Annotated in this window: 105 protein-coding genes, 3 tRNA genes and 1 pseudogene (2 of these 109 running past the window's edge); 68 read left to right on the top strand and 41 right to left on the bottom strand. The window is 32.8% G+C overall.

Annotated features, from left to right (window positions below; all coding sequences use genetic code 11):
- Positions 1-382, bottom strand: the 5' end (the start) of a protein-coding gene (gene sqr, locus KKQ79_RS07595; protein WP_213189620.1) for a type III sulfide quinone reductase, selenoprotein subtype. It extends 866 nt beyond the left edge of the window; only the first 382 of its 1248 coding nucleotides appear in the window; the start codon lies at positions 380-382; the stop codon falls past the left edge of the window.
- A 169-nt stretch (positions 383-551) separates the two neighbouring features.
- Here sqr and KKQ79_RS07590 point away from each other — a divergent pair, with 169 nt between their 5' ends.
- Positions 552-1139: an HD domain-containing protein gene (locus KKQ79_RS07590; RefSeq protein WP_213189619.1), complete on the top strand. Its 588-nt coding sequence runs from the start codon at positions 552-554 to the stop codon at positions 1137-1139.
- A 60-nt stretch (positions 1140-1199) separates the two neighbouring features.
- Positions 1200-2147 carry an isopenicillin N synthase family dioxygenase gene (locus tag KKQ79_RS07585; RefSeq protein WP_213189618.1) on the top strand — a complete coding sequence of 316 codons (948 nt, stop codon included), beginning with the start codon at positions 1200-1202 and terminating at the stop codon, positions 2145-2147.
- A 154-nt stretch (positions 2148-2301) separates the two neighbouring features.
- Here KKQ79_RS07585 and KKQ79_RS07580 read toward each other — a convergent pair whose 3' ends face one another.
- Positions 2302-3486: an MFS transporter gene (locus KKQ79_RS07580; protein WP_213189617.1), complete on the bottom strand. Its 1185-nt coding sequence runs from the start codon at positions 3484-3486 to the stop codon at positions 2302-2304.
- 102 nt (positions 3487-3588) lie between these two features.
- On the opposite strand from KKQ79_RS07580, the gene KKQ79_RS07575 reads away from it, so the two are divergent.
- Positions 3589-3966 (top strand): hypothetical protein, encoded by a 378-nt coding sequence (locus KKQ79_RS07575; RefSeq protein ID WP_213189616.1) that lies wholly within the window; start codon positions 3589-3591, stop codon positions 3964-3966.
- On the opposite strand, the gene KKQ79_RS07570 is transcribed toward KKQ79_RS07575, so the two are convergent.
- The gene (locus KKQ79_RS07570) at positions 3963-6113 is read right to left on the bottom strand and encodes an endonuclease MutS2 (protein WP_213189615.1); all 2151 of its coding nucleotides are present in this window, start codon (positions 6111-6113) and stop codon (positions 3963-3965) included. The genes KKQ79_RS07575 and KKQ79_RS07570 overlap by 4 nt on opposite strands.
- 84 nt (positions 6114-6197) lie before the next feature.
- Here KKQ79_RS07570 and KKQ79_RS07565 point away from each other — a divergent pair, with 84 nt between their 5' ends.
- Together KKQ79_RS07565 and KKQ79_RS07560 are read left to right on the top strand one after the other, a co-directional pair.
- Positions 6198-6887: a hypothetical protein gene (locus KKQ79_RS07565; RefSeq protein WP_213189614.1), complete on the top strand. Its 690-nt coding sequence runs from the start codon at positions 6198-6200 to the stop codon at positions 6885-6887.
- Between the two features lie 3 nt (positions 6888-6890).
- The gene (locus KKQ79_RS07560) at positions 6891-7586 is read left to right on the top strand and encodes a uracil-DNA glycosylase (protein ID WP_284070059.1); all 696 of its coding nucleotides are present in this window, start codon (positions 6891-6893) and stop codon (positions 7584-7586) included.
- A gap of 163 nt (positions 7587-7749) precedes the next feature.
- Here KKQ79_RS07560 and KKQ79_RS07555 read toward each other — a convergent pair whose 3' ends face one another.
- Together KKQ79_RS07555 and KKQ79_RS07550 are read right to left on the bottom strand one after the other, a co-directional pair.
- Positions 7750-8229: a hypothetical protein gene (locus KKQ79_RS07555; protein ID WP_213189613.1), complete on the bottom strand. Its 480-nt coding sequence runs from the start codon at positions 8227-8229 to the stop codon at positions 7750-7752.
- Between the two features lie 4 nt (positions 8230-8233).
- Positions 8234-8719 carry a DUF456 domain-containing protein gene (locus tag KKQ79_RS07550; protein WP_213189612.1) on the bottom strand — a complete coding sequence of 162 codons (486 nt, stop codon included), beginning with the start codon at positions 8717-8719 and terminating at the stop codon, positions 8234-8236.
- 83 nt (positions 8720-8802) lie between these two features.
- Here KKQ79_RS07550 and KKQ79_RS07545 point away from each other — a divergent pair, with 83 nt between their 5' ends.
- The 4 genes from KKQ79_RS07545 to KKQ79_RS07530 all read left to right on the top strand — a co-directional run bounded on the left by KKQ79_RS07545 (position 8803) and on the right by KKQ79_RS07530 (position 12701).
- Positions 8803-10044 carry a mechanosensitive ion channel family protein gene (locus tag KKQ79_RS07545; protein WP_104793418.1) on the top strand — a complete coding sequence of 414 codons (1242 nt, stop codon included), beginning with the start codon at positions 8803-8805 and terminating at the stop codon, positions 10042-10044.
- A gap of 87 nt (positions 10045-10131) precedes the next feature.
- Positions 10132-10851: a pyridoxine 5'-phosphate synthase gene (locus KKQ79_RS07540; protein ID WP_213189611.1), complete on the top strand. Its 720-nt coding sequence runs from the start codon at positions 10132-10134 to the stop codon at positions 10849-10851.
- Between the two features lie 73 nt (positions 10852-10924).
- On the top strand, positions 10925-11815 hold the full coding sequence (locus tag KKQ79_RS07535; protein WP_213189610.1) for an alpha/beta hydrolase: 891 nt from the start codon (positions 10925-10927) through the stop codon (positions 11813-11815).
- A 112-nt stretch (positions 11816-11927) separates the two neighbouring features.
- A complete protein-coding gene (locus KKQ79_RS07530) occupies positions 11928-12701 on the top strand; it encodes an alpha/beta fold hydrolase (RefSeq protein WP_213189609.1) in 774 nt (257 codons plus the stop codon).
- Here KKQ79_RS07530 and KKQ79_RS07525 read toward each other — a convergent pair.
- Positions 12698-14368, bottom strand: a complete 1671-nt coding sequence (locus KKQ79_RS07525; RefSeq protein ID WP_213189608.1) for an ArnT family glycosyltransferase — start codon at positions 14366-14368, stop codon at positions 12698-12700. The two genes, KKQ79_RS07530 and KKQ79_RS07525, sit on opposite strands and share 4 nt — an antisense overlap.
- A 237-nt stretch (positions 14369-14605) precedes the next feature.
- Here KKQ79_RS07525 and KKQ79_RS07520 point away from each other — a divergent pair, with 237 nt between their 5' ends.
- The 5 genes from KKQ79_RS07520 to KKQ79_RS07500 all read left to right on the top strand — a co-directional run bounded on the left by KKQ79_RS07520 (position 14606) and on the right by KKQ79_RS07500 (position 19013).
- On the top strand, positions 14606-15610 hold the full coding sequence (locus KKQ79_RS07520) for an NAD-dependent epimerase/dehydratase family protein (RefSeq protein ID WP_213189607.1): 1005 nt from the start codon (positions 14606-14608) through the stop codon (positions 15608-15610).
- A gap of 132 nt (positions 15611-15742) precedes the next feature.
- A complete protein-coding gene (locus KKQ79_RS07515) occupies positions 15743-16801 on the top strand; it encodes a diphosphomevalonate decarboxylase (RefSeq protein ID WP_213189606.1) in 1059 nt (352 codons plus the stop codon).
- Between the two features lie 117 nt (positions 16802-16918).
- Positions 16919-17947 carry an LLM class flavin-dependent oxidoreductase gene (locus KKQ79_RS07510; RefSeq protein ID WP_213189605.1) on the top strand — a complete coding sequence of 343 codons (1029 nt, stop codon included), beginning with the start codon at positions 16919-16921 and terminating at the stop codon, positions 17945-17947.
- Between the two features lie 10 nt (positions 17948-17957).
- Complete coding sequence (gloA2, locus tag KKQ79_RS07505) at positions 17958-18335, top strand: SMU1112c/YaeR family gloxylase I-like metalloprotein (protein WP_213189604.1); 378 nt, start codon at positions 17958-17960, stop codon at positions 18333-18335.
- 249 nt (positions 18336-18584) lie between these two features.
- Positions 18585-19013 carry a nuclear transport factor 2 family protein gene (locus tag KKQ79_RS07500; protein WP_213189603.1) on the top strand — a complete coding sequence of 143 codons (429 nt, stop codon included), beginning with the start codon at positions 18585-18587 and terminating at the stop codon, positions 19011-19013.
- Here the strand turns inward: KKQ79_RS07500 and KKQ79_RS07495 are convergent.
- Positions 19010-20062 (bottom strand): endonuclease/exonuclease/phosphatase family protein, encoded by a 1053-nt coding sequence (locus tag KKQ79_RS07495; RefSeq protein WP_250131214.1) that lies wholly within the window; start codon positions 20060-20062, stop codon positions 19010-19012. The two genes, KKQ79_RS07500 and KKQ79_RS07495, sit on opposite strands and share 4 nt — an antisense overlap.
- 127 nt (positions 20063-20189) lie before the next feature.
- On the opposite strand from KKQ79_RS07495, the gene KKQ79_RS07490 reads away from it, so the two are divergent.
- Positions 20190-21299, top strand: coding sequence for a 5-(carboxyamino)imidazole ribonucleotide synthase (locus KKQ79_RS07490; protein WP_213189601.1), 1110 nt, complete (start codon positions 20190-20192; stop codon positions 21297-21299).
- Positions 21300-21365: 66 nt separating this feature from the next.
- Here the strand turns inward: KKQ79_RS07490 and KKQ79_RS07485 are convergent, their stop codons facing one another.
- The gene (locus KKQ79_RS07485; RefSeq protein ID WP_213189600.1) at positions 21366-22298 is read right to left on the bottom strand and encodes a DMT family transporter; all 933 of its coding nucleotides are present in this window, start codon (positions 22296-22298) and stop codon (positions 21366-21368) included.
- Between the two features lie 83 nt (positions 22299-22381).
- On the opposite strand from KKQ79_RS07485, the gene purE reads away from it, so the two are divergent.
- The gene (purE, locus tag KKQ79_RS07480; protein ID WP_213189599.1) at positions 22382-22882 is read left to right on the top strand and encodes a 5-(carboxyamino)imidazole ribonucleotide mutase; all 501 of its coding nucleotides are present in this window, start codon (positions 22382-22384) and stop codon (positions 22880-22882) included.
- Positions 22883-23116: 234 nt separating this feature from the next.
- Here the strand turns inward: purE and KKQ79_RS07475 are convergent, their stop codons facing one another.
- The 15 genes from KKQ79_RS07475 to KKQ79_RS07405 all read right to left on the bottom strand — a co-directional run bounded on the left by KKQ79_RS07475 (position 23117) and on the right by KKQ79_RS07405 (position 37256).
- Positions 23117-23743, bottom strand: a complete 627-nt coding sequence (locus tag KKQ79_RS07475; protein WP_213189598.1) for a hypothetical protein — start codon at positions 23741-23743, stop codon at positions 23117-23119.
- A gap of 279 nt (positions 23744-24022) precedes the next feature.
- Positions 24023-24847, bottom strand: a complete 825-nt coding sequence (locus tag KKQ79_RS07470; protein ID WP_213189597.1) for an alpha/beta hydrolase — start codon at positions 24845-24847, stop codon at positions 24023-24025.
- Between the two features lie 6 nt (positions 24848-24853).
- The gene (locus tag KKQ79_RS07465; RefSeq protein WP_213189596.1) at positions 24854-25696 is read right to left on the bottom strand and encodes a prephenate dehydrogenase; all 843 of its coding nucleotides are present in this window, start codon (positions 25694-25696) and stop codon (positions 24854-24856) included.
- 15 nt (positions 25697-25711) lie between these two features.
- Positions 25712-25948: a hypothetical protein gene (locus KKQ79_RS07460; protein ID WP_213189595.1), complete on the bottom strand. Its 237-nt coding sequence runs from the start codon at positions 25946-25948 to the stop codon at positions 25712-25714.
- Between the two features lie 6 nt (positions 25949-25954).
- Positions 25955-26326, bottom strand: coding sequence for a hypothetical protein (locus tag KKQ79_RS07455; protein WP_213189594.1), 372 nt, complete (start codon positions 26324-26326; stop codon positions 25955-25957).
- Positions 26327-26356: 30 nt separating this feature from the next.
- A complete protein-coding gene (locus KKQ79_RS07450) occupies positions 26357-27547 on the bottom strand; it encodes an alanine dehydrogenase (protein ID WP_213189593.1) in 1191 nt (396 codons plus the stop codon).
- An 83-nt stretch (positions 27548-27630) separates the two neighbouring features.
- Positions 27631-28044 carry a tRNA (adenosine(37)-N6)-threonylcarbamoyltransferase complex ATPase subunit type 1 TsaE gene (gene tsaE / locus KKQ79_RS07445; RefSeq protein WP_213189592.1) on the bottom strand — a complete coding sequence of 138 codons (414 nt, stop codon included), beginning with the start codon at positions 28042-28044 and terminating at the stop codon, positions 27631-27633.
- Between the two features lie 109 nt (positions 28045-28153).
- Positions 28154-29695, bottom strand: a complete 1542-nt coding sequence (gene porX, locus KKQ79_RS07440; RefSeq protein WP_213189591.1) for a T9SS response regulator signal transducer PorX — start codon at positions 29693-29695, stop codon at positions 28154-28156.
- Positions 29696-30194: 499 nt separating this feature from the next.
- Positions 30195-30635 carry a hypothetical protein gene (locus KKQ79_RS07435; RefSeq protein ID WP_213189590.1) on the bottom strand — a complete coding sequence of 147 codons (441 nt, stop codon included), beginning with the start codon at positions 30633-30635 and terminating at the stop codon, positions 30195-30197.
- Between the two features lie 582 nt (positions 30636-31217).
- Positions 31218-32720, bottom strand: a complete 1503-nt coding sequence (locus KKQ79_RS07430; RefSeq protein ID WP_213189589.1) for a hypothetical protein — start codon at positions 32718-32720, stop codon at positions 31218-31220.
- A gap of 58 nt (positions 32721-32778) precedes the next feature.
- Positions 32779-34257 carry a S1C family serine protease gene (locus tag KKQ79_RS07425; protein ID WP_213189588.1) on the bottom strand — a complete coding sequence of 493 codons (1479 nt, stop codon included), beginning with the start codon at positions 34255-34257 and terminating at the stop codon, positions 32779-32781.
- A gap of 472 nt (positions 34258-34729) precedes the next feature.
- The gene (locus KKQ79_RS07420; RefSeq protein WP_213189587.1) at positions 34730-35149 is read right to left on the bottom strand and encodes a hypothetical protein; all 420 of its coding nucleotides are present in this window, start codon (positions 35147-35149) and stop codon (positions 34730-34732) included.
- A gap of 412 nt (positions 35150-35561) precedes the next feature.
- Positions 35562-36110: a GNAT family N-acetyltransferase gene (locus KKQ79_RS07415; RefSeq protein WP_213189586.1), complete on the bottom strand. Its 549-nt coding sequence runs from the start codon at positions 36108-36110 to the stop codon at positions 35562-35564.
- A gap of 3 nt (positions 36111-36113) precedes the next feature.
- A complete protein-coding gene (locus KKQ79_RS07410) occupies positions 36114-36278 on the bottom strand; it encodes a hypothetical protein (protein ID WP_213189585.1) in 165 nt (54 codons plus the stop codon).
- 363 nt (positions 36279-36641) lie between these two features.
- Positions 36642-37256 (bottom strand): hypothetical protein, encoded by a 615-nt coding sequence (locus KKQ79_RS07405; protein WP_213190750.1) that lies wholly within the window; start codon positions 37254-37256, stop codon positions 36642-36644.
- Between KKQ79_RS07405 and KKQ79_RS07400 the strand changes: the two genes are divergently transcribed.
- On the top strand, positions 37150-38055 hold the full coding sequence (locus tag KKQ79_RS07400) for an IS1595 family transposase (protein ID WP_213189584.1): 906 nt from the start codon (positions 37150-37152) through the stop codon (positions 38053-38055). The genes KKQ79_RS07405 and KKQ79_RS07400 overlap by 107 nt on opposite strands.
- Positions 38056-38449: 394 nt before the next feature.
- On the opposite strand, the gene KKQ79_RS07395 is transcribed toward KKQ79_RS07400, so the two are convergent.
- The 6 genes from KKQ79_RS07395 to KKQ79_RS07370 all read right to left on the bottom strand — a co-directional run bounded on the left by KKQ79_RS07395 (position 38450) and on the right by KKQ79_RS07370 (position 44270).
- A complete protein-coding gene (locus KKQ79_RS07395; protein ID WP_213189583.1) occupies positions 38450-39538 on the bottom strand; it encodes a HigA family addiction module antitoxin in 1089 nt (362 codons plus the stop codon).
- Between the two features lie 15 nt (positions 39539-39553).
- Positions 39554-39874, bottom strand: a complete 321-nt coding sequence (locus KKQ79_RS07390) for a type II toxin-antitoxin system RelE/ParE family toxin (protein ID WP_213189582.1) — start codon at positions 39872-39874, stop codon at positions 39554-39556.
- A gap of 387 nt (positions 39875-40261) precedes the next feature.
- Complete coding sequence (locus KKQ79_RS07385) at positions 40262-40816, bottom strand: DUF6705 family protein (protein WP_213189581.1); 555 nt, start codon at positions 40814-40816, stop codon at positions 40262-40264.
- Between the two features lie 11 nt (positions 40817-40827).
- Positions 40828-42174, bottom strand: a complete 1347-nt coding sequence (locus tag KKQ79_RS07380) for a hypothetical protein (protein ID WP_213189580.1) — start codon at positions 42172-42174, stop codon at positions 40828-40830.
- 341 nt (positions 42175-42515) lie between these two features.
- Positions 42516-42983 (bottom strand): hypothetical protein, encoded by a 468-nt coding sequence (locus KKQ79_RS07375; RefSeq protein ID WP_213189579.1) that lies wholly within the window; start codon positions 42981-42983, stop codon positions 42516-42518.
- A 609-nt stretch (positions 42984-43592) separates the two neighbouring features.
- Positions 43593-44270, bottom strand: coding sequence for a DUF6624 domain-containing protein (locus KKQ79_RS07370; RefSeq protein ID WP_250131213.1), 678 nt, complete (start codon positions 44268-44270; stop codon positions 43593-43595).
- 129 nt (positions 44271-44399) lie between these two features.
- Between KKQ79_RS07370 and KKQ79_RS07365 the strand changes: the two genes are divergently transcribed.
- The 8 genes from KKQ79_RS07365 (at position 44400) to KKQ79_RS07330 (ending at position 52324) form a co-directional block, all read left to right on the top strand.
- Positions 44400-45641 carry an HD domain-containing protein gene (locus KKQ79_RS07365; RefSeq protein WP_213189578.1) on the top strand — a complete coding sequence of 414 codons (1242 nt, stop codon included), beginning with the start codon at positions 44400-44402 and terminating at the stop codon, positions 45639-45641.
- Positions 45642-45682: 41 nt separating this feature from the next.
- On the top strand, positions 45683-46717 hold the full coding sequence (gene lpxD, locus KKQ79_RS07360; protein WP_213189577.1) for a UDP-3-O-(3-hydroxymyristoyl)glucosamine N-acyltransferase: 1035 nt from the start codon (positions 45683-45685) through the stop codon (positions 46715-46717).
- Positions 46710-48110 carry a bifunctional UDP-3-O-[3-hydroxymyristoyl] N-acetylglucosamine deacetylase/3-hydroxyacyl-ACP dehydratase gene (locus tag KKQ79_RS07355; RefSeq protein WP_213189576.1) on the top strand — a complete coding sequence of 467 codons (1401 nt, stop codon included), beginning with the start codon at positions 46710-46712 and terminating at the stop codon, positions 48108-48110. The genes lpxD and KKQ79_RS07355 overlap by 8 nt, the downstream gene beginning before the upstream one ends.
- Positions 48107-48895, top strand: a complete 789-nt coding sequence (gene lpxA / locus KKQ79_RS07350) for an acyl-ACP--UDP-N-acetylglucosamine O-acyltransferase (protein WP_213189575.1) — start codon at positions 48107-48109, stop codon at positions 48893-48895. Before KKQ79_RS07355 ends, lpxA begins: the two co-directional genes overlap by 4 nt.
- 129 nt (positions 48896-49024) lie before the next feature.
- On the top strand, positions 49025-49588 hold the full coding sequence (gene efp / locus KKQ79_RS07345; protein WP_213189574.1) for an elongation factor P: 564 nt from the start codon (positions 49025-49027) through the stop codon (positions 49586-49588).
- 73 nt (positions 49589-49661) lie between these two features.
- On the top strand, positions 49662-50564 hold the full coding sequence (locus KKQ79_RS07340) for a UDP-3-O-(3-hydroxymyristoyl)glucosamine N-acyltransferase (protein ID WP_213189573.1): 903 nt from the start codon (positions 49662-49664) through the stop codon (positions 50562-50564).
- A 59-nt stretch (positions 50565-50623) separates the two neighbouring features.
- Positions 50624-51496: a succinate--CoA ligase subunit alpha gene (gene sucD, locus KKQ79_RS07335; protein WP_069798080.1), complete on the top strand. Its 873-nt coding sequence runs from the start codon at positions 50624-50626 to the stop codon at positions 51494-51496.
- Between the two features lie 174 nt (positions 51497-51670).
- Positions 51671-52324 (top strand): DUF2461 domain-containing protein, encoded by a 654-nt coding sequence (locus tag KKQ79_RS07330; protein WP_213189572.1) that lies wholly within the window; start codon positions 51671-51673, stop codon positions 52322-52324.
- Between the two features lie 34 nt (positions 52325-52358).
- Here KKQ79_RS07330 and KKQ79_RS07325 read toward each other — a convergent pair whose 3' ends face one another.
- Together KKQ79_RS07325 and KKQ79_RS07320 are read right to left on the bottom strand one after the other, a co-directional pair.
- Positions 52359-52874: a TlpA family protein disulfide reductase gene (locus KKQ79_RS07325; protein ID WP_213189571.1), complete on the bottom strand. Its 516-nt coding sequence runs from the start codon at positions 52872-52874 to the stop codon at positions 52359-52361.
- Positions 52875-52896: 22 nt separating this feature from the next.
- Positions 52897-54522, bottom strand: coding sequence for an alpha-amylase family glycosyl hydrolase (locus KKQ79_RS07320; RefSeq protein ID WP_213189570.1), 1626 nt, complete (start codon positions 54520-54522; stop codon positions 52897-52899).
- 209 nt (positions 54523-54731) lie between these two features.
- On the opposite strand from KKQ79_RS07320, the gene KKQ79_RS07315 reads away from it, so the two are divergent.
- The 27 genes from KKQ79_RS07315 (at position 54732) to KKQ79_RS07185 (ending at position 78739) form a co-directional block, all read left to right on the top strand.
- Positions 54732-56018 carry an adenylosuccinate synthase gene (locus KKQ79_RS07315; RefSeq protein WP_213189569.1) on the top strand — a complete coding sequence of 429 codons (1287 nt, stop codon included), beginning with the start codon at positions 54732-54734 and terminating at the stop codon, positions 56016-56018.
- Positions 56019-56222: 204 nt separating this feature from the next.
- Positions 56223-57047: an energy transducer TonB gene (locus KKQ79_RS07310; protein ID WP_213189568.1), complete on the top strand. Its 825-nt coding sequence runs from the start codon at positions 56223-56225 to the stop codon at positions 57045-57047.
- Between the two features lie 191 nt (positions 57048-57238).
- Positions 57239-58012 carry a ParA family protein gene (locus KKQ79_RS07305; protein WP_213189567.1) on the top strand — a complete coding sequence of 258 codons (774 nt, stop codon included), beginning with the start codon at positions 57239-57241 and terminating at the stop codon, positions 58010-58012.
- A 60-nt stretch (positions 58013-58072) separates the two neighbouring features.
- Complete coding sequence (locus KKQ79_RS07300) at positions 58073-58960, top strand: ParB/RepB/Spo0J family partition protein (RefSeq protein WP_104793451.1); 888 nt, start codon at positions 58073-58075, stop codon at positions 58958-58960.
- A complete protein-coding gene (locus KKQ79_RS07295) occupies positions 58960-59544 on the top strand; it encodes a DUF5683 domain-containing protein (protein WP_069797647.1) in 585 nt (194 codons plus the stop codon). The genes KKQ79_RS07300 and KKQ79_RS07295 overlap by 1 nt, the downstream gene beginning before the upstream one ends.
- Positions 59545-59555: 11 nt before the next feature.
- A complete protein-coding gene (dapB, locus tag KKQ79_RS07290; RefSeq protein WP_213189566.1) occupies positions 59556-60257 on the top strand; it encodes a 4-hydroxy-tetrahydrodipicolinate reductase in 702 nt (233 codons plus the stop codon).
- Between the two features lie 101 nt (positions 60258-60358).
- Entirely contained in the window at positions 60359-62014 is a 1656-nt protein-coding gene (gene lepB, locus KKQ79_RS07285; protein ID WP_213189565.1) for a signal peptidase I, read from the top strand.
- 111 nt (positions 62015-62125) lie between these two features.
- Positions 62126-62758 (top strand): WbqC family protein, encoded by a 633-nt coding sequence (locus KKQ79_RS07280; RefSeq protein WP_430982094.1) that lies wholly within the window; start codon positions 62126-62128, stop codon positions 62756-62758.
- Positions 62758-64452 (top strand): S8 family serine peptidase, encoded by a 1695-nt coding sequence (locus KKQ79_RS07275; protein WP_213189563.1) that lies wholly within the window; start codon positions 62758-62760, stop codon positions 64450-64452. The genes KKQ79_RS07280 and KKQ79_RS07275 overlap by 1 nt, the downstream gene beginning before the upstream one ends.
- Before the next feature lie 153 nt (positions 64453-64605).
- Positions 64606-65100, top strand: a complete 495-nt coding sequence (locus KKQ79_RS07270) for a lipocalin family protein (protein ID WP_213189562.1) — start codon at positions 64606-64608, stop codon at positions 65098-65100.
- Positions 65101-65122: 22 nt separating this feature from the next.
- The gene (locus tag KKQ79_RS07265; protein WP_213189561.1) at positions 65123-65818 is read left to right on the top strand and encodes a YiaD family glycine zipper/OmpA-like lipoprotein; all 696 of its coding nucleotides are present in this window, start codon (positions 65123-65125) and stop codon (positions 65816-65818) included.
- Between the two features lie 87 nt (positions 65819-65905).
- Positions 65906-66793: a decaprenyl-phosphate phosphoribosyltransferase gene (locus tag KKQ79_RS07260; protein WP_213189560.1), complete on the top strand. Its 888-nt coding sequence runs from the start codon at positions 65906-65908 to the stop codon at positions 66791-66793.
- Positions 66790-68106 (top strand): FAD-binding oxidoreductase, encoded by a 1317-nt coding sequence (locus KKQ79_RS07255; RefSeq protein WP_213189559.1) that lies wholly within the window; start codon positions 66790-66792, stop codon positions 68104-68106. Before KKQ79_RS07260 ends, KKQ79_RS07255 begins: the two co-directional genes overlap by 4 nt.
- Positions 68107-68145: 39 nt before the next feature.
- Complete coding sequence (locus KKQ79_RS07250) at positions 68146-68871, top strand: SDR family NAD(P)-dependent oxidoreductase (protein ID WP_069797664.1); 726 nt, start codon at positions 68146-68148, stop codon at positions 68869-68871.
- Positions 68872-69537: a hypothetical protein gene (locus KKQ79_RS07245; RefSeq protein ID WP_213189558.1), complete on the top strand. Its 666-nt coding sequence runs from the start codon at positions 68872-68874 to the stop codon at positions 69535-69537.
- Entirely contained in the window at positions 69534-70121 is a 588-nt protein-coding gene (locus KKQ79_RS07240) for an HAD family hydrolase (RefSeq protein ID WP_213189557.1), read from the top strand. The genes KKQ79_RS07245 and KKQ79_RS07240 overlap by 4 nt, the downstream gene beginning before the upstream one ends.
- Positions 70122-70193: 72 nt before the next feature.
- Complete coding sequence (locus KKQ79_RS07235) at positions 70194-71336, top strand: cysteine desulfurase family protein (protein ID WP_213189556.1); 1143 nt, start codon at positions 70194-70196, stop codon at positions 71334-71336.
- A 106-nt stretch (positions 71337-71442) separates the two neighbouring features.
- Positions 71443-71760: a thioredoxin gene (trxA, locus tag KKQ79_RS07230; protein WP_213189555.1), complete on the top strand. Its 318-nt coding sequence runs from the start codon at positions 71443-71445 to the stop codon at positions 71758-71760.
- Positions 71761-71887: 127 nt separating this feature from the next.
- Positions 71888-71961 (top strand) — tRNA-Asp (locus tag KKQ79_RS07225).
- A 32-nt stretch (positions 71962-71993) separates the two neighbouring features.
- Positions 71994-72067: transfer RNA gene (locus KKQ79_RS07220), tRNA-Asp, on the top strand.
- A gap of 488 nt (positions 72068-72555) precedes the next feature.
- Positions 72556-73869 carry an IS1380 family transposase gene (locus KKQ79_RS07215; RefSeq protein ID WP_213188815.1) on the top strand — a complete coding sequence of 438 codons (1314 nt, stop codon included), beginning with the start codon at positions 72556-72558 and terminating at the stop codon, positions 73867-73869.
- Positions 73870-74047: 178 nt separating this feature from the next.
- Positions 74048-74968: a helix-turn-helix transcriptional regulator gene (locus tag KKQ79_RS07210; protein WP_213189554.1), complete on the top strand. Its 921-nt coding sequence runs from the start codon at positions 74048-74050 to the stop codon at positions 74966-74968.
- 339 nt (positions 74969-75307) lie between these two features.
- Positions 75308-76081 (top strand): HNH endonuclease, encoded by a 774-nt coding sequence (locus KKQ79_RS07205; RefSeq protein WP_213189553.1) that lies wholly within the window; start codon positions 75308-75310, stop codon positions 76079-76081.
- A 57-nt stretch (positions 76082-76138) separates the two neighbouring features.
- Positions 76139-76654 (top strand): hypothetical protein, encoded by a 516-nt coding sequence (locus tag KKQ79_RS07200; RefSeq protein ID WP_213189552.1) that lies wholly within the window; start codon positions 76139-76141, stop codon positions 76652-76654.
- Positions 76655-76688: 34 nt separating this feature from the next.
- Positions 76689-76844 carry a hypothetical protein gene (locus KKQ79_RS07195; protein ID WP_213189551.1) on the top strand — a complete coding sequence of 52 codons (156 nt, stop codon included), beginning with the start codon at positions 76689-76691 and terminating at the stop codon, positions 76842-76844.
- Positions 76841-78154, top strand: coding sequence for an IS1380 family transposase (locus KKQ79_RS07190; protein ID WP_213188815.1), 1314 nt, complete (start codon positions 76841-76843; stop codon positions 78152-78154). Before KKQ79_RS07195 ends, KKQ79_RS07190 begins: the two co-directional genes overlap by 4 nt.
- 21 nt (positions 78155-78175) lie before the next feature.
- Entirely contained in the window at positions 78176-78739 is a 564-nt protein-coding gene (locus tag KKQ79_RS07185) for a DUF6266 family protein (protein WP_284070070.1), read from the top strand.
- A 12-nt stretch (positions 78740-78751) separates the two neighbouring features.
- Here the strand turns inward: KKQ79_RS07185 and KKQ79_RS07180 are convergent, their stop codons facing one another.
- The gene (locus KKQ79_RS07180) at positions 78752-79039 is read right to left on the bottom strand and encodes a cation transporting ATPase C-terminal domain-containing protein (protein ID WP_213190698.1); all 288 of its coding nucleotides are present in this window, start codon (positions 79037-79039) and stop codon (positions 78752-78754) included.
- 162 nt (positions 79040-79201) lie between these two features.
- Positions 79202-80404, bottom strand: coding sequence for an IS256 family transposase (locus tag KKQ79_RS07175; RefSeq protein WP_213189549.1), 1203 nt, complete (start codon positions 80402-80404; stop codon positions 79202-79204).
- A gap of 1143 nt (positions 80405-81547) precedes the next feature.
- On the opposite strand from KKQ79_RS07175, the gene KKQ79_RS07170 reads away from it, so the two are divergent.
- The 6 genes and pseudogenes from KKQ79_RS07170 (at position 81548) to KKQ79_RS07145 (ending at position 92637) form a co-directional block, all read left to right on the top strand.
- Positions 81548-82261, top strand: coding sequence for a 3-ketoacyl-ACP reductase (locus KKQ79_RS07170; protein ID WP_213189548.1), 714 nt, complete (start codon positions 81548-81550; stop codon positions 82259-82261).
- A gap of 113 nt (positions 82262-82374) precedes the next feature.
- Positions 82375-82938 (top strand): Crp/Fnr family transcriptional regulator, encoded by a 564-nt coding sequence (locus KKQ79_RS07165; RefSeq protein WP_213189547.1) that lies wholly within the window; start codon positions 82375-82377, stop codon positions 82936-82938.
- A gap of 203 nt (positions 82939-83141) precedes the next feature.
- Positions 83142-83822 (top strand): type 1 glutamine amidotransferase domain-containing protein, encoded by a 681-nt coding sequence (locus KKQ79_RS07160; protein ID WP_250131211.1) that lies wholly within the window; start codon positions 83142-83144, stop codon positions 83820-83822.
- A gap of 2922 nt (positions 83823-86744) precedes the next feature.
- Positions 86745-88880: a TonB-dependent siderophore receptor gene (locus tag KKQ79_RS07155; protein ID WP_213189545.1), complete on the top strand. Its 2136-nt coding sequence runs from the start codon at positions 86745-86747 to the stop codon at positions 88878-88880.
- Positions 88881-88958: 78 nt separating this feature from the next.
- Positions 88959-90169, top strand: a pseudogene (locus KKQ79_RS07150) (PepSY-associated TM helix domain-containing protein).
- Between the two features lie 1454 nt (positions 90170-91623).
- Entirely contained in the window at positions 91624-92637 is a 1014-nt protein-coding gene (locus KKQ79_RS07145; RefSeq protein ID WP_213189544.1) for a M28 family metallopeptidase, read from the top strand.
- A gap of 115 nt (positions 92638-92752) precedes the next feature.
- Here KKQ79_RS07145 and KKQ79_RS07140 read toward each other — a convergent pair.
- From KKQ79_RS07140 to uvrA, 3 genes are all read right to left on the bottom strand, one after another.
- Positions 92753-92824: transfer RNA gene (locus KKQ79_RS07140), tRNA-Arg, on the bottom strand.
- A 384-nt stretch (positions 92825-93208) separates the two neighbouring features.
- Positions 93209-93937: a YheT family hydrolase gene (locus KKQ79_RS07135; protein ID WP_347813933.1), complete on the bottom strand. Its 729-nt coding sequence runs from the start codon at positions 93935-93937 to the stop codon at positions 93209-93211.
- Between the two features lie 236 nt (positions 93938-94173).
- On the bottom strand, positions 94174-96957 hold the full coding sequence (gene uvrA / locus KKQ79_RS07130; RefSeq protein WP_213189543.1) for an excinuclease ABC subunit UvrA: 2784 nt from the start codon (positions 96955-96957) through the stop codon (positions 94174-94176).
- 342 nt (positions 96958-97299) lie between these two features.
- Here uvrA and KKQ79_RS07125 point away from each other — a divergent pair, with 342 nt between their 5' ends.
- The 5 genes from KKQ79_RS07125 to KKQ79_RS07105 all read left to right on the top strand — a co-directional run bounded on the left by KKQ79_RS07125 (position 97300) and on the right by KKQ79_RS07105 (position 104171).
- Positions 97300-99093 carry a TonB-dependent receptor plug domain-containing protein gene (locus KKQ79_RS07125; RefSeq protein ID WP_213189542.1) on the top strand — a complete coding sequence of 598 codons (1794 nt, stop codon included), beginning with the start codon at positions 97300-97302 and terminating at the stop codon, positions 99091-99093.
- 109 nt (positions 99094-99202) lie between these two features.
- Positions 99203-99835, top strand: coding sequence for a hypothetical protein (locus KKQ79_RS07120; RefSeq protein ID WP_213189541.1), 633 nt, complete (start codon positions 99203-99205; stop codon positions 99833-99835).
- 72 nt (positions 99836-99907) lie between these two features.
- A complete protein-coding gene (dnaN, locus tag KKQ79_RS07115) occupies positions 99908-101038 on the top strand; it encodes a DNA polymerase III subunit beta (protein WP_069796875.1) in 1131 nt (376 codons plus the stop codon).
- A gap of 225 nt (positions 101039-101263) precedes the next feature.
- Positions 101264-103696, top strand: a complete 2433-nt coding sequence (gene pheT / locus KKQ79_RS07110; protein ID WP_213189540.1) for a phenylalanine--tRNA ligase subunit beta — start codon at positions 101264-101266, stop codon at positions 103694-103696.
- A 76-nt stretch (positions 103697-103772) separates the two neighbouring features.
- Positions 103773-104171, top strand: a complete 399-nt coding sequence (locus tag KKQ79_RS07105; protein WP_213189539.1) for an META domain-containing protein — start codon at positions 103773-103775, stop codon at positions 104169-104171.
- A gap of 42 nt (positions 104172-104213) precedes the next feature.
- Here the strand turns inward: KKQ79_RS07105 and KKQ79_RS07100 are convergent, their stop codons facing one another.
- From KKQ79_RS07100 to KKQ79_RS07080, 5 genes are all read right to left on the bottom strand, one after another.
- On the bottom strand, positions 104214-104456 hold the full coding sequence (locus KKQ79_RS07100; protein WP_069796870.1) for a hypothetical protein: 243 nt from the start codon (positions 104454-104456) through the stop codon (positions 104214-104216).
- Positions 104457-104502: 46 nt separating this feature from the next.
- On the bottom strand, positions 104503-105825 hold the full coding sequence (locus tag KKQ79_RS07095; RefSeq protein ID WP_213189538.1) for a hypothetical protein: 1323 nt from the start codon (positions 105823-105825) through the stop codon (positions 104503-104505).
- A gap of 42 nt (positions 105826-105867) precedes the next feature.
- On the bottom strand, positions 105868-106761 hold the full coding sequence (locus KKQ79_RS07090; RefSeq protein ID WP_213189537.1) for a 3-hydroxyacyl-CoA dehydrogenase family protein: 894 nt from the start codon (positions 106759-106761) through the stop codon (positions 105868-105870).
- Positions 106762-106871: 110 nt separating this feature from the next.
- Positions 106872-107780 (bottom strand): class A beta-lactamase, subclass A2, encoded by a 909-nt coding sequence (bla, locus tag KKQ79_RS07085; protein ID WP_213189536.1) that lies wholly within the window; start codon positions 107778-107780, stop codon positions 106872-106874.
- A gap of 168 nt (positions 107781-107948) precedes the next feature.
- A complete protein-coding gene (locus KKQ79_RS07080) occupies positions 107949-108911 on the bottom strand; it encodes a Gfo/Idh/MocA family protein (protein ID WP_069796860.1) in 963 nt (320 codons plus the stop codon).
- Positions 108912-109177: 266 nt separating this feature from the next.
- Between KKQ79_RS07080 and KKQ79_RS07075 the strand changes: the two genes are divergently transcribed.
- The 5 genes from KKQ79_RS07075 to KKQ79_RS07060 form a co-directional block, all read left to right on the top strand.
- The gene (locus KKQ79_RS07075) at positions 109178-109828 is read left to right on the top strand and encodes a protein-L-isoaspartate(D-aspartate) O-methyltransferase (protein ID WP_213189535.1); all 651 of its coding nucleotides are present in this window, start codon (positions 109178-109180) and stop codon (positions 109826-109828) included.
- 2 nt (positions 109829-109830) lie between these two features.
- Positions 109831-110559: a nitroreductase family protein gene (locus tag KKQ79_RS07070; RefSeq protein ID WP_250131210.1), complete on the top strand. Its 729-nt coding sequence runs from the start codon at positions 109831-109833 to the stop codon at positions 110557-110559.
- A gap of 222 nt (positions 110560-110781) precedes the next feature.
- Complete coding sequence (gene hutU / locus KKQ79_RS07065; protein ID WP_213189534.1) at positions 110782-112767, top strand: urocanate hydratase; 1986 nt, start codon at positions 110782-110784, stop codon at positions 112765-112767.
- A gap of 382 nt (positions 112768-113149) precedes the next feature.
- Entirely contained in the window at positions 113150-113626 is a 477-nt protein-coding gene (locus KKQ79_RS13895; RefSeq protein ID WP_250131209.1) for a carboxypeptidase-like regulatory domain-containing protein, read from the top strand.
- Between the two features lie 189 nt (positions 113627-113815).
- Positions 113816-115343 carry the 5' portion of a TonB-dependent receptor plug domain-containing protein gene (locus KKQ79_RS07060; protein WP_250131208.1) on the top strand. It continues 194 nt past the right edge of the window, so only the first 1528 of its 1722 coding nucleotides appear in the window; its start codon is at positions 113816-113818; the stop codon falls past the right edge of the window.

Below are 115343 nucleotides of genomic sequence, written 5' to 3'. Positions count from 1 at the left end.
CGAAAATATTTTTTTGCCAAGTGTCACCTTTCATGCCCGGAACTTCTTCTGGAGCGATTTTACAACCTGTAGCAATGATGAGAATGTCATATTTTACATTTCTTCCGTTTTCTAAAATAACGGTATCTGTATCTTTATCTATTCTGTCGATTTTTTCACGAATAAGTTGAATTCCTTTTGGTAAAAATTCATCAATCGTTCTTTTTACATCTTCTGGTTGATAAGTTCCAAAAGGAATAAATAAAAATCCTGGCTGATAGTAATGAGACTTAAATTGGTCTACCAAAGTAATTTGCCAATCTTTTTTATTCAGTTTTTTTACTAGGTGATTCGCCATCATGGTTCCGGCGGTTCCTGCTCCTAAGATTACTAAGTTTTTCATATTTTCTAACTTTATAAGAATGAGTAATTCTTAATTTTCTTGTACAAATTTACATCAGCACAAAATGGACTTGTGTAACTTATATTACACAACCTCAATGACTTTTGTCATTATAATCGAAATAAAATCCGTTATTTTTATTTGACTTAAATTTGTAAAAAATTAGAAAATGTACTTAGAAAAAGAGATAGAGTTCATCCTTACTTTAGACCAACTCAAAAACGTAATCCGTAGAAATTTTAATCATGACAATTCTAGAAGAGAAAATACAGCAGAACATTCATGGCAAGTCATTGTTTTTGCGCAGATACTTTTTCCCTATGCTCGAAACAAAGAAAAAATAGATTTAGGAAGAGTGATTAAGATGCTTTCTATACATGATGTGGTAGAAATTGATGCAGGAGATACATTTTTCTATGATGAAAAAGCAAATGAAGGAAAATTTGAGCGTGAACTGGCTTCTGCTGAAAGAATTTTTGGGATTTTGGCAGAACCTATGAAATCAGAATTTATGAACCTTTGGTTAGAATTCGAAGCTGGAGAAACAGAAACCGCCATTTTTGCAAGTGCTGTAGACAGAATGATTCCTTTTGTGATGAATTGTTTTAACAATGGTTTGAGTTGGATAGAAGCAGGAGTAGAGTTTGAGAAGGTGCAAAAAATGCTTCGCCCGAGAATAGAATTGGCTTCAGAAGATATGCTTGATACCTTTGATGTGCTGATTAGAAAGGCTTTTGGCGAAGGAAAACTTTTATAGCACTTATTCAATAAATTTCTTTATTTTGCATCCCGGTGATTAACGATTAATTATTTAAAAATGAATAAAATTCCTAGCGTAGATTTACGCGATTTTCTTTCGGGAGACGAAACAAGAAAACAAAAATTTGTAAACGAAATTGGTAAAGCATACGAAGAAATAGGCTTCGTAGCGCTTAAAGGTCATTTCTTAGACCAAAATTTAGTAGACCAATTGTACGCCGAAATCAAAAACTTCTTTAGCCTTCCTATAGAAGTAAAATCAAAATACGAAATTCCTGGAATTGGCGGTCAAAGAGGTTATGTAGGTTTCGGAAAAGAAACTGCAAAAGGCTTCAAAGCAGCTGATTTAAAAGAGTTTTGGCATTTCGGACAGTATTTACCAGAAGGTTCTAAATATTTAGCAGAATATCCAGAAAATGTAGAAGTTGTAGAAGCGCCAGAATTTAACAAAGTAGGAAAAGAAGCCTATAAAATGCTAGAAAAAACCGGAATTTATGTATTGAGAGCTTTAGCATTATATGTAGGTTTAGATGAGTTTTATTTCGATAAATTCGTAGCAGAAGGAAACAGCATTCTTAGACCAATTCACTATCCACCGATTATGGAAGAGCCAAAAGATGCAGTAAGAGCAGCAGCTCATGGTGATATTAATTTAATAACTCTTTTAATTGGAGCTCACGGAAAAGGATTGCAAGTAAGAGACCACGAAGGAAATTGGGTAGATGCAATTGCGCAACCAGACGAATTGATGATTAATGTGGGCGATATGCTTTCTAGACACACCAATAATAAACTGAAATCTACGATTCACCAAGTGGTAAATCCAGAGAGAGAATTATGGGGAACTTCTAGATATTCTATTCCGTTTTTCATGCATCCAGTAAGCGAAATGCCGCTAAACTGTTTAGAAAATTGTATTGACGAAGACCATCCTAAATTATACGAAGACACGACTGCTGGAGAATTCTTGCACGAAAGATTAGTAGAATTAGGATTGATTAAATAAAATTTAATAAAATCTTAGATTTAAAAAGATGAAGCGTTCGCTTAAAAAACGAATTAATTCGTTAAACTTTGCTCACTGAAATGATGAACAATTTTTTATTAAACCTTTGCGTTTCAAAAAAATAAATAATAAAATTTTAAAAATCGAATCTTTTTTAAGGTTCGATTTTTTCTTTTTTAAAGGCAAAAATCAAATAAATAATTCCGAAGATAAAGGTGAGAGAAACCAAGAAAATTCGCCAATCTAATTTCTGTAAAATCACACCGCTGAAACTTCCTAAAGTACTTGCGCCAATGTAATAGAGCAACAAGTAAAATGCAATCGTCACGGTTCTTTTATCTTTTGAAAAATTCCCTACCGATTTACTACAAACCGTATGCGCTACAAAAAAGCTGTACGTGAAAACTGCCAATCCTACAATCACAGCTATTGTATTTTGCAGGAAAAAGAGGAGAATTCCTAGAATTCCTACTAAACTCATGGTTTTTAAAACATTTTCAGAATTTTTGAGTTTTCTTTCCCAAAAACTGACATTCATGGAACCAAAAACCCCTGAAATATAAAGCACGTAAACATAAGAAATCCAACTTCTGGAAATGTTAAATGGTGCTTTGACCAAGAAAAAAGCCATGTAATTGTACAAGCTGACAAATGTTCCTAGCAAAAGAAATCCTGTCATGTAAAAAGGTAATAATTTTGGGTGAGTAATGAGCTTGAAATTCGGTTCTATTAAAGTTTTAAAAGATTCTTTCTTTGGTTTGAAATTTTGTGATTTAGGAGCGAGTATAAAAAATAAAATCGCAAAAATAAGACACCAAATTCCAATAAATTCTGAAGCAAATTGCCAAGATTTATAATGTGAAACCTGAGATGAAATAACTCTTCCTACCATTCCGCCCACTGCATTTCCTGCAATGTAAAATCCTGTAATTCTCAATTTTCTGTTTTCTGAGACTTCTTCTGCGATGTAAGCCAAACAAACCGAAGTAGCACCAGAAAGCAAAAATCCTTTCAGGAAATTGAGCGCAATTAACACATTGAAATTTTCAGAAAATGAAGAAGTAAAAGCTAAAACTGCTGATGCAAATAAACAATATCCGATGACTTTTTTTCGGCTGTATCGGTCTGCTACGAAAGTGGAAGTAATCAAACCAAGAGCCATTCCCAAAGTCGCCGAAGAAACTGCAAAACTGCTTTTGGCTTTATTGATTTTGAAATATTCTACCAAATCAGGAAGCAACGCTTGATAATAATACACCAATCCAAAACATGACAATCCCGCCAAAAATACTGCAATAGCAATTTGTAAATCACGATTTTTGATGGTGTTTGATTTCAAAACAGAAATAAATAATTAGAGAAAAATAGTTCTTCAAATATAGCTAGAATTTGTTTTTTTATCAAAAATTTCTTATATTAGAGATAACAAGAAATTTTTGTTATGAATGATTTATACAACGATTTACTAAAACAAAACTATATTAGATTTACAAAATGCGATTCTGATAAAGAGAGGGAAGCAAAAAATTTTTTAATTGAAAAAAATTTATTTGAGAATAGTTTTGATTACAAAGGTCTGAAGTGTTTTCAAATAACCAATAAAGGTTTGGAAGCAAGAAGGTTAGGTTATGAAATTTATATTAGAGAATTTGAAAAAATAAATCATCATATGATGTATAATATAAATATTCATGGAAATCAAAATGAAGTAAACATTACAAATAATAATGAACAACCCAAAACCGATAAAATGAGTTTTTGGTCAAATTTTTTATCGTTGATTTCAAGTTTAGTATCAATTTTTGGAGTTAAATTTTAAATTCTCTCCAATTCGTCTTGAGAAATTTGTGTTTTAAAAAGTCCGTAATTCACGGTTACTTTTCCGTTTTTGTGAATGGTTTCTATGGTTCCCACAGAGGTAGAACCTGCAATTCTTACACGTTGACCAACTTTCATCCAAACGGCGCGTTCTTTTTGCGTTTTTTCTTCCAATTTTTGGTTGGTTTCTGCAATTTGAACTTGTATATTTTCCTTCTTGAGTTGTTGTTCTACTTTTCGTTTGGTAACTTTCAGTTTTTCTGATTCTGCTTTGTCTGAACCGAGTTTTCGGAATTTTTCCTGTTCCAAAATTTTCACAAAATCCTTTACGATATCTTTTCTTGATTTTCCTTTCAGATAACCATCAATAAAGGCTTCTATCTTATTTCCGAACTGTAATTTACGGTGTTCTTCTTCATATAATCTTTGAAAATTATAGAGTTTTTGTTGAAGCTGTTCGTTCAGTTTTTGCAGATTTTCTCGTTTATCTTCTACTGATTCTTTTTGCTCAACAAGGTTAGATTTCAGTTTTTCAACCTCAAATTTTTCTTGTTGCAATTTCACGATGGTTTTATCGAGATTTACCACGTCTTTTTCTACTTTAGAACGAGCATTTTTAATGATAAATCTTGGAATTCTATTTTTTTCTGCCACTTCAAAAGTGAAAGAACTTCCAGCTTGTCCCACTTCTAATTTATACAAAGGTTCCAATGAATATTCATCGAAAAGCATCGCCGCATTGGTTGCATTGGGCAATTGTTCTACCACCAATTTAATGTTGGTATAATGCGTGGTAATAATCGCGAAAGATTTTTTTTCGTAGAAAAATTCCAGAAAACTTTCTGCTAAAGCGCCACCTAATTCTGGATCAGAACCCGTCCCGAATTCATCAATCAGAAGCAACGTTTTATCATCAGCTTCTCTGATAATTCCAGACATTTTTTTGAGTCGAGAACTGTAGGTAGAAAGATGGTTTTCAATAGATTGATTGTCACCAATATCCGTTCTAATTTTTTCAAAAAAGAACATTTCAGATTTCGGATGAACAGGAACCAAAATTCCGCTCTGAATCATCAATTGAAGCAAACCAACGGTTTTCAGCGTGATCGATTTTCCACCAGCATTTGGTCCAGAAATACAGAGAATTCGGTTATGCTCCGTCAAAGTCAATGTTTGCGGATAGATTTCCTTTTTTTCTTCTCGGTTTCTCAATAAAAGCAATGGGTGAAATGCGTTGACCAATCTCATGGTTTTATGACGATTGATTTTGGGCAAAACACCGCCAATTTTTTCAGCAAATTTGGCTTTTGCTCTCGTAATATCTAAATCGAAAATATATTTTTGATATTCTTCTAATTCTGGAGCGAAAATGGCAATTTCTGCCGTAAGTTTTCGCAGAATTTTATCCACTTCTTTCTTTTCTTCTTCTTCCGCTTCACGAAGTTTAAAGTAATGTCTAGAAACACTTTCTGGCTGAATGTAAGTGATAGAACCTGTTTTAGAAACGCCTAAAACTCTACCGGGAACACGTTTTTTGAAACCAGATTTTACTGCCAAAACTCTTTGGTCATCAATCACCGTTTCTTTAATTTCATCTAAAAAATCTGTGGAAGAAAGATGAGAAAGCGTTTTGCTAAAATTCTCTTGAATATGTTTTTTAGCGTGCTGAATTTCGGTTCTCAAAGATTTTAAAATGGGTGAAGCTTCAGATTTTACTTCGCCAAAACGATTAAAAACTTTGTCGATTTTATCTACAATTTCTTTCTTGAAATCCAATTGCAACACTTCTTCCAATAAAATAGGGAAAGTTTCGGCAAGCACGGGAAAGAATTTCTGCAATTTCCCGATTTGTTCGGTGAGGTTTTTAATCTTGATAAAAGCAGCGTTTTCTAACCTGAAATTTTCGATGTGCATTACCTTGAGTTCTGCTTCTATATCTTCGTATTCACTAAATGGAATTGCGTTTGAACTCTCATAACTTGTGAGATATTCGGCAGTTTTTTTCAAAGTAATTTCTGCTTCATCTATTTTTAAAAGTTTGAGATGAAGGATTTTTTCTGCCACTTTCGGCGAATACGCATAAGGAGAAATTTCCGCGAGCAATTTCGGGAATTCTAATTCTTGTAAATTTTCTTTGGTTACTTGCACAATGCAAAGATAATGTAAAGTCGTTGAATTGTAAAGTTGTAAAATCGTTACGATGATTTTTGTAAATTTGAGGAAATGGATTTTATGAAAAAACTAATAGCAATTTTAACCTTTTTAAGTTTAGTTTCTTGTAAAAAAGAAGTTTCAAAAACTGAAATTAAAAAAGAAAAAGTAACAGAAACAAAAATTTGGGTAAGTAAAAATCAAAAATTTTTAGACCAATTTAAAACTGTAGATTTTGATACGCTTAAAGTATATTCTGGAGAAGAAATTTATAATGAAAATTTCGAATTTTTCGGGAATAAAATTGATAGTTCAGATTTGAAATTATTTCCAAAACAATATAATGCTTTTGATAATGGTAAAGTACAAACGTATGCCGTTTATAAGTTCAATATAGATGAAAATAATTTAGGTTTAATTGCTAGAACTCCATCTGAATATTGGCCAACATCTTTGAAACTCTTTGTTTACAATAAAAGCCAAGAAAGAATTATAAATTTTATAGAAATTGCTGAAAGTTGGGGAGATGCAGGTGATGTTCTCACTAAAAAATCTTGGATTTATAAAGATAAAAATAATCAACTGAATTGCTTTCTTTGGAGGTATTATGCGCATGATGATAGCATGGACGTAGATAATGAAACACCAAGTTTTATAGAAAATCATTACTTTCTTTTACAATTCAATAATGGAAAATTAGACACGATTAGTAAAAATAATGAACAATTAGAAAAACAATTTTCTAAAATTATTAAGAAAGAAAGTTTGTAGTTTTTGCAAAAAAATGCAACTTTACAACTCAACAAATTCACAACTTTACAACAAAACATGACTTGGACAGAAATTCTTGCCCCAATAAAAAACACAGAATATTTTGAAACGCTTTGGCAAAAAGTGAAAAATGAATATGCTACAACCAAATGTTTCCCACCAAAAAATCAAATTTTCCGTGCTATTGAACTTACACCTTTTGAAGAAGTAGAAGTGGTAATTATTGGGCAAGATCCGTATCATAATGATTTTCAGGCAAATGGTTTGTGTTTTTCGGTTTCTGATTTGGTAAAAGCGCCACCTTCTCTCAAAAATATTTTTACAGAACTGAAAGACGATTTGGGAATTGAAAAAACAAGTAACGAACTGGATTCTTGGGCGAAACAAGGTGTTTTATTGCTCAATGCTACTTTAACAGTTCGTGCGCATGAACCGAATTCTCACAAAGATTTGGGCTGGGAAAAATTCACAGATTTTATCATCAAAGAAATTTCTGAGAAAAAAGAAAATGTGGTTTTTGTTTTGTGGGGCGCATTTGCGCAAAAAAAAGCTTCGCTCATAGATGAAACGAAGCATTTTATCATTCAGTCGGCGCATCCTTCTCCGTTTTCGGTGTACAGAGGTTTCTACGGAAGCAGACCTTTTTCTAAAATTAATGAATATCTGATTTCTAAAAATAAGAAACCGATAAACTGGTAGTGAATTTTTATGATTTACCGTTCTTTTGCGTGAGCGATTGCAGTGGAAATCCTTTTTTTTGTGGCTGAGCTTGACGAAGCCACCGAAAAAAAGATTGTAACGGAAAGCGCGGTCTTTTTTCGATTGTTGGCAAAAGTTTTGGCGAAAAAGACACGCCCAAAAATTATTCTACCTTAATATCTACCACGTATTTTCCTTTCAGTTTTTCAAAGTTTACTTCTGTAGAATTAGCAGGATAAAAATTAACAAGCGTGTATTTGTGACCATTAAAAACGAAAGAATTTTTAAGGTTTTTTCCGGCATCATCTATCGTAGAAACGATGAATTTTCTAGGTCTAGAATGCACACTCATCACTTCTATCTCTGCGGAAGCATAACCTGCCCAAACACAACGAGCGTTCATAGGACATCTGTTGTCTTCGGTCACTTTATTGAAGGTGATGTTTACTTTTTCGTTTTCTAAAAAGATATTCTGTTTTTCGATCAAACGAGTAACGCCAGATTCTGGTTTTTCTGTAGGATAGGTAGAATTTACTTCTTGAGAGCTGGTTACAGGCATTTTCATTTCTGTAGATTTTTGTTGGCAAGTGCATTGAGTTACCAAAAAGGTAGCTGCTGCTAATATTAAGAATTTAGTGTTCATGTTTTTAAGAATTGAAGATATTAATAAGTACTACCAAAAACATTGCCAATCCTACCATAAGATTAAAACCCGTTCCGTAGATGAAGCCAATGAAAGCACCTTTTGTAGCTTTGAGTGCTTTTTGTTTGTCGTTTCTATCATGCAAAAGTTCGCCTAAGAAAACGCCTAGTAACATACCAATTAAAAAACCAAGTGGTGGGAAAAATAAACCTACAATCGTCCCGATGAAACCTCCATATTTTCCGTAATTGCTACCACCATATTTCTCGGTGGTTTTGATGGGAATAATGTAATTAAGCACCAATGAGATGAGTGTTAAAATCCCAAAAATGACAATATACCAAATAGAAAAATCTGGATTTGCGCCGTATTTGTAAAGAATTAATCCTAAAAAACTCACGGCTAATCCTGGTAAAACAGGCAAGAAAGTTCCTAGAATTCCTATTGCTATGATGATAAGTGAGACAATGGTAATAATATTTTGCTCCATAAATCTTTAATTAGTTTGGTTAAAAGTAATAAATAAAAGCAAATTCCCAATGATATTTTTTATTTTTGCGTAAATTTAGCTTTATGGGATTATTAAGAAAATGGAGTTTAGAAATTGGTCAGTTTGTGAAAGAAAATTTTACAGAGGAATTGACTTTGCCGGCTACTATTGGATTTAAAATCCTTTTTTTATGCTTGGTTTTTATCGTTATTGATTTTATTTCAGTAATGTTTTGGAAATTTTTTTCTAGATTTTTGGTCAATGTTTTTAAAAGCAAACCCATTCTAAAAGAAGCATATAAACAAAAAGCTTGGCGTTCTATTGGACATTTTTTCTCTTTGTTTTTTGTTTACCTTATATATGATGAAATTTTTGCGGTTATTCACCCAAAAACGCATATTTATGTAGGAAGATTAATTGTTTTTGGGCAAGTAATGGTCATCGCTTTCTTGGCTTATCGTTTCGCTAAAGCTTTAGAAAATTATTACATTCAAAATAAAGATAATTATAGAATAACTGCCATTAAAGCGCTTTCTGAAACCATTAGAATTTTTGGAACTGTTGTTTTTTCATTAATAGGAATTTTTGTAATTTTTGGAATAGAACTTCAGACTGTTTTAGGCGTTTTAGGAGCTGTTACTGCGGTAATTTTGTTGGTTTTCCGAGATACCATTTTAGGATTTGTGACAGGAATTCACGTTTCTACTTCTAAAAATCTTAAAATTGGCGATTGGATTGGAATTCCAAAGTATAATATTGAAGGAAATATTCAAGATATTAATTTATTGACGACTAAAATTGTCAATTTTGACAAAACCATTTCCACAATTCCTACCTACGATTTGCTTTCTACGGAAATCAGAAATCACCAAGTAATGTACGAAGGAAGCAGCCGAAGAATTAAGCGTTCGATTTATTTCAATATCAAATCTTTTAAATTTGTAGATGATGAATTTTATGAAAAAGTAAAAGACATCAACTTGATTTCTGAATATATGGATAGAAAACTTCGCGAAATAGCAGAAAGCAAGAAGAATATTCCACATGCTGAAAGAATTATCAATGGTCAACAGTTAACTAACATCGGACTTTTTAGAAATTATGTATTGAATTACCTCAAAAATAATCCAAAAGTAGATCAAGACGAAATCGTTTTGGTTCGTCAGTTAGAAATTTCACCTCAAGGAATGCCTTTAGAAATTTATTGTTTTGCCAATAAAGCAGAATTGGTAGATTACGAAAGAATTCAAGCAGATATTTTTGACCATATTCTTACCGCAGCACAAGAATTTGACCTTGAAATCATGCAAATAAGTAAAGTATAATATAAAATTTTAGAAATAGGATTATAGAAGTGGGACGAATTTTGTCAAAATCTAAAATCTAAAATCTAAAATCTAAAATCTAAAATAATGACAAAATTATCAGTAAATATCAATAAAATTGCGACCATCAGAAATGCAAGAGGTGCAGAAACTCCTAGTGTAATAGAAGCAGCAATTAAAATTCAAGAGTTTGGCGGGCAAGGCATTACCATCCATCCAAGACCAGACGAAAGACACATCACTAGAAAAGATGTGTACGATTTAAAGCCTTTGGTTTATACAGAATTTAATATCGAGGGAAATCCTCATCGTCCGTTTATTGATATGGTTTTAGAAGTAAAACCAGAGCAAGTTACATTGGTTCCAGATGCAGATGATGCCATTACATCTAATGCAGGTTGGGATTGCGAAAAAAATCTAGATTTTTTGAAATCTGTGATTGCAGAATTTAAAAATGCAGGCATTAGAACCTCTATTTTCCTTGACCCGAATCCTGCAATGGTGAAATTTGCGGCAGAAACAGGAACAGAAAGAATTGAATTGTACACAGAAGCTTACGCCAGAAATTACGAAACCGACAAAGAAGCTGCCATAAAACCTTATTATGAAACTGCTGTAGAAGCTACAAAATACGGTTTAGGTATTAATGCAGGTCATGATTTGAGTTTAGATAATCTGAAATATTTCGCAGATAATATTCCGAATTTATTAGAGGTTTCTATTGGTCATGCTTTAATCTCTGAAGCATTGTATTTGGGTTTAGAAAACACCATTCAAGCGTATTTAAAGAGATTGGCGAAATGGTAATTAATTTAAAATTTTTGTATTAAAATTTTAAAAAGAATCTGCTCAATCAGCAAAATCAGCGAGAGATAAACCAATGAAAAAACTTCTCAAAATTTTTATAGTCCCTATTTTTTTGACAGTAACTAGCTGCCAAATCAACCAAGTTTTAGAACCGTGGAGAAATTCCCTCGACAAAAAAGAATTCGCTTGGAAAGAAGGAATAGATTCTTTAAAATTAAAAATTTCAGGAGAAAATCTTCAGCCAACTTTCTATAAAAACAATGAAAATTTAGAAAGAAATTATACCATTAAAAGTTTTTATTTCAAAACCAAAGAAGGCAGAAAACTAAACGCTTGGTTGTTACAATCTACCAAAGAAAAACCAAAAGCTTCGGTTTTTGCACTTCACGGAAATGCAGGAAATTTGAATACTCAATTTCAAAGTTTTGCAGATTTAACAAAAAATGGATTCCAAATTTTTATTTTTGATTACAGTGGTTTTGGCTATTCCGAAGGAAAAGCTACCAGGAAAAACGCTTTAGAAGATGCCTTTTCTGCATTCCAATTTTTTGAAAATTTAGATGAGGTAAAAAACACTCCTAAAATTATTTACGGACAATCTTTCGGCGGAAATTTAGCAATTCCACTTGCGACTAGAAATCAACAAAAAATTGAAGGTTTGGTTGTAGAAGGCACTTTTATGAATGTTAAAAACATTGCCAATAGAAAAATTCCAGTTTTTGGAGGTTTAATAATTAGCAATAATTACAACAACAGAAAAAATTTAAAATCTTTCAAAAAACCAATTTTAATAGTTCATAGTAAAGAAGATGAAGTGGTAAATTTCAAGTTGGGCAAGCAAATTTTTAAAAATGCCAATCATCCCAAAGAATTTTTTGAAATTGACAAACCTCACATCAGCGGAATTAGATTTTATCACAATGAAATCTCAAATAAAATAGATTTCCTAATTTTGAAAAAATAGAAATCTGTTGAATCAGCAAAATCTGCGAGAAAAATTGTATTCTAAAAATTGATTTTTCTTTGCGAGCTTTAGAAATAAATAAAAAATTCTGCGCACTTTGCGTGAAAAAAATATGCAAATTTTACACTCAAAAATATACGGACAAGAAAAAACCGAAACTCCATTACTTGTTTTTCATGGACTTTTCGGAATGCTAGATAATTGGGGAAGTTTCGGAAAAGAGTTTGGAGAATTGTTTCCAACTCATTTGATTGACTTAAGAAATCATGGAAAAAGTTTTCATTCAGATGAGATGAATCATCAAGTTTTGGCAGATGATATTCTCAATTATATGAATTTTCACGGCATCGAAAAGGCCAATTTTCTCGGGCATTCTCTTGGTGGAAAAGCAGTGATGACTTTTGCGATTTCTTATCCTGAAAAAGTAGAAAAACTGATTGTAGCAGACATCGCTCCAAAAGCGTATCCTCCACATCATCAGGGAATTATCAAAGCACTTCAATCGGTAAATTTCGATGAAGTAAAATCAAGACAAGACGTGGAAAACGTTTTATCTCAGTACATTCCAGAGAAATTTGTGATTCAGTTTTTGACTAAAAACTTGTATTGGACGGAAGATAAAAAACTCAATTGGCGTTTTAACATCAATACTTTGGCAGAAAAATACAATGATTTCGTTGCCAATGCCATAAAATTTGGAAAATTCGAAGGCGAAACTTTGTTTTTAGCTGGTGCAAAATCTCATTATATCCTTCCGCAAGATGAATTATTGATGCGCCAACAGTTCCCGAAATATCAATTGGTTTCTATTGCTAATGCTGGACACTGGCTTCAAGCCGAAAACCCAAAAGATTTCAATCAAGCGGTAAAAGAATTTTTAACTTAATTTACTGTTGCTTTTACAAATTTCGAATTATAAGCATTTCCCAAAATACAATTGGTGGTAATGCCGAAATTGTAGTGGCCAGCTTTTAGGTTTTGCGTGTTGATTTTAATCTGCGTTTTGAAACTTTCTCCAGGTTTTAAAACGGTTGGCATTTTTTCAATTTCTGTGGGAATATCCGTTGTTTCTCTGTGCGCCAAAAATACAGCAGTAATGGTCACTGGAATTTCAGGGTGATTGAAATCAACAGCATTTTTGGTAAGATTATAAATCGTAATCGGAATAATTTGATTGTTTTCCAATTTCTCTGAAGGAAGCTCAAATTCTATTTTTAATCGGTTGGGCGTTTGGAAATGTTCTACATAAAAACCATTAAAGCTAATCTGTTCTTTATCTAATAATTTTATCGCTTTTGGAGATTCTGGTTTTTCTACAAAAACTCTTTTTCCAAAATAGTTTTGTTCTCTTTGCCAAATGTCAAATTGTGTTTTTTTAACATTTAAAGAACCTAGAGTAGAAGATTCGTTTCCTGTAAAATAGTTGTACAAAGAAGTCGATTGGAATGAACCGGTAAATAAAACGGGAGTTTTTCCTATTTTTTTAGCTAAAGCCTCATATTTTTGTTTTTTGCCAGTAAATTCTAAAGTTTTAGGAAGAAGGTTTGTTAAAATAACTACTCTAGCGAGAAAAACTAAAAATATAGAACCCAAAACATACGTGCGCACATATTTTTTCCAAGATGGCTTTTCTTTGATAAATTGTAAAAATAAAATCAACATCGGAATAGAGGCAATTACTGTCCAATGTGGCTCTACATGTCCTCTAAGACTCGTTAAAGCAAAGAAAACCAAGAAACCTACACTTACAAAATAATAGGCTTTTTCTTGAAGATTTTGGTATTTATTTTTAAAAAGTAAAATAACAAAAGGAATTAATATAAACGGATTGAAAACCGCAAATTGGTTGGGTAGATATTCTAGAAAATAAATAAATTCAAAATCTTCTGAACGATCTACCAAGTGATACTGAAACGTAGGGAAATTATGCTCAATATGCCACATTAAATGTGGAATCATCAATAAAGAAGTTATAATTCCAGCAAGATAAATATAAGGTTTTGTCAGCATTTTTAAGTTAGAAATCACCACGAAAAACACCAATAAAACAGCTTGATATTTACTGTAAAAAAGCAATGCAACAGAAATTCCTAGTAAAACTGCATTCCAAAAATTTTGTTTTTCGGTAAATCTTTGGTATAAAATAAAAAATACAGTCCCAAAAAATAATAGAGGAACATCTGGTGTGGTGATGAAGGAATAAGCATTCATCATAACTAAACCTAGTGATAGAATGATAAATTCATTTACATAAGAAGCTTTGTCTTTCGGTAAAAGGTATTTCCAAATGAGAAATAAATTTCCAGAAAATAATAAAACGGTTAAAAATCTTACTCCCAGATTTCCATTAAAAAAAAGTTGAGAAATCTTAATCACCAATGCTACCATCGGTGGATGATCATAATATCCCCAGTCTAAATCTCTCGCATATTGGTAGTAATAGGCTTCATCTAAAGTAATTTCGGTAAAAAATGCCTGTAAAAGATTGATGAAAGTAATAATGAGTATGAAAAGATAAATTTTTTTAGATGAAGTTTTAGGGGTTTCAGACATTCCTTTTTTTTTGCAAAAATAACAAACTTTATCATCAAAATTCAAACATTAATTGTTTAAGTTAACATAATTCTTTATAACTTTATTATTTGTATGTTTGGGTAAATTTTTATTCAAAAATTTACAATTAAAATTTACAAGAATTGGATTAATTGTTTTTGCAATTATAAATGTTATTTTTGCAAAGAATATTTTCCAAAATCATCCATCATCTAACATCCATCACCCTTCATAAAAATGATATTAGTTACAGGTGCAACAGGAATTCTCGGGAGAGTAATCGTTTTAGAACTGCTAAAACGTGGCAAAACAGTACGCGCTACAAAAAGAAAATCCAGCAATCTGCAGGAGGTTAGAAAATCATTTCAATTTTATACGGAAACTCCTAATGAATATTTTGATTCCATAGAATGGATAGAAGTAGATTTCGAGGATATTCATTCGCTACAAAACGCCTTGAATGGAGTAGAAGAGGTTTATCATTGCGCCGCTAAAGTGAGTTTTCATCCTAAAGATGAAAAAAAAATGTATCAAACTAATATTGAAGGCACAAAACAACTTCTGTTTGCTTGTCAAAATTCTTCGGTGAAGAAATTCCTTTTTGTAAGTTCTATCGCGGTTTTAGATGGATTGAATGAAAACGGAGAATTAGACGAAAATTCCGATTTTAACCCGAAAATCGACCATTCTTCGTATGCAATTTCTAAACATTTTTCTGAAATGGAAGTTTGGCGTGCATCAGCAGAAGGTTTAAACACGGTAATTGTAAATCCTGGTTTAATTATAGGTTCTGGCAATTGGAAAGAAAGCAGCGGAACTTTATTCAAGGAATTGGGCGAAAATGCCTATACATTTTCTGGAGGAACTTCTTACGTAGATGTTCGAGATGTGGCTCAGATTTCAATTGAATTGATGGGAAAAAATATTTTTGGCGAAAGATTTATCTTAATTTCTGAAAATAAAAAATACCAAGACGTTGCCAATTTTATCAAACAAAAACTAGGAAAACAAGCTGTAAAAATCGTTCCAAATGGTTTGTTGAAAACGGGAGTTTTCTTAAATTCAATTTTAGGTTGGCTTATTTCTCCACTGAAAATGGCGAATAAAGTAAACGTACAATCGGTTACCGAATTCAATAAAATATCAAGTAAAAAAATAAAAGAGAAGCTCAATTATCAGTTCATTCCACTGGAAGAAAGTTTAGCTTTTCATGTAGAAAATTATAAAAAAGAAAGGAAGTAGGAAGTTAGAAGCTGGAAGTCCGAAGATTTGAAAATCTTTGATTTTCAACTTTGTCTAACTTTGCAAATTCGCTTTAGCGAATTCTTAAAATATTTTCAAAGAATTATTATAAAATCTTTGCGTTTAAAAAATATGGAGAATCAATTTTTAGGAAATCAATATTTCAATATATCAAATCAAGTGGTGTCTGCAACTTGTCCATCCAACATTGCCTTAATCAAGTATTGGGGGAAATACGCCAACCAAATTCCTGCAAATCCTAGTATTTCATATACTTTGAATCATTGCAATACCCAAACTTCAATGGAGTTTTTGGCAAACGAACCGTTTTCTGTTCAGACTTTTTTGGCAGGAAATGAAGAAGTGAAATTTGCAGAAAAAATTGAAAAATATTTTAAAAATATTGAACAATATTTGCCTTGGATTCTCAAAGGGAAATACGTTATTAAAACCGAAAATACATTTCCGCACAGTTCAGGAATTGCAAGCTCTGCTTCTGGTTTTGGCGCTATTGCAAGTTGTTTGATGAGCTTAGATGAGATTTTCTCTACTGACAACCATCAACCATCAGTCATCAACCAAAAAGCTTCTTTTTTAGCTAGATTAGGTTCTGGAAGTGCTTGCAGAAGTTTGTATAACGGTCTTGTAGTTTGGGGGAAAACGGATGAAGTAGAAGGAAGTTCTGATTTATACGCCGTAAAATATCCTGATGAGGAAATTCACCCAATTTTTAAGAATTTCAATGATTGGGTTTTACTCATTCACGAAGGTGAAAAATCGGTAAGTTCTACTGTTGGTCACGGTTTGATGAATACCAATCCTTATGCAGAAAGACGTTTCCAAGAAACGAGAGAGAATTTTGTTCCTTTAAAAGAAATTTTGAAGACTGGTGATTTACAGAGTTTTATAAAATTAGTAGAACACGAAGCATTAACGCTTCATGCGATGATGATGATGAGCGAACCTGCTTTTATTTTAATGAAAACGGGAACTTTAGAAGTTATCAATAAACTTTGGAATTTCCGCAAAGAAACAGGTCATCCATTATTTTTTACGCTAGATGCAGGAGCAAATGTTCATTTGCTTTTTCCAGAAAACGAAAGTACAAGAGCCATCAAAAATTTCATAGAAACAGAATTATTACAACACACGCAAAAAGGTGGAGTAGTAAAAGATGTGATGAAATTTTAAATCAATAGGACGGGCTTTAGCCCATTTTTTTAATTTAGAAATAAATTCAGAACATTTCTTACCTTACATCAATTCATTCGCTTCTCAGAAATGGTAATTTTGAAGAAAATTTAGAAAATGAAAAAATTCGAAATAGGAGTTGGAATGTTTGGCGATTTGGCTTTCGATAAAGAAACTGGAAAGTTTGCCAATCCTCAACAAAAATTACAGGAGATTTTAGCGGAAATAAAATTGGCAGATGAGTTAGGAATTGATGTATTTGCTTTGGGCGAACATCACCGACCTGATTATGTGGTTTCTTCCCCAGAAATGGTGCTTTCTGCAGCTGCTTCTATTACTAAAAACATCAAGTTAATGAGCGCGGTTACAGTTCTGAGTTCCGCAGAACCTGTAAAAGTGTATCAAGATTTTTCTACTTTGGATTTAATTTCTGGTGGAAGAGCCGAAATTGGTGTCGGTAGAGGAAGTTTCATTGAATCTTTTCCGCTTTTTGGTTATGATTTAGATGATTATCACGAACTTTTTGAAGAAAAATTAGATTTATTACTCAAAATAAATACTCAAGAAAACGTAACTTGGAAGGGCAAACTTCGTGCTCCTATGGAAAATCAAACGGTTTATCCTAGAGCAACGAACAACGGGAAATTACCAGTTTGGATTGCAGTTGGTGGAACTCCAGAATCTGTGTTAAGAGCTGCTAAATTAGGTTTGCCATTAATCGTGGCCATTATTGGTGGTTTGCCAAGACAGTTCAAACCTTTGATTGATTTTTACAAAAAAGAATATCTGAGACACGGACATAATCCAGACGAAATGCAAATCGGAATTCATTCTCACACTTTGGTCAGCGAAAATCCTGAGGTAATTGATGGATATTTTGAAAGTTATGCGGCTCAAATGAACAGAATTGGCAGTTCTAGAGGTTGGTCTGCTTATACTAAAATGCAATATGAAGGCGGCAGAAGCAAAGAAGGCGCGCTATTTATTGGAAATTCTGATGAAGTAGCTGAAAAAATCAATATGGTGAAAGAAATGTTTGGCTTAACCAGATATATTGCTCACATGGATGTTGGTGCGCCAAATCACGAGGTGATGATGAAAAGTATAGAATTATTCGGAACGAAAGTTGCTGAAAAAGTAAGATAAATTTAAAGTCATGAAAATACATCATATTGCTATTATCTGTTCTGATTATCAGGTTTCTAAGAATTTTTATACTGAAGTTTTAGGGCTGAATATTATCAGAGAAATTTACCGAGAAGAAAGACAATCTTACAAGCTAGATTTGGCGATTGGTGATGATTATGTCATTGAATTATTTTCTTTTCCGAATCCACCGAAAAGACCTTCTAGACCAGAAAGTTGTGGCTTAAGACATTTGGCTTTTGCAGTAGAAAATGTTGAAGAAAAACGAACAGAACTATTGCAAAAAGGAATCGATTGTGAAGAAATTAGAATAGATGAATTTACTGAGAAAAAATTCTTTTTCATTGCCGACCCAGATGATTTGCCTTTAGAATTTTACGAAATGTAACTTTTTAAAATCTCAAAAGACTTATTTATTTAATTTTTAAGAAATTTTTGTGATTTATGAACAAATATTTCTGAAACGCAAAGTTTTATTTTAACATCAATCAAACAAGGAAAGCAAAGTTTTTTCACTTTGCGAATTTTTAAGCGTAAGCTTCAAGCGAATTATTTCGCTTCTTTGCTTCCTTAAAATAGATTAAAATTTTTTTTCTTCTTTGCGTTTATATAAAAATAATATGTAATATTTTTTGACATGAAAAAAATCTTCTTTCTCCTGATTTCCAGTTTTTCTTTTGCTCAAAATACATCAGAAAAAGAAATCATAAAACCTATTGAGAACCTTTTCAATGCAATGAAATCTGCAGATTCTCTTGGAGTGAAAAACGCTTTTTCTGGTTCTGCAATTATGCAGACTTTTGGGAAAAATCAAGAAATAAGAAGCGATAAAGTAGAAGATTTTGCCAAACAAGTTGGCGCATCTCAAGCTGGCGATTTAGACGAAAGATTCACTATTTCTAAAATTTTGGTTGATGGAAATATGGCTTCGGTTTGGGTTCCGTATCAGTTTTATTATAAAGGTGATTTTTCGCATTGTGGGGTCAATAGTTTTCAACTCGCGAAAATCAATAATGAATGGAAAATTCAATATATTATTGATACTCGAAGAAAAAAATGTGATTAGATTTCATCTTCTGTAGCGACTTCCTCTCGGTTGTCGCTTTTTTCTTTTTTGCCTTCTTCAATCAGTTGGTTTACTTCGTGAATCTCGCCATCTTCTAAAGTTTTAATTTCCTCTTTTTGTTCATTATTTTCTCGGTCAATAAAAAAACTGAATCCCAATGGAAAATGGTCTGAACCAATGCTAGGATAAGTGAAAATTTCTTTCACAAAAATCTCTTTGCTGTGATACAATAAATCAAGCGGAACTCTGAAAAACCAATGTTTAGCATGAAAAGTTGCGAAAATTCCTCTGCCAATTCTCGCATCTATGAGTTCGCTGGTTTTTCTAAATAATTGCGAAGAATATGCCCAAGCTACATTATTGAAATCTCCCGAAACCAAAACGGGGATTTTATAATTTTTGACTTTTTTGGCAATGCTTAATAAATCGCCATCTCTTTCTTTAGACGTTTTTTCTTCAGTAGGACTTGGAGGAGGAGGATGAACACCAAAAAATACAAATTCATATCCATCTTTGGTTTTTAATTTTGCTTCAATACTCGGTAAATCATCAGCAACAAAATAATGCGTTTTTACTTCTAGAATTTCCAATTTTGAGTAAAAATGCATTCCGTAAGTGTTTTCTAAAGTCACTTTTTCAGAAAATGGATAATCTTTTTCTACAACTCGCATTGCTTTTTCCCAATCCGAGTTACTCTCCATCGTAATAAAAAAATCGGGTTGTTCTTTCGCAATTAAATCAATTAATTTTTGAAATTGAGTATTGAATTGATAAACATTTACAGCAATTCCTCTCACCAATTCTGAAGCGTGTTTTGGTCTGCGATGGTCTTTGTTTTTATAAAATTTAGAAAATCGAATAAGAGTAAAAACGTGATAAATGATAAATCCTAACTGAAAAATTTGTAAAACAAAAAGTAAGGTTTCTCCTTTTGCCCAAAACCAAGAAATCCCAAAAATAATGACTTGTAAAATGGTGATTTGAAGCATTAAAAATTCAGGAACTCTAAAAATCCAATGCTGGTTTTTACTGAACGGTAAAACGCTCAATATCAAAAGAAAGATTGAGAGAAAACAGAGAAGTTCTATCATTTGCCTTTAAAGTTTATGCTAAATTATTCATTTTCCGTATTTTTACACAGTAAATCTGAAAATCTAATAAAATAAAAAGTAAATTATGAAAATTGGAATTCTTGGTGGAGGCCAATTAGGAAGAATGTTCATTCAAAATGCATTAAACTACGACGATGAATTTCACGTTTTAGACCCCAACTCTGATTGTTCTTGTGCTTATATTTCACATTTTTCTCAAGGAAATTTTAATAATTATGAAGATGTTTTGGCTTTCGGTCAAGATAAAGATGTGATTTCCATAGAAATAGAACATGTGAATGTAGATGCACTTTTCGAATTGGAAAAACAAGGTAAGAAAGTGATTCCAAGTGTTGAAATCATCAAAACCATTCAACAGAAAATTCTTCAAAAAGAGTTTTATAAAAAACACAACATTCCAAGTCCTGATTTCGAAATTTTTGACGGAACTTCAGACGAAATCAAAATCAAATTTCCTTTCGTTCAAAAACTAAATACTGGTGGTTACGATGGAAAAGGAGTTCAAATCATCAAAAATGCCGAAGACTTAAAAAACCTTTGGACAGAAGATTCGGTTCTAGAGAATTTGGTGGATATAGACAAAGAACTTTCCATTATAATTGCCAAAAATGAAAACGGAGAAACCAAAACCTTTCCCGTAACAGAAATGGTTGCCGATGAAAAACTGAACCTTTTGGATTTCAATATTTGTCCTGCCGATATATCATCAGAAGTTCAATCTCAAATTGATGCCATTGCCGAAAAATTCATCAAAGCGGCAAATTCTGCTGGACTTTTTGCCATCGAACTTTTCCTTGATAAAAACGGAAAAGTTTGGGTAAATGAAACAGCGCCAAGATTACACAATTCTGGTCATCAAACGCAAGAAGGAAACGCAAATTCTCAATTCGAACAATTTTACAGAACTTTGAAAAATCTTCCTTTGGCAGATACAGATGCTTTTGGATTTTCAGGAATGCTGAATTTAGTTGGAGAACAAAACTACAGCGGAAAAGTAAAATATGAAGGTTTAGAAGAGGTTTTGAAACTCCCCAAAACCTATGTTCATCTCTACGGAAAAACAGAAACCAAACCCGGTAGAAAAATGGGACACATCAATGTTTTAGCCAATTCCAGAGAAGAATTACTAGAAAAACTGAATCATATTAAAACTTTGGTAAGAGTGATTGCTTAAGTGGGAGAGTTTTAGAATTGTAGAGTGGGTGAGTTGTAGAGAGGGAGAGTTTTAAAACTTTCGTCATTAATCTTCGGACTTCAGACTTCTAGCTTCAGACTTTTTAAACATTTCCTTTTTTAGGTTCATAATAAAGACTCCAGAAATAATAAGAATAGCCGCAAAAATAAATTTTGTGGTTATTTTTTCATCTAAAATCAACCAACCTAAGAAAATGGCGATAATCGTATTCACGTAATTCAGCATTGAAATTTGTGATGGATTTACCCTTTTTAGGGCATAAAGAAACGCATAATAAGTAATCACCGAGCCGAAAACACCCAAATAAACCACGTAAGCAAAAGATTCTGCACTCCATTTTTCGAAATCATAATTTTGGGTAAAAGCAAAGGCAAAAATAAGTTGCAGAATTCCAGCAAAAGCAAATTGATAGAATAAATTCAATAAAATATTATCAGAATGAATCGTGATTTTTTTGGTGAAAAGTGTTCCAGAAGCCCAACCTAAAATCCCGATGAATAAAACAATAAGTCCCAATCTGTAATCAGGATTCAGCAACTCTTGTAAACCATCAGAAAAAATGAGCAAAACGCCACTAAAACCTAGAATTAATCCTAAAACAGATTTCAGTTTAAATTGTTCTAAACCAATGAGAACACTTCCCAGAAATACAATAATCGGTGAAGTAGCAGTAAGAACAGAAGCGAGGCTACTATTGATGTGTTTCTCGGCAATGGTTGTCATTCCGTTAGCGATGATAATCATTAATGTAGAGAGAATAATTTGAGTTTTCAGATTTTTCAAACCAATCCATTTCAGTTGTTTTTTATAGACCAAAAAACCCAACAATAAAAGTGCAGCAATGCTTTGTCTGATTCCGGTAACAAACCAAGGTGGTATGGTTTCTACAGCAACTCTAATTCCTAAATATGTAGTTCCCCAAACTATTGCAACCGTGATAATGGCTAAAATAAGTTTGAAATCTTTTTCTGTGTTCATAATGATTTTCGCGGTACGAAGATATTCAATTCTAGCGTAAAAACGATATTTTTTTCTATCTTTGAAGGAGTAAAAATGTAAAAATGGTTTCAATTATCATGGGCAGTCAGAGCGATTTGCCAATTATGCAACAAGCTGCTGATTTTTTAAAATCTCTAGAAATTCCTTACGAACTCACCGTAGTTTCGGCGCACAGAACACCAGAACGCATGTTTGATTTTGCAAAATCTGCCAAAAATAGAGGCGTAAAAGTCATTATTGCAGGAGCAGGAGGTGCAGCACATTTACCAGGAATGGTGGCGAGTTGTACTACTTTGCCGGTGATTGGTGTGCCTATTTTGTCGTCTAATTCTATTGATGGTTGGGATTCTGTTTTGTCTATTCTGCAGATGCCTTCAGGAATTCCTGTGGCGACTGTTGCTTTGAATGGCGCTACCAATGCAGGGATTTTGGCTGCTAAAATTTTAGGAAGTTCAGACGAAGAAATTTCTACAAAATTAGAAATTTACCAATTAAGCCTGAAAGAAAAAGTGCTTTCTACCATCGAAGAAATCAAAAAAGAACACCCGAATTCTTACGATTAACTTGTCATTGCGAGGAGTTTTATGAAATAAAACAACGAAGCAATCTGTTTTCGTCAGTCTGAGCGAAATCGAAGACAGGAGCAAGACGCTTTCGTTTATTTTCACTTTCAGTCCTGCTTTTCGTTGCAATCTTTTTTGGTGGCTTCGGCTACGCTCAGCCTCCAAAAAAGGATTTCCACTGCAATCAGGGCTAGGATTTTGGGTTAGTTTTTATTTTGTTAAAGTTTGTTTATGTTAAAATTCTTCTAGTATTTTTTTTATTTTCTCAAAACCAGGAATTAATAAATTCTCAAAATCAATTTTGGTGTTACTATAGCAGTTCATCCAAGCATCAAAATCAATTTTTTTTGCAAAAATTTTTGATTCATCAATTTCATTGTCACCGTAACCAAAGTGTTGAACATATGTTGCTAATTCTAAAAAATTTTCATTTAGGGTTTTGTTGACAAATTCATTATTGTCAATTGATAGTTTCGAATCATATTCATCATAGCGATTTATTTCCCATAGAATATTTTCATCATCTTTAAGATTTAGTTTTTTTTCATAAATATATTCTGTCCATTTATCTATTTTATTGTCAATGTAAGATAATTCATCATTCCAAGAATTTGAATAAACTTCTGTAGATATTTTTTTATAGAAATATGATAAAATTATTGCTTTCTCAAATCTCCATTTTGGATTGTTTTTTAATTTTTTGTTTAATTCAGTATCTATTAAATGTTCATAGAATGAATTAAGAATATGTATTATATTTAGTGCAATTTGGTCTTCTTTTTTAGAAGTATTATTTTCAAAAAATTCCTTTTTAAATTTATAATCATTTTTGAGAAATTTAATTAAATGGAAAATATTCATATTGATTTGGTATTAATTTTTTAAAGATTTTTTTTTGTTAATTTACGCTGAAAATTACAAAATTTATTATTATATCTTAGAATTTTATTGATTTAATTTTTTGTTATTACTGAAAAAATAAAATAGTTAATATGATAAGTCATTTTCTATTCTTATTTTTATTATAAATCTAAATTTCGAATTTGTAAAAGAAATGTTGAGATTCCTACGGAATGACAAAAATGCTGTTAAAAAAATCTGCTAAAATCTGTAAAATTCAGTGTTTTCAGTGAGAGAAAATCAATCCAACCACAAAACCGTACCTTCAAATTCTCTTCGCCAATAGATTTCGTTGTGTTTTCCGTCTTCGTCTATTTTTAGGAAAATATTTTTAGATTTTACGTTTTTAGATTTCAGATTTTCGATGACACGATTGGTTTGTTCTTCCATGTCTTCATCTTCGTGTTTTCCTTGGATAAAATAATATTTCTGATGCTTTAAATTGACTTTAGAATGGCTAATAAATGCATTCAAATCTTCGGCATTAAACCAAAAAGCAGAAGAAAAAGCCAATACTTTCCCGAAAGTTTCAGGATATTTCACCGCTGCATAAACAGAAATCAGCGCTCCGAGTGAACTTCCACCAATCGTAGTGTGTTTTTTACAAGATTTTGTTCTGTAATTTTTATCGATGTAAGGTTTCAGCGTTTCCACGATAAATTTTACGTAATTTTCTCCATTTCCACCGCCGTATTTTGCATTTTTGAAAGGAGAGAGTTCTTCAATTCGTTTTTCGCCACCATTATCTATTCCTACTACAATTACAGATTTTACCGTTTTTTCAAAAATTTTGTTTAGCGTTTCGTCTACTTGCCATTCTCCAGCGTAAGAAGTAGCATCGTCAAAAAGATTTTGTGCATCTTGAAGATACATCACTTGAAATTTTTTGCGAGAAGTTTCGTAATCTTTAGGCAAATAAATCCAAATTCTTCGTGTGGTTTTAAGTTGAGGAACGTCAAAATTTTCAGAAATAATCTTCACATTTTCTGTCGCCGTACTTTTCTTTTCTTGACTCCATAAAAAAGTGCAACTAATGATAAACAGAAAGCGAAAGAAATTTTTCATGACAAATTATTTTAAGATGCCTCGGATTTTGTTGGCGTTTTTGATGAGTTCTTCCAGAAGTTCAAAATTCTCTTTTTCTAGAGCAGATTTGAATTTTCTGAGCTGTGTAATGTGTTCATTCAGAACGTCTAACACATTTTCTTTGTTTTGTTTGAAGATAGGAACCCACATTTCTGGATGCGATTTTGCCAAACGAACCGTACTCGAAAAACCAGAACTCGCCAGTTGGAAAATGGTATCTTCTTCTCGTTCTTTTTCTAAAACCGTGTTTGCCAAAGCGTAAGAAGTGATGTGTGAAATGTGAGAAATGTACGCAGTGTGAACGTCATGAGCGTCTGCATTCATGTAAATCAGGTGCATTTCTAGATTTTTGGCGATATTTTCTACCAATGCTAAGGCATCTTGCTCAGAATCTTCACGGTCGCAAATTACGGCCGCTCTTCCTGCGAAACTTTCTTTCTGAGCGGCTTTAGGTCCAGAATTTTCGGTTCCCCACATTGGGTGAAATGCTACAAATCTTTTTCGATTAGGATGATTTTTGATGGCTTCTACAATTCCAGATTTGGTAGAACCGGTATCCATTACCGTTTGTTTATGGGTGATTAAATCTAGAACTTGTGGTAAAATTTTAACCGTAGCATCTACTGGAATAGCGGTAATGATAAGGTCTGCGTTTTTAACACCATTTTCAAAATTTTCGAAACGGTCTATAATTCCTAATTCTTGGGCTTCTTGAAGGTGAATTTCTGATTTGTCAATTCCTATAAATTCTGCTCCGAAATTTTTTTCGCGGAGTTTTAGGGCGATAGAACCACCAATTAAACCTACACCAATAATCGCAATCTTCATTTTGAAATTAATTTTTTAGAGTTCTTTTTCCTTTTGTTTGATTTGATTAGAAATATTCAGAATATTAATAAAATTGGGAATTAATGTAGCCACTGCTACAGCTAAAAAGGTTGCAAAAGATTTTCCGTTGTAATACATCATGCTGAGTACAATAATCCAAACAATAACCAATCCTAAAAAGATTCCTAAGAAAACTTTTTGTAATTTTTTTAATTGGGGAACACTCAGGTCTGTGTATTTTTTCTTTTGCATATTTTGTTATTTTAGTTTTTTAAGACTGATGAAGTGGGCATTTTCTTTACATTTTTCAAAAGTAATTTCATATTTAGGATTTCCTTCTGGAGCGGTAAGTAAATAACTTGGGCAAGGTTTTTTCTGTGCATCGCTCTTATCAAAGTTAATTTCTCCTTTGGTAATAATGCTGTCTTTCAGAAATTTTTCGTCTATTTTCAAGGTTTTCATTTCTGCTTGAAAAGCTTCAGAATAGATGAAATCTTTCGATAAAGTTTCGGCAATTACTCTAGAATTGGGAAGATAACCGCTACAACTTACCCCTTTTTTGTTCAAAATAAAGAATACAATTAGTAATCCTGGAATTAACCCGATGAAAAAGAATTTCAGTTTTCTCATTGAATATGATGTAAAAAGTAAGTTGAAAATTTAAAAAATTAAAAGGTTGATGTCGTGATAAGTAAGATCGAATTTGTCGCAAATCACTTTTTTGGTATGTCTGCCTTTGTACATGTAAAGCGATTGTTTCATTTCGTTTCTTTTTAAAAGCATATTCTCGAAACCACCTTCTTCGTCATAATTCAGGAGATAACTTAGGAAGAAATTAGAAATAGCTTTCGTAGTAGTTCTCGGCATTCTAGAAGATAAATTCGGCAATCCACAGTGAAGAATTTCGTGTTTAATAATGACAGGATTTTCGTGAGTGGTTACTTCTGTAGTTTCTATACAACCGCCGTAATCTATGGTCAAATCTATAATTACAGAGCCTTTTTTCATGGCTTTTACCATGTCTTCTGTTACTACATAAGGCATATTGAGTCTAGGCAATGCGCCAATCACTACATCAGCTCTCATTAATGCTTTTTTTAATTCTTTCGGGTCTATAATTGAAGTAGGAACTCTACTGTCTATAAGTGTGTGGAGCCTTCTTAATTTAGATAAAGAATTATCAAAAACTCTTACACTTGCCCCTAAACCGATGGCAGCTTTTGTCGCAAATTCTCCTACAATTCCAGCTCCTAATACTACTACTTCTGTAGGACGAACTCCGGTAATTCCGCCAAGCATTAATCCATTTGATTTTGCCAATAATTCTGAAGCATACAAAATGGAAATTCCACCTGCGATTTCGCCTATCAGTCTGATAAGTGACAACTGGCGGTATTCATCCATAATGAATTCAAAAGCGATGGCGTTTACCTTTTTTTCTGCTAATTTTTTAAAATAATCTTTGTCTCTTAAGTTAATTTGAAGTGCAGAAACCAAATAAGCATTTGGTTTTAAAAATTCCATTTCTTCTTCGGTTGGTGGATTGATTTTAAGAACCAAATCTTGTCCGTACACTTCTGCTTGACTGGTTGTAATCTGAGCTCCTGCTTCAGAAAACTGTAAATCGGTAAAGAAAGAACCTTCACCAGCGCCAGCTTCTAAAATAATATCATGACCATGTTCTACCAAAACTTGTACTGCATCTGGAGTAATACACAGTCTTTTTTCGTGTAAACAGGTTTCTTTTGGGATACCAATGCTAAATTTTTTTCCTTTTTTGAGAACTTCTAATTTTTCCTCTTTAGGAATGAGTTGTTCTTCAGTAAAAGGTGTAAATATGGTAGAACTCATTGTTTTAAATTTTAATCTACAAAGATAGCGAAAAATGGGATAGGTAAAACCCTAGAAATTATGGATTCTTTCTAAGGAAAATTTTAGTGGAAAACAATTTCTCTATAATCTCCATGATTGTTAATTACCATTTCATGATGAGGTAAATCTGCCAATTCTTCTTCGTAGATTTCTGGCCATTCTATAATGCAGAGAAAAGCATTGTCTAGATATTCTTCAATCCCAAAATCATAGGCTTCTTCTATTTTTTTGAGTCGATAAAGGTCAAAATGAAAAACTTTTCCTTTTGGTGAATGGTATTCATTTACAATAGCGTAAGTAGGCGAAGAAACTTCGTCTGTGCTTCCTAAACTCTTCATCAAGAACTGAGAAAATGTGGTTTTACCAGCGCCTAAGTTTCCTTTAAGCAAAAGAATATTGTTTTTTAAATTGGGCAAAATTTCATCTACTACTTTTTGCCAATCTTCAATTTTTTCTATTTGGAATGTTTGAGACATGTTTTTTGAAAATTTTTTCAAAAATACGGAATTGTTATGGTGTAAAAAAGCGGAAAAAATCAATTGATTTTTTCCGCTCCATGCCTAAGTATAATAAACTATGAAAAAACTACTTAGGTTCTAAAATACTGATAGGTATAATGATTTCTTCTAGTGAAATTCCGCCATGTTGATAGGTGTCTTTGTAATAATTCACAAAGTGGTTGTAATTTTTGGGATAAGCCAAAAAGATGTTGTTCTTCGCAAAAATATATTTGCTGCTGAGATTTCCTTTGGGTAAAAACAATTTCTCTGGATTCGTAATTGCCCAAACATCTTTTTCGTCATAAGTAAGCGATTTTCCTGTTTTATAACGAATGTTGGTGCTGGTTTCTCTATCGCCTACAACTTGCGAAGGTTTTTTTACATAAACCATTCCATGGTCAGTTGTAATCACCAGTTTGAAACCTTGTTCCGCTGCGAGTTTGATGATTTTTAAAATTGAAGAATTTTCAAACCAATTTACGGTAAGACTTCTGAAAGTTTTGTCATCTCTAATCAATTGGTCTACAATGTGATTATCCGTTTTAGCATGCGAAAGAATATCGATGAAATTATAGACAATCACCAATAAATCATTATTTTTATGTTGGTTAAAATCATCTAAAATCTTGCGCTCAAAATCTGCATTCAGAACTTTCAAATATTTCATGGACTTGTTTTGTAGTCCAATTCTTTTCATTTGGTCTTCTAAAAATTCGCGTTCATGCTCGTTTTTATTGCCTTCTTCATTGTCATTAAACCACTTGTCTGGAAAACGCTTTTCGATTTCTGAAGGCATTAAACCTGCAAAAAATGAATTTCTGGCGTATTGAGTGGCAGTAGGTAAAATACTGAAATATTCGTCTTCTGAAACCTTGTTGTAAAACCTTGCGAAAAGCGGTTCTATCACTTTCCATTGGTCATATCTCAAATTATCAACCATCAAGAGTAAAACTTTGTCTTTCTCTAAAATGGGTTTTACTTTTTCCTTAAAAGCAGTGTGAGACATAATTGGTTTTTCTGTGCTGTGAAGCCATTCTTCGTAATTTTTTTCTATAAATTTAGAAAACTGAATGTTGGCTTCTTCTTTTTGAGATTGTAATAAATCTGCAAACTCATTGTCAAAAACTTTATCGAATTTGATTTCCCAATTCAAGATTTTCTTATAATATTCTGCCCATTCTTGATAAGTGTTTACGTAGCTGAGTTCCATGGAAAGATTACGGAAACCTTGCTGATATTCTAATTTGGTTTTTTGCTCTACCAAATCGTCTTCTTGAAGATTTTTCTTCAGCGAAAGCAAAACCTGATTCGGGTTTACCGGTTTTAGAATGTAATCAGAAATTTGTGAACCGATGGCTTGTTCCATGATGTGTTCTTCTTCGTTTTTGGTCACCATCACGATTTTTATAGAAGAATCTAAATCCTTAAGCATAGGAATGGCTTCCAGGCCAGAAATTCCGGGCATGTTTTCGTCTAAAAGCGCGAGTTGAAATTTTTCGTTTTCTATTAATTCTAGCGCTTCGTTTACGTTATTCACTGGCGTTACGTTATAGCCTTTATTTTCTAAAAAAACGATATGTGGTTTGAGTAAATCTACTTCATCATCAATCCAAATTATTTTTGACATAAATTATTTTTTAGGTTAAGATATAGGTTGAGGTAAAGGATAAGGTTAAGAAGTTAGACGTTTCATCTTGCATCTTCTGACTTCCTGCTCCAAATTATCTCTCCCAAAAATACGCCAAAACTGTCTTAAATATTGTATAAAATAATTGGAATATGGTTAAAAATCTGTTAAACTGAAAATGAGTCTTGAGTTTATTGATAAAGCTGAGGTTCTTTTATTCCTTGAGAAATTAAAACTGTTTTATTCATTTCAAAATGAGCTTTTGTCCTTTTATTTAAGTATTTTTTTATAAAATCAGTCTTTCAAAGCATCAATAACTCAATTTTAAGCACCCCGAATTTTAGAATTTTGTACATGAACTAAAAAATAAACATTCTTTAAATCTGGTTTCTGAGTTTATCGAAGAATAAACGAGGTCAAAATATATGTTTTTTGAAAACTATTTTCTAAAAATGGGAGTTGTGCAACAGCTACCGCTGTTACCAGCTGTGTTTCCTTCTTAGTCATTTTTGTATTTAACTCTTCTGATTTTTTTGATTTCAGTTGCAACATTTAGTTCAATGCAAACAAGTCCAATAATAATGGCGATTTCCCCTATAAAGTATGCTGTTCCAATAGTTGTAAGTTGTGGGTTATAGAAAATCACAAGACCAATAGTCAAGACACAATAAAGCAGGTTAGCAATGCTAATACCCTTAATAAAAGTTGTCCAGTTCGTTTTAATAACAAAAAAACAAGTCGTTGAATAAATACAGAAAAAAACTGCAATTACTGAAAGATAAGTCAATATTCTTTCAGGCATTCCAAAGTATTCATTGAAAATTCTCAAAACTACAAACAATAAAAATGCAGTAGTCAAAGCCCCTATACTGTCTATTAGGAACATTTTTTTTGGCTCTGATGACAATTGTTTTATAATCTTACTTACTGTCTTTTTCATTTAAATTGCAAGTTATAGTTATGTCAAGCATTTACAAGTCGTCTTAGGTGTTAGTGTAGTGGTCTAACATTGCTGGTAACGGTTCAGCGGATTTGTGAAGTCCCGAGAAGGAAGTTTACTTCCGTTCTTAGGGTTTTGCAAATTCATAGTGCAAGTTGCACTATTCAAATATACTAAAACTTTTATAAAAACAATGTTTTACAACATAAAAAACACCATTGTAAGCGCTCTAAATTTTAATATTTTAAAGACAAACCTCTCTAAAATTGCTTCTAAAGAGGTCAAAATATATATTTTTGAAAACTATTTTCTAAAAAAAAAGGAGTTGTGCAACAGCTACCGCTGTTACCAGCTGCCATCTGTCCATTGTGTCGTTGTAAGCATTGTCAATATTGAGTTTCCGTGTCATTGTCTGCTGCATTTGTCGGGCTGTGAGTCTGTGTATTTTTATTTTTTTTGAAGCGTTGGGGAATTTTTTAAAAACAATTTATTTCTGCGTTGGCAAAGCAAGCTCTTTTGCAATTTTTGGTCTGTGCGTTGGCTTGTGCGAATTGCAAATGTGCTTGCTTTAGTTTGGCTTTCTTATTTCTTTCCATATTTTCTGAATGCTGCAATAAACTGATAGATTAAAAATCCAACAATGATTTTATTTAAAAAATCAATCGTCAAAGAAATACCATTGAGTTCAGATTTGTTGACCAAAAAATCTGTTCTGTGTGTTATGTCAATAAATGAAAAGTAATAGCCAAATAAATTCCAATCAATTTCGTTGGCATTAAAAATTCTACCCAAACTCCATAAATACAAAACGTAAAATAAAATTGACAAGACTATCGTTCCAATAAACGGTTCTTTAATTGATAGTCCGTGATTGTTTGATAATCCATTTATTTTAAGAATAACTCTGTCCCAATATGGTAAATTCTCAATTTTTTTAAGTGCTTCGTGAGATATTGCTTGAAATTTTTGTGCTTCATAAAAATTCCCTGATGCTTCAAGCTGTTTTTTTAATTGTAAAAATGTTTCGTAACGTGTCTTGAAATAATTCTTGTCTTTTCTATCAGGATAATGAATATTTTCAATGGTTTGTATTTTATCAAAATCCTTGTATTTGCTTGGAAAGTCGCAAGCTGTTAAAGTAGTTTGCCCAAATTTATTTCTGTAAAGCGAAATTGTATAATAATCATCAAATGCAACATTATCAAACCAAACTTTGTCTAGGTTTGATTTGTGTATTTCTAATTTTGTTTCTTCTGTTTCTTTTCTGAATGGTTTGATGTTATAAAAATTAGCTCCTAATTGTGCTGAAAAATTTCTGATATACCAACTGTCTATGTTACAATTTTCAATAAGCAATTCGCCTGTTGAATAACCGCTGAGAGATAATGCCAATAGTTTAGCATTGATTATTTTCGTCAAATTGTGTTCTTTGTCAGCCGAATACTTAACACTCAAACTAACTTTAAAATTCTGCTTTTCTTCATCGCTCGGATAATATCCAATTTTATTTACGCTGTCATAAGGTATTTTGTAAATTCCTCTTTTGTCTGTCTTATTTTCATTAACCGTGAAAACTATACTCTTGCAATCGTAAATGTAAAATGAGTGTTTTTCAGCAAGTAAATTTTCAAGGGTTGCATTGACAGATTTTAATAATTTCTTCCAACGAATTGGGAAAATATTTTCTTCCGTGTATGAAACAACAGCCCTTTTTAAATCAAGCAAAAACAATGAATTGTTTAAAAGACAATTGTTCGTTTCAACGTTTTTCAAATTTTCATTCTTTATTCTTCCTTGTAAAATTGAACTACCAAAGAAGATTGAAAAATTTGTTGTGATGATATTATCAACATTGATTTCATTGATAAAACAACTTATAAATTGAATGCTTATGTCTTTGAAATCTATTGTTTCGGTATTTTCAATTTCTAATTTTTTAAACCGACAACCTATAAAACTAAATGTAATTCTACCGTCTTGAAATGGTACATTTGAGAAGTCCGAAGCCCTAATGACAATTTTTGTATCATCAGGATAGTCCGTATTCTCTATAATTGTGTATGGTGTCAAAAAAATTTCATTCATTTCTATTGTCGTGACATTTCATATAATTCACGTTACAAAGTTACTCATTTGATGCTGTTTACTTATCATTAACCACAATTATATAAACGAAATTTGAAGCAATCTTCACTTGTTCTGTAAGCACTTTACCGTTTAAAGTATTTGAAGTGGGTTGGTTTATTGTCTGTGGTAGTAAATCAATTAAATTTTTCAGATAACTTATCTTAACTGCGTAGCCAGCATTTTCAGCTAAAGAATGTTTAGCACTAACTATTCCTATGAGATTTCCATTTTTGTCAAAAAGAGGTCCACCTGAATTTCCGGGCTGAACAGGTGCAGAAATTTGATATAGTGATATATCTCCCTTAAAACCTGTTTTAGAGCTAACAATTCCGTTTGTCAGTTTAATTTCTTCACCCATTGAATATGTCATAGGATAACCTAAAACAAAAACATTTTCTCCAACATCTGCAATTCCCTGTCTAAATGTATATGGAATAGAGCCAAGTGAAGTGAAATTTGGGTCATTAATTTTGAGAATTGCTAAGTCGTTTCTCTCATCAGACACGATAACTTTGGCAGATAGTTTTCTATAAAAGTTGCCATTTACCCCTTTTACTTCAATAGAATTAGCATTTTCAATTACGTGATAATTGGTTACAATATAACCGTTAGAAGAAATTGCAAACCCTGTTCCTGAAGATTTTTTAATACCTGAAGATGAAAAGTTAGAATTAGCGGGATACATTTTTAAGTAACTGCTTTCCTCGTTACCACCATCTTTTAGATTTGTGACTGTTTTAAGCGTTTGTCCATCGAAGAAAACGTAAGTGTCATTGTTCAGGGATTTATTTGCCATATACCAATCAGCTTTAAAAACTCCTGTGGTTGCACTTGGTCGTAGAATTGCTTTTACATCGCCAACTTTCCACCAATTTCTATAAGTTCCTGAACCCAGATAGACTAATTTGTATGTTTGTCCGTCTTTTACACATCCTAATTTGTACCCATCTTTATCAAAGTCTTCATAAATGCCGACTATACCATCATTTTGTTCATCTACTTTTTGTCTAAGAGTGGTTTCTGTTAGATTTGTTTTTGGGTGGTTGTCAGGATTATTAAGAGTATAATTGCTAAAACCAAAGCCACGACATCCCGAATAAGAACCAGCGTCAATCAATGAGAAGTCTTTGAGTCCAGGTGGAATTGCTCCGTTGAAAACAAAAGTTTCATTATATTTCTCTCCAATTTTCGCATTGTTCCACCCCAAATTATCGTTGCAAACTGTTCTTTCAATATTCCCATTACTTTGCAATTCTCCTAAATAACTTGCTTCAAAATTACCGGACTTAATTTTAGCGTCACTTGATGGAGCTGCTGATGTCAATCTCCTTAAATTCTTCGTTGGTATCTGTTGAATTGTAACAAATGTCAAATCTCTACTTCTATCAATTTTCACTTCGTATAAAGCACCAGTATGCCCGTCAGACTGAACTTTACTTGTACCATAAAATGTAGTTGTCTGAGCATTTGTTGTAAAGAAGTTGAAAAACAGCATTACAAATGTTAGTAGCGGAAATGGTTTAATTTGTTTAAATGTTTTACTCATAACAATATTAGAATAGTTTATAATTTTTTGTTTAGGGTTGGCAAAAATGGCTCTTTTGGTTTTGAGAAGGGTCGGCTCGTGTGTCGGGCAAAACTAAATGTGCCATTTGCGGTTCGGCTTTTTTACACTGACCGATAACGGTTAGGCGGATTTGCGAAGTCCCGAGAAGGAAGTTTACTTCCGTTCGTGAGATTTTGCAAATTCATAGTGTAAGTTGCACTATTCAAATATACTAAAAACTTTTATAAAAACCATGCTTTACAACTTCAATAACTCCATTGTAAGCGCTCTAAATTTTATTATTTTAAAAACAAACCTCTCTAAAATTGCTTCTAAAGAGGTCTAAATTTTAATATTTTTAAAAACTATTTTCTAAAAAAAAGAGTTGTGCAACAGCTACCTAAGTTAGCAGAAGTTCTTTTTAAATCCTGTTTGCGAATCTATATATTGTTTTGGTGATTTTATCTTTAAAAAGTTCATAAATTTCAAATTGATTTATATTATTCTGTGTTATGATAATCGGCTCATAAGTGTTATCGATAAAAATTTTAGAATAACCTAAGTCAGAAGAAAAATGGTTTGCATTCCAAGAATAATATAGTTCTACTTTTTTAACTCTTTCAAAACTTATTTCTTCATTCGTTCGCGTTAATTTGTTGGTTATTATAATTTGTTTTCTCAATAAATCTAATGAAACTTTCTTTTCTTGATTTAATAGAAAGTATTTTTTTCTTATTAGTGCTACTCCAAGATTTTGATATGTTAATGCTCCGAAAAGAATTACAAAGGAATAGGCAAATAATATTTTTGGAAGTTTAAAATTTTCCCAATCAATAATCATTTTACGAGAAATCATTACTAATAAAAAAATCGTGAATGCTAAAAGAAAATAACCATAAATTATGTTGATGAAAATTTCTTTCTTTTTATATGTATATTCCATTTAACACCTTTTTGATAGAATTTCTGCTAACGGTTCATCGGATTTGCGAAGTCCCGAGAAGGAATTTTACTTCCGTTCTTGGGATTTTGCAAATTCATAGTGCAAGTTGCACTACTCAAATATACTAAAACTTTTATAAAAACCATACTTTACAACTTCAATAACTCCATTGTATGCGCTCTAAATTTTAATATTTTAAAAACAAACCTCTCTAAAATTGCTTCTAAAGAGGTCAAAATTTTATGTTTTTGAAAACTATTTTCTAAAAAAAAAGAGTTGTGCAGCAGTTATCGATGTTGTGCGATGTTTTTTATAATGATGTTAAATCAAAATACATTTGTCTTGTTTCTTCATCTTTATCATTTTCTGTTAAATATTCGAAATTTAATCTTTCATAGAAATGTAAAGATTGGTTGTATGCGTCTACAGTAATTAGTTTACATGCTTGCTTTTCATTTAATTCTAAGGTATCGTTTATTATATTATTAACAATTAGTTTTCCTAATCCTTTCCCTTTAAAATCTTTATCTATACCTAATCTCCCTATTTTAAGAGCTGGAAATGATTTTAAGTGTCGTTTTGGATGACTTACTAAATCTTTAAGAAATCTTTTAAAAGCACTTTTGCTTGCGAAACCTTCTTCTTCGACTTTTAAACTATCGTTAAATATACTATAGTAGGCAACAGTTTGTTCCTCGTTTTCTAAGATAAATGTAGTAGCTAAAAATTCTTGTTTATAGAATTTTGCTTTTTCAAATAAAAATTCATTCAAATCAATATCTTCACAATCAAAAGGTTTAATTGTGTGAGCTTCATTTAGTAAAATTAAGGAAAGTTGCGATAATTCTTCTTCTGACACGAATTAAGCTTTTTTTAGCAACGATTTGAATATAGCAGCATCTTTCCTAACTTCAACTAACTTTGAAGTAGAATTTGAATCTTGACGCTTATTTACTCTCATCTTTGAAAGAAAATTGACAGCATCTCGACCTCTTAATACTGGGGTTATTTTAATTGGTTTTGCCATTTTCTTTTGTTTTTAATTATACAAAGTTATCAATTTCAATTAATATACCAAAATTTTCTTTTGTTTTCAAAATATCGCACAACGGTTCGGCGGATTTGCGAAGTCCCGAGAAGGAAGTTTTCTTCCGTTCTTGGGATTTAGCAAATTCATAGTGCAAGTTGCACTACTCAAATATACTAAAACTTTTATAAAAACCATATTGTACAACATGAAAAAACACCATTATAAGCGATCTAAATTTTAATATTTTAAAAACAAACCTCTCTAAAATTGCTTCTAAAGAGGGCAAAATTTCATGTTTTTGAAAACTATTTTCTAAAAAAAGGAGTTGTGCAACAGTTACCTATGTTACCTGCAGTGCTTTTAATAATTTTCAGAATAATATTTTTCTACCATTGAATCAACTTGTTTTTTAGTAAATTTTGAATTTTCACTTCTCCAATATGCAATAGAATAGGCTTCTGTTACAAATTTGTCATAATTTTTGGATTCCTCATTTAGAAATCCTTTTTGATTTTTATCAGCAAGTATTCCATCAATTTTTAGATTTAAAGTTCCATTATTTGTTTCAATTTTAGCATCATATTTAAAATCAATTGAATTTGTGTAAAAACCAAGTTTTTTTCCTTTTAGTTCATAAATCTTATTTTCTTTAAAACTTTTTTGAAGATAATTCCAATCTTTGTCAGTTAAGTAAAATTTGGTTTTAGTATCGTTTTCAAATAGATTATAATGTGTAAAAAAATTATTTTTAAAGTCAATAACACCATTTGGACTTTTCAATAGGATATTCTTTTCAATAATTTTATTTTTTGAATATCCGTAATGTCTCATAATTTTTGTATATTTGCTCAAAATCAAATAATTACAGATGAACTTATTTAGTTTTTCAGCGCATTTTGGAACAGAGGAAGATTGCAGAAACCATTTCAAATCCGAGAGGGATAAAATTGGTGTGACTTGTAAATGTGGAAGCACGGAACATTTTTGGATTAAGAGCAGACTGAGTTATGAATGTAAAAAATGCAGAAGCAGAACGTCTTTGAAAAGCGGAACAATCATGGAAAATTCAAATTTATCCTTCCTAATTTGGTATAAAACTATGTTTTTGATGAGCGTAACCAAGAAAGGTTTTTCTGCGAAAGAAATTCAAAAACAATTGGGATTAAAGAGATATGAACCAGTTTGGGCAATGGTTCATAAGTTAAGAAAAGCCATGGGAAACCGAGATGCGAAGTACACCTTGGAAGGGATGATAGAGTTTGACGAAGCCTATTTTACAGTAGAATCTAGCGAAATAGAACAGGAAAAGGGAATTCGTGGAAAAGGTGCGGTTGGGAAACAAAATGTCGCAGTGATGGCGGAATCAACACCTTTGGAAGATATTGAAACAGGTAAAAATGAAAAACAAGTTCGCTTCTTTAAAGCGAAGGTTCTGGATGGACACAGTGGAGAAGAAATCAATGAAACCATTAAAGAATCCATTGATAATCAAAGCATTGTTTTTACAGACAAAAGCACTTCTTATGTGGATATTGCAGATTTTGTACAACTCCATGTTATGGAGAAAAGTTCAAAAGAAACCACGGAAGAAACTTTAAAGTGGGTTCATATTGCTATTAGCAACGCCAAAAGAAATTTGCTTGGAAACTACCATAAAATTAAAAGAAAGTATCTTCAACTCTACCTCAACGAATTTATCTACAAACTAAATCGAAGATATTTTGGGGATAGACTCTTTGAAAGGCTTATTATTGCTAATATTACAGGATTATGACTAAAAACGGATATTCGATTTTATTTTGATTACAGGAAACTGCAAATAGAAATAATAATAAAATTTCAATTTTTTTCATTTTTAGACGCCATTGGTTTGAAGCATTACAGGTAACGGTTCGGCGGATTTGCGAAGTCCCGAGAAGGAAGTTTGCTTCCGTTCTTAGGATTTTGCAAATTCATAGTGCAAGTTGCACTACTCAAATATACTAAAAACTTTTATAAAAACCATGCTTTGCAACATAAAAAACACCATTGTAAGCGCTCTAAATTTTAATATTTTAAAAACAAACCTCTCTAAAATTGCTTCTAAAGAGGTCAAAATATATGTTTTTGAAAACTATTTTCTAAAAAAAAGGAGTTGTGCAACAGTTATTGCTGTCATAGGCTAGTTGCTAGTAAAGTTTTTTATCAATAGTAGTTTTTACTCCATAGTAATTCATCTCAAAACAAGCTCTTCCAAGAATTATAGCTGGATGAATTCTGTATTTATTTGCAAAATCGCAAATGACCGTATCGTTTAATGGTAAATAATTTTCAAGTAAATCATTCCAATAATTTGATGGAATTAAACTTTCTTGTGCGTAAAGATTAGCTTCATTTTCAAGCTCATTTTCTTCTATTTTACTTAAGTCTATAAATCTTATATCTTTATTTCCTTTAAGATGTAAAGCTATGTGTCCTAATTCGTGTAAAATAGTAAATGCTAAATTATCAATTCTATTATGTCTTAATGTTAGCGCAATTACTGGGTTATTCTTAGACCAAAAAGAATATCCATCAATTGGTGTTTTCTCCAATTTATCAACTAGAAGAAATTTAATACCGTATTGAGATAATTTTTTATCTACCAGATCTAAAACATTGTTGTTTTTGAAAAATATTTCTTGTAATTCTCTATTTAATTGCGGTAAATTTTCAAAATGAAAAGTATTTGTTTCTTTTTTATCTGCTTCAAATTCTACAAGTGACGTCCAAGCTATCATATTCTTTTCATCAATTTGAAGCTTTTCACTTTTCTTAAAAAAAGCGAATTTTTTTTCTGAAAATTTGTTTACAAGACCATCAATAGATTGCACAGAGTATATTTCTTGTATAATTGTAATATTTGATGCAATGTCTTCTGTTAAATAACCTTTTTTATTAAAAAATTTTACAGGAATGTATTGAGTGATAATATTCCAAATTTCAATTAACTTAATTTTGTTTATATTCTTCTCTTTAATTTTAGCTAAATCAATTTCATATTGAGATTGAAATTTCATCCAATAATCAGCTGGGATATCAAGTGTCTTTTCAAGTAAAATTGCTATATCTGCAGTAATAGGTCTTTTCCCTTTAATTATTTCATTTAGAAATGAAGGTTTTACACCCAATAACATTGCTAAGTCTTTTTGGGTAATATCATCTCTAACTTCTAATTCATCTTTAATTAGTGTTCCTGGATGCGTTGCTTCAAATGGTATGTTTGTGTTTGTTGCCATAATGTTTGATGTTTTTTAAGAATAATGATTACTTAATTCTACGATTTCACAAATTGTGATAGTATCAGGTTCTTCTCCTTCTATAGATGAAATAAATTCTATTCTATATTTATCATTAACACGAACGGATTCCAAACCTTTCTTATCTCCACTTAATTTTTCATAATTCAAACTTTTTAATGGATACAAATCTTCAATTTTATTAGCAACCCTTAATTTGTCAATTGTCGTTTTATATCTTTTAATAATATCTTTTTGAAACCTATGTTTTTTACTTGAAGATTTTCCATCTTCATATAATTGTTTTAAATACTCTTGTGTGAAAATTATTTTCATATCACTCTGATTTCATATTGCAAAGATATAAATAATAAAATAAAATTCACTAAAAAAGTGAATTATTTTTAATTTAAAGTTTTTGATAGAATTTCTGCTAACGCTTCGGCGGATTTGCGAAGTCCCGAGAAGGAAGTTTACTTCCGTTCTTGGGATTTTGCAAATTCATAGTGCAAGTTGCACTACTCAAATATACTAAAACTTTTATAAAAACCATGCTTTGCAACATAAAAAACACCATTGTAAGCGCTCTAAATTTTAATATTTTAAAAACAAACCTCTCTAAAATTGCTTCTAAAGAGGTCTAAATATTATGTTTTTGAAAACTATTTTCTAAAAAAAGGAGTTGTGCAACAGTTACCAATGTTAGCTGTAGTGTTTTTAATTTTACTGTTTTGTCAATATAATATTCTGTGGAAGTGTGATTTCCCAATCATAATCTGGTTGGTTGCCTATTACTAGCTTTATACCCGGTGGATTCTTTAAAGAAACCAATTTAATTTGTGTAGCATTAATATATTCTATTTCAAAATTCACACTTTTATTTTTTGAAAGGTGAGATATTGTCCCATTAAGTTCATTATAGTTTGTTGAAATCGTACCCAAACTAAGAATTGTTGATTTTTTATCATTAAAATTTGTACTTTGAAAGCTCATAGAGCTTTCAAAAATTTCATTTCCATTATTGTATTGATGAAAACCATAAATAATATCTGCAGTCACATTTTTATTAATCGGCGGGAGTGTAATATTTTGTTTTTTTAATACAATGGTAAAGCTTTTATTCCCACTTTGCCATTTCCATGTTCCTATGAATTTATCAAGGTTAGGATTAGGGTTAACTGCTCCAGGAGTGAAATTAAGTTCTTGTGCCATACAAGTATTTGATATAAACAATTGGATTGTTAAAAAAGCTAAAATTTTAAATAGTATATTTTTCATGATTTTAAAGTTTAATTATTACAGTTAATAGGAACAATTGTACCATTGTTGTTTTTAGTAAGCAAAGACCAATTGTTCATTTCGTTATCGCCTTTCATTAATTGGAGACCTGTATCAAAAAGTTGTAAAAAATTAACTAAGTTTTTTTCGTTTTCTGTAGCTGTATTTTTGTAGTTTACCCTTTGGTCATAAATATTATTAAAGAATTCACCAGTACTTTTATCATACACCCCATTTATAAAAAACTGCGAAGCGAAGTTGGCAAATTTGCTTGGATCATCAATTACCATATAGTATTGGTTTCCTTGTGGGCTGCCGTAAGGTGTCACTACTCCAGCTATAAAAGTATTTACATCTTTAATTGCGTTATGTTGAATCATTGTACATAAGGTAATAAAATCATCAAATGAAAATGTAGAAAGCATTTGGGAAGCTTGATAATGAGAGTGTATAAATGCAGCAAATTTATCACCGGCATTAAATTGAACTCTTACTCCAGCTTCTCCAACAGGTCCTGTTCCGTAAATGTCGTTTTGGATGTTCCCACTATTATCTTGCCAAAGAAAATAAGCATGCTCTTTATTATCATTAGTTTTAGTTTTAAGATTTTTCATACTATTTTTAGTTACAGAATCTTTACCAACAGCCTGTATTTTTTCACAAGGTTGTGGTTCAGTTGGTTGTTCATCAATGGGATAGGTGTATCCGCCGCCGACAGGTGGAGTTCCGCTTCCTCCAGTGCAGTTTCCAGAAGGATCAAGACAGGTTGAAGGGATTTCAAAACCAGTTTGGACACAAGTTGTTGTATAATATGATTGAGTATATAAAACCTCACCTGTAACGGTGTCTGTCCATGTCCAAATTACTTCTCTTGTTATACAGGTCATTCCTCTGGCTAATTGAGAATTTGTATTTTGAAATTTTGGTTTTAGATGATCTCTGTCTTTGAAAATTAGAGCTTGAAAGAATTTTATAGAAGATGCATCATCCGTTTTTCTACGGAAATATATTGTATTGTCAATTCTTTTGACAAACATGACGTGTTCTACTTTATTATTTTTAATGATGGGAACTTCGAGAAAGCTTTCGTCAAATTTGTCAAAAGTCATTGCATAATTCCAATAAACGTTTCCGTATTTGTTAGAGAAATAAGAGTTGTCTAGGTTTTCATTAAAAATTTTCTGTACATTTTTAATAAATATTTCATCTTCTTTCCAAAAGCTTTTATTAACATATTCTTTAGTTAACAATTCTTGTTTTTGAAATGTTGTTACTTCATCTTCAGAACGACATGAAAATAAAAATAAAAAAGTAAGGAATGATACTTTCAAACATGATAATAGTATTTTTTTCGTCATACGTGTTTTTTGATTTAACGTTAATTTAATATGCACTTTTGTGATAACATTACAGCTAACGGTTCGGCGGATTTGCGAAGTCCCGAGAAGGAAGTTTGCTTCCGTTCTTAGGATTTTGCAAATTCATAGTGCAAGTTGCACTACTCAAATATACTAAAACTTTTATAAAAACCATATTGTACAACATGAAAAAACACCATTATAAGCGCTCTAAATTTTAATATTTTAAAAACAAACCTCTCTAAAATTGCTTCTAAAGAGGTCAAAATTTTATGTTTTTCAAAACTATTTTCTAAAAAAAAGGAGTTGTGCAATAGTTACCTATGTTGTACGACGTTTTTTTATTCAATTTTTGTGTATTCAAATACAATTTTTTGATTTGTTATACCACCATATTCTATTAGAATTATTTTGTTTTTGTCCAATTTAACTTTATATGTTTCAATAAATTTGCACCTATCTTGGTCAGATCCAATTTTGTCAATAAATAATTTTCCATTTTTATTGTAAATTATTCCTTGTTCATTTTTGTTGTTTAATGACCACAAATGTGCTTCAATAAAACCATTTTGTTTGATTTTTATTTTAATATTATTTGGTTCTCTTGGTTCATTAATAATTCTTTTCAAATCTCTTGTTGCTTCATACACAGCAGTTTGTCTATATTCAGAATCCACCGAAATATCTTTTAGTGTTTCAGAGGAAAAATATTTTATATTTTTAAATTCCAAGTTTGCAGGAAAACATATTCCACAAGAATAAAATATGCTCAAGAAACAACACAATAAAATTATTTTAAGAATTTTCATTTTAGATTTTTTTATTGACGATATTTTGGATAAAATGTCGCCTAACGTTTCGGCGGATTTGTGAAGTCCCGAGAAGGAAGTTTACTTCCGTTCTTGGGATTTTGCACACCACCAAATATACAAAAGTATTCTTGATACTCAAAAGCTTATTAAAAAACCTTAATCCTACCCAAAGTAATGTCAAAGGAAAGTCAAAGGAAAGTGTAGTTAATGTCTGCTTGCAATTTACTTGCGGGATAAAGGCAAGATACTTGCTTCTTATAATACCCAGAACTTTATATGGCATTTTGAAGAAAACAAATAAGGGTTTGAGTTGAATCAAGTGGCAGTCAAACTCGAGTTTTGTTCGCAAAAAGTACCCTTTTTCCGAAGCTGATTCGAACTTGATTCGAACCTGATTCGAACATATGTCTCAAAAAAGACAAAAAAAAGGCGAAATAATTACGCTAATTGATGCGTAATAATAGTGTAAACTTTCATGGTGAGAACCCTAAGTTTTATAACCCAAAAAACTTATTTTATTTTTTGTCATAGAAGAAGTCGTAAAGCATAAGATGAATTAAAAATCTTTTAAATTAAAACTCTTTCAAGAATTTAAAAACATTCTACTTATTTATTTTCTTTTAATTTTTTCACATCTTCAAGTGTAAGGACTTTGTAGTCAATACCTAATCTTTTTGCATTTTCTTCTACTGTTTCTGTAAAGCCTACTTTTTTTCTTAATTTATTTACTTTTTCAGGGTTTTTGATTGGATGAATAATCATAGTCCAACCATTTTTGGTGTTAAAACCACTTCCCTGAGTTCCATAAATTTGTTCTTTACCTTCTTGTACTAGTAATCTATCTTCCATCATTGCAACTAGAGTTTTGGGAAGTTCATTCTTTTTTCCAGCTTTTTTAATCAATGGAAAATAATTTTTAATTTTATTTGAATGCTGGATTACATAAAAAGCTGAAGTGTTTTCTGGTTCTCCCACTAAAGATTTTCCGGGATAGCCATATTTTGATATGATTTTGTCTATTTTTTTAATGTTAATACTATCATATTTTTGAACAATCATCCAATTTTCTCTTTCAAATTGTTCTTTCGTAATGTTGTACTTTTTGTATATTTCTTCTTTTCTAACATCTAAAGTTTCGGTATCAAATAACTCTCTCAATTCTTGATCTGATTCTAAAATCTGTTTGAGTTCGGTTTTAAGATTTGTAAATTCTTGTTCAGAATATTTTTGAGCATTACAAAATATTAATGTTAAGGAAAAAGCAATTGTTAATAATAGTTTCATGTTTTTTTTTCTCCAAATTTATAATAATTAATGTATAATTTTTTCCTAATAAAACTTAAAAATCTGTTAAACTAAATTTCCGTAATTTTGAAAACTCAAAACTCGTATTACGTAACTTGCAATTAAAAAATGACCAATAAGCTGAAAATTATCAACGATCCAGTTCATGGATTTATAAAAATTCCTCACGAAATTTTGTATGATGTGTTAGAGCATCGTTATTTTCAGAGATTGCGCAGAATTTCTCAGACAGGATTGTTGAGTTTAGTTTTTCCAGGAGCTACCCATACCAGATTTCATCATGCTTTAGGTGCGATGCATCTCATGTTTACAGCGCTAGAAACTTTGAAACTGAAAAATGTAAAAATTTCAGACGAAGAAGAAAAAGCGGCGCTTCTCGCTATTTTATTGCACGATGTAGGTCATGGTCCGTATTCTCACGCTTTAGAAAGTCTTTTGATGGAAGATTGGCATCACGAGAAACTCTCGATTTTATTGATGAGAAAATTGAATGATGAGTTTAACGGTGAATTAGATTTGGCGATAGAAATGTTTCAAGGAAAATACCATCGTAAATTCTTTAACCAATTGATTACTTCACAGTTAGATGTAGATAGATTAGATTATTTGAAGCGGGATAGTTTCTTTACGGGAGTTTCGGAAGGAAGTGTGAACACGCAGAGAATTATTTCGATGATGAATGTAAAAGATGATGAACTTCTGATTGATGAAAAAGGGGTTTATTCTATTGAAAATTTCCTTACGGCAAGAATGTTTATGTATTGGCAAGTTTACTATCATAAAACTTCGGCTTTGGCGGAACATCTTTTGGTGAAAATTTTGAGTAGAGCAAAACAGCTCATTTCAGAAGGTAAACAAGTAGAGGCTTACGGAAATTTAAAATATTTCTTGTACAAAACTGATTTCGAAAAAGCGACAGAAGAAGATGTGAATCGTTTTACACAACTGGATGATACAGATGTACTGAGTGCGATAAAAACTTGGCAAAATGCAGATGATTTTGTGCTGAGCTATTTCTGTAGAGCGGTAGTACAAAGAAAATTTCCGAAAACAGTATTCTCGTCTCATCCATTTGACCAGAAAATTATTGAAGAAAAAACGACAAAAGCAAACGATTTTTTTGGAATTAACAACGGAGAATTATTGGTAGAGCAAATTAGCAGAACGCTACTTCCGTATGATACAGAAAAGCAAACTATCTTTCTTTTAAAGAAAAATGGCGAAAAAATAAAGTTAGAAGATGCGGAAACGCAGATTCTTTCTGCGCATATCAACCAGCCAACAACCAAAAATATTTTGTATTTTCCAAGAGAAATTTCAAATGGAGCGTTCGATGTCAAAAAATATTAAATTTTGTTAACTATTTCAATAAATTCTTATCTTTGCAGGATATGGAATTTACTGCAGCTCAAATTGCAAGTTTTATCAATGGTAAGATCATTGGAGACGAAAGTGCTTCTATAAGCGGCGTTTCGCCAATAGAAAACGCACAAGAAGGACAGCTTTCTTTTGTCTCTCAGGAAAAATTTGCAGATTATATATTTTCTTCAGAAGCATCTGTAATTATTGTTTCTGAAAAATTTGTGAAAGAAGGAGATTATAAATCTACCCTCATTTTGGTGGAAGATGCTTATCTCTCTTTTCAAGTGTTGATGAATCTTTATCAACAAATGAGAGAAGAAAAAAAATCTGGTATTGAGCAGTTTTCTACCGTTTCGGAAAGTGCCATTTTGGGCGAAGATGTATATATTGGAGCGCACACATATATTTCTGATAAAGTAAAAATTGGAAATTCTACACAAATTTATCCTCAAGTTTATATTGGTAAAAATGTAAAAATAGGCGAAAACTGTATTATATATAGTGGTGCTAGAATTTATGATTATTGTATAGTAGGAGATAATTGTATTGTACATTCTAATACCGTAATTGGGAGTGATGGTTTTGGTTTTCAACCAACAGAAAATGGGTATCAAAAAATTCCTCAATTAGGAAATGTAGTATTAGAAAATAATGTAGAAATAGGTTCTAATTGTAGTATAGACAGAGGTACAATAGGCTCTACTGTAATAGGAGAAGGTACTAAAATAGATAATTTAATCCAAATTGCTCATAATGTTAGAATTGGGAAAAACAACGTAATAGCAGCTCAGGCTGGTATTGCTGGTTCTACCATTATTGGAGATTGGAATCAAATAGGAGGTCAAACGGGAATTGTAGGACACATAAAAATAGGTAATCAGGTAAGAATCCAAGCACAAAGTGGAGTGAATTCTAATGTTGAAGACAAAGAAACTTTGTATGGTTCGCCTGCAATATCGGCGGGAGATTATCGTAGAAATTATGTTCATTTCCGCAATTTGACAGAGATAGTAAAAAGAATTTCAGAATTAGAAAAAAAATCAAAAGAGAGTAGTAATGACTGATAAGCAAAAAACTCTTGGAGGTGAAATTACACTTTCAGGGATAGGTCTTCATACAGGCAGAGAGGTTCATCTAACGATGAAACCCGCAAAAGAAAATACAGGTTTTGTATTTGTAAGAACAGATTTAGAAGGCAAACCTCAGGTAGAAGCAGATGTAAATTATGTAACCACTACAGAACGTGGCACCACTTTAGAAAAACTTGGTGTTAAAATTCATACTTGTGAGCATTTATTAGCTGCTTTGGTAGGAATGGATGTAGATAATGCAATCTTAGAATTAGATAGCGCAGAAGCGCCAATTATGGATGGTTCTTCTAAATATTTTGTAGAAGCCATAGAAAAAGTAGGTGTAGAAGAACAAGAGCAGCCAAGAGAATACCTTGTGATAAAAGAAGTTTTAAATTATCAAGACCCTCATACAGGTTCGGAAATAACCATTATTCCTTCAGAAAATTACGAAATTACAACTATGGTAGATTTTGGGACAAAGGTTTTAGGAACTCAGAATGCTTCTCTTAAAAATATTTCAGATTTTAAAGAAGAAATTTCTTCCGCTAGAACTTTTAGTTTCCTTCACGAGCTAGAAATGCTTTTAGATAACGGCTTAATAAAAGGGGGTGATATTTCTAACGCCATTGTTTATGTAGATAAAGAATTAACTCCAGATACTGCCGAAAAATTGAAAAAAGCTTTTGGCAAAGACGAAGTAACGATGAGACCAAACGGAATTTTAGATAATCTTACTCTAAATTATCCTAATGAAGCAGCTCGTCATAAATTATTAGATGTAATAGGAGATTTAGCATTAACAGGTGTTAAAATTAAAGGGAAAGTTATTGCGACTAAACCCGGACATTTTGTAAACACGCAATTTGCTAAAAAATTAAACAGACAGTGGAAATTGTATAAAAAGAAAAACGTTCCAGATTTTGATTTGAAAGCAGAGCCAGTTTATGATATTAATGGTATTATGAAATTGCTTCCGCACAGACCTCCATTTTTATTGATTGATAAGATTCTAGAAATATCAGATTCTCATGTGGTAGGTCTTAAAAATATTACAATGAACGAACCGTTCTTTGTAGGTCATTTTCCGAAAGAACCAGTAATGCCAGGGGTTTTACAAATAGAAGCAATGGCACAAGCTGGAGGGATTTTAGTGTTGGCTAACGTTCCAGACCCTGAAAATTATTCTACTTATTTTGTGAAAATGGATAAAGTAAAATTCAAGAAAAAAGTAATTCCTGGTGATACTTTAATCTTTAAAATAGAATTAATAGAACCAATAAGAAGAGGCATTGTTCATATGCAAGGTTACGGCTATGTAGGAGATAGTGTAGTAGTAGAAGCAGAATTGATGGCTCAAGTTGCTAAAACAAAAACAGAAGTATGATTCATCAATTAGCCGCAGTAGACAGACGTGCCAAAATTGGCAAAGACGTTACCATAGAACCATTCACTACCATTGCAGGAGATGTAGAAATAGGAGACGGAACATGGATAGGACCTAATGTTACCATTATGGATGGTGCTAGAATTGGTAAAAATTGTAGAGTTTTTCCTGGAACTGTAATTTCGGCTATCCCTCAAGATTTAAAATTTGACGGAGAAGATACAAAAACCATTATTGGAGACCGCACTACTATTAGAGAGTGTGTAACCATTAACAGAGGTACCAAAGCTCTTGGATATACTAAAATTGGTAACGATTGTCTTATTATGGCGACAAGCCACATTGCTCACGATTGTGTTTTGGGTAATAATGTAATTATCGTAAACGGTTGTGGTATTGCAGGACACGTAGAAATAGGAGATTTCACAGTAATGGGAGGTCTTTCTGCGGTGCATCAATTTGGTAAAATTGGTAAACATGTGATGATTTCTGGGGGTACTTTGGTGAGAAAAGACATTCCACCTTATGTAAAAGTAGCAAGAGAACCAATGTCTTATGCAGGAATTAATTCTGTAGGATTGAGAAGAAGAGGTTTCAGCAATGAGAGAATTTTTGAAATTCAAAAAGTATATAGAGCTGTTTTTCAAATGAAATTAAATGTTTCTCAAGCAATTACATTTATCGAAAAAGAACTTCCTCCAACCGAAGACAGAGACGAAATTGTAGAATTTATAAAAAATTCTCCAAGAGGTATTGTAAAAGGTTATGGCTCTGGAAAAGAATAGAATGGGAGAATTGCAGAATTTAAAGATGAAGTAATTATAATTTCAAATTTCATTAAGCAATTCAAACAAAATCAAACATTTCAAACCATTTCAAAAAAAATAATAAATTTTCAAAACAACATATTTTTAATGGCAACAAGCAACGATATTAAAAAAGGACTTTGTATAGAATATAGTAATGACATTTACAAAGTAATAGAGTTTCTTCACGTAAAACCAGGGAAAGGCCCTGCTTTTGTAAGAACCAAACTAAAATCTGTAACCAACGGAAAAGTTATTGATAATACTTTCTCTGCAGGTCACAAAATAGATGAGGTAAAAGTGATTACTCGTAAATTTCAATATTTATACGATGACGAAAACGGTTACCATTTTATGAACAACGAAGATTTCTCTCAAATGTATCTTAACAAAGAAATGATTGAGAACGCTCAGTTTATGAAAGCTGGTGAAGAAGTTACCATCATTATTAAAGAATCAGACGAAACACCACTTTCTGCGGAAATTCCTCAGACAGTTTACCTAGAAGTAATTGAAGCAGACCCAGGTGTAAAAGGAAATACTGCTACCAACGCTCTTAAAAATGCAATTGTAGAAACAGGAGCAAGAGTTTTAGTGCCACTTTTTATTGAAGCTGGAGACAAAATTAAAGTAAACACCGAAGACGGTTCTTACTTAGAACGTGTAAAATAAATTAGCTGGATGTAGGAAGCTGGATGTTAGATATAATTCTTCCAGCATCCATCATCCAACATCCTACAATAATATGAAATTTCAATCACCTCAGTCTCTTAAGACCATTGCAGAATTAATTAATGCAAAATTTGTAGGAGACGAAAATTTTCAAGTTTTTGGAACTAACGAAATTCACCGTGTAAAAGCTGGTGAAATTGTTTTTGTAAACCATCCTAAATATTACGACAAAGCGCTTTTTTCTGAAGCTACTATTATTTTGATAGACAAAGAAGTAGATTGCCCAGAAGGTAAAGCTCTTCTTATTTCAGACGACCCTTTCAGAGATTTTAATAAAATTAACGAACATTACCAAGGTATTCAAACTTTTGAAACAACTGGTCAAAATGCTGTAATTGGAAAAAATTGTAAAATTCACCCTTCTGTAGTAATCGGAAACGATGTGAAAATAGGAGATAATTGTATGATTTTTCCAAATGTAGTAATTGGAGACAGAACCGAAATTGGTAATAACTGCGTTATTCAGTCAGGAACCGTTTTAGGAGGTGACGCTTTTTATTACAACAAAAATGCTGAAGGTTTCAGAAAAATGCTTTCCGTAGGAAATGTTATTATAGAAAATAATGTAGAAATAGGTAATCTTTGTACAATAGACAGAGGAGTTACAGATTCTACCATTATTGGTGCAGGTAGTATTTTGGATAATCAAATTCAAATAGGACACGATACCGTTATTGGTAAAAAAGTTCTTATCGCTTCTCAAACCGGTATTGCAGGTTGTTGTATTATCGAAGACGAAGTTACCATTTGGGGACAAGTGGGTATGGCTTCTGGTAAAAGAGTAGGAAAAGGAGCGGTACTTTTAGGTAAAACTGGAGTGAACAGAGACTTAGAAGGTGGCAAAACTTATTTCGGTAGCTTAGCCGAAGAATTTAGAGAGTATCTAAAAAAAGAAGTCAAATTAAAAAATTTATAGGTCTTTACTTTGTGTGAAATCATAAAAATAGTATTTTTACAAAAATTAAAAAATAAATCATGTCAGTATTAGTAAATAAAGATTCAAAGGTAATCGTACAAGGATTTACAGGAAACGAAGGAACTTTCCACGCAACTCAAATGATTGAATACGGAACCAACGTAGTAGGTGGTGTAACTCCAGGAAAAGGAGGAACTGAACATCTTGGTAAGCCAGTTTTCAACACTGTTGCAGACGCAGTTGCTAAAGCAGGAGCTAATGTTTCTATTATTTTTGTACCACCTGCATTTGCTGCAGATGCTGTAATGGAAGCTGCAGAAGCTGGAATTAAAGTAATCGTTTGTATTACAGAAGGAATTCCGGTAGCTGATATGGTAAAAGTAAAAGAATATATTAAAGACAAAGGTGCTAGATTAATCGGTCCTAACTGCCCAGGAATTATCACTTCAGACGAAGCTAAAATCGGTATTATGCCAGGTTTCGTTTTCAAAAAAGGTAGAGTAGGTATTGTTTCAAAATCTGGTACTTTAACATACGAAGCTGCAGACCAAGTAGTAAGAGCTGGTTTCGGTGTTTCTACAGCAATCGGTATTGGTGGTGACCCAATCATCGGAACAACTACCAAAGAAGCTTTAGAATTATTCATCAACGACCCAGAAACTGATGCAGTAGTGATGATTGGTGAAATTGGTGGTTCTTTAGAAGCTGAAGCAGCAAGATGGTACAGAGATTCTGGTTCTAAAAAACCAGTAGTAGGTTTCATCGCTGGTCAAACTGCTCCTAAAGGTAGAACGATGGGACACGCTGGTGCAATCGTAGGTGGTGCAGAAGATACAGCTCAAGCAAAAATGCAAATTATGGAGGAATGCGGAATCAACGTAGTAGCTTCTCCAGCTGATATCGGTAAAACTATTGCTAAAGTATTAGGATAAATTTTACTAAATACATTATAAAAAAGCTTCACAATTTTAGTTGTGAAGCTTTTTATTTTAATTAACGGTTAGAAATTATTGATGGCTATTTAAGGGAATTTCTATGTGTTTTTTCATTTTACTCATGCATATAGTTTTCTAAAATTCACTAATTTTGAAAATAAAACATTTAATATGCAATCATCCACCCTTCAATTTCTTAGAAATTTAGAAAAGAATAACAACAGAGAATGGTTTAATGAAAATAAAACGCTTTATCAAGAAGCGCAACAAGATGTGATTTCTTTTGTGGAAAAATTAATAGAAGATATGGCAGATTTTGATGAAGAAATGGGAAAACTAGAGGCTAAAAAATCTGTTTTTAGAATTTATAGAGATACAAGGTTTTCTAAAGATAAAACACCTTATAAAACCAACTTCGGAGCGGGTTTAGGAATGGGTAAAGGCAATAAAATTTCAGGATATTATTTGCATATAGAACCCGGGAAATCTTTTTTGGCAAGTGGTGTTTATAAGCCAGAACCAACAGTTTTAAAGACGATAAGACAAGAAATTTCTGCTTTTGGTGACGAGTTCAAAGCGATTTTAGAACAAGATGAGTTTAGAAATTATTTTCGAGGATTAAGTGTAGAAGATAAACTGAAAAAAGTACCTCAAGGTTTTGAAAAAGATGATAAAATGGCTGAATATTTAAAACTCAAGCATTTTATCGTAACACATCCCGTCTCTGATGAGCAATTGCTCAGTGAAAATGCGTTTAAGGAATTTGCTAAAATTTTCAAAGCCATGAAACCGCTCAATGATTTTTTACAAACGCCTTTTATATAAAGAAAAAGTCAGAGTTTATAAGCTCTGACTTTTTTTATTTTGATAACTCATCTATCGTTTTCTGAATTTCTGGATCTTCTGGAGAAATCGCATAATATTTAGCAATTCCAGATTTTTGATTGACAATTAAGTATCTCGGAATCCAGTTGAGGTCTATGTAATTATTAAAATCATTTTTCCAACCTACATGAAACCAATAATTTTCTTTTTGAGTCATTTCATGTTTTTCTAATCCCTTTTTCCAAGCTTCTTCGTTTCGGTCTAGAGAAAGGAAAATAAACTTCACATTCGGATTTTTATCTTCTAATTCTTTGGCTTTTGGCATTGCTTTTAGACAATCTCTGCACCAACTTGCCCATAAATCGAGCACCACAATTTTTCCTTTATTTTGTTCTAAAATTTTAGAAATACTGATGGTTTTACCATTGATGTCTGTTACTTTTTGAGCCAAAGCTTCTTTAGAAAACTTGGTTTTCAAAACTTTTGGAACTTGTTGCGAGACTCCCCAACCAAAGATAAGAAGCGCAAACAATAGGATAAACTTTTTCATATTTTTTAAAACAGAATTTTATTTATAATTTTTCATACAAAACTATGCCAAATTCTGAATCTATAGAAACTTTTCCGTTAGTAACTTTTGCAGTTTTTCCGCTATAAGCGTCTCTTAACCTTGTTCCGTTCTCGAAAATTCCTGCTACAGAAATTTCCTTTACGCCAGGATTTAAGTCCAAACCAACTAAAACTTTATCGTCTTTGTAAGTTCTGGTAAACCAATATGGTGAGTTAGAAACCATCTGATGTTTTCCAGCACCTACTGCTGCGTGATTTCTACGGAACTGACCTAGTTTTTGCCAGTGTGTTAATGCTTTTTGGGTTTCAGGATTGTTTTTTATCTCGTCCCAATTCATATTGCTTCTTAGGTTGGCATCGCCAATTGCGCCTTCCACGATTAATTTTCTAGCGGTTTCGTCGCCGTAATAAACTTGCGAAATTCCTGGAGCGAGTAGAAGTTTGGTTCCTGCTTCGTAATTTCTTTTTCTTTCTTTGTCAAAAGGATCGCCGTCATCGTGAGAAGAAATATAGTTCATTACAGTATTTCCAGAAAGGTCTGCGTGCAAAATTTGATCATAATTGCTGAAGATTTCTTCATAAGATTTATTGGCATCTCCTTTGAAATCGAAATTAATTAAAGAATTCAATCCGTTTTGGTAATAATTGACTTTTTTGTCTCCAAAATCATACAATCTTTTCTGAGAAATTCCATAACCATAAAGTTCTCCAATGGTGAAGAATGGTGAGTTGTCTAGAATTTTTTTAGGATTGTTCAATTTATATTCAGCAAAAGCAAGGTCGCAAACTTTTTTGAAATCTTTCCAAACGTCTTCATTGGTATGTTTCAGGGTGTCTATTCTGTAACCATCAATTCCATATTTTACGATATAATCAGCAAGCCATTTCATGATGTAATATTTTGGCGCTCTCGGAAATCCAGTTTTCACGAAAAATACATTTAGTTCAGACATTTCTTTTTCGTAACGGCCTTCTTTTCTCCATTTTTGTTCTAACATTGGCGGAAGTCCTACATTTTCATCGCTTTCAGTAATTACATCTGGTAAATTTTTAACCAAAGTACAAGCGGTAGTCATTTCATAAGAATTGTAAGTACATTGTGGTTCTGTTCTTACCCATTTGTTAGGATATTCTGGGTCTGCATAAGTAACGGGGCCAGTGTGATTAATCACGGCGTCTAATACGATTCTTATTCCGTTTTGGTGTGCTTTTTCTACCAATTCTTTTAAATCTTCTTCTGTACCAAAGTTGGGATCAAGAGCTGTCCAGTCTTTAGTCCAATATCCATGAAAAGCATAGGTAACACCTGTTCCTTCATCGGTAGCGCCGTGAATTTGTTCTACAATTGGAGTAAGCCAAATCGCGTTAATTCCTAATTTATTGAAATAACCTTCGTCTATTTTTTGAATAACACCTCTTATATCGCCACCTTCGAAACCTCTTAAAACGGCTGCTTTTTCGGTTCTATTAAAATTGACGTCATTGTCAGGATTTCCATTATTGAATCTATCGGTCACTGCGAAATATACATTGGCTCCTTTCCAATCAAACGATGATGGAGTTGTGGTATTTTGTGATGCGCAGCTTGCTAAAAAAGCGAATGCGGAAGCTAAAACTATTTTTTTCATAAAGAATCTAATTATTTAAAATGAAAGCAATTTTAAGGCTAAATTTCTTTAACTCAAAAAATGGCGGCATAAATTTAAGGAATATTCACGGAAAACAGCTATCAAAAGGAATGAAATTTTTCATGTTGTAAATTCGTGAAAACTTAATTTGGCGATACGGTTTTTTACAATTACCTTTGTAAAAATCTAATAAAAAATTCTAAAAATTTATGTCAACTTACGTTGTTGTTGGTCTTCAATTTGGAGATGAAGGTAAAGGAAAAATTACCGATGTTCTTTCAGCTAAATCAGATTATGTAGTTCGTTTTCAAGGTGGTGACAATGCGGGTCACACTGTTTATGTAGGCGAAGATAAGTTTGTGCTACACTTGCTTCCTTCTGGAGTTTTACAGTGCAAAGGAAAATGTATTATTGCGAATGGAGTAGTGGTAAATCCTAAAGCTTTTTTACGAGAAATAGGACAATTAGAAGCCAAAGGTTATAAAACTGACCATGTCTTCATCAGCAGAAGAGCGCATGTAATTATGCCTTATCATATCATGCTCGATACTTACAGAGAAGAGGAATTGGGCGGAACGCAAATTGGTACTACCAAGAAAGGAATCGGACCTTGTTATGAAGATAAAATTGCAAGAGTGGGAATCAGAATGATTGACCTCTTGAATCCAGAAGTTTTAAAAGAAAAAATTGAAAAAAATCTTAAAATCAAAAACAATCTTTTCGAGAAATATTTTGGAAAACCAGCCATGAGTTTTGACGAAATTTACAATGAATTTTTAGAAATTGGGAAACAACTTCAAGATAGAATTGTAGATACAGAATTAGAATTGAACGAAGCGATTCGTGATAATAAAAATATCCTTTTCGAAGGAGCACAAGCATTAATGCTTGACATAGATTTTGGTACATATCCTTACGTAACTTCATCTTCGCCTTCTACAGGTGGAGTTTGTACAGGAGCAGGAGTTCCGCCAACTTCTTTACAGAATTTAATTGGTGTTTCCAAAGCTTATACTACTAGAGTTGGTCACGGTCCTTTTCCTACAGAATTAGACAATGATTTAGGAGAACACATTAGAAAAGTGGGGCATGAATATGGTGCAACTACAGGAAGACCAAGAAGAACGGGTTGGTTAGACTTAGTAGCGCTGAAGCACGCTTGTATGATTAATGGTATCAATAATTTAGTGATTACTAAACTAGATGTTCTTACAGGAATTGATACTTTGAAAATCGCTACGCATTATAAGACTGAAGACGGAAAAATTATTGATTATTTCACATCTTCTACTACAAAATTATACGATTACGAAGCAATCTACACAGATTTACCAGGTTGGACAGAAGATATTACCACGGCTAGAACTTTTGATGAATTGCCAGAAAATGCTAAGAAATATATTGGTTTTATAGAAGAATATCTAGGAATTAATGTGTACTTGGTTTCTGTAGGTCCAGAAAGAAGTCAAAACATTATTAGAAAACAATTATTCTAATCATAATTTATATAAAATATTGAAAATCACGCTTTTGGCGTGATTTTTCATTTTAAAATTGTGTTATTTTCATTGAAAACAAATAAAACAATGAATTTTAAATAATTTTTTGGCAAGGTAATTGAATTACTCTAATTACTTTTTGCAAAAAGATAAAAAATTAATAATCGTGTTTGAAATTTGTTTAATCTAAAAAATCACACAATGAGCAAAAATTTCTTTACTTATGACCCGCATCAAGCGCTGAACGAAGTTGTTTTCGAGAAGAGAAACAAAGAATATGGAGCGTATGCTCTACGAAACGAAGCTAATGTCGTTCTAAAAAAGGCTTTATTTATAGGAGTTGGATTATTTGGTCTTTTAGCAATGACGCCATTACTTATTAATACACTTAAGCCTAAAGCTGCTAAAACAACTATTTATGTTCCTATCAATCTAAAAGATGTAGATAGACCAGACGATAGAATAGAAAAGCCAGAACCTAGAGTTATTCCTCCGAAAGCTCCTGTTCAGGTAAAAACGCAGAGTTTAACTCCGCCTACTCCAACCAGAGACGCTGTAAAAGAGGAAACCATTAACCAAAAAGTAGATGATGCTGTAATTTCTACGACTACAACTCCGGGAGTTGCCGTTACCAATCCTAATCAACATGTTGCGAATGGAACGGAAAACGGAAAAGAAATTGTAAAAGAAACTACTAAACCTAATCCAAATGACATCATAAAAGATGTAGATGTAGAAGCAGATTTCATCGGTGGAGTTAATGCTTTTAGAACAAAAGTTTTACAAAATTTTGATTCTAGTGTCATCGAAAATGAAACAGGTGAAGTGGTAAAAGCAGTGGTAACTTTCGTGGTAGAAAGAGACGGAACCATTTCTAATATTAAAGTTTCAGGAGCAAATACTGATTTTAATAAAGAAGCAGAAAAAACAATAAAAGGAATTAAAGGAAAATGGAATCCTGCAAAATTTCAAGGCGAAAACGTTCGTTCTTATTTTAGATTCCCTATTTCTATGCAGTTCGAATAATTGTTTAAATTATATAATTTCAATATTATCTTAATCGATAGCAATTCATTTAATTATCCACATTTTCTAAAAATTGTGGATAATTTTTTTGTGCTTTAACCCATTAATTCACAATAGTTTAATATTTTTGACAGTTATTAACATTCAACCGAATGACTATTTATTGTATTTTTGGAAACTAATTCATTTTTATGGGAAAAATTATTGGAGTTGCCAATCAGAAAGGGGGCGTAGGTAAAACCACTACTGCAGTGAATTTAGCAGCTGCGCTTGGCGTTTTAGAGAAAAAAGTTTTATTAATTGATGCAGATCCACAGGCTAATGCTACCTCAGGTTTAGGAATAGAAGAAGTAAATTATTCTACCTATAATTTATTGGAACACAGTGCAGATGTGAAAGATTGTATCCAGAAAACTTCATCTCCAAATCTTGACCTTGTACCTTCTCATATTGATTTGGTAGCAGCAGAAATTGAGTTAGTAGACCGTGACAAGAGAGAATATATGCTTAAAAAAGCATTAGAAGAGGTGAAATCTGAGTATGACTACATCATCATCGATTGTGCACCAAGTTTAGGTCTTATTACGGTAAATGCACTTACTGCTGCAGATTCTGTAATCATACCAATTCAGTGCGAATATTTCGCATTAGAAGGTTTGGGCAAATTATTGAACACTGTGAAAAATGTTCAGAAAATTCACAATTATGATTTAGACATCGAAGGTTTATTACTTACCATGTACGATTCTAGATTAAGACTTTCTAATCAGGTGGTAGAAGAAGTGAATACGCATTTCCCAGAAATGGTTTTCGAAACGATAATTTCTAGAAATGTAAGACTTTCTGAAGCGCCAAGTTTCGGAGAAAGCATCTTGATGTACGATGCCGAAAGCAAAGGGGCAATTCAATACATTCAATTGGCAGAAGAAGTACTTCTGAAAAACGAAAAATTACAAAAAGCATAACATTTTTAGAATTGAGAAGAAATTTTGTTTGTTCTCATGACTAATGACTTATCATACAATATGAAAGACAAAAAAAGAGCAATGGGACGTGGTTTGGGTGCTATTTTAAGTGCCGAAAGCAAAAGTAACATTAATTCTGCAACAGATACAGGAGCCGAAAAATTAGTAGGAAACATGGTAGAAGTAGCATTAGAAGATATTTATCCTAATGCAACTCAGCCTAGAACTTATTTTGATGAAACTGCCCTTAATGAATTGGCTCAATCCATAAAAAACCTTGGAGTAATTCAGCCTATCACTTTAAGAAAAGATGGTGATAAATTTGAAATTATCTCTGGGGAAAGACGTTACAGAGCTTCTAAAATTGCTGGTCTTACTTCTATTCCTGCTTACATAAGATTGGTAAATGACCAAGAATTGCTAGAAATGGCTTTGGTAGAAAATATCCAGCGCGAAGATTTAGATGCCATAGAAGTTGCACTTACTTACCAAAGATTATTAGAAGAAATAGGTCTTACTCAAGAAAATTTAAGTTCTAGAGTAGGGAAAGAAAGAAGTACGATTACCAATTCTATTCGTTTGTTGAGGTTAAGTCCAGAAATTCAAAATGCGATTAGAAGCGGCGAGATTTCTGCAGGTCATGGTAGAGCAATCATCAGTGTAGAAGATGCTGAACTTCAACAAGAACTTTTCAAAAGAATCATTAAAGAAGGATTAAACGTAAGACAAGCTGAAAAAGCAGCTTCTGAACTTAAAAATCCTAAAAAATCTATCCAAAAAACTGAAAAAGAACTTCCGAATCATTTAAGAAAAGTAGAAAAATCGTTGGCGGATGTTTTAGAAGTTGGGGTAGAAATAAAATCTTCAGGCAAAGGAAAAAAAGGGAAAATCATCCTTGATTTCAATAACGAAGATGAACTGAACAAAATCCTTTCACATTTTAATTAATGAGAGCAGTTTACTCCATCATATTATTGTTGTTCTTTGGGTTGTTTTTTTCTCAAGAAATTAAACCTTTCGACACCATCAAAACCGAAAAACAAGTGGTTGAGGAAATAGAAAAAGCCAACGTGAGCACCATTCAAAAATACAATCCTACAAAAGCAGGGTTGTATTCTGCTGTTTTTCCGGGCCTTGGTCAATATTACAACAAGAAATATTGGAAAATCCCAATTGTTTGGGGAGCTGTAGGAACTGGAGTAGGGATTATTGTGTATAATGATAAGCAATATCGCCGTTATAGAACTGCGTTTTTAGCAGAGTTAAATGGTCAGCCTCACGAGTTTGATGATTTACCTTATGTAGACGCTACGGTTCTAGGAAATACGCAAGACAGAGCCAAAAGACAAAGAGATTACGCCATCGCCATTACCGGAGTTTTATATATTTTAAATATTGTAGATGCGGTAGTAGATGCACACTTATACGACCAAAAGAAAGACCCAGATTTAGCGATTAAACCTACCATTATTTACGATGATTTAGGGGTAGCAAATGGTAAAGCTGGATTGTCTTTGAGTTTTAGATTTTAAAAATTAAAAAAATGAAAATAGCATTAGTAGGTTACGGAAAAATGGGCAAAATCATTGATGAAATTGCCACAAAAAGAGGACATGACGTTGTAGCAAGATTAAACGAAACGCCTACCAAAGAAAATCTGAACAATCCAGATGTAGTCATAGAATTTTCTCAGCCAGAAGTAGCTTTTAGCAATATAAAGACCTGTTTAGAAAATAAAATTCCAGTAGTTTGTGGAACTACAGGTTGGCTAGAACAAAAACCTGCCATCGAAAAAATAGCTTTAGAAAATGGAACAGGATTCTTATATGGTTCTAATTTTAGTTTAGGCGTGAATCTTTTCTTTGCTTTAAATGAAAATTTAGCGAAACTGATGCAGAAATTCAGTGATGATTATACTTGTCAGCTCGAAGAAATTCACCACGTTCATAAAAAAGATGCTCCAAGCGGAACTGCAATTTCTATTGCAGAAGGAATCTTCAAACATTCAGACTATAATTCTTGGAAATTAGATGAAACTGAAGGGAAATCTCTAGGAATTGAGGCAATTAGAGAAGGAGAAGTTCCAGGAACACATAGTGTTTACTATCGTTCGGAAGTTGACGAAATCGAAATAAAACATACTGCTTTCAATAGAAACGGATTTGCATTAGGTGCAGTAATTGCTGCAGAATGGTTGCCAGGAAAAGTAGGGAATTTTGGAATGAAAGAAGTTTTAGGACTTTAATCTAAGTTTAATTTTCAGAGTTAAAACCTTGAACTCAGAACCTTAATGTAACAAATCACGAATTACATTACTAATTACACATCACATATTAATCATAGAAAATGGATTACATCTTACAATATTCTATTTTTATACTGATTTTATCAGTTTTATTGGGACTTTCGTCTTTTAAATTATATCAAAAAATGGGTTACAAAGGCTGGGAAGCTTTTGTTCCTTTTTATAATTACTACATCATTCAGAAAGAAGTAGGAGAACCAAAATGGTGGGTTATCTTGGCTTATTTGCCAATTATTGGGCCTATTATGATGACTGTTTTCCATTTGTTTTTGATGAAAAAATTTGGAAGGACTTCAGCGTTAGAACAAATTCTTACAGCGTTGCTTCCTTTTGGTTATTTGGCGTATTCGTCTTATTTTCAGTTGAATAAAGTAGACAGATTTGCAGTGGATGATCCGAAAGCTAAAAAAGAATCTTTCATAGGTTCTATTACTTTTGCGGTAGTTTTTGCTACGATTATTCACGCTTTTGTTACCCAACCATTTGCTATTCCTACAGGTTCTATGGAAAGAACTTTATTGGTAGGAGATTTCTTATTCGTAAATAAATGGAGCTATGGTTACAGAATGCCAATGAGACCAGTTGCTTTGCCATTTTTACAAGGAACAATTATGGACACCCAGAAAGATGGAAATCCTAAAAACGACCCGAAATCTTATGTAGATGCTGTTAAATTGCCTTATTTTAGAATTGGTGAATTTAAAAAGCCAAAGAAAAATGATATTGTAGTTTTCAATTATCCGGGAGATTCCGTGCATACTGCGATAGATAGAAAAGATCCATACGTAAAACGTTGTGTAGCGGTAGGTGGTGATGTGGTTGAAATGAGAGCCGGGAATTTATACATCAATGGCAAACCAGAAGTTCAAATGGCAGATGCCGAAGTTCAGCGTTCATATACCATTTATACACGTTCAGAAATAGACATCGATTATTTATGGAAAAATCTTGCCTATTTACCGATTACTGATGAAGGTGAAACCAAAGACGGATTGCATTATTATCAATTTCAAGGGTTGACTAAAGATCTTTTGGCTCAGATTAAAGCTATTCCTGAATTTGTAAAGGTTGAAGAAGTTTTAGGCGAAAAAGGAAAAGGAGCAATTTCTTACTATCCAGTTTTAGACGAAAACGGTCAATACGTAAATGATGGAACGGGTCACGCTTTGATGTCTAAAAAAGTAGACATTTCTCAATCGATTTTTCCAATTAATAAACCTTGGAACCAAGATTGGTACGGACCTCTCACTATTCCTAAAAAAGGAGATGTGATTACCATTACTCAAGAAAATTTACCAGAATATAAAAAACTGATTACAGAATTTGAAGGAAATATTTTAGAATTCAAAGGGGGTAAATTCTATATCAATGGTGCTCAAACCGATAAATATACCGTAAAACAAGACTACTATTTTATGATGGGAGATAACAGAGATGCTTCTCTAGATGCTCGTTTTTTCGGTTTTGTTCCAGAGACGCATATTGTAGGAAGCCCAATGTTTACTTGGCTTAGTTTACAAGGAACTTTTGACGAAGGTCCTAAAAAAGTTAGATGGGAAAGAATGTTTAAAGCAACAAACACTGGCGAAAAAGAAAAAACGTCTTATTGGTGGGTTGCAGCTGCAATTTTAATCTTATTCTTCGGTTGGGAATTTTTTGTAAAACTTTTCAAAGGGAAAAATAAAGAAGAAGAGTAGAATTTTAGATAAATTTGAAAAATTGACATACCCTTTTTGCGTTCAAAACGCAGAAAGGGTTTTTTGATATAATCACATTTATTTTTTTAACTTTGGACACTCAATTTTAGAATGAAAATGAAAACGGTATTACCTATATTTTATTTGCCACCAGTTTCTTGGTTTGCAGAATTTTTAAAAGAAGAAAACGAAATTCTTCTGGAGCAGCATGAGAATTTCCCGAAACAAACCTACAGAAGCAGATGCAATATTTACGGTGCAAATGGTAAATTGGCGCTCATTTTGCCAATTCATCATAACGGAAAACGTGTGATGAAAGATTTAGAGCTTTCTTATGCTGAAGATTGGCAAAAACTCCACTGGAAATCTATTAAAATCGCTTACCAAAGTTCGCCATATTTCGAGTATTATGAAGATAAGTTGAAGCAGATTTTCTCGGTACAGCCAACATCTCTTATTGAATTTAATCTCAATGCTTTGAAAATCATTCTTCAAATTTTAAAAGTTGAAAAAGACTATTCTCTCACCACGGAATTCGAGAAAACACCAAATGCAGTAGATTTAAGAGAGTGTTTTTCAGCCAAAAAAGATTCAGAATATTATTTGCTAGAATATTACCAAACATTTAGTGATAAATTAGGATTTATTAAAGATTTATCAATACTAGATGTGGTTTGTAACATTGGCCCAGAATCTGCTACGTATATTAAAAAAGTAACTCAATCCATACAAAATATATCATAATGAAAAGAATAATCATTGCAGCTGCATTTTTAGCAGGATTCCATTTTGGTTTTTCGCAAGAAGCCAAAACTGATGATAAAGATTTGATGACTTGGTATCACAAAGATTTTTCTACAACAAATGTTTACGGAGTCAATACAAAAAACGCATATAAATTTTTTGAATCAAAAGGTCTAAAGCCTAAAACGGTAGTGGTAGGGGTAATAGACAGTGGGATAGAAGTAGACCACCCTGGTTTAATAAAAAATATGTGGAAAAACGTAAACGAAGTTCCTAATAATGGTAAAGATGATGATGGGAACGGTTATGTAGATGATGTTTACGGCTGGAATTTTATTGGAGGTAAAAATGGAGATGTAGATGTTGACAATTTAGAAATAACGAGAGTTGTAAAACAATACAAACCTGTTTTTGAAGGGGCGAGTTCAGAAGTGAATAAAGCCAATCAAGCAAAAATGCCTACAGAATTTGAGATGTATCTTCGTGCAAAGGATATGTACAATAAAAAAAGTGTAGAAGCTAAACAGCAGTTTCAGTTTTATTCAGAATTTGCAAAAGTGATTCCTAGTGTAGCAGCTACTTTAAAAGGGAAAACCCTGACTAAAGAAAATTTAGATGCTATCAAACCAACTACACAAGAAGAAGCGAGAAATCTTTCGATTTTAAGTCAAGTAGTAAATGATCCTGCTATGGTTGGGAAATCTCAAGCAGAAGTAGAAGAATTTTTAAATAAAGAAATCAAAGGAGCTTTAGAATATTTCGAACCTCAAGCTACAAAACAATATAACTTAGATTTTGATCCTAGAGCAATTGTAGGAGATAATTATCAAGACAAAAAAGAGAAATTCTACGGAAATAACCATTACGAAGGTCCAGATGCACAACACGGAACTCACGTTGCGGGAATTATCGCAGGTTATCCTCAAGGAAATGAAGTGCAATACGGAGTTGCCTATAAAGTGGCAAAAATTATGACGGTAAGAGCGGTTCCAAACGGTGATGAGCGTGATAAAGACGTAGCAAACTCTATTCGTTATGCGGTAGATAATGGCGCTAAAGTCATTAATATGAGCTTCGGGAAAGCAGTTTCTCCTGAAAAAGAATTGGTTTGGGAAGCGTTTCAATATGCTAAAGACAAAGGCGTTCTATTGGTAAAAGCTGCCGGAAATGAAAACGAAGATATTCAAGAAAATCCTTATTTTCCTACTAATTTTAAATCTACTAAAGACGAAAAACCTTTCATCAACAACATGATTGTAGTAGGTGCAAGTACCAATAATAATGAATTTTTAAGAGCAGGATTTTCTAATTTTAATCAAAAAATGGTGAATGTTTTTGCGCCTGGTGATAAAATTTATTCTACCGTTCCAGATGGTAAATATGAATATTTACAAGGAACTTCTATGGCTTCGCCTGTTGTAGCGGGAGCTTCTGCAGTTTTATTGGCTTATATGCCTAATTTAAAACCAGAGCAAGTAATAGAATCTCTAGTAAAATCGGTGAATAAGTCTGAGGTAAATGCAATGTTGCCAACCAATACCAACAATAGATTTGATTTGATTTCAGAATCTGGTGGTGTGATAGACTTATACAAAGCGGCACAATACGCTTATACACATTTCTACAATGCGGCTCCTGCAAAACCAGTGAAAAAGGCGGTGCTTAAAAAGAAAAAAGTAGTTAGAAAAAAATAATTGATCATACTAATGAATTGAAAGGCTGTTTTTTACAGCCTTTTTTATTTGTCGAATTCTAAGAAAAGTTTACATGATTATCATATTGGCACAGTTTTTACAATTATCTTCATAACTTTACATTCATAAATAACAACCAAATTTAAGTAAAAGATGAAAAAAGTACTATTGACTCTAGCTTTCGGCTCATTATTTGCCGTTTCTTGCTCTTCTGTGAAAAAAGCAGAAAGTGCTCAAACTTCTAGAGCAGAATTTTTAAAAATGAAAGGTGATTGGGAAATTACCAGTGTAAATTATGATAAAGGATTTCAAATAAAGCCATTTGATGAAGGAGCAGATGCTCAGTGTTTCGTAGGAAGTCATTGGAGACTTATCCCGAATAATTATTCTGGAGCGTATACCATAAAAGGTGGTGGGAATTGTCCTACGGTAACTCAACCTATTAAATTTGAAGTAACCAGAGATAATGAATTTAAATTCAAGAAATTAGTAGCAGATAATAAAGCTAAAAATGTAACTGCTGGTTATATTTTACAAATCGAAAAACAAGACACAGACAACTTTACCTTAGTTCAAAGCGTTCCTTTTGAAGGAAATGTAATTAAAGTATATTACAATTTTGTAAGAACAGGAATGGAACAAAAATAACTTTTTAAAATTTAAAAAAATTATGAAACTTATCAATAAATCAAGCGTAGCAGCATTATTTTTATCATCAGCAATGGTTTTAACCAGTTGCGAAGCAATTCAGAATGCTAATAATACTCAAAAAGGTGCCGTAATTGGTACTGCTGCAGGTGCTGTTTTAGGCGCTGTAATCGGGAATAATGTAGGAAAAGGTGGTAACGCTCCTCAAGGTGCCGTTTTAGGCGGTGTAGTTGGTGGAGTAGTTGGTGGAGTGATCGGTAATAAAATGGATAAACAAGCCAAAGAAATAAAAGAAGCTTTACCAGGAGCAGAAGTGGTGAGAGTAAATGAAGGAATTAAAGTAACATTATCAGAAAATACCGTAAACTTTGATTTTGACTCATCTAATCTTACTTCAGTTGCTAAGACCAACCTTAATAAATTAGCAGAAGTCCTTAAAAATAATCCTGATACCAATATCAATATTTATGGACACACGGATTCTAGAGGAACTGACTCATATAACCAAAGTTTGTCTGAAAGAAGAGCAAATTCTGTAGTGAGTTACTTAGTTTCTCTGGGGTTGGCAAAATCTAGATTATATGCAATGGGAGTTGGCGAAAGAGAGCCAGTTGCAGACAATAATACGGAAGCGGGTAGAGCTAAAAACCGTAGAGTAGAATTTGCCATTACCGCAAATGAAGAAATGATTAAAGATGCTCAATCAGAAACGAAATAACTAGATTTATTTATACTCTAAAATCGCCTTTTTTACAAGGCGATTTTTTATTTTTTTATTCTTAAATTTGTCTAGATAATATTTTTAATGAGTAAATTTCTTAAGCTTTTAAGGATAGAGCAATGGGTAAAAAATCTTTTTGTCTTTACTCCGATTTTTTTTTCAGGGAATGTGATGCATGTAGACTTAACTTTGAAAAGTTTATTTGCTTTTCTAGTTTTTTCTTTTACAGCTAGCTCCATTTATATATTGAATGATTATACAGACATAGAATCAGACAAAAAACATCCAGAAAAATGCAAAAGACCATTAGCAAGTGGCGCCATTTCTAAAACCGCAGCTAAAATTATTTTTGTACTTCTTATTTTATCTGTTGTTTTATTGGTTTTCTTTGGTGCAGACTATTTTCATAAAAATTTCACCAAATTTTCCATCATCATTGCCTCTTATTTCTTCATGAATATTGCTTATACTTTTAAGCTAAAACATGTCGCCATTATAGATGTTTGCATTATTGCGTTAGGATTTGTGCTCAGAGTTTTAGCGGGAGGTTATGCTACAGGAATTGTCGTTTCACAATGGGCTATTTTATTAACCTTTGTTTTGGCATTGGTTTTAGCGATTGGTAAAAGAAGAGGAGAGTTAATAAACGCCGAAATTTCTGGGAAAACCAGAAAAGCACTTGATGGCTATAACGTACAATTTGCAGATATTGCCCTTTCTATTTCGGTAACATTGGCAATTGTTTGTTATCTTATGTTTACCTTAACTCCTGAAGTTCAAGAAAAATTCGGGGTAAGGGTTTTTTATACCGTTTTGTTTGTAGTTTTTGCTTTTTTAAGGTATTTACAGCAAACTTTGGTGTATAATAAAACCGAATCTCCTACTAAAATTGTCTACAAAGACAGATATATACAAATAACCATTCTCATTTGGTTAATAGCATTTTTGTTATTAATATATTTAAAAAAATGAAACCAGATTTCGTAAAAAATGTTTCTACTTGGGGCAATCATCCCATAGTAAACAAACTGTTCAAAGCCGAAGAAGACTACAGTAAAATCAGAGAATTTGTAAGACAAAATAACGAAGTTATTGCGTATGGAAATGGTAGATGCTATGGCGATGCAGCCTTGGCTGAAGCTATGTTTTCTACAAAGAAATTAAATAAATTCATCAGTTTTGACCGTTTAAATGGCATTTTGGAATGTGAGTCTGGAGTTTTGCTTTCTGAAATTTTAGAAATTACGGTTCCTCAAGGTTACTTTTTAGCCATCACGCCGGGAACTAAGTTTATTACATTGGGTGGAGCGATTGCATCGAACATTCATGGGAAAAATCACCATGCAGAAGGAGCGTTTTCGGAATGCGTGATTGAATTTAAAATGATGGTAGAAGATGGAAAAATCATTACCTGTTCTAGAGAAGAAAATGCAGAGAAATTTTGGGCTACTTTCGGAGCAATGGGACTTACAGGAATTATTCTTTCTGCAAAAATTAAACTCAAAAATATAGAATCGGCATACATTCGTCAAGAGTCAATAAAAGCTGAAAATTTAGACGAAATTTTTCAACTTTTCGAAGAATCAGAAGACTGGACTTATACCGTAGCTTGGATAGATTGCTTGCAAAAAGGTAAAAACATCGGCAGAAGTATTCTAATGAGAGGGGAGTTTGCACTTAGAGCAGAATTACCACAAAAATGGCAAGAAAATCCATTGAGATTAAAGAAAAAATTAAGTCCTACCATTCCGTTTTATTTTCCAAGTTTTGTGTTGAATAGTTTTTCTGTAAGAGCTTTTAACTTCTTGTACTTCAATAAACAAAGACAAAAAGTAGTTAAAAATTTCATAGACTATGAAACTTTTTTCTATCCTCTTGATGCGATTAACGACTGGAATAAAATCTATGGAAAAGGTGGTTTTATTCAATATCAAATGGTAATACCAAAAGAAAAAGGAAAAGAAGGCATGAAAAAAATTCTTGAAACCATTGGTAGAAGTGGACAAGGTTCGTTTTTAGCAGTTCTTAAACTTTTTGGCAAAGGAAATCCAGAAGCGTATAATTCTTTCCCTTTTGAGGGTTATACATTGGCTTTAGACTTTAAAATCAATAGAGAATTAAGACAATTGGTAGATAATTTAGATAAAATTGTAGAAGAATTTGGCGGTAGAATTTATTTGACCAAAGACAGCATGAGTAAACCTTCACTCACCAATTATCTGAAAAATGTAGACAGTTCTAAATTTGTTTCGCTGCAAAGCAAAAGAATAAAAAGAGGTTCTTAATAAAAAAAAACTAAATCATTCATAACTAATTCATTACATATGATTATTCTTGGTTCCACGTCAGAAGTTGCACAAGCATTTGTAGAAAAAGCATTAACTGCTGGTGAAAAATTTCCTAAAATTTATCTGGTTACTTCTAGCCGAGAAACCACAGAACGTTTTGCGCAACATATCGATGTGAAATTTCTACAGCCATCAGAAATCATAGAATTGGATTTGACTCAAGAAATCAATTATTCTGTTTTTGAAAATATAGACTCAGATTTGCTTTTCTGTGCTACTGGTTATTTAGGTTTGGGAACCGAAGATGGTTTATATGATGATAAAAACACAGAGAAAATCATCGACATTAATTACGCAAAATTGGTTCCTGTAATCAATTATTTTGCTAAAAAAATGGAAAGCAAAAGAAGCGGAAACATCATCGCGCTTTCCTCTGTAGCAGGAGATAGAGGAAGACAGAGTAATTTCATCTACGGAAGCGCAAAAGCAGCTTTTACCGCTTATTTAAGTGGATTGAGAAATTATCTTTTTCCTCAAAAAGTTCATGTGATGACGGTAAAACCAGGTTTTATGGAGACCAAAATGACCGAAGGTTTACCACTCAATCCAAAACTTACTGCAACACCAAAACAAGCGGCAGAATGCATTTATAAAGCCTATAAAAAGCAAAAAAATATCGTTTATGTTTTGCCAATTTGGAGACTAATCATGCTCATCATCATTCATATTCCTGAGTTTATTTTTAAGAAATTGAAACTGTAAATGAAAAATGTTCCTTTAATATTTTTAATATTTTTTTCAAATTTAATTTTTTGTCAAGTTATTGAAGAAAATAAAGATATGGATATGTATCTTAAAGATGTAATTTCTAGAGATGATGTTTATCAAAATGATATTGATATAAGAATAAAGTATATTAATGATTTTGATAAAAATATTTTGATTAATTATCAAAATCTTCCTGAAGAATTTATTAAAAAACAAACAAAAGAAAATTTAGAAATTATAAAACAAATTCATGATTTGTATTATGAAAAGGTTTCTAAAATGGAAAAGGAATTTAATTACAATCAGAAATTTACATACAAACAGTTAACACCAAAATCTAGAATTAATAGTTTACTGTTAATTGATGAATTAAAAAATTATCCAGATAGTTATTCTATACTTTATAGTGATGTATTAGTAAGATTTAACGATAAAGATTTTGAAAAAAAAATGGATAAGTTATTTAATTTATCTAAAAATTATAGTGTTGAGATATCAAAATTGCGATTAGAAATAGATGATTTCAAAAGGCAGTTTTTGAATAAACCAATGTATTATCCAATTTGGGAAAAACAAGAAGTTGTAAGCTATTGTAGTTATATTGACATTGTATTATGGTGTTATTCAAATTCGAGTTTAAATAAATCTCTTTCAAAATGAAAAAACTATATCTATTTGATTTTGATGGAACACTTACCTACAAAGATACCATGTTTTTGTACTTGCATTTTTATAATGAAAAAAAATATTTCTGGAATTTTCTGAAACATATTCCGCTATTTATTTTGGTAAAATTGCATTTGGCGAATGCAGAAAAAGTGAAGAAAAGTTTCATCAGTTCTATTCTAAAAGGGGAAAGAGAAGAAAAAATCAATAGAGTTTCTCAAGAGTTTCTCGATAAATTTTATCCGAAAATCATCAGAGAAAACGCTTTGGAATTTATAGAAAACATTGACAAAGAAAACACAGAAAGTTACTTAATAACCGCTTCTCTTGATATTTGGGTAAAACCTTTTGCCGAAAAAATGGGAATGAAATTTTTGGCTACAGAAGCCCGTTTCGAAAACGGAATTTTCACAGGACATTTCAAAACTAGAAATAACAACGGCAAAGAAAAAGTAAACCGAATCCAAAAAGAAATAGAAGGCAAAAAGTACGATAAAATCATCGCTTTTGGCGATACTTCTGGAGATTTACCTATGCTTTCTCTCGCACACGAATCTCATTACAGATTTTTTCATTAATTTCGTCGCGTTAAATTCTAAAATGGAGAAATTAAGATTTTCTATCTTAATGCTCACAAATATTTCCTAAAAATGACACAGATATATTTAGATAATGCTGCTACTACACCGCTTTTAGACGAAGTGATAGATGCGATGGTGGTGGTTATGAAAAACAATTTCGGAAATCCTTCTTCTACACATACGCTTGGTCAAGAGGCCAAAACCATTCTAGAAGAAACCCGTAGAAAAATTGCCCATGAACTCCATGTTTCCCCCGCAGAAATTATCTACACTTCTTGCGGAACGGAAGCTAATAATTTAATTCTGAAATCTGCGGTTGAAGATTTAAAAATCGAAAGAATCATTACCACAGAATTAGAGCATAAATGTGTAGCAGAATCGGTGGAAAATCTCAAAAATTCCAAAAATGTAGAAGTGATTTACCTTAATGTCAATGAAAAAGGAGATGTAGATATAGACCAATTGCAGCAGCTTTTGAAGTCTTCAGATAAAAAGACTTTGGTAAGTTTAATGCACGCCAATAATGAAATTGGCAATCTTTTAGACCTTGACAAAGTTGCAAATATTTGCAAAGAGAACGGAGCGTATTTACATTCAGATACGGTGCAAACGATGGCACATTTGCCTTTGGATTTTTCTAAAACTTTGGTTGATTTTGCCAGTTGTAGTGCTCACAAATTTCACGGGCCAAAAGGTGCAGGTTTTGCTTTCATCAGAAAATCTACGCACTTAAAAGCTCAAATTCATGGTGGAACTCAAGAGCGAAATTTAAGAGCTGGAACAGAAAACGTGGTAGGGATTGCAGGATTAGGAAAAGCATTTGAAATTGCGACTGAGAATTTAGAGAAATTCTCTTCTCACATTCAAGAAATCAAGGATTACACCATCCAAAGACTTTCAGAAAAAATTCCGGGAATTCTTTTTAATGGAAGAAGTGCAGAAAGTAATAAGAGTCTTTATACGGTATTAAGTGTGTCTTTGCCTTCACAAAATCCTTTGATTGGTTTACAGCTAGATATGAAAGGAATTGCAGTTTCACAAGGAAGTGCATGTAGTTCTGGAGCAGCAAAACCATCATCGGTACTTTCTAAAATTTTAAGCGAAGAAACCCAGCAAAACACCACTCCGCTTAGAATATCTTTTTCTCATAAAACCACAAAAGAAGAAATAGATGCTTTAGTTAATGCATTGGTAGAAATCTTGCGATTATAGAAAAAGATAATGGTTCGCATAGACAATACTTTTAAAAATTTGGCAAGAATATTGTAAATTTGTAACTTGAAATCAATAAATAATTAGAAACAAATATTAAAGAATTATGGCAGTAGAATTAACAGACAGCAACTTTCAAGAATTGGTATTAAATTCAGATAAACCAGTATTAGTAGATTTTTGGGCTGCTTGGTGTGGACCATGTAGAATGCTTGGACCAATCATTGAAGAACTTCATGATGATTTCCAAGGAAAAGCAATCGTAGGAAAAGTAGATGTAGATAATAATCAACAAATATCTATGGATTACGGAATCAGAAATATTCCTACTGTTTTGATTTTTAAGAACGGAGAAGTAGTAGATAAATTCGTAGGAGTAGCTCCTAAAGCGGCTATTGCAGAGAAATTAAATGCATACTTGTAAAAATAATATAATTGAAAATGAATGCTTTCCGTTTTGGAGAGCATTTTTTTTATAAAAATATTTGCAGTATTCAAGAAAAGTTGTAATTTTGCCATCACGAAAAAAGAGCAATGTTCTTTAATTAAAAGATCCGGTAGTTCAGTTGGTTAGAATGCCGCCCTGTCACGGCGGAGGTCGCGGGTTCGAGTCCCGTCCGGATCGCAAAAAGTTTATCAATTACTTTTCAAAAAATTGATCCGGTAGTTCAGTTGGTTAGAATGCCGCCCTGTCACGGCGGAGGTCGCGGGTTCGAGTCCCGTCCGGATCGCATTTAAAAATGCAATTTGCAACAAAACCCTTTAAATCTTTAGATATAAAGGGTTTTTTGTTGAGCTGGACTTTCAAAGTTTATGAATAATTCTCAATATGTGGGTGTCTTTTTCGGAGTCACCTATTTTTAAGAACCTTTTCATAAGACCCCGATTTCTATTTTTTCTAGTGAAAAATTTCCTCAGAATTTCACTTTAAAAGAAAGAGGTTTTCTGTGGCAAAATATAGGTGTCTTTCTAATATAGAGACCCCTAATTTATCAAAATTACAGACTCCTAATCTTGTTTTATCCCAGTATTGATAGAAGTACATATTTTGAACATCTTGTAGGTACCATAGAGCTGGTTTAATTTTAACCTATAAGTCACCACTAGGAAACACTAAGTGATCTATTCTCTTTTATATAAACCCAAATTCCGCAATAGAAAAAAAAGAGTATTTTAGTATTCTAATATCCAACTGCGTAGCAGTAGAAAAAAATAAGCGATGAAATTCGAGCTATCCTTTACCAATAAAGAGATTACGCCTTGGGGAGGCATGGTGTTTTTAAAGCAAATGTTGGACAAAATCGGCTTTAGAGAGCAAATTGAAAAATGCGAATCTTTACCTGTGTCACTTTCCAATAATTCTTATAAAAAAGAAGTTTTGCTTGAATCTTTTATTACGAGTATTTGGTGTGGTGCCAATCGTTTTTTGCACACAGAAATTACCCGTGCAGATAAGGCTCTTGGGGAAATATTTGACTGGCGAAAGACCCCTGCTCAGGACGCATATAAACGCTATTTTGGCAAGTTTACACAACACATCAACCAGCAAGTTGGGCATTATTTTTTCAGTTGGTTTTTTCAGAATTTGAACCTCAATTATTTTACGTTAGACATTGATTCATCTGTAATTACTCGATACGGAGAGCAAGAGGGAGCAAAAAAAGGCTACAATCCTAAGAAAAAAGGAAGAAACAGCCATCATCCTATCATTGCATTTGTGAACGATGTAAAGATGGTCGCTAATTTTTGGCTCAGGAGCGGCAATACTTCTTCGGCAAATAATTTTGTAGGATTTTTAGAAGAAACACTCTTAAATTTTGGGGATAAGAAAGTAGGATTAGTTCGTTTGGATAGTGGTTTTTTCCAGAAAGACATTATGGATTATCTTGAATTAAAAACACTCCAATACATCATCGCTGCAAAATTTACTCACCCCATTCAACACTTGATAGACCAGCAAGATTTTTGGATAAAAGTTGATGAGGGCATCGAAATTTGCGACAAATATTATCAAGCAAAAAACTGGGAAAAGCCAAGAAGGATAGTCATTGTAAGGCAAAAAATAGCACAACGGCCGAATGCGGCAGGCCGAATATTAAGCCTGTTTCCGGAAGATGAAATCCATAGAAATTATCGCTATTCAGCCTATATTACCAACCAAGAACAATCGGCAACAGATGTTTGGAGAACGTACCGAAACAGAGGCGATGCAGAGAATCGAATCAAGGAATTAAAGGCAGATTTTGGAGCCGAAAGTTTTAACCTTAAAGGCTTTTTCCCTACAGAAGCTGCACTTATATTTTCGATGATTGCTTATAATCTGATGTCAATTTTCAGACTGTTTGTTCTTCAGGAAAAAACGCAGAAAACATTATCTACACTACGATATAGAACCTTTGCTATTGGAGCTTATTTTGAAAAAGTAGGTGACACACTCAAACTGAAGATTGCACTCACCAAAAAACGCAGAAAATGGTTCGTCGGAATTTGGGATTACCCCATAGACTTATCTCAAAAAATTTCAACTGCGTGATTTGGGATAAAAAGAGCTAAGTCGAATTCAGACGGAAAATTCCCAATAGATTTACGTATTACGGTGATGGTAAAAGAACAGAATTTAGCATCAAAAGATTTGAAAAGTTCTAAAAACGTCACCTTTTGACGTTTTACTTCCTTACCTTTGCCTCAACCTTAACCTTAATCTATTTTCCATGGCAAAAAACGAACAAATGCTCAGACTGCTCTTTATAGAAGAGTTTTTACGCAGAAGAAAAGACCGAGGCGCCACTTATCCAGAAATTGCAGATTATCTAGAATCGCAGTTTGCAGAAAAAGGACTGGAACTCAAATTTACCGAACGCACTTTTCAGCGAGATAAACTGGCGATTGCAGATGTATTTGGGATTCAGATTTCTTATTCCCGAAAGAAAAATGCCCACTTCATAGAGGAAGAAGAACTGGAACTTTCCCAGGAAAGCGTTTTTGACCAATTGCTATTGGTGGAAGCCTACCGCGAAACCAAAGGAAAAGCAGATGTGATGTTTTTCGAGCCGAGAAGAGCCAGAGGTTTAGAACACCTTAATGGTTTGATTCATGCCATTACCCAAAAGAAAGTGCTTTCTTTTACCTATCAGAAATTTTGGGAAAACGAAAAATCCAGCAAAGTCGTTATGCCTTATGCGTTGAGGGAATTTAAAAACCGTTGGTACCTTTTAGCCGCCGATTATCAGTCCAAAAACCCCTCTTTTTTACTGAAAACTTACGGATTAGACCGCATTTCTGACCTCAATATCAGCAATACTTCTTTCAAAAGAGAGAATATTGATATAGAAAAGGCGTATAAAAATTCTTTTGGCATCATCAGTACTTTGGGCAAAGAAACACAGGAAATTCTGTTGAAATTTGACCGTGAACAAGCCAATTATATCAAAGCTTTGCCACTGCATCATTCCCAAACCATAATCGCGGAGAACGAAACGGAAACCATTTTTAGGGTGAGTTTGGTGCCTACTTATGATTTCCAAAGAGAGATTTTATCCTACGGAAAACGCGTGCAAGTTTTAGCGCCCGAAAGTTTTATCCAAGAACTGAAAGCAGAGGTAGAAATTATGCTGAAAAATTTTTCTGTGTAAGCACTATTGTTAACTCCATATCTTCGAGTCAAAGTTGGGTGAAATTCGGGTTTTCTGTGGGGTTTGTTCGTGGTTTGTTCGTGTTTCCTTCGAATCAGCCTCGGAAAAGTACCATAAATTACGAACAAACCACGAACAAACCTAAAACTTGAGTAGAACTTGACCCTAACTTGATTGGGACAAAAATGATGGGGTTTTATGATTTTTATTGCAATACGTTTTTCCGTAATGATGTTTGAAAAGGATTTGATATATTTGTTTTAGGCTTTTATATTGATAAAATTTTATATCTTTAAGAAAGTAGATTTTATGTAAATAATTTACATTAATTAAAAACTAATGAAACGAAAACTTTGGTCAAAAGAAGAGTTGATACTTGCATTTAATTTGTACTTAAAAACTCCTTTTGGAAAAATGCACAGTACAAATAAAGATGTGATTTATTTAGCTCATTTAATTGGTAGAACTCCAAATTCTGTAGCTTTACGTTTAGTAAATTTCGCAAGTGTAGATCCTGTTCTTAAAGCAAGAGGAATTAAAGGAATGGATGGAGGAAAAAAAATTGTTCAGCCAATTTGGGATGAGTTTTTTAACAATCAAGAAGAACTTATTTTTCTAAGTGAAAAAATTTTAGCAGAAAAAGAAAATTATACTGTTGAACAAAAATTTGAAGAACTATTTTTTGATATCAAAGAACTTAAAGGTGAAGTGAAATTAAGAGAAATTAAAACAAGAGTAAATCAAAATGTATTTAGGCAGATGGTAATTTCTAATTATACAGGTAAATGTGCTATTTCAGGAATTGATATTCCCGAGTTACTTGTAGCTAGCCACATCGTTCCTTGGTCAATAAATGAAGAAGAAAGATTAAACCCTGAAAACGGAATTTGTTTTTCTGCTTTATATGATAAGGCTTTTGATAAAGGATTAATAGGTATTGATGAGCAATATAAAATATTACTTTCTAAAAATATTAAGAAGAATAAAGAAGCGATTTATTATGATAAATATTTTGCCCCTTTAGAAAATCAAACTTTGACTTTACCACAAAAATATTTACCTAAAAAAGAATTTATACAGTATCATTTAGATGTTATATTTCAGAAAATTTAAGTATTTAAAATCTAAATTTAAGAATAAATCCAATTATAAATTATTTGTCAATTAAATATGGAATATCATCTAGTTTATCAACTATTTCCTCGTTCGTTTGGAATAAATAATGAAATTAAGTCAGTTATAGAGTGTTTTGAGAAGAATTACGAAAGTATAAAATCTCCTGATAATAACCTTAGTAGTGACGGAGTTTTAAAAGTTATTTCAAAAGATTTAGAAGCACTGAATTTTAGAGTAGAGAAAAGTAAACTGACTAACGATAAGATAAAAGTGCCAGTTTTATTTGGAATCAATAATCGAATAGATAAGTTTTTTGATGCAGATGCAGTTAGTGCAGATGGAAAAATAGTAATTGAAGTAGAAGCTGGTAGAGGTTATAGGAATAACCAATTTTTAAAAGATATCTTTCAGGCATGTATGATGCCAAATGTTGAATTTTTAGTAATAGCGGTACGAAATCATTATCATAATAGTGATGATTTTAAATCTATTTTTCAATTTCTTGAAACTTTATATATAAGTGGAAGATTACAACTTCCCTTGAAAGGAATTGTTTTAATAGGTTATTAAAGACAATATTTAACCAATAAAAAACTAACCAACCATGGCCATTGCAAAAGACGGAATTCTAGGAAGCTTTTCTGGGAAAGTAGGCAATATTGTAGGACTTACCTTAAACCCAAATTCCGCAATAGAAAAAAAAGAGTATTTTAGTATTCTAATATCCAACTGCGTAGCAGTAGAAAAAAATAAGCGATGAAATTCGAGCTATCCTTTACCAATAAAGAGATTACGCCTTGGGGAGGCATGGTGTTTTTAAAGCAAATGTTGGACAAAATCGGCTTTAGAGAGCAAATTGAAAAATGCGAATCTTTACCTGTGTCACTTTCCAATAATTCTTATAAAAAAGAAGTTTTGCTTGAATCTTTTATTACGAGTATTTGGTGTGGTGCCAATCGTTTTTTGCACACAGAAATTACCCGTGCAGATAAGGCTCTTGGGGAAATATTTGACTGGCGAAAGACCCCTGCTCAGGACGCATATAAACGCTATTTTGGCAAGTTTACACAACACATCAACCAGCAAGTTGGGCATTATTTTTTCAGTTGGTTTTTTCAGAATTTGAACCTCAATTATTTTACGTTAGACATTGATTCATCTGTAATTACTCGATACGGAGAGCAAGAGGGAGCAAAAAAAGGCTACAATCCTAAGAAAAAAGGAAGAAACAGCCATCATCCTATCATTGCATTTGTGAACGATGTAAAGATGGTCGCTAATTTTTGGCTCAGGAGCGGCAATACTTCTTCGGCAAATAATTTTGTAGGATTTTTAGAAGAAACACTCTTAAATTTTGGGGATAAGAAAGTAGGATTAGTTCGTTTGGATAGTGGTTTTTTCCAGAAAGACATTATGGATTATCTTGAATTAAAAACACTCCAATACATCATCGCTGCAAAATTTACTCACCCCATTCAACACTTGATAGACCAGCAAGATTTTTGGATAAAAGTTGATGAGGGCATCGAAATTTGCGACAAATATTATCAAGCAAAAAACTGGGAAAAGCCAAGAAGGATAGTCATTGTAAGGCAAAAAATAGCACAACGGCCGAATGCGGCAGGCCGAATATTAAGCCTGTTTCCGGAAGATGAAATCCATAGAAATTATCGCTATTCAGCCTATATTACCAACCAAGAACAATCGGCAACAGATGTTTGGAGAACGTACCGAAACAGAGGCGATGCAGAGAATCGAATCAAGGAATTAAAGGCAGATTTTGGAGCCGAAAGTTTTAACCTTAAAGGCTTTTTCCCTACAGAAGCTGCACTTATATTTTCGATGATTGCTTATAATCTGATGTCAATTTTCAGACTGTTTGTTCTTCAGGAAAAAACGCAGAAAACATTATCTACACTACGATATAGAACCTTTGCTATTGGAGCTTATTTTGAAAAAGTAGGTGACACACTCAAACTGAAGATTGCACTCACCAAAAAACGCAGAAAATGGTTCGTCGGAATTTGGGATTACCCCATAGACTTATCTCAAAAAATTTCAACTGCGTGATTTGGGTTAAATGGGGTTCCTATTATGCGAGCTGCTCCCAAAGCTTCTCAAAAACCACCCACAGAAAAACAACGCTTGCAGAGACTGAAGTTTTCTCTAGCGATAGAGTTTACCAAACCTTTTCTACAAATTACCCAACAATTCTTTAACCAAAGTGCTTTTTCGGGGGAGAGAAGGAATCTTTTGATTTCTTATACGCTGCAAAATGTGATTCAGGTGCAAGATGATGAGTTTACGCTGCTTTGGAACAAGTTTTTAGTTTCTAGTGGAGATTTAAGCGGTTTTCATCACTTAGACGTTGCGCTACAAGATGATGCGCTGCATCTTACTTGGCAAGACAATAGTTCACAAGGATTTGCACAGCCCAATGATGAGGTGCATCTCCTCTTAGTGAGTGAAAACCTAGAGCAGGTAGATTTTTTAGAAAATATCGCCCATAGAACTAGTACACAAGTTACAGTTCCTTTGCCAGATTGGACGGTAGAACATCCTGCCCATTTCTATATTTTTATGAGCAATACTGCACGCAATCAATCGTGCAATAGTTTTTATCTCGGGAAGCTAGAGCAGGGTTTATGGCGCTAAGTTTTTCTGCGTTTACAATGGGTGTTTTAATCTTAATAATTTGATGATTTCAAGGATAAACAAAACACTTACCACTCCTATAATAGACGTAAAAAAATGTTGATGACCGGAATATTCGAAACTGAAAATCTTTTGTAATACAGGGTTTCCAATCGTTAAAAAAAGTAAAGTAAAAGCAATGGTAGAAATGATGACCAAAGCTTTATTATTCTCTAAAATCACAGAAACAAAATTTCGGGTGTCAGACAATGAAGTGAGAATGAGAAATACATTTCCTACAATTAATGAAGAAAATGCGATGGCCCCAGCTGCGCAAAGTCTGTGACTCCCGCTCTACGAAGTCTCCCTACTTCGTAGTAGATAAATAATGTGAAAGCCAACTTTTTTAAGGTTGGCTTTTGGTAAAATAATTTTTGACACTATCCCAAAAAGTGTGTAAGTTAAAAAGTTAAGGCTTGGATTTTATAATCTGAGCCTTTTGTCAAAAATAAGCATAAATTGGTTTAAAACAATACCCCAATTTTGGATTGGCATTGACCATTTTTTGGTAGCTTCCTTTAAAGCAAGAAAAACCGACTTCAAGACTGCATCATCCGTAGGGAAAGACATTTTGTTTTTGGTATATTTTCTGATTTTTCCATTGAGATTTTCAATTAAATTAGTAGTGTAAATAATTTTACGGATTTCCAAAGGAAAGTCAAAAAATACAGTCAGTTCGTCCCAATTATCTCTCCACGATTTTATCGCATAAGCATATTTGGATTCCCATTTTTCTGCAAAATCATTCAGAGCGGCTTCTGCCGCTTGTTTATTTGGAGCATTATAGATGTGCTTCATATCGGCAGTAAAGTCTTTTCTGTCTTTCCAAACCACGTATTTACAGGCGTTTCTAATTTGATGAACTACACAGATTTGGGTTTGAGATTCAGGAAAAATTGAGCGAATAGTCTGGGTAAATCCATTCAAATTATCGGTAGCTGTAATTAAAATATCTTCTACACCACGAGCTTTTAAATCGGTTAAAACAGTCATCCAAAAACTAGAACTTTCGTTTTTTCCGAGCCACATTCCGAGAACTTCTTTCTTGCCATCACGGTTTAAACCTACCGCTAAATAGATGGTTTTATTGATGACTTTTGAGTTTTCACGAACTTTAAAGACAATTCCATCCATCCAAACAATGAGATAAAGGTCTTCTAATGGTCTATTCTGCCAACTCACTACTTCGCTTGCAACTGCATCAGTAATCCTAGAAATGGTAGAAGTAGAGACTTCAAAATCGTACATCTCACGAATTTGCTCCTCAATATCGCTCACGCTCATTCCTTTAGCATAAAAGGAGATAATGATATTTTCTAAACCTTCTATAATATTGTGTCTTTTAGGAACTAGAGCTGGTTCAAAACTACTTTCTCTATCTCTGGGAATTTTTATTTCAGATTCACCAAATGAGGATTTTATCTTTTTGGTTCCGTGTCCGTTACGATAGTTTCCAGTGGTGGTTTTTTCGTGTTTCTCGTTGTCGAGATGAGCATCAAGTTCGGCTTCGAGCATGTGTTCTACAGCTCGTTTGTGCATTTGTTTAAAGAATGAGGTTAAATCTTCTCCATTCTTAAAGGATTTGTAGAAATCCTTGTTGTTTAATAAGTCTTCTTTGTCAATCATAACTATGTAAATATATAAAATAGTAAAAAGTTATTTCCGAAAAATTTTTTGAGCTTTTATTGCTCAAAATTTTTCAGAATAACTTTTCAACTTACACAGTTAATGAAATACTACCTAATTTTTTAAACTGTAATAGCTACGATTTAACTATATTTGAATTATTAACGAGTCAACCTTTTTTAGGACAACTCAAATTTATGTCTCACAAAACCCATCACAATCTTAAATAAAAACAGCCTTGTTTCAGATTAAGTCGTAGCTATTACATCTAATAGAGCTTTTTTAGTCCGTAACCTTCATCATCTTCTAACTCCTAATTCATACCTCATACCTCATACTTCATACTTCATACTTCTTCAAACCTCATACCTCCTACGGGCGGATTTTAACGCAATAGAGCAGATTTCTAATCGTGAGCAAAAAACAGAACCCTGTCATTCTGAACGAAGCGTAGCATAGTGAAGAATCTCTTCATAAAGCAAAATATTTCAACTTTACGACTTAACAACTTCACAACTTTACAAATCATCAACTTCACAACTTTACCCCGCACTCATAACTCATAACTCATAACTCATAATTCATACCTCATACCTCATACCTCATACCTCATACTTCATACTTCATACTTCATACTTCATACTTCTTCAAACCTCATACCTCCTACGGGCGGATTTTAACGCAATAGAGCAGATTTCTAATCGTGAGTAAATAACAAAACCCTGTCATTCTGAACGAAGCGTAGCATAGTGAAGAATCTCTTCATAAAGCAAAATATTTCAACTTTACCACTTAACAACTTCACAACTTTACAAATCATCAACTTCACAACTTTACCCCGCACTCATAACTCATAACTCATAATTCATACCTCATAACTCACAACTTTACAACTTTACACTTTCACAATTTCCAATGTTCCTCAGAGCCCTCAAAAACGCCATTTTTTCAATACATCTCCGTGAACTTTGTGATATAAAAATAAGTCAGATTGCACTAATCTATAATCCATGACCTATCAACTCAATAATTCTTTTCTGCCATAGATTTATTCACCTTTTTCTTTAGATTTTATTCATCATCAGAAATCATTTAGGCGGTTTTATTTTCTTAATTTTGCAAACAGTATAAATAAAAAAAGTTATGAATTTAAAAGGTAAAAATGCACTGATTACAGGTGGTGGAAGAGGTCTTGGGAAAGCGGTAGCTGTAGCTTTGGCAAATGAAGGCGTAAATGTAGGAATTACGGGTAGAAATGAAGAACATCTAAAGTCTACCGTTGCAGAATTGGAAAAATTAGGAGTAAAAGCAGTCTATTCTGTTTTTAATGTAGATGAGATGGCTCAAGTGGAGCAAGGCGTAGCTTCTATCGCTTCTCAATTGGGCGGAATAGACATTTTAATCAATAACGCTGGAGTAGGTGATTTTGGCAGCTTCGAAGATATGCCGGTAGAAACTTGGGAAAAAGTAATGAAGGTGAATCTTTTTGGTGTCTATTACGTAGCAAAAGCAACTTTGCCTTATATCAAACAAAATAAAGAAGGAGACATCGTAAATGTAGCGTCAACTGCGGGATTAAAAGGCGGTCCGAATATGTCAGCATACTGTGCTTCTAAAGCTGCGGTAATTTCACTTTCTCAATCATTGATGGCAGAACTTAGAAAATTCAATATTCGTGTAATAACCTTAACACCAAGTACCATTGCTACTGATATGAGTATAGAAGGTAAACTTACTGATGGTAACCCAGAAAAAGTGCTTCAACCAGAAGATTTCGCAGAATGGGTGAGAGATATTTTGAAAATGAACAGAAGAGCCATGATTGCTAATGCTTCTATTTTCTCTACCAATCCATAAGAATTGCATCTACAATATTTAAAAAATCCATCGCTTTTGATGGATTTTTTGCTTTCAATATTCTACATTTGGAGAGAACAATTCTTTTGTTTGCAATTTAGAATGATAAAAATATGAGTGAGATTTTAAGACGTCAAATTGAGAATATTACACCATTAACAGACCAAGAGTTCGAGTATATTCTGTCTCATTTTACCTTGAAAAAATTAAAAAAGCATCAGATTTTAATTCAAGATGGAGATGCGGTACAAAATGATTATTTTGTGATGAATGGTTTGTTAAAAGCTTCTTACCTGAATCAAGAAGGCAAAGAACATATTATGCAATTTGCAATGGAAGATTGGTGGATTACCGATTATCAAGCCTATTTTAATCAAACGGAAGCGACTTTTACCATTGATGCTTTAGAACCTACAGAAGTGCTTACGTTGTCTCTTTATAATCGAGAGAAACTCTGTGCAGACATGCATAAAATGGAGCATTTTTTCAGAAAAAAGTCGAATAATGGTTATGTAGCGCTCCAACGAAGAATTTTGTCTTTGCTGAATAGCAATGCCAAAGAACGCTATGAACAATTTATTTCTCAATATCCTACACTTTTGCAACGATTGCCCAAAACGTTAATCGCTTCGTATTTAGGAGTTTCCAGAGAAACCTTGAGTCGGCTTTCGGTGTAATGTGATGTAGGTCACAAAAAAGTTGTGATGTACGTCCTGTTGTTTGTGGGAAGTTGGATTTACCTTTGCAGTGTTAAATCATTAAAAAAATGAATAGGAAATATAGTCAGAACAAGTTTATATCAAAGATAATTTTCTTAACGAGTTGTATTCTTTTTTTAGGAATGAACATGGTAAATGCACAAACAATTAAATCTAACAAAATGAGCAAAAAAGTATTATTCGTGGTAACGAGCCACGGCGAATTAGGAAACACTGGTGAAGCTACCGGTTATTATTTAGGTGAAGTTACGCATCCTTGGGCTGTATTGGCAGATGCTGGTTACGAAATAGATTTCGTGAGTCCAAAAGGAGGAAATCCGCCGTATTATGGAAATACTCCAGATGATAAGGTTAATGAAAGATTTTTGGCAGATGAATATTACCAAAATAAAATTCAGAACACCATGAAACCTTCAGAAGTAAATCCAGATGAATATGTGGCGATTCTTTATGCAGGAGGTCACGGTACGATGTGGGATTTTGCAGATAATGAAGAACTGGCACTAATCGCTCAAAAAATCTACGAAAAAAATGGAGTAGTAAGTGCGGTTTGTCACGGTCCTGCTGGATTGGTGAACATTAAACTCAGCAATGGAAAATATTTGGTAGATGGCAAAAAAATCAATGCTTTCACCAACGAAGAAGAAGCTGCTGTGAAATTAGATGATGTGGTTCCATTTAGATTAGAATCTAAATTAATAGAACGTGGAGCCAAGTTCGAAAAATCAGGTTTATGGCAAACACACGTTGCAGTAGACGAAAGAGTAGTAACAGGTCAAAATCCTCAATCTGCTCATGCAGTTGGCGAAGCTGTTTTAGAAGAACTTAAAAAACTTCAATAATTGATAATAGAAAAGAGACTGATCAGTCTCTTTCTTTATAAATGATTCATAAATGATTCAACAGATGTTTATCTTTTACTTTACCATCATAAGATTTTTGAAAATATTTATGGCAATATGAAAATTCTAATTTTCATACTATTTGGGATTGATAAATGATAGTCCTATTCCCATAATTATCTCTTAAAAAGGAGTATGATTTTTGGTTGATATTTAATAATTTTGTTAAAATTACAATAGTGCACAAAATGAAGGGTATCATTGTAAGCACTCTCAATTTTAGCATTTTAAATCTTGACTAAAAAACAAACATTGCTGCGCAAACTCTCCAGACTTTGAGCTCCAATGTTCCTCAGAGCCAAAAAAACACCATCCTTTCAACACATCTCCGTGAACTTTTTGATAAAAAAACTGTTTAAATAACAATTTCCATAAAGTTTCATAGCGAATGAATTTCGCCAACTTAGCACCGATGTCGCGGATTTGTAATCCGTGACTATTACTTTGTTATTACTTAAATATAATAAAATATTTAAAACATAGCTTTCTCAATTCGCTAGCGAATTCTCACTTAGCTCACTTAAAAAAGCAATTCAAGAAAAAAAATCTTTGCGATTCAAAAAAATCCCCCCAATAATATAGATTCCTAATCGTGAGCAAAAAACAGAACCCTGTCATTCTGAACTAAGCACAGCGTAGTGAAGAATCTTTTCATCAAGGAAAAAGTTTTTCTACACCTGCCAACCGAATATCCGTGACCTTCCCAGAACATTTCCGATGTTCCTCAGAGCTCTCAAAAACGCAATCATTTCACCACATCTCCGTGAACTTCGTGATTGAAATACTCGCACCTCGCATCCTTCATCCTTCACCACATCGCTTCAAAGCGAATGAATTTCGCCAACTTAGCTTACTTAAAAAAGCAATTCAAGAAAAAAAATCTTTGCGTTTCAAAAAAAATCCCCCAATAATTAGATTCCTAATCGTGAGTAAAAAACATAACGTGTCATTCTGAACGAAGCGTAGCATAGTGAAGAATCTTTTCATCAAGGAAAAAGTTTTTCTACACCTGCCAACCGAATATCCGTGACCTTCCCAGAACATTTCCGATGTTCCTCAGAGCTCTCAAAAACGCAATCATTTCACCACATCTCCGTGAACTTCGTGATTGAAATACTCGCACCTCGCATCCTTCATCCTTCACCACATCGCTTCAAAGCGAATGAATTTCGCCAACTTAGCTTACTTAAAAAAGCAATTCAAGAAAAAAAATCTTTGCGTTTCAAAAAAAATCCCCCAATAATTAGATTCCTAATCGTGAGTAAAAAACATAACGTGTCATTCTGAACGAAGCGTAGCATAGTGAAGAATCTTTTCATCAAGGAAAAAGTTTTTCTACACCTGCCAACCGAATATCCGTGACCTTCCCAGAACATCTCCGATGTTCCTCAGAGCCCTCAAAAACGCTATCATTTCACCACATCTCCGAGAACTTTGTGATAGAATACTTGCACCCCGCACTCCTCACCCCGCATCCCTCATCCTTCATCCTTCATCCTTCATCCTTCACCACATCGCTTCAAAGCGAATGAATTTCGCCAACTTAGCTCACTTAAAAAAGCAATTCAAGAAAAAAAATCTTTGCGTTTCAAAAATAATTTCGATTCCTAATCATGATTAAAATATATAACCCTGTCATTCTGAACGAAGCGTAGCATAGTGAAGAATCTTTTCATCAAGGAAAAAGTTTTTCTACACCTGCCAACCGAATATCCGTGACCTTCCCAGAACATTTCCGATGTTCCTCAGAGCTCTCAAAAACGCAATCATTTCACCACATCTCCGTGAACTTCGTGATTGAAATACTCGCACCTCGCATCCTTCATCCTTCACCACATCGCTTCAAAGCGAATGAATTTCGCCAACTTAGCTTACTTAAAAAAGCAATTCAAGAAAAAAAATCTTTGCGTTTCAAAAAAAATCCCCCAATAATTAGATTCCTAATCGTGAGTAAAAAACATAACGTGTCATTCTGAACGAAGCGTAGCATAGTGAAGAATCTTTTCATCAAGGAAAAAGTTTTTCTACACCTGCCAACCGAATATCCGTGACCTTCCCAGAACATCTCCGATGTTCCTCAGAGCCCTCAAAAACGCTATCATTTCACCACATCTCCGAGAACTTTGTGATAGAATACTTGCACCCCGCACTCCTCACCCCGCATCCCTCATCCTTCATCCTTCATCCTTCATCCTTCACCACATCGCTTCAAAGCGAATGAATTTCGCCAACTTAGCTCACTTAAAAAAGCAATTCAAGAAAAAAAATCTTTGCGTTTCAAAAATAATTTCGATTCCTAATCATGATTAAAATATATAACCCTGTCATTCTGAACGAAGCGTAGCATAGTGAAGAATCTCTTCATAAAGCAAAATATTTCAACTTCACAACTTAACAACTTTACGACTTAACAACTTTACAAATCATCAACTTTACGATTTCACAACTTCACAACCTCACGAATCCCGTTGACTAATCAAAGACCAAAAGTCTGCGAACGAAGTTCACGAATCCAAAATACATAGAGTCAGTTCCCCTCTTACAGAGGGGTGGCATTCAGAGCATCGGAATGACGGGGTGTTTTTATTGAAGAAAGTAATTTCAATATAAAGAACCCCAATTTGATATGGAGACAGAGATTAATCTAATAGAGCTTTTTTTTAATCCGTAACCTTTATCACCTTCTAACTCATAACTCATACCTCATACCTCATACCTCATAATTCATAACTCATAACTCATAATTCACGACTTCACATCCTCATCATTTTAAAATTCATGATATATGTCATTATATTTATTTAGAATAATTATAAATAATATATAAATTTGCATTGTTATTTAAAATCGTTCTAAATAAATATGAGAAAAATCGCTTTACCTATTGTCCTCTTCAGTTCATTTTCTCAGTTCTACGCACAAGTAGATACTACCAAAGTGGAAAATATTACTGAAGTAATCATCAATCACACGAAGAAATATAAAAATGAAAATGCTTTTTCAGTTTCTAAACTCAATTTAAAGGATATTGAAAATCCTCAAGTCTATAATAGTATTCCAAAGGCAATACTGAAAGACCAAGTTTCCACCAATTTTAAGAATGTATTAACCAATGCTACAGGGATTACAAGACTTTGGGAAAGTACTTCCAGAGGTGGAGACGGCGCAGAATATTACACAATGCGTGGTTTTTCTACTCAATCCAGATTGGTAAATGGTATGGCGAGCTTCAACAATGGTGGTCTCGACCCTGCTAATATCGAAAATATTGATGTTATCAAAGGTCCTTCGGGTACTTTGTACGGAGGAAATTTAGTTTCCTATGGTGGTTTGGTCAATTTACAGACCAAAAAACCTTATGATAAATTGGGAGGCGAAATAAATTATGTTACAGGGACTAACGCCCTGAATAGAGTAACTATTGATGTAAATACTCCTGTCAAAAATGGGCTTTTTCTTCGCTTAAATTCTGCCTATCATACTGAAAATTCTTTTCAAGATACTGGATTTTATAAATCTTTCTTTATAGCTCCCTCTTTAAAATATGTAGCAAATGATAAATTGACGTTTTTGGTGAATACCGAATTTAAAAGCAATGAGACAGCCAATGCACCAATGATTTTTTTGAGCAGATATGCTCCTTTATCGTTTAATTCCATAGATATTTTTGAAGCTAATTATAAAAAATCTTACACCAGTAATAATCTTACAACCAAAAATCCAACATTCAATTTGCAATCCCAAATGATATACAAATTATCAAATAAATGGACGTCTCAGACTCAATTTTCGAGCAGTTCAAGCAAAGCTATGGGGTATTACCAATATTTGTGGGATAGTGCGAATGGAGATGAATTTACAAGATTTATTTCCAAATCCAATAGTGAAACATTGGCAACCGGAATTCAACAGAATTTTATTGGCGATTTCAATGTTGGAAATATGAGAAATCGTCTGGTAGTAGGTTTGGATTATCTCAACACGAAGGTGGTAAACAATGATTCTGAATGGAGAGCATTTGGAACGGTTTCCTTAAAAAATCAAACTGATTCTTCCACGCTGACTTCGCAAGGGGCAGATGCTGCACTCTTAGACGCAAAGGTTGTTCCTGCAACTGCAGAAATGAATATTAAGAGTGCCTATTTCTCAAATGTATTAAATATCTTACCAGAATTATCTGCAATGTTAAGTCTACGGGTGGATAATTTCAGCGGCAAACCTACACAATGGTCCACTGAAGAAGTGAATGGCCAAACCACCTTTTCTCCAAAATTTGGTTTGGTATATCAACCGATTCTCAACAAACTATCTCTTTTTGCAAATTATATGAATGGATTCCAGTATTTAACGCCACAAAAAGTAACCGATGCTAACGGAAATAACCCTACTATAAAAATATTTGATCCTGAAAGAGCTAATCAATGGGAAGTGGGGGCAAAAGCCAATCTTATTGACAATAAACTTTCTGTAACTGCAAGCTATTATGATATTAAAGTAGCGAACAAAATAATGGCAGACCCTAATAATATGAACAATTCCATACAAGGGGGTGAAGTGTTCAGTAAAGGATTTGAATTAAGTGCTGTCGGGAATCCAATAAAAGGGCTTAATATCATTGCAGGATTCAGTAAAAATAGGAGTGAACAGGTAAGCGGAGATTCCACTTACAACGGTTTACGTCCCGAAGAAGCTGGACCAGAAACTTTAATTAATTTTTGGGCAAACTATAAAATTCAACAGGGTAATTTTAGAAACTTTGTTGCAGGGTTCGGTTTTAATCACGCTTCAGAACATAAAACACTTAACAGAACAGGAATCGGAACTTTCGAGTTGCCTAGTTATACGATTGCCAATGCCATGATTGGCTATCATCCAGAAAAATATAGTGTTTCCTTAAAGCTCGATAATATTGGAAATACTAAATATTATTCGGGTTGGAGTACAGTTACCCCACAAAGGTTAAGAACGCTTTCTTTAGCTTTAGGATTTAATTTTTAAGTTTTTTTCAAATCACGTTTTAATGGTCACAAAAGTTGGCAGATTTCTTCTGCTAACTTTTGATTTTAATAAAAAGCAATGAATAATAGACACGAACATCGCCTAAAAAATAAAAAATCTCTTTTCAAAAAATGGATGGGTAAATTCCATCTATGGCTAGGACTTTCCACAGGTCTTATTGTATTTATCGTAAGCATAACTGGCGCTTTGTATGTTTTTAAAGAAGATATACAATATGCTCTAAGAAAAGATTTTATCTACCATTCAGAACAAAATATTGCTGGAAAATCAACTTTGCCTTTACGGGTTTTAGAACAAAAAATAAACGAACAAAATCCTGAAAAATATCCCTTGCATTGGGTAGAAATTCCCATTGATAAAAGCAAATCTTACAAGTTTTACTATTACGAAAGAAATCCTGATGCTTGGAATTATTTTGATGAATATCAAATTTATAAGACTGTTTATATTAATCCATTTACAGGGAAGATTCTTTCCGTTCAAGACGAGAAAAACGGATTTTTTAATATCGTTAAATTCATTCACTGGAGTTTTTTACTCAAATCAGATTGGGGGAAATATGTGGTTGGGATTCCGGTTCTTATTTTTGTTTTTATGCTAATTTCGGGCATTATTTTGTGGTGGCCAAGAAATAAAGCCGCCAGAAAACAACGCTTTTGGTTTCAGTGGAAAAATATTAAAAATTGGAAACGAAAGAATTACGATTTGCACAGTATTTTAGGCTTTTATGCATCTTTTATTGCTCTTATTGTGGCAATGACAGGCCTTTTTATTCGTTCTTTTTTATACAAGCATTTTTTTATTTTATTTTTTCTGGAGGTAATACGGTATATCCTGATTTCTCACATATAAAAACGAAAGACCCAATCGAAATGAAAAGTACACAGACTTTAGATAAAATTGCACTGCAGGTAGAACAGCATTATCCCAATTATTCAGCATATACAATAGATTTAGGGCATCCGCATTTAGACGATCATGAACATGAAAATTTTACCGTTTATGTAAGAGGTTTAGAAGATAAATACTACATTTACAGCGAAATGATTTTTGATGAAAATTCTGGGAAACTTCTTATGAACCGTCCTTATGAAAAAAGAAATTTTGGAGAAAAATATGTGGCGGCCAATTATGACATTCACGTAGGGGCAATTTTGGGAACTTTTGGAAAAATCTTGGCATTTATATCCAGTTTGATTTGTGCAAGTTTACCCATCACAGGATTTTTAGTTTGGTGGGGTAGGAAAAAGAAGGTAAAACCCATGTAACACTCTATCACAAAATCCAAATAAATAAAAATTATTTAAAACTTAAGTTTCAACAATTCACTAGAGAATTCCCACTTTGCTTACTTAAAAAAAAGCAATTCAAGAAAAAAAAATCTTTGCGTTTCAAAAAAATCCCCCCATTAATTAGATTCCTAATGGTGAGTAAAAAACAGAACCCTGTCATTCTGAACGAAGCGTAGCATAGTGAAGAATCTCTTCATAAAGCAAAATATTTCAACTTCACAACTTTACCCCGCACTCATAACTCATAACTCATAATTCATAACTAATAACTCACAACTTACGCCTTCACGACTCATCGACTTTACCCCGCATCCCTCATCCTTCATCCTTCACCACATCGCTTCATAGCGAATGAATTTCGCCAACTTAGCTCACTTAAAAAGTAATTCAATAATAAAAATCTTTGCGTTTCAAAAAAAATCCCCCCAATAATTAGATTCCTAATCGTGAGCAAAAAACAGAACCCTGTCATTCTGAACGAAGCACAGCGCAGTGAAGAATCTCTTCATAAAGCAAAATATTTCAACTTTACGACTTAACAACTTTACGACTTAACAACTTTACAAATCATCAACTTTACGATTTCACAACTTCACAACCTCACGAATCCCGTTGACTAATCAAAGACCAAAAGTCTGCGAACGAAGTTCACGAAGCCAAAATACATAGAGTCAGTTCCCCTCTTACAGAGGGGTGGCATTCCGAGCATCGGAATGACGGGGTGTTTTTATTGAAGAAAGTAATTTCATACATAAAGAAACCCAATTTGATATGGAGACAGCGATTAATCTAATAGAGCTGTTTTTAATCCGTGACCTTCATCACCTTCTAATTCATAATTCATAATTCATAACTCACGACTTCACAACTCACGACTTCACAACTCATTAAATATTAAAGAGATTGAAAGGGCAGAAATTCTTCAGTTCATTAGAAATTGACTTGCGATTGATGTCCTAGGAAACCGCAAGCGTTAAAAAAATGTTTAGCTTTTTCGTTAAAAAAGTCTGCTGTTTAAGCTCGGCATTCTGCCGAGTGAGTTTCTGAGTTTTTAGAAAAGGCTAAACATTTTTAGCTGAGGATTTCCAGACTTGAACTTTTGGTTCTTTTGGTTCAAGCCAAACCTAACGGAGTGGTTCGACGAAGTCAAAAGAACATACAATAAAAAATCACGCATCCTCCTACACTTAACCAAAGAATCCCAACATAACTGCTATGTTATAGCATAGTTGTAGTATAGTTAAAGTATAGTAAAAGTACTGATGAAGAATGTAAATCTTATATCTTCTTCATCTCAAAAGAAGGGAAGACTCTGTTATCAAATCACTAAGAAATACAGAAAAACAAAGATTAAACTTTGCTTTTGTAAGGGTTTTAGGCATTTATTTCCTAAAAAAAACTATTTTTACTTCATTAAAAATGATAAAAAAATGAAATTGACAAGAATTTTTGTTCCAATAGTAGCATCAGTGTTATTATATAGTTGTGCTTCTAATAACTTATCCTACGAAGGAAAAGCTTTTAAAACCGCCTATGAATCCATCAATGCAGAAGAACTGAAGAAAAACCTAATGGTCATTGCTTCAGACGAGATGGAAGGCAGACAAACCGGCTCTGAAGGTCAAAAAAAAGCAGGCGTTTACATGATAGATTACTATAAAAACTTAGGCGTTTCTTATCCAAAAGCATTGGGAAGTTATTATCAAAAAGTCCCAAAAGAAGCTTTGAAAAGCAGAAGAGGAGAGCTTCCTGACTCAGAAAATATACTGGCATTTATAGAAGGAACAGAAAAACCAGAAGAAATCATCGTGATTTCTGCACATTATGACCACGTTGGAACCAATAATGGAGTAGTGTACAATGGAGCAGATGACGACGGAAGTGGAACAGTTGCGGTAATGGAAATTGCAGAAGCTTTCCAACAAGCAAAGAAAGCAGGAAAAGGTCCGAAACGTTCCATTCTTTTCTTACATGTAACTGGGGAAGAACACGGCTTATTAGGTTCTAAATATTATTCCGAGAATCCAGTATTTGATTTAAAGAACACTGTGGCAAACCTAAATATCGACATGATTGGTAGAAGTGATAAAGAAAACGAAGGCAAGAATTATGTCTACGTTATCGGTTCTGATATGCTTTCTACTGAATTAAAAAAAATAAATGTAGCAGCCAATAAAGCGACTCAAAATCTAGAATTCAACTATAAATATGATGATCCTAATGACCCAATGAGATTATACTACAGAAGTGACCATTATAATTTTGCAAAACACGGCATTCCTGTAGCGTTTTTCTTTGACGGAATTCACGAAGATTATCATCAACCAACAGATGATCCGGAGAAAATAGATTATCCATTACTTCAAAAAAGAGCACAACTCGTTTTTGCAACCGCTTGGGAATTAGCCAATCGCAAGGAGAGAATTGTGGTAGATAAAAAGTAGTTATAGAATTGTAGAGCGATAGAATTGTAGAGCTAATTTTTTTTTAAAAATTTTTATTTTCTATAATTCCCCAATTCTACCATTCTCCCATTCTCCCATTCTCCCATTCAAAAAGTAGCCTCAACAGGAATCGAACCTGTATCTAAAGTTTAGGAAACTTCTATTCTATCCATTGAACTATGAGGCCAAAATTTATGAATTTAAAAGTAAGAAAATATATTCAATAAAAACATTGATTTTTATCAATAGGAGCGGACTTTAGTTCGCTTTTTTTAATTATAAATTTATAGGGCTTTAGCCGAAATTTAAAGAAGACAAAAATAAAAGAACCCACTCTTTAGAAGCAGGTTCAGTAGATAAAGACATCTCATTTTTTTAGTTAAAAGCCAAAAGAAAAGGGAAGCCGACGATGCTTCCCTTAAATTTTTATCTCAAATTTAATGATGATTTCTAGTGAATTGGATACAGAAAAATGCATAACTTTTATTTTCCTGAATTAAAATTACAAATTATTATAAATCAGTATATTAACGGAATGTTAATATTCACATGTTCTGCACAATTTTTTTGTTTATAAATATTGCTGTGCAAATTCTAATGCTCTTTTTTCAGTGTAAAAAGCATTCTTTTCTCCTATAAATCCTACATGTCCACCAAAGTCAGGAATCTCTAAATGCAAAAAAGAATTGGCTAATGCTTCTTCTTTAGGAAAGCAACTTTCAGAAAGAAAACTGTCGTTTTTAGCATTGATAAGAAGTGTCGGAATTTTAATATTCTTTAAAAACTGTTTAGAACTGCATTTTTCATAATAATCAAAAGCGTCTGTGAATCCGTTAACTTTTGAAGTATAAACATCATCAAATTCCTTTAAATCTTTGATGTTTTTGATTTCTGATTCAGATAAAAATTCTGGAAATCTTTTGCACTTGAGTAGCGTTTTCTTTTTTAAGGTTTTCAGGAAATTGTCGGCATACAAACGATTTCTTTTAGAGGTTAATTTGTGCATAGAACCTTTTAAATCTATTGGTGTAGAAATGGCAATAACTGCTTTTATTTTATCAGAAATGTCTCTGCTTTCACCAGCGTATTTCAAACACAAATTTCCACCAAGACTAAACCCTTTTAGAATGATTTTTTCATAGTTTTTAGAAAGCACCTTTTCTATCACTTCTTGCACATCATCGGTTCTTCCAGAATGATAAGAATAATGTACTCTATTGCTTTCTCCGGAACAATCTCTGTGATTTACAGCACAACAATCAAAGCCGTTTTCATTGAAGATTTTTGCTGCTCCCAACATATAATGTCTCTGTGCGCTGCCTTCTAAACCATGAAATAAGATAACACAACGGTCAGTTTTTTCTTTGGCAAAACTCCAATCTAAATCCAGAAAATCGCCATCAGAAAGTTCTAGTCTTTCTCTTTGTTGAGTTATACCAGTAACTTTTCTAAATAAAGCACTGTAAATCGTAGAAAAATCTCCATTTCTGAAGATTTTTTTTAGGTTGATATTCGGAAGGAAGAATAGGCATTCAATTATAATTTTTCAGCAACAAATTTCGCTGTTCTAGAGAATTTATCTTGTGCCAAATCTTCTGGAGTTCCTGCAAAAACTACTTCTCCACCGTGTTTTCCAGCATCTGGACCGATGTCAATGATGTAATCTGCAGACTTAATAATATCTGGCTGATGTTCAATGACAATCACAGAATGTCCTAAACCAATTAAAGCCTGAAGCGATTTCAAAAGTTTATTAATATCATGAAAATGCAATCCTGTACTCGGTTCATCGAAAACGAAAAGCGTTTTTTCTGTTGTTGCACCTTTTACCAAAAACGACGCCAGTTTTACTCTTTGAGCTTCACCACCAGAAAGCGTAGAAGAACTTTGCCCTAATTGCAAATACCCCAAGCCAACGTCTTGAAGTGGTTTTAGTTTGGTTACAATTTTTTCTTCGTGGTTTTCTGAGAAAAATTCAAGTGCTTCATCTACAGTCATGTGTAAAATGTCAGAAATATTTTTTTCATCATATTTTACTTCCAGAATTTCATCTTTGAAACGTGTTCCGTGGCAATGTTCGCATTCTAATTCTATATCAGCCATAAACTGCATTGAAACAGTAATTACACCTTCTCCTTTGCATTCATCACATCTTCCACCATCTACGTTGAAAGAAAAATGTTTTGGTTTCAGCCCTTGAACTTTTGCAGATTTCTGCTTCGCAAAAAGGTCTCTGATGTCGTCATAAGCCTTCAAATAAGTGACAGGATTAGAACGAGAAGATTTTCCGATTGGGTTTTGATCAATCAATTCAATATTTTGAATCACTTTTTTAGGAAATTCCACCGAATCGTAATCTGCTTTTTTACCGCCCATTCCTAATTCTATCTGAATGGCATTCGTAAGGATTTCTTTCATTAAAGTAGATTTTCCACTTCCAGAAACGCCCGAAATTACGGTAAGAACTTCCAAAGGAACATCTACATCTATGTTTTTAAGATTATTCTGTCTTGCTCCTTTTATTTTGATGAATTCTTTCGGTTTTCTTCTGGTTTTTGGGACTTCTATTTCTAATCTTCCCGTTAAATATTTCGAGGTCAAAGTATCTGCACCTTTCAATTCCTTGAAATTTCCTGCAAAAACCAATTCACCACCCAAAAATCCAGCTTCAGGACCAATGTCTATAATATAATCCGCTGCTTTCATCACATCTTCATCATGTTCTACCACAATCACTGTATTTCCTAAATCACGAAGATTTTTAAGAACTTCAATTAAATTTTCGGTATCTCGTGAATGCAGACCAATACTTGGTTCATCAAGAATATAAATACTTCCCACCAAAGAACTACCGAGCGAAGTGGCGAGATTAATTCTCTGCGATTCTCCACCAGAAAGCGTGTTAGAAGTTCTGTTTAAAGTCAAATAACCTAATCCAACTTTATTCAAAAATTCTAAACGAGTGTTGATTTCGTAGGTTAATCTTTTGGCGATTTCCGCATCGTGTTGGTTGAGTTTCAAATTTTTCATCAACGGAAGCAATTCATCTAAAGGAATTTCTACCAAAGATTGAATGTCGTGACCATCAATTTTCACATATTCTGTTTCTGGACGAAGGCGTTTTCCTTCGCAAGTTGGGCAAGTAGTTTTTCCACGGTATCTGGAAAGCATGACTCTGTACTGAATTTTGTACAAATTTTCTTCCAGCATTTTGAAAAAATTATCAATACTCGGGAAGTTTTTGTTTTTATCGCCTCTCCAAAGATAATTTTTCTGTTCTTTTGTGAGTTGATGATACGGTTTATGAATAGGGAAATCTTTTGCTTTTTTGATGAAATCTCTTTTCCATTCGCTCATAGATTCTCCTTTCCAACAAGCAACTGCATCTTCAAAAACCGACAAATTTTTATTCGGAATCACCAAATCTTCATCTATTCCGATGACTTTTCCATAACCTTCACATTCTGGACAAGCGCCATAAGGATTATTAAAACTGAAAAAATGAACATTAGGTTCGTTGAACGTGATTCCGTCTAATTCAAATTTATTAGAAAATTCTTTTACATTTTCGGTTTCAATTTCTTTTAAAGAGCAAGTTTCGTGACCTTCATAAAACGCCATTTGAACAGAATCTGCCAATCTTTGAAGAAAATGTTCATCATTATCATAAGAAAATCGGTCAATCACGAGATGAATTTCCATGTTTTCTTCTGGAACGAAACCAAAACTTTCTAAATCTTCAATATTGGCAAGGTTTCCATTGATTTCTAATCTTGTAAAACCTGCAACTTTTAATGTTTTGAGTTGTTCTTTGAATTTTTTGACTTCAAAAAGAAGCGGCGCTCTCAGAAGAAATGTTTTTCCTTCATTTTTTTCGATATAATCTATCACATCTGTCACCGAATCTTTTTTCACTTCGTCTCCAGAAATAGGAGAGTAGGTTCTGCCAACTCTAGCAAAAAGGAGTTTCAGGTAATCATAAATTTCGGTAGAAGTTCCTACAGTAGAACGAGGATTGCTAGAAATTACCTTCTGCTGAATGGCAATAGAAGGCGCTAAACCTTTGATGTCGTCAATTTTTGGTTTTTCTAATTTACCAAGAAACTGACGAGCATAAGAACTCAAAGATTCTACATAACGTCTCTGTCCTTCTGCGTAAATCGTGTCAAAAGCAAGCGAAGATTTTCCGCTTCCTGAAACACCAGTAATTACGATGAGTTTGTTTTTCGGAATCAGTACATCTATGTTTTTGAGATTATTAAGATGTGCGTTTTTTACGAAAAGATGTTTTTTGATATCGATTTCTTGAGTTGTAATCATAATGAATTGAAGAAGAGCAAAATTACGGAAAAATTACCAAATTTTGAAAGGAGAATTATGGATAAAACTTGTAAAATTTAACATGAAATAATTTGAAAATTCAAAAAAATGCAATTTTTAGAGTTCAAATTGTAATTAAAAAAAGTAATTATGAAAAAATTCATTAATCACCTAATTACACATTTGATGAAAATGAGATAGCTAGTGTATTTATCTAGCAACTATAAAGGACACAGATATTTTTTGTGTCCTTTTTTATTTGTAAAAAAATTTAAGAATTTTAATTTTTTTACTCTAAATTTTTCATATAAATTTGGCCGATTTTTTATGAAAAATTAAAATATGAAAAAAACAATTTTAAGCGCAGCTCTGTTGGCACTTTTCGTAAGTGTTCATGCGCAAGAAAGAACAATTGATGAGGTAGAATTAACTGGTAAACTGGTGAATATGCCTTTCAAAAAATCTAATGTAAATATCACAGTTATTACAAAATCTGAAATTCAGAATAGTCCCGCTCAAAGCATTGAAGAAGTAATTGCCTATTATACAGGTGCAGATATCAGAAAACGTGGTGCAAATGGCGTTCAGACCGATATTTCTCTCAGAGGAAGTTCTTTTGAACAAGTTTTGGTTTTGATAAATGGCGTGAGAATGAATGATGCGCAAACTGGTCACAATACCATGAATTTTCCGTTTGATTTAGCTTCTGTAGAAAAAATTGAAATCTTAAAAGGTCCTGCTGCAAGAAGATACGGACAAGGAGCTTATGCAGGTGTGGTAAATGTTGTAACTAAAGTTTCTGCAGAAAACAATTTAACGATTAATGGTGAAGTTGGGGATTTTTCTACGCATGGTTTCGGTGTTGCTGCAAATTTCGGCAGCGAAAAATTTAGAAATTTTATTCAGGTTAATAATACAGAATCAAATGGTTATCGATACAATACCGATTATAAAATTAAAAATATCTGGTATCAAAATCAATTTGACATAGAAAACGGGAATGTGAAATTTCAAGCTGGAATTCAAGAAAAAAAGTTCGGAGCCAACGGTTTTTATGCTTCACCAGCTTTCAAAGATCAATATGAAGAAGTGCAAACTTCTTTAGTGGCGGCTTCTCTAGAGAAAAAAGTGAACGAAAATCTAGGTTTTGCAACGCGTTTGTATTGGAGAAGAGCACAAGATATGTATTTATTCATCAGAAATAATCCTGCAGCATACAGAAATATGCACATCGGAAATAATGTAGGAATTGATGCGAATGTAAATTACAAATCAGAACTCGGAATTACAGGATTGGGAGTAGATGTTAGAAAAGAATTTTTAGAAAGTAACCGATTAGGAAGCAGAGAAAGAACCGTTACCAATGCTTTTCTAGAGCATCATCTGTCGTTTTTTGGTGAAAAATTAAATATTACTCCGGGAATTTCTTTCACGAGTTTCAGTAATGATAAAACCTATTTTTATCCAGGAATTGATGCAAGTTTTACCAACGGAAATTCTAAATTTTTCGGTAATTTTTCTAAAGTGAATAGAATTCCTACTTACACCGATTTGTATTACATGAGTCCTTCTGAACAAGGAAATGCAAATTTGGTTGCCGAAGAAGCATTAACAGGAGAGTTCGGTTATATTTTCAAAACCAATAAAACTTTGCTCAAAGCATCTGCGTTTTGGAGAAAGTCTGATAACGCTATCGATTGGCAAAAAGCTACGCCAACTTCACCTTGGACTGCACAAAACATCGGGAAAATTGAAACAAAAGGTGTAGAATTAGAAGCAGATTATCAGTTCGCTTCATGGGTTGGAACTTCTGTAGGTTATACGTACATAGATAATCAAAGATTAGCCAGCAATATTGTTTCTAGATATTCTTTAGACAATTTAAAGCATCAGTTTGTAGCGAAGTTGAGAAATAAATTCGGGAATTTTTCGAATGAATTGATTTACAGACATAATGATAGAGTTTCTCTTGGAAGTTATAATCTATTAGACAATAAATTAAACTATACTGTAAACCAACTTAACCTTTACGTTTTGGTGAATAACATTACGAATGTAAAATACATCGAAACTTCTCTGGTAGAAATGCCCGGAACGTGGTTTCATCTAGGTTTTACCTATCAATTTAAATTATAATTTTTAAATCCCGAGAAAAAATATTTTCTCGGGATTTTTTTATAGAAAATGCCCATTAAAAAAGAAAAATTTCGTTACTTTTACCAAAGGATTAATCATTTGAAAAACCATGAAAAAACTTATTATTCTTTTCTTTTCCATCTTTTCATTGTTCTCTTATTCTCAAGAAGATTTTAAGAAAAAAATAGCGCAAGATGCTTGTAAATGTATTGGAGAAATAAAATTGGAGAAAAAATCTAAAGAAATGATGCAGATGCAATTAGGCTTATGTTTCATAAAAGTTTCTACACCTTACAAAGAACAAATCAAAAAAGAATACGGCATAGATTTGTCCAAAGATATTACCAATGACGAAAAAATGGGAGAATTGGGCGAAAAATTGGGAATACTCATGGTTTCAGAATGTGCAGATACTTTTATCAATTTTGTAGACCAGTCTGGTCTTACTGATGAATATGCTCAAGAGTCTACTGCAGAAGAAAATTCAGCGGAATTCATGAATGGTGAAATCACCAAAATAGAAAAGGATGCCTTCGTTATTTTTTATTTGAAAGGTGATAATGGTATTTTAACCAGATTTTATTGGATTTCTAATGTAGATTCTAATATAGAACTCGAAAAGAAATATCAAGATTTAGTAGGTAAAAAAGTAAATATCACTTATTACTCTGCTGATATCTTTGACCATAAAATAAATGACTACAGAAAAGTCAATATTCTCTCAATGTTGAAAACTGAATAAAATTTAATGATTTTCGACTTTGTCTATTATTATCAAAATTGTATCTTTGTATACTTAATAATTTTTTAATTTATGAAATTTATAGTTGCAAGTGGCGAATTACAGAAAGCTCTTAACGTGGTAAGTGGTGTAATTTCTAGTTCGCAGTCAAGACCCATTTTAGAAAATTTTCTTTTTGAATTAGAAAATGAAATTCTAAAAATAACTGCTTCTGATGGCGAAACCACACTTATTACTTCTCTTGCTGTAAAATCTGATGATCAAGGCAAAATTGCTGTTCCTGCAAAAATTTTTCAAGATTTAATTAAAACTTTTGGAGACCAACCGCTTACTTTTTCAGTAAAAGATTCTGAGTCTGGTGAAGGTGGTCTTTTAGAAATTTTAGACGAGAAAGACAATTACGAAGTAGCGCTAGATAATGCAGAAGATTATCCAGAATTACCAGAATTTGATGCGTCACAAAAAGTTACGCTAGCTTCTGGAGTTCTTGCAGATGCGCTAAGCAATACCTTGTTTGCAACAAGCAACGATTCTCTAAGACCTGTGATGACGGGAGTTCTTTTCCAATTTACAGAAAAAGAAACCAATTTCGTGTCTACGGATTCTCACAGATTAGTGGTGTATAAAAGAACGGATGTTACCAATAAAGAAGCGGTAGAATTTATCATGCCGAAGAAACCTTTGTCTATTTTCAAAAATATTTTGTCAAATTCTAATGACGAAGTAACCATCGAGTTTAATGAGAATATGGCGAAATTCACTTTCGGAGAGAATATTTGGATTTGTAGACTAATTGACGGGAAATATCCTAATTATTCTGCAGTAATTCCTAAAGAAAATCCGAATGTTTTGACGGTGAACAGAAACTTATTGCTAAGTTCTATCAGAAGAGCGAGTATTTTATCAAACAAATCTACCAACCAAGTTAGATTTAAGCTTTCTGGTAATGTATTGCATCTTCATGCAGAAGATACAGAATATGCAAACAAAGCAGATATGAATATTCCTTGTGATTATAAAGGTGAAGATATCAACATCGGTTTCAGTTCTAAATTTTTAACAGAAATGTTATCTGTTTTAGGTTCTGAAGACATCACGATGAAAATGTCTCAGCCAAACAGACCAGGAATTGTAGAACCAGTAGATGGTTTAGATGAAAACGAACACATCTTAATGCTTTCTATGCCAGTAATTGGAATGTAATACCAAGTAAAAAGGTAAAAGTAAAAAATTAAAATATCAATAGAGTCGTCCGAAATTTCGAGACGACTTTTTTATTGAATTATAATTTGGCTTTATCCAAATCCTAATTTGCAATTCTAAAATTTCCTTATCTCTCAAAAAATCACGATATTTGCAAACTTATAAAAGTTATTTGTTTTTTGATATCTCAAATCTCAAATCTCAAATCTCAAACCTTTTTAAAAAATGAAAATCTCAAACAATTGGTTAAAAGACTTTATTAAAACAGATTTAGCAACAGATAAAATTGGTGCTTTTCTTACAGATATTGGTCTTGAAGTAGAAGGAATAGAAAAATTTGAATCTGTAAAAGGCAGTTTAGAAGGAATCGTAGTAGGTAAAGTTTTGACTTGCGAACAACATCCTAATGCAGATAAACTCAAAAAAACTACTGTAGATATTGGTGGTGGCCAAATTTTAGAAATTGTTTGTGGCGCTCCTAATGTTGCTGCTGGTCAAACCGTTCCTGTTGCTGTAATTGGTACTAAAATCTATGCTAAAGACGGCACTGCTTTCGAAATGAAAGAAGCAAAAATTCGTGGAGAAAAATCTCAAGGAATGATTTGTGCAGAAGATGAATTAGGACTTTCAGACGATCACGGTGGAATTATGGTTCTAGACGAAGAAATCTACCAAGTAGGAGAACCTTTTGCAAAATATTTTAATTTAACCAATGATGAGGTTTACGAAATTGGCTTAACACCAAACAGAACAGACGCAATGTCTCACTATGGTGTAGCAAGAGATTTACATGCTTTTCTTTCAACCAATGGTTTAAAATCTGAATTCGAAAAAGTTTCTACAGCTTTAGTGAATACAGAAGGAGAACATGGTTTTGAACTGGAAGTAGAAGATGAAGCATTATGCCCAAGATATATTGGTGCTGTAATCGAAAATGTAAAAATTTCAGAATCTCCAGAATGGTTGAAAGACAGATTAAAAGCCATCGGTCTTTCGCCAATTAATAATGTAGTAGACATTACCAATTATATTTTACATGGTTTTGGTCAACCTCTTCACGCTTTTGATGCAGATAAAATTGCTGGTAAAAAAGTAAAAGTAGGCGTAAATGATGCAGGAACTAAGTTTGTAACTCTTGATGGAGTAGAAAGAACGCTTAATGGTTCAGAAATCATGATTAAAGACGGAAACAATAAGCCAATGTGTATTGGCGGGGTTTTCGGAGGAAATGACAGTGGCGTTTCTGAATCTACAACTACAATTTTCTTAGAATCCGCATATTTCAATCCAGTAGCGATTAGAAAAGCGGCTAAAGCTCATGGTTTAAATACAGATGCTTCTTTCCGTTTCGAACGTGGAGTAGACCCTAACAATACCAGAACTACAATTACTCATGCCATCAAAATGATTGAAGAAATCTCAGGTGGTAAAAAAGTAGGAAATCTTTTAGAATTTTATCCTAAAAAAATAGAAGACACTAAAGTTATTTTTAGATATTCTCAACTTGATAAAATTTTAGGAATTAAAATTCACAGAGAAAAAGTAAAAGAAATTTTAAAGTCTCTAGAAATTTCTGTTCTTAATGATATTCCAGATGGTTTAGAATTATCGGTTCCGGCTTACAGAGCAGATGTTACCAGAGAAATAGACGTGATAGAAGAAATTCTTAGAATTTACGGTTATAATAAAGTAGATGCACCTCAAAAAATAGCATTTACTCCAGTAAAACTAAGTGTAAATGACCAAGACGAACTAGAAAATTCTTGGGCAAGAACGCTTCAAAGCAATGGTTTCAATGAAGTGATGAACAATTCTCTTACTTCTGTTAAAGATGAAACCAATGCTGTAAAACTCTTAAATCCTTTGAGTGGAGATTTAGCTTTTATGAGAAAATCTTTATTAGAAGGGCTTTTAGGAAATGCAGTATACAATATTAACCGTAAAAATCCAGACATCAAATTCTTCGAATTGGGTAAAATTTATCACAAGTTCGAATCAAGCGAAGCGTATCTTGACCAAAGGAAAAAAAAGTATGAGGAAAGAAAACAATTAGCATTGCTTACAACGGGTAGAACGTATGCAGAAAACTGGTTGATGCCAAAATCTGCCTCTGATTTTTACATGTTAAAAGGTTATGTAAAAGTGCTTCTTGATCGATTAAATCTTGTAACAGAAGAAAAATCTTTAGAAGATGAAAGATTCGGTGATGCTTTAGAAATTACAGCAAACGGAAAAACCATTGTCAGATTAGGAAAAGTATCTCCTAAACTGTTGAAAGAATTTGATATAGACCAAGATTGCTTCTATGCAGAAATAGAGTTAGAAACTTGTCAAGCGCTTAGAAAAACAGATAATTTCAAATTCGTAGATATTCCGAAATTCAATAAAATCAGAAGAGATTTAGCGCTATTGGTAGATAAAAATGTTTCTTATGCAGATTTATATGCTTCGGCAAGAAAAAATAAATCTAAATTCTTGAAAAATATCAATCTATTCGACGTTTACGAAGGAAAAAACTTACCAGAAGGCAAGAAATCTTACGCGATGAGTTTCGAGTTGTTGAACGAGGAGAAAACCTTAGAAGACAAAGAAATTACAGAAGTAATGAACTCGCTGATTAAGAATTTCCAAAAAGAATTCAGCGCAGAATTAAGATAATTTAGTAAAAATTTAAGTCGAGATGAGAATAGAAATCTCGACTTTTTTCTTACATTTGAATAATAAATATCTTCATATGAAAAAAATATTTTGGGCACTTGTGATTTCTACAACTATGATTTCGTGTGCTACAATTTCTAAAATTGGTTCTAAACAAGAATCTGTAGCCAATACAAAATGGACTTTGGTAGATAATAATTTTTCAGGAGCGAAAGCACCTACTTTAGTAATAGAAGGAAAGAGAATTACAGGAAATGGTGGTTGCAATAACTATTTTTCTGATGTGGTGATTACCACTTCAACTGGGACTTTTGATGTAGGAAATGTAGGAGCTACTAAAATGGCTTGTGATAATATGATGACTGAGCAAAGTTATTTCACAGTGTTAGAACAAGTGAATAAATATGTAGTTAATGAAGGTTATTTAGAACTTTATAAAGATAATTTATTGCTATTGAAATTTAAGAAACAATAAAAAAAGAATCCTCGAAAATTACTTCGAGGATTCTTTTATGATTTAGTCTTCATCTTCTTCGTCATCATACTTAGCTAACTCTTCATCGCACCATTTGAATGCTTGTTCTACTACTTGAGTAGCTTCGTTAGCGATGGTTTCTTCGTCGTCACCTTCTAGATCATCTAACCATTCTACCTCTTCTTCTTCTACGTTTAGGATGAATCTTGGGTATTCTGTGTGTACTACAAATAAATCTTCTGGAAATTCAGAATTATCTGCCATTAAAAATTTAGGGAGTTTCATATTTTTAGAATTTTAATTTCTTAAGTACAAAGTTAATGAAATTTATTTATTGAAATTTGTTTTTGTTCATTTTCACTTTAGATTCTATCTTAAATTTTGTTAAAACTTCTTTTTTCAAAGAATCTTCAGGTTTTTCGGTGATGTAAACTCTTGGGTTTATCGTGCTGATGATTTCAGAAATTTTAGAACTGCTGAAATTTTCGTCTTTTATTGGTCGGTAATAGTAAATTTTACTGTCCATAAGTTTTTCTTTAACCAAAAATTCCTTCATTTGTTTTCTGTTTTCCAAATAATTACCTCTGGAAAGCCAACTGAACACAAAACCTGTCATTAAACTTAAAAAAGCGATGGCAAAAACCAATTTTCCAAAAATTTGATGAAGTTTTTTGAAATAAACCAGCCAAATTCCGAAAGTAAACGGCGCCAATAATCGATAATCTAAAGGATCTGTTTGATAAAAATACTGAATCAAAAACGAACAAATCATCCCGAATATCGATAAGAAAACCATCATTTTTTCGGTTGCCGAAAGTTTATTTTTGATGAAAATAAAGGTAAAAAATGCAATATTCAAAAAGCCAATACCCAGAATTCCTACATTCAGAATTCCACCATTTGGATTGAGAATATGTATGAAAGGATTGAAACTAGTTCCGATAGCTAAAAAGAACTCTTTTACGAGCAATGAAGTTGGTTTTAAGCCAATTTCTAGAAATTTATTGACGTAATTTTGGTTAAAAACATCAATGAAGAAGAGTTTATAACCTGCAACATAAATAAGTCCAATAATACTCGAAATAATGTAAAATTTTGCGAAATTTTTCTTGTAATTCAGCACTCCAAAAGCGAATAATCCACCCATGAAAAACAAACCGCTATAACGAATGTTAAAAAGCAAAATAACGGATAGACTCAATAACAAAACGCTCAGAATTTTAGAATATTTCTCCAATAAAACATTTCTTGCCACATAGAAAAATACGAATAAAAAGGGCAAGAATAATGTTTCGCTAAGTGTAGCTGCAAACAAGGAAATCATAGAGAATAACGCCCCAACTAAAAGGCTTTCTCGCCAATAAAATTTCTTTTTCCAACCGAAAAACACCATGAAAAGATAACACAATATTCCCAAAATTTTACTTGACCAAAATTCATCTGTAAACACAGTGAAAACCTTTATGAATAAAGGATAAAGTAGAGGAGCAGTAGTATTGTCGATTTCTGGAAAAACGTGAGCTTGTCTCATAAAACGGATAGAATCTGGTGTGACTCTTCCTTTTTCGTTGAGCAAAAAACGCAAAATAATCATCACCAAAGTAATGACGAATACTGAGATTTTTAAATATTTTTCTTGAGTTCGGTTTCGCATAATAAAGTCCTTCTCCTTTAGGAGAAAGGTTTAAGTTGAGGTTTATTTCACAAACATTTTTGCTACTTTTTCTGCTTTTTTAGATTCTGAATAGTCATAGAAACCTTCGCCTGATTTTACACCTAATTTTCCTGCAGTTACCATATTCACTAAGAGTGGATTTGGAGCATATTTAGGATTTTTGAATCCGTCATACATAACATTGAGAATTGCCAAACAAACGTCTAATCCTATGAAATCTGCCAACTGAAGTGGTCCCATTGGATGAGCCATTCCTAGTTTCATTACGGTATCAATTTCTTCTACACCAGCAACTCCGTTGTAAAGGGTTTCAATCGCTTCGTTAATCATTGGCATTAGAATTCTGTTGGCCACAAAACCAGGATAATCGTTCACTTCTACAGGAACTTTTCCTAGCGTTTTAGACATTTCAAAAATCGCATCAAAAGTTTCTTTAGAAGTAGAATAACCTTTGATGATTTCTACCAATTTCATAATCGGAACTGGATTCATAAAGTGCATTCCGATTACTTTTTCTGGACGCTTTGTAGCCGAAGCAATTTTAGTGATAGAAATAGATGAAGTATTGGTGGCGAGAATACAATTTTCTGGCGCAAATTCATCCATTTGTTGAAAGATTTTGAGTTTTAATTCTTGGTTTTCTGTTGCAGCTTCTACTATTAAATCTGCGTTTCCACAAGCATCTGAAAGTTGGGTAAACTTTGAAATATTTCCCAGAGTTTCGGCTTTTTGTTCTTCGGTAAGGTTTCCTTTGGCAATAATTCTGTCAAGATTTTTTGAAATAATAGAAAGTGCTCTATCTAAATTCTCTTGTTTTACATCTACCAAATTTACTTTAAAACCAGTTTGAGCAAAAGTATGGGCAATTCCGTTTCCCATGGTTCCAGCTCCTATTACGACGATGTTTTTGTTCATATAATTAATTCAATATTTAAAATTCAAAATTCAAGATTTTATTTGTGCGTTTAGTTTGTCATTCCGTAGGAAACCTAATGAAGTAGTTCGACGAAGTTAATCTAAATTATTTATTTCCAATTAAAAAAGAACCCAGATTTCGGCTTATTCAAACTTTCATAAACCACTTTAGAAATATCCGAAATTATTTTTTCATTTACACCAAAGTTTTCTTTGGAGTCGCTTACAAAAACACTTATAGCGTATTTTTTTCCATTTGGTAAAGTAACAATTCCAATATTATTTATAGCAGGAGTAATTCCATTTTCTGTAAAAGACGTTCCCGTTCTATGTGCAACTTCTGTTCCTTTGGGAATTCCTGCAACTAAACGATTTTTACCAGTTGATGTTTCTACCATTAATTTATAAAGAAAATTGGTAGAGTTTTTTGAAATTAATTCTTTATCAAAAAAAACTTTTAAAGTATTGTTTGCTGATTTTGTAGTGGTATAATTCTGATATTGAAGATTAAGGATTTTATGGCAATCTTCTTCATTAAATTTTATTTGTGTGTTTTTAATTTTTTTATCGTCAAGAAAATTTTGAACCGTTTTTGTTCCATCAATTAATCTTAAAATTATATCAGTACAATTATTATCACTTTCTGAAACCATCCATTTTAGAGCTTCACCTAAAGTTATTTCAAAATTTCCTTCGGGATTTTTCTCACGAATTGGACTCCAAGTTTGAGGTAACAATTCAGATTTTTTGATGAAAACTTTTTGGTCAAGCGAAAGTTTACCTTGATCTACCAAGTCCAAAACCGCCAAAGCAATATGAAATTTAAAAACACTTTGCATCGGAAGTTTTTTCTCTGCATTATTGTTGTTGTATTGAAATGGAAAATCTATTCCCAAAACAGAAACCGCAACTGTAGCTTTTTTTCCTTCGGTAATTTTAGAAATTTCTTTTTTCAGTTCGGCTTTTTGTGCACAACTAAAAATGGAGATGAGTAGAAAAAGTATGGTGAGTTTTTTCATTTTAAAATTTTATGCGATTAGTTTGTCATTGACTCCGTAGAATCTTCGATTTCCGGAGGAATCTAAATATCGTGGTAAAATTGTTTTGTATAGATTCCTTCGGAAAGACAAACTTTGTTTATTCTATTTTTAAGACTTTCAGCTTCCAGCTTCCATCATCCAGACAAATTACGAAATCAACTTCATAATCTCCAAAGCTACTTTCAGCGCTTCTGTTCCGTCTTCTAATGAAACTTCTACTTCACGGTTTTCATTAATCGCATCAGCAAAAGAATTCAACTCGTCTAAAATTGCATTATTCGGTTGAATGTTAGGATATTCAAATAAAATTTGAGATTTTTCACCATCTGCATTTTCGATAATCATGTCAAAATCGGTAGGATGTTCTGGAGCTTCTTTCATTCTGATGACTTCCGCTTTTTTCTCCAAGAAATCTACAGAAATATAAGCATCTTGTTGGAAAAAACGAGATTTTCTCATCGCTTTCATCGAAATTCTAGAAGTAGTCAAATTCGCTACGCAACCGTTTTCAAACTCAATTCTCGCATTACAAATATCCGGTGTTTTAGAAACCACGCAAACTCCACTTGCGTGAATGTTTTTCACCTTAGATTTTACAATAGAAAGCAAAATGTCCAAGTCGTGAATCATCAAATCCAGAACCACCGAAACATCTGTTCCTCTCGGATTAAATTCTGCCAATCGGTGAATTTCGATGAACATAGGATTTTGGATGAAATCTTTGGTCGCAATAAACGCTGGATTATATCTTTCTACGTGTCCTACTTGTGCTTTTATGCCGTTTTCTCTGCATTTATAGAGAATTTCTTCCGCTTGTTTCAGTGTTTGGGTTACTGGTTTTTCTATAAAAAAATGAAGCCCTTTTTCTATGGCTTTCATGGCATAATCGTAATGATAAACAGTAGGCGTAACGATGTCTAACATGTCTATTTCCGCCAATAAATCATCGAAATTTTCAAAATATTTGTATCCGAACTCTGCTTCTAGTTTTTTTCCGTTTTCTACATCTTTGTCGTGAAAACCTACGAGTTCATATTTATCTGATTGATTAAGAAGTCTTAAGTGAATTTTTCCAAGGTGACCAGCACCTACTAAACCTGCCTTTAACATAGAAATTTTGTTTCTTCAAATTTAATTGATTAACGCAAAGTTCGCAAAGAATTTCTTTAAATACTTTTAAAATATTTTTAAGATATGCAAAGATTCATCAAAGATGAATTGCAAAGCACACAAATTTATATAAATTCAGCGTTCATTTTGTATAGAAAATCTTTGATTTTCACCTTTGCGAACATTGCTGAGCGAAGCGACTTAAAAATTAAGCGAAATCAAAAATAAATCTTTGCGTTTAAAAACTTTTCAAGTATTTTTGTGAAATGCAGGACTCATTTGTACATAAAGGAAAACGTAAAATTTTAGTAGAATATCTACGCGAAAAAATTGGAATTTCAGATGAAAATGTGTTAAAAGCCATGAATGAAGTTCCGCGTCATCTTTTTTTAGAAAGTGTTTTTGAGGATTTTGCTTATGAAGACAGGGCATTTCCTATTGCGGCTAATCAAACCATTTCGCATCCTTCTACTGTTGCCGAACAAACCGAATTGTTAGAAGTTCAGGAAAAGGAAAAAATTCTGGAAATTGGTACAGGTTGTGGGTATCAAACTGCGGTTTTGGTCACCATGAATGCTTTTGTTTACACCGTAGAAAGACAAAAAGATTTACACGATTTTGCCCAAAAAAAACTGCGTGAAATGCATCTTCGTCCGAAATTTCAAAGTTTTGGCGATGGATTTTTAGGTTTGCCTACTTTTGCGCCTTTTGATAAAATTTTGGTGACTTGTGGAGCAGAAATTCTTCCTGTAGAACTGTTGAAACAACTCAAAATAGGAGGAAAAATGGTCATTCCTATGGGAAAAACAGACGAACAGATTCTCTATAGATTTACCAAAATTTCTGAAAAAGAATTTGAAAAAGAAGAATTCGGAGCGTATAAATTCGTTCCGATGTTGCAGGATAGAAATAAATAAAAATGATGAAAACTTTTGAAGATATCGTTCATTACCGCCGTTCTGTAAGGCATTATCAAAATGTAGAAATAGATTCAGAAAAGGTGAAACATTGTATAGAATTGGCTACTTTATCGCCCAATTCTTCTAATATGCAACTGTGGGAATTTTACCACGTTACTGAGCCAGAAATTTTAAAAAAATTGGCGGTTGCTTGTTTGAGTCAGGAAGCAGCAGCTACTGCAAAACAAATGGTGGTTTTCGTGACGCGACAAGATTTGCACAGAAAAAGAGCCAAAAAAATGGCAGAACTAGAAACGCAAAACGTCTTGAAAAATACACCTCCGGAAAAACAAGAAAAACGAATCAAGCGTTGGCAAATGTATTACGGAAAAGTAATGCCGTTTTTGTATTCTAAATTTCTAGGAATTCTAGGAATTTTTAGAAAAATTTTAGTCAATGTGATTGGTGTTTTCAGACCAATTACCTATCAAGTTTCAGAAAATGATGCGAGAGTAGTAGTACATAAAACGTGTGCTTTGGCGGCGCAAACCTTCATGTTGGCGATGAGCAATGAAGGTTATGATACTTGTCCGATGGAAGGTTTTGACAGCAGAAGAGTGAAAAAGATTCTCAATTTACCTTTTGGTGCAGAAATTAATATGATAGTTTCTTGCGGAATAAGAGATGAAAAAGGAGTTTGGGGCGATAGAATGAGAGTGGATTTTGAAGAGGTTTATAAAAGATTATAAATTTTGATTTTAAATTGAAATTTTATTGTTGAATATTTTTAAAGTTTTGTTCCGTAGGAACAATATCTGTGTAGAAAATAATATTGTTTTAAGTGGCGTTCCGTAGGAACGCTATCTTTTTTATAGAAATTTGGTTTTTATTTTTCAATTTTAATATCTTTAAGAACTTATATTTTTAGAATAATTACATCTAAAATTTATAATTAAAAATCTAAATTAAAAATGACTTTCCAACAACAGATACAACAAGGAATTCCAACCGAACTTCCTCAACCAAAACCATACGAACCTCAAATTAATCATGCTCCGAAACGTAAAGAAATTCTCAATGAAGAAGAGAAAAAGTTAGCGCTAAAGAATGCTTTACGTTATTTTGAACCGAAATTTCATGCAGAATTGTTGCCAGAATTTCGTGAAGAGTTAGAGAAATATGGTAGAATTTACATGTATCGTTTTCGTCCAGATTACGAAATGTATGCAAGACCAATTTCAGAATATCCAGGGAATTCTTTACAGGCGAAATCTATTATGCTCATGATTCAAAATAATTTGAGTTATGCAGTGGCGCAACATCCTCATGAATTGATAACTTACGGTGGAAATGGGGCGGTTTTCCAAAATTGGGCGCAATATCTTTTGACTATGAAATATTTGTCAGAAATGACAGACGAACAAACTTTGGTGATGTATTCTGGGCATCCTCTTGGTTTATTTCCAAGTCATAAAGATGCTCCAAGAGTAGTAGTAACGAACGGAATGGTGATTCCAAATTATTCTAAACCAGATGATTGGGAGAAATTTAACGCTTTGGGAGTTTCGCAATATGGACAAATGACCGCAGGAAGTTATATGTACATTGGTCCGCAAGGAATTGTGCACGGAACTACGATTACGGTTCTGAATGCTTTTAGAAAAATTAAAAAATCACCAAAAGGAGGACTTTTTGTAACTTCTGGTTTAGGCGGAATGTCTGGAGCTCAACCAAAAGCAGGAAATATTGCAGGTTGTATCACGGTTTGTGCCGAAGTGAATCCTAAAATTACCAAAATTCGTCACGAACAAAAATGGGTTGATGAAATTCATGAAAATCTAGATGAATTAGTTGCTAGAGTAAGAAAAGCACAAGAAAATGAAGAAACTGTTTCTTTGGCTTATCTCGGAAATGTGGTAGAAGTTTGGGAAAAGTTTGAACAAGAAAATTTAAAAATTGATATCGGAAGCGACCAAACTTCGCTACACAATCCTTGGGCTGGAGGTTATTATCCTGTCGGAATTTCTTTTGAAGATTCCAATAAGATGATGGCGGAAAATCCAGAATTATTCAAGGAAAAAGTTCAGGAAAGTTTAAGAAGACACGCTGCTACAATTAATAAACACACCGAAAAAGGAACGTATTTCTTTGATTATGGAAACGCTTTTCTGCTTGAATGTTCTAGAGCTGGAGCCGATGTTTTGGCAGAAAACCCAACTTTGGGAAGAGAGTTTAAATATCCAAGTTATGTTCAAGATATAATGGGACCGATGTGTTTTGATTACGGATTTGGACCGTTTCGTTGGGTTTGTGCTTCAGGAAAACCTGAAGATTTACAAAAAACCGATGAAATCGCTTGCGAAGTTTTAGAAGAAATCATGAAAAATTCTCCAGAAGAGATTCAGCAACAAATGCAAGACAACATTACTTGGATTAAAGGAGCGCAAGAAAATAATTTGGTTGTTGGTTCACAAGCGAGAATTCTCTACGCCGACGCAGAAGGTAGAATGAAAATTGCCGAAAAATTTAATCAAGCCATTAAAAATGGAGAAATTGGCCCTGTTGTTTTGGGAAGGGATCATCACGATGTTTCTGGAACAGATTCACCTTACAGAGAAACGTCTAATATTTATGACGGAAGCCGTTTTACAGCAGATATGGCGATTCATAATGTAATTGGCGACAGTTTCCGAGGTGCAACTTGGGTTTCAATTCACAATGGAGGTGGAGTTGGTTGGGGAGAAGTGATTAATGGTGGTTTCGGAATGTTATTGGATGGTTCTGAAGATGCCGACCGAAGATTAAAATCAATGCTTTTTTGGGATGTAAACAACGGAATTTCCAGAAGAAGTTGGGCTAGAAATGAAGGTGCAATCTTTGCCATAAAACGCGCAATGGAAGCAGAGCCGAACTTGAAAGTGACGTTGCCGAATTTTGTGGATGAGAGTTTATTTTAAACTTAAAATGAAATTGTTTTATAAGATAAATTTCAGATTTTCAATATTTTAAACTTCCTTTTTAATAAGGGAGTTTTTTATAAATAACTATTATAGTAAAATTCTATACTAAAAATAATTAATTAAATAATTAATTTACTAATTTTGAAAAAAGAATTTTAATGCTATTAATGATTAAATAAAGTTATTTTTCATCATTAGTGCTTAAGTTGTTTTTTGCTCAATGGAATTATTCATGTGATTGACAAGGTCATTCTTCCATAATTTCATAGTTTTATAATGGTTGTTTTTAAGGGGAAATGACGCTTTCAATAAGCGTCATTTCTATTTCTTATCGTATTTTCTAAACAAATGTTTTATTTTTACTAAAAAATATATTTTGATGTATAAAAAATTAATTACCAGTTTACTTTTATTAGTGACCACAGTAGTTTTGGCACAAGTAGGAAGTGTTACCATCTCGGTTTTTGATGAATTTTCTAAAAAACCGATTTCTGCAACGGTAAAAATTCAAAATTTTGAACAAACTTTTACTGGAAACGGAAGTGTTTCTATTACAGATTTAATGTCAGGAAATTACAATTTCGAAATCTTTTCTGAAGGTTATGATGTTGGTTTTCTGAATGATATCAACGTAGTTCCGAATCAAAATCTTACGTTTTCTATCGGATTAAATAAATCAGCAAAACAAATTCAGGAAGTTACTTTAACTAAAAAATTATACAAAACCACAGCAGAATCCCCAATTTCCCTTAGAAATATTACAAGCGAAGAAGTGCAAAAAAATGCAGGTTCTAACCGTGATGTTTCTAAAGCAATTTTAAGTTTTCCAGGAGTGGGAAGTACAGCAACTTTCTGAAATGACCTTTTTATCCGTGGAGGAAGTTCTGCAGAAAATAAATTTTACATTGATGGAATTGAAGTTCCTGTAATTAATCACTTCCAAACGCAAGGAGCAAGTGGTGGACCAAGAGGAATTATCACCGTAGATTTCATCAAAGATGTAGATTTTTATAGCGGTGCTTTTCCTGCAAAGAGAAATGGCGTTTTGTCTTCGCTTTTTGAATTTAATTTAAAACAAGCTAGAAAAGATAAACTAGGTTACAAAGCGATTGTAGGTCTTGATGATTTACAATTGATGATGGATGGACCGCTGAGCAAAGACCAATCATGGAGCGGATTATTTTCTGTGAGAAAATCTAATCTTCAGTTGCTGTTCAAAGGAATTGGTTTGCCTTTTTTGCCAAGTTATTATGATGCAACATTCAAAGTGTCTAAAAAATATAAATCTGGTGACGAATTGTATTTCATAGGTTTAGGAGCAAAAGACCAATTTGAATATAATTTTGATGCTAAAAAAACACTTAATAATCTAACTTTGATAGACAGATTGCCTAATTCACCACAGTGGAATTATACTTTTGGAGCTGGTTATAGACATTTGGTGGAAAACGGAAACTGGTTATTTACGTTGAGCCGAAATATGCTCGATAATCAAGTGATTAAATATTACAGAAATATAGAAACTCCAGATAATTTATTGTACAATTATCAGTCTAGAGAAGCCGAAAATAAATTGAGAATTGACAGAAATTTCAGTTGGAATGATTATCAATTCAGCGCGGGAACCAATATTAATTTCGCAAAGTATACCAATGATTCTACCGTGAAACAAGTCAATCAAAATTCGGTAGATTTTGATGTGATAAACTCTGAATTAAATCTTGTTCAATATGGATTGTATCTACAAACGGCGAAGAAATTTTTCGAAAATAAAGTACAAGTTTCACTAGGTGCGAGATTAGATGCAAGCAATTATTCTGATTTAACCAATAATCCTTTAGAACAATTTTCTCCAAGATTTTCATTGAATTATAAATTTGCAGAAAATTGGGCGTTTAATTTTAATACAGGGATTTTCTATCAACTTCCAGCTTACACGAGTTTAGGACTAAAACTGAATGATGCTTTGGTGAATGAAAATACTTTAAAATACATCAGAAATGCACATTTAGTGGGTGGTTTAGAATTTAATGGAAAAGACAATTTAAGAATTACCGTAGAAGGTTACTATAAAAAATATAAAAACTATCCTTTCTCACTCAGAAACCAAATTTCTCTAGCGAATTTAGGTGGAGGTTTCGGAGTGGTAGGAAATGAACCTGTAGATTCTAGAGGTTTCGGAGAAACGTATGGTTTTGAAGTTTTAGCTCAAAAAAGAACTTTGAACAATTTCTACGGAATTGTAGCCTATACTTTTGGGAATTCTAAATTTTCTAATGCTAATGGAGATTTATTGCCTTCAAGTTGGGATTCTAAACATATCCTTTCTTTAACTACAGGAAAATATTTTAATAGAAATTGGAATGTAGGTGCAAGATTTAGATTGCAATCTGGTTTGCCAGAAACGCCTTATGATTTAAACAGAAGTGCTTTGGTTAATATTTGGAACATTGCCAATGGTCCAGTTTCTAATTTTGCACAATTAAATACTTTGATAGGAAATGTAGCGCATCAATTAGACATTAGAGCAGAGAAAAAATGGATTTTCAGCAAATGGCAATTTACATTTTATA

Origin of the sequence: Cloacibacterium caeni, assembly GCF_907163125.1 — a bacterium.
Taxonomy (GTDB): Bacteria; Bacteroidota; Bacteroidia; order Flavobacteriales; family Weeksellaceae; genus Cloacibacterium; species Cloacibacterium caeni_B.
Note: the sequence above shows the minus strand (reverse complement) of the source record. Positions and strands in the feature narration are given on the sequence as shown.

Coding starts and splice junctions, on each gene's coding strand:
- KKQ79_RS07325 (WP_213189571.1), bottom strand. CDS start 52,874: ATGAAAAAGTTTATCCTATTGTTTGCGCTTCTTATCTTTGGTTGGGGA.
- KKQ79_RS07320 (WP_213189570.1), bottom strand. CDS start 54,522: ATGAAAAAAATAGTTTTAGCTTCCGCATTCGCTTTTTTAGCAAGCTGC.
- hutU (WP_213189534.1), top strand. CDS start 110,782: ATGACTTTCCAACAACAGATACAACAAGGAATTCCAACCGAACTTCCT.
- KKQ79_RS07475 (WP_213189598.1), bottom strand. CDS start 23,743: ATGAATATTTTCCATTTAATTAAATTTCTCAAAAATGATTATAAATTT.
- KKQ79_RS07370 (WP_250131213.1), bottom strand. CDS start 44,270: ATGAAACTATTATTAACAATTGCTTTTTCCTTAACATTAATATTTTGT.
- KKQ79_RS07235 (WP_213189556.1), top strand. CDS start 70,194: ATGACACAGATATATTTAGATAATGCTGCTACTACACCGCTTTTAGAC.
- KKQ79_RS07485 (WP_213189600.1), bottom strand. CDS start 22,298: ATGAACACAGAAAAAGATTTCAAACTTATTTTAGCCATTATCACGGTT.
- KKQ79_RS07155 (WP_213189545.1), top strand. CDS start 86,745: ATGAGAAAAATCGCTTTACCTATTGTCCTCTTCAGTTCATTTTCTCAG.
- KKQ79_RS07255 (WP_213189559.1), top strand. CDS start 66,790: ATGAAACCAGATTTCGTAAAAAATGTTTCTACTTGGGGCAATCATCCC.
- KKQ79_RS07520 (WP_213189607.1), top strand. CDS start 14,606: ATGATATTAGTTACAGGTGCAACAGGAATTCTCGGGAGAGTAATCGTT.
- KKQ79_RS07160 (WP_250131211.1), top strand. CDS start 83,142: ATGAGCAAAAAAGTATTATTCGTGGTAACGAGCCACGGCGAATTAGGA.
- KKQ79_RS07090 (WP_213189537.1), bottom strand. CDS start 106,761: ATGAACAAAAACATCGTCGTAATAGGAGCTGGAACCATGGGAAACGGA.
- KKQ79_RS07295 (WP_069797647.1), top strand. CDS start 58,960: ATGAGAGCAGTTTACTCCATCATATTATTGTTGTTCTTTGGGTTGTTT.
- KKQ79_RS13895 (WP_250131209.1), top strand. CDS start 113,150: ATGTATAAAAAATTAATTACCAGTTTACTTTTATTAGTGACCACAGTA.
- KKQ79_RS07425 (WP_213189588.1), bottom strand. CDS start 34,257: ATGCTGTTTTTCAACTTCTTTACAACAAATGCTCAGACAACTACATTT.
- KKQ79_RS07375 (WP_213189579.1), bottom strand. CDS start 42,983: ATGAAAATTCTTAAAATAATTTTATTGTGTTGTTTCTTGAGCATATTT.
- KKQ79_RS07420 (WP_213189587.1), bottom strand. CDS start 35,149: ATGATTATTGATTGGGAAAATTTTAAACTTCCAAAAATATTATTTGCC.
- KKQ79_RS07455 (WP_213189594.1), bottom strand. CDS start 26,326: ATGAGAAAACTGAAATTCTTTTTCATCGGGTTAATTCCAGGATTACTA.
- lpxA (WP_213189575.1), top strand. CDS start 48,107: ATGATTCATCAATTAGCCGCAGTAGACAGACGTGCCAAAATTGGCAAA.
- KKQ79_RS07170 (WP_213189548.1), top strand. CDS start 81,548: ATGAATTTAAAAGGTAAAAATGCACTGATTACAGGTGGTGGAAGAGGT.
- KKQ79_RS07195 (WP_213189551.1), top strand. CDS start 76,689: ATGGCCATTGCAAAAGACGGAATTCTAGGAAGCTTTTCTGGGAAAGTA.
- KKQ79_RS07265 (WP_213189561.1), top strand. CDS start 65,123: ATGAAACTTATCAATAAATCAAGCGTAGCAGCATTATTTTTATCATCA.
- KKQ79_RS07330 (WP_213189572.1), top strand. CDS start 51,671: ATGCAATCATCCACCCTTCAATTTCTTAGAAATTTAGAAAAGAATAAC.
- KKQ79_RS07395 (WP_213189583.1), bottom strand. CDS start 39,538: ATGGCAACAAACACAAACATACCATTTGAAGCAACGCATCCAGGAACA.
- KKQ79_RS07550 (WP_213189612.1), bottom strand. CDS start 8,719: ATGGAGCAAAATATTATTACCATTGTCTCACTTATCATCATAGCAATA.
- KKQ79_RS07210 (WP_213189554.1), top strand. CDS start 74,048: ATGGCAAAAAACGAACAAATGCTCAGACTGCTCTTTATAGAAGAGTTT.
- KKQ79_RS07525 (WP_213189608.1), bottom strand. CDS start 14,368: ATGTCTGAAACCCCTAAAACTTCATCTAAAAAAATTTATCTTTTCATA.
- purE (WP_213189599.1), top strand. CDS start 22,382: ATGGTTTCAATTATCATGGGCAGTCAGAGCGATTTGCCAATTATGCAA.
- sucD (WP_069798080.1), top strand. CDS start 50,624: ATGTCAGTATTAGTAAATAAAGATTCAAAGGTAATCGTACAAGGATTT.
- lepB (WP_213189565.1), top strand. CDS start 60,359: ATGGATTACATCTTACAATATTCTATTTTTATACTGATTTTATCAGTT.
- KKQ79_RS07515 (WP_213189606.1), top strand. CDS start 15,743: ATGGAGAATCAATTTTTAGGAAATCAATATTTCAATATATCAAATCAA.
- uvrA (WP_213189543.1), bottom strand. CDS start 96,957: ATGATTACAACTCAAGAAATCGATATCAAAAAACATCTTTTCGTAAAA.
- bla (WP_213189536.1), bottom strand. CDS start 107,780: ATGAAAAAACTCACCATACTTTTTCTACTCATCTCCATTTTTAGTTGT.
- KKQ79_RS07410 (WP_213189585.1), bottom strand. CDS start 36,278: ATGGCAAAACCAATTAAAATAACCCCAGTATTAAGAGGTCGAGATGCT.
- gloA2 (WP_213189604.1), top strand. CDS start 17,958: ATGAAAATACATCATATTGCTATTATCTGTTCTGATTATCAGGTTTCT.
- KKQ79_RS07095 (WP_213189538.1), bottom strand. CDS start 105,825: ATGCGAAACCGAACTCAAGAAAAATATTTAAAAATCTCAGTATTCGTC.
- KKQ79_RS07355 (WP_213189576.1), top strand. CDS start 46,710: ATGACTGATAAGCAAAAAACTCTTGGAGGTGAAATTACACTTTCAGGG.
- KKQ79_RS07465 (WP_213189596.1), bottom strand. CDS start 25,696: ATGAAGATTGCGATTATTGGTGTAGGTTTAATTGGTGGTTCTATCGCC.
- KKQ79_RS07390 (WP_213189582.1), bottom strand. CDS start 39,874: ATGAAAATAATTTTCACACAAGAGTATTTAAAACAATTATATGAAGAT.
- KKQ79_RS07565 (WP_213189614.1), top strand. CDS start 6,198: ATGAAAAAACTAATAGCAATTTTAACCTTTTTAAGTTTAGTTTCTTGT.
- KKQ79_RS07340 (WP_213189573.1), top strand. CDS start 49,662: ATGAAATTTCAATCACCTCAGTCTCTTAAGACCATTGCAGAATTAATT.
- dnaN (WP_069796875.1), top strand. CDS start 99,908: ATGAAATTTATAGTTGCAAGTGGCGAATTACAGAAAGCTCTTAACGTG.
- efp (WP_213189574.1), top strand. CDS start 49,025: ATGGCAACAAGCAACGATATTAAAAAAGGACTTTGTATAGAATATAGT.
- KKQ79_RS07435 (WP_213189590.1), bottom strand. CDS start 30,635: ATGAAAAAGACAGTAAGTAAGATTATAAAACAATTGTCATCAGAGCCA.
- KKQ79_RS07540 (WP_213189611.1), top strand. CDS start 10,132: ATGACAAAATTATCAGTAAATATCAATAAAATTGCGACCATCAGAAAT.
- KKQ79_RS07260 (WP_213189560.1), top strand. CDS start 65,906: ATGAGTAAATTTCTTAAGCTTTTAAGGATAGAGCAATGGGTAAAAAAT.
- KKQ79_RS07250 (WP_069797664.1), top strand. CDS start 68,146: ATGATTATTCTTGGTTCCACGTCAGAAGTTGCACAAGCATTTGTAGAA.
- KKQ79_RS07190 (WP_213188815.1), top strand. CDS start 76,841: ATGAAATTCGAGCTATCCTTTACCAATAAAGAGATTACGCCTTGGGGA.
- porX (WP_213189591.1), bottom strand. CDS start 29,695: ATGTCAAAAATAATTTGGATTGATGATGAAGTAGATTTACTCAAACCA.
- pheT (WP_213189540.1), top strand. CDS start 101,264: ATGAAAATCTCAAACAATTGGTTAAAAGACTTTATTAAAACAGATTTA.
- KKQ79_RS07280 (WP_430982094.1), top strand. CDS start 62,126: ATGAAAATGAAAACGGTATTACCTATATTTTATTTGCCACCAGTTTCT.
- KKQ79_RS07070 (WP_250131210.1), top strand. CDS start 109,831: ATGATGAAAACTTTTGAAGATATCGTTCATTACCGCCGTTCTGTAAGG.
- KKQ79_RS07105 (WP_213189539.1), top strand. CDS start 103,773: ATGAAAAAAATATTTTGGGCACTTGTGATTTCTACAACTATGATTTCG.
- KKQ79_RS07305 (WP_213189567.1), top strand. CDS start 57,239: ATGGGAAAAATTATTGGAGTTGCCAATCAGAAAGGGGGCGTAGGTAAA.
- KKQ79_RS07510 (WP_213189605.1), top strand. CDS start 16,919: ATGAAAAAATTCGAAATAGGAGTTGGAATGTTTGGCGATTTGGCTTTC.
- tsaE (WP_213189592.1), bottom strand. CDS start 28,044: ATGTCTCAAACATTCCAAATAGAAAAAATTGAAGATTGGCAAAAAGTA.
- KKQ79_RS07575 (WP_213189616.1), top strand. CDS start 3,589: ATGAATGATTTATACAACGATTTACTAAAACAAAACTATATTAGATTT.
- KKQ79_RS07365 (WP_213189578.1), top strand. CDS start 44,400: ATGACCAATAAGCTGAAAATTATCAACGATCCAGTTCATGGATTTATA.
- KKQ79_RS07490 (WP_213189601.1), top strand. CDS start 20,190: ATGAAAATTGGAATTCTTGGTGGAGGCCAATTAGGAAGAATGTTCATT.
- KKQ79_RS07555 (WP_213189613.1), bottom strand. CDS start 8,229: ATGAACACTAAATTCTTAATATTAGCAGCAGCTACCTTTTTGGTAACT.
- KKQ79_RS07100 (WP_069796870.1), bottom strand. CDS start 104,456: ATGAAACTCCCTAAATTTTTAATGGCAGATAATTCTGAATTTCCAGAA.
- KKQ79_RS07300 (WP_104793451.1), top strand. CDS start 58,073: ATGAAAGACAAAAAAAGAGCAATGGGACGTGGTTTGGGTGCTATTTTA.
- dapB (WP_213189566.1), top strand. CDS start 59,556: ATGAAAATAGCATTAGTAGGTTACGGAAAAATGGGCAAAATCATTGAT.
- KKQ79_RS07545 (WP_104793418.1), top strand. CDS start 8,803: ATGGGATTATTAAGAAAATGGAGTTTAGAAATTGGTCAGTTTGTGAAA.
- KKQ79_RS07245 (WP_213189558.1), top strand. CDS start 68,872: ATGAAAAATGTTCCTTTAATATTTTTAATATTTTTTTCAAATTTAATT.
- KKQ79_RS07380 (WP_213189580.1), bottom strand. CDS start 42,174: ATGACGAAAAAAATACTATTATCATGTTTGAAAGTATCATTCCTTACT.
- KKQ79_RS07450 (WP_213189593.1), bottom strand. CDS start 27,547: ATGAGTTCTACCATATTTACACCTTTTACTGAAGAACAACTCATTCCT.
- KKQ79_RS07470 (WP_213189597.1), bottom strand. CDS start 24,847: ATGAAAAATTTCTTTCGCTTTCTGTTTATCATTAGTTGCACTTTTTTA.
- lpxD (WP_213189577.1), top strand. CDS start 45,683: ATGGAATTTACTGCAGCTCAAATTGCAAGTTTTATCAATGGTAAGATC.
- KKQ79_RS07270 (WP_213189562.1), top strand. CDS start 64,606: ATGAAAAAAGTACTATTGACTCTAGCTTTCGGCTCATTATTTGCCGTT.
- KKQ79_RS07400 (WP_213189584.1), top strand. CDS start 37,150: ATGAACTTATTTAGTTTTTCAGCGCATTTTGGAACAGAGGAAGATTGC.
- KKQ79_RS07590 (WP_213189619.1), top strand. CDS start 552: ATGTACTTAGAAAAAGAGATAGAGTTCATCCTTACTTTAGACCAACTC.
- KKQ79_RS07315 (WP_213189569.1), top strand. CDS start 54,732: ATGTCAACTTACGTTGTTGTTGGTCTTCAATTTGGAGATGAAGGTAAA.
- KKQ79_RS07535 (WP_213189610.1), top strand. CDS start 10,925: ATGAAAAAACTTCTCAAAATTTTTATAGTCCCTATTTTTTTGACAGTA.
- KKQ79_RS07120 (WP_213189541.1), top strand. CDS start 99,203: ATGAAAAAACTTATTATTCTTTTCTTTTCCATCTTTTCATTGTTCTCT.
- KKQ79_RS07200 (WP_213189552.1), top strand. CDS start 76,139: ATGGAATATCATCTAGTTTATCAACTATTTCCTCGTTCGTTTGGAATA.
- KKQ79_RS07385 (WP_213189581.1), bottom strand. CDS start 40,816: ATGAAAAATATACTATTTAAAATTTTAGCTTTTTTAACAATCCAATTG.
- KKQ79_RS07145 (WP_213189544.1), top strand. CDS start 91,624: ATGAAATTGACAAGAATTTTTGTTCCAATAGTAGCATCAGTGTTATTA.
- KKQ79_RS07215 (WP_213188815.1), top strand. CDS start 72,556: ATGAAATTCGAGCTATCCTTTACCAATAAAGAGATTACGCCTTGGGGA.
- KKQ79_RS07080 (WP_069796860.1), bottom strand. CDS start 108,911: ATGTTAAAGGCAGGTTTAGTAGGTGCTGGTCACCTTGGAAAAATTCAC.
- KKQ79_RS07460 (WP_213189595.1), bottom strand. CDS start 25,948: ATGCAAAAGAAAAAATACACAGACCTGAGTGTTCCCCAATTAAAAAAA.
- trxA (WP_213189555.1), top strand. CDS start 71,443: ATGGCAGTAGAATTAACAGACAGCAACTTTCAAGAATTGGTATTAAAT.
- KKQ79_RS07275 (WP_213189563.1), top strand. CDS start 62,758: ATGAAAAGAATAATCATTGCAGCTGCATTTTTAGCAGGATTCCATTTT.
- KKQ79_RS07165 (WP_213189547.1), top strand. CDS start 82,375: ATGAGTGAGATTTTAAGACGTCAAATTGAGAATATTACACCATTAACA.
- KKQ79_RS07075 (WP_213189535.1), top strand. CDS start 109,178: ATGCAGGACTCATTTGTACATAAAGGAAAACGTAAAATTTTAGTAGAA.
- KKQ79_RS07530 (WP_213189609.1), top strand. CDS start 11,928: ATGCAAATTTTACACTCAAAAATATACGGACAAGAAAAAACCGAAACT.
- KKQ79_RS07125 (WP_213189542.1), top strand. CDS start 97,300: ATGAAAAAAACAATTTTAAGCGCAGCTCTGTTGGCACTTTTCGTAAGT.
- KKQ79_RS07240 (WP_213189557.1), top strand. CDS start 69,534: ATGAAAAAACTATATCTATTTGATTTTGATGGAACACTTACCTACAAA.
- KKQ79_RS07430 (WP_213189589.1), bottom strand. CDS start 32,720: ATGAATGAAATTTTTTTGACACCATACACAATTATAGAGAATACGGAC.
- KKQ79_RS07310 (WP_213189568.1), top strand. CDS start 56,223: ATGAGCAAAAATTTCTTTACTTATGACCCGCATCAAGCGCTGAACGAA.
- KKQ79_RS07585 (WP_213189618.1), top strand. CDS start 1,200: ATGAATAAAATTCCTAGCGTAGATTTACGCGATTTTCTTTCGGGAGAC.
- KKQ79_RS07175 (WP_213189549.1), bottom strand. CDS start 80,404: ATGATTGACAAAGAAGACTTATTAAACAACAAGGATTTCTACAAATCC.
- KKQ79_RS07135 (WP_347813933.1), bottom strand. CDS start 93,937: ATGTTGGGAGCAGCAAAAATCTTCAATGAAAACGGCTTTGATTGTTGT.
- KKQ79_RS07205 (WP_213189553.1), top strand. CDS start 75,308: ATGAAACGAAAACTTTGGTCAAAAGAAGAGTTGATACTTGCATTTAAT.
- KKQ79_RS07500 (WP_213189603.1), top strand. CDS start 18,585: ATGAAAAAAATCTTCTTTCTCCTGATTTCCAGTTTTTCTTTTGCTCAA.